Source organism: Bacillus sp. FAU20 (genome assembly GCF_056033865.1).
In genome coordinates, this window is the sequence record NZ_JBVYHY010000011.1 from 403701 (window position 1) to 519043 (window position 115343).

111 protein-coding genes, 13 pseudogenes and 4 other annotated features (2 of these 128 cut by a window edge) are annotated in these 115343 nt (G+C 34.1%); of the genes and pseudogenes, 84 read left to right on the forward strand and 40 right to left on the reverse strand.

Annotation, left to right across the window (positions count from 1 at the left end; genetic code table 11):
• Positions 1 to 6, forward strand: the 3' portion of a protein-coding gene (locus AC0OM3_RS10450; RefSeq protein WP_474211696.1) for a DUF2812 domain-containing protein. 522 nt of this gene lie to the left of the window's left edge; the window shows 6 of its 528 coding nt (coding positions 523-528); the start codon falls outside the window, past its left edge; it ends in the stop codon at positions 4 to 6.
• Positions 7 to 115: 109 nt separating this feature from the next.
• Here the strand turns inward: AC0OM3_RS10450 and AC0OM3_RS10455 are convergent.
• Together AC0OM3_RS10455 and AC0OM3_RS10460 are read right to left on the reverse strand one after the other, a co-directional pair.
• Positions 116 to 395, reverse strand: a pseudogene (locus AC0OM3_RS10455) (hypothetical protein).
• 156 nt (positions 396 to 551) lie between these two features.
• On the reverse strand, positions 552 to 797 hold the full coding sequence (locus tag AC0OM3_RS10460; RefSeq protein ID WP_000433609.1) for a hypothetical protein: 246 nt from the start codon (positions 795 to 797) through the stop codon (positions 552 to 554).
• 135 nt (positions 798 to 932) lie between these two features.
• Between AC0OM3_RS10460 and AC0OM3_RS10465 the strand changes: the two genes are divergently transcribed.
• The 6 genes from AC0OM3_RS10465 (at position 933) to AC0OM3_RS10490 (ending at position 3786) form a co-directional block, all read left to right on the forward strand.
• The gene (locus AC0OM3_RS10465; protein WP_000042838.1) at positions 933 to 1088 is read left to right on the forward strand and encodes a hypothetical protein; all 156 of its coding nucleotides are present in this window, start codon (positions 933 to 935) and stop codon (positions 1086 to 1088) included.
• Positions 1079 to 1462 (forward strand): VOC family protein, encoded by a 384-nt coding sequence (locus AC0OM3_RS10470; protein WP_000364500.1) that lies wholly within the window; start codon positions 1079 to 1081, stop codon positions 1460 to 1462. Before AC0OM3_RS10465 ends, AC0OM3_RS10470 begins: the two co-directional genes overlap by 10 nt.
• 14 nt (positions 1463 to 1476) lie before the next feature.
• On the forward strand, positions 1477 to 2019 hold the full coding sequence (locus AC0OM3_RS10475; protein ID WP_474211699.1) for a GNAT family N-acetyltransferase: 543 nt from the start codon (positions 1477 to 1479) through the stop codon (positions 2017 to 2019).
• Complete coding sequence (locus AC0OM3_RS10480) at positions 2019 to 2600, forward strand: kinase (RefSeq protein WP_000106105.1); 582 nt, start codon at positions 2019 to 2021, stop codon at positions 2598 to 2600. The genes AC0OM3_RS10475 and AC0OM3_RS10480 overlap by 1 nt, the downstream gene beginning before the upstream one ends.
• Before the next feature lie 23 nt (positions 2601 to 2623).
• Positions 2624 to 3202, forward strand: a complete 579-nt coding sequence (locus AC0OM3_RS10485; protein ID WP_046945998.1) for an HAD-IA family hydrolase — start codon at positions 2624 to 2626, stop codon at positions 3200 to 3202.
• Positions 3203 to 3474: 272 nt separating this feature from the next.
• A complete protein-coding gene (locus tag AC0OM3_RS10490; protein ID WP_474211702.1) occupies positions 3475 to 3786 on the forward strand; it encodes a hypothetical protein in 312 nt (103 codons plus the stop codon).
• 40 nt (positions 3787 to 3826) lie between these two features.
• Here AC0OM3_RS10490 and AC0OM3_RS10495 read toward each other — a convergent pair whose 3' ends face one another.
• Both AC0OM3_RS10495 and AC0OM3_RS10500 read right to left on the reverse strand, forming a co-directional pair.
• Positions 3827 to 4042, reverse strand: a complete 216-nt coding sequence (locus AC0OM3_RS10495; RefSeq protein WP_000974619.1) for a helix-turn-helix domain-containing protein — start codon at positions 4040 to 4042, stop codon at positions 3827 to 3829.
• A gap of 10 nt (positions 4043 to 4052) precedes the next feature.
• Entirely contained in the window at positions 4053 to 4535 is a 483-nt protein-coding gene (locus AC0OM3_RS10500; protein ID WP_000809118.1) for a DUF2975 domain-containing protein, read from the reverse strand.
• 293 nt (positions 4536 to 4828) lie between these two features.
• On the opposite strand from AC0OM3_RS10500, the pseudogene AC0OM3_RS10505 reads away from it, so the two are divergent.
• From AC0OM3_RS10505 to desA, 4 genes and pseudogenes are all read left to right on the forward strand, one after another.
• Positions 4829 to 6503, forward strand: a pseudogene (locus AC0OM3_RS10505) (alkaline phosphatase).
• A 606-nt stretch (positions 6504 to 7109) separates the two neighbouring features.
• On the forward strand, positions 7110 to 7940 hold the full coding sequence (locus tag AC0OM3_RS10510) for a VanW family protein (RefSeq protein WP_001028242.1): 831 nt from the start codon (positions 7110 to 7112) through the stop codon (positions 7938 to 7940).
• Between the two features lie 289 nt (positions 7941 to 8229).
• On the forward strand, positions 8230 to 10611 hold the full coding sequence (locus AC0OM3_RS10515; protein ID WP_000727915.1) for an immune inhibitor A domain-containing protein: 2382 nt from the start codon (positions 8230 to 8232) through the stop codon (positions 10609 to 10611).
• Between the two features lie 305 nt (positions 10612 to 10916).
• Complete coding sequence (desA, locus tag AC0OM3_RS10520) at positions 10917 to 11948, forward strand: Delta(5) desaturase DesA (RefSeq protein WP_000171504.1); 1032 nt, start codon at positions 10917 to 10919, stop codon at positions 11946 to 11948.
• A 302-nt stretch (positions 11949 to 12250) separates the two neighbouring features.
• Here desA and AC0OM3_RS10525 read toward each other — a convergent pair whose 3' ends face one another.
• Together AC0OM3_RS10525 and AC0OM3_RS10530 are read right to left on the reverse strand one after the other, a co-directional pair.
• Entirely contained in the window at positions 12251 to 12709 is a 459-nt protein-coding gene (locus AC0OM3_RS10525; protein WP_033703562.1) for a VOC family protein, read from the reverse strand.
• A 297-nt stretch (positions 12710 to 13006) separates the two neighbouring features.
• Positions 13007 to 14431, reverse strand: coding sequence for an amino acid permease (locus AC0OM3_RS10530; protein ID WP_000079964.1), 1425 nt, complete (start codon positions 14429 to 14431; stop codon positions 13007 to 13009).
• Positions 14432 to 14698: 267 nt separating this feature from the next.
• Between AC0OM3_RS10530 and AC0OM3_RS10535 the strand changes: the two genes are divergently transcribed.
• On the forward strand, positions 14699 to 15448 hold the full coding sequence (locus AC0OM3_RS10535; protein ID WP_000250746.1) for an IclR family transcriptional regulator: 750 nt from the start codon (positions 14699 to 14701) through the stop codon (positions 15446 to 15448).
• Positions 15449 to 15499: 51 nt separating this feature from the next.
• Positions 15500 to 17167: a M20/M25/M40 family metallo-hydrolase gene (locus AC0OM3_RS10540; RefSeq protein ID WP_157405314.1), complete on the forward strand. Its 1668-nt coding sequence runs from the start codon at positions 15500 to 15502 to the stop codon at positions 17165 to 17167.
• Positions 17168 to 17308: 141 nt separating this feature from the next.
• Here the strand turns inward: AC0OM3_RS10540 and proC are convergent, their stop codons facing one another.
• Entirely contained in the window at positions 17309 to 18127 is an 819-nt protein-coding gene (gene proC / locus AC0OM3_RS10545) for a pyrroline-5-carboxylate reductase (protein ID WP_000360712.1), read from the reverse strand.
• 338 nt (positions 18128 to 18465) lie between these two features.
• Positions 18466 to 18676, forward strand: a binding site (T-box leader).
• A 145-nt stretch (positions 18677 to 18821) separates the two neighbouring features.
• Here proC and proB point away from each other — a divergent pair.
• Both proB and AC0OM3_RS10555 read left to right on the forward strand, forming a co-directional pair.
• On the forward strand, positions 18822 to 19925 hold the full coding sequence (gene proB / locus AC0OM3_RS10550) for a glutamate 5-kinase (protein WP_000744796.1): 1104 nt from the start codon (positions 18822 to 18824) through the stop codon (positions 19923 to 19925).
• Between the two features lie 31 nt (positions 19926 to 19956).
• Positions 19957 to 21204, forward strand: coding sequence for a glutamate-5-semialdehyde dehydrogenase (locus AC0OM3_RS10555; RefSeq protein WP_002181437.1), 1248 nt, complete (start codon positions 19957 to 19959; stop codon positions 21202 to 21204).
• A gap of 49 nt (positions 21205 to 21253) precedes the next feature.
• Here the strand turns inward: AC0OM3_RS10555 and AC0OM3_RS10560 are convergent, their stop codons facing one another.
• Together AC0OM3_RS10560 and AC0OM3_RS10565 are read right to left on the reverse strand one after the other, a co-directional pair.
• Positions 21254 to 22447: a NupC/NupG family nucleoside CNT transporter gene (locus tag AC0OM3_RS10560; RefSeq protein ID WP_000273601.1), complete on the reverse strand. Its 1194-nt coding sequence runs from the start codon at positions 22445 to 22447 to the stop codon at positions 21254 to 21256.
• 331 nt (positions 22448 to 22778) lie between these two features.
• Positions 22779 to 23270: a DinB family protein gene (locus tag AC0OM3_RS10565; RefSeq protein ID WP_474211708.1), complete on the reverse strand. Its 492-nt coding sequence runs from the start codon at positions 23268 to 23270 to the stop codon at positions 22779 to 22781.
• 290 nt (positions 23271 to 23560) lie between these two features.
• Between AC0OM3_RS10565 and AC0OM3_RS10570 the strand changes: the two genes are divergently transcribed.
• The 4 genes and pseudogenes from AC0OM3_RS10570 to AC0OM3_RS10585 form a co-directional block, all read left to right on the forward strand.
• Positions 23561 to 24604: an ArsR/SmtB family transcription factor gene (locus tag AC0OM3_RS10570; protein WP_474211710.1), complete on the forward strand. Its 1044-nt coding sequence runs from the start codon at positions 23561 to 23563 to the stop codon at positions 24602 to 24604.
• Positions 24605 to 24655: 51 nt separating this feature from the next.
• Positions 24656 to 25876, forward strand: a complete 1221-nt coding sequence (locus AC0OM3_RS10575) for an MFS transporter (protein WP_474211712.1) — start codon at positions 24656 to 24658, stop codon at positions 25874 to 25876.
• A 96-nt stretch (positions 25877 to 25972) separates the two neighbouring features.
• Positions 25973 to 26299, forward strand: a complete 327-nt coding sequence (hmoA, locus tag AC0OM3_RS10580; RefSeq protein ID WP_000469496.1) for a heme-degrading monooxygenase HmoA — start codon at positions 25973 to 25975, stop codon at positions 26297 to 26299.
• Between the two features lie 419 nt (positions 26300 to 26718).
• Positions 26719 to 27095: pseudogene (locus AC0OM3_RS10585) on the forward strand (VOC family protein); the annotation flags it as partial.
• Positions 27096 to 27204: 109 nt separating this feature from the next.
• Here the strand turns inward: AC0OM3_RS10585 and lsrF are convergent.
• Genes lsrF through AC0OM3_RS10605 form a run of 4 tightly spaced genes read right to left on the reverse strand, consistent with a single transcriptional unit; the run spans position 27205 to position 30877 of the window.
• Positions 27205 to 27987, reverse strand: a complete 783-nt coding sequence (lsrF, locus tag AC0OM3_RS10590; protein ID WP_000219774.1) for a 3-hydroxy-5-phosphonooxypentane-2,4-dione thiolase — start codon at positions 27985 to 27987, stop codon at positions 27205 to 27207.
• 6 nt (positions 27988 to 27993) lie between these two features.
• The gene (locus tag AC0OM3_RS10595; protein ID WP_000909983.1) at positions 27994 to 28356 is read right to left on the reverse strand and encodes a cupin domain-containing protein; all 363 of its coding nucleotides are present in this window, start codon (positions 28354 to 28356) and stop codon (positions 27994 to 27996) included.
• A 26-nt stretch (positions 28357 to 28382) separates the two neighbouring features.
• A complete protein-coding gene (lsrK, locus tag AC0OM3_RS10600; protein ID WP_000018829.1) occupies positions 28383 to 29945 on the reverse strand; it encodes an autoinducer-2 kinase in 1563 nt (520 codons plus the stop codon).
• Positions 29945 to 30877: a sugar-binding transcriptional regulator gene (locus tag AC0OM3_RS10605; protein ID WP_000080661.1), complete on the reverse strand. Its 933-nt coding sequence runs from the start codon at positions 30875 to 30877 to the stop codon at positions 29945 to 29947. The genes lsrK and AC0OM3_RS10605 overlap by 1 nt, the downstream gene beginning before the upstream one ends.
• A 197-nt stretch (positions 30878 to 31074) precedes the next feature.
• Here AC0OM3_RS10605 and AC0OM3_RS10610 point away from each other — a divergent pair, with 197 nt between their 5' ends.
• From AC0OM3_RS10610 to lsrB, 4 genes are read left to right on the forward strand one after another with little or no spacing between them, the layout of a single operon-like run.
• A complete protein-coding gene (locus AC0OM3_RS10610; protein ID WP_474211716.1) occupies positions 31075 to 32556 on the forward strand; it encodes a sugar ABC transporter ATP-binding protein in 1482 nt (493 codons plus the stop codon).
• On the forward strand, positions 32553 to 33506 hold the full coding sequence (locus tag AC0OM3_RS10615) for an ABC transporter permease subunit (RefSeq protein ID WP_046945991.1): 954 nt from the start codon (positions 32553 to 32555) through the stop codon (positions 33504 to 33506). The genes AC0OM3_RS10610 and AC0OM3_RS10615 overlap by 4 nt, the downstream gene beginning before the upstream one ends.
• A complete protein-coding gene (locus tag AC0OM3_RS10620; RefSeq protein ID WP_000873523.1) occupies positions 33503 to 34492 on the forward strand; it encodes an ABC transporter permease in 990 nt (329 codons plus the stop codon). The genes AC0OM3_RS10615 and AC0OM3_RS10620 overlap by 4 nt, the downstream gene beginning before the upstream one ends.
• Positions 34489 to 35532 carry an autoinducer 2 ABC transporter substrate-binding protein LsrB gene (gene lsrB, locus AC0OM3_RS10625; RefSeq protein ID WP_000823668.1) on the forward strand — a complete coding sequence of 348 codons (1044 nt, stop codon included), beginning with the start codon at positions 34489 to 34491 and terminating at the stop codon, positions 35530 to 35532. Before AC0OM3_RS10620 ends, lsrB begins: the two co-directional genes overlap by 4 nt.
• Before the next feature lie 47 nt (positions 35533 to 35579).
• On the opposite strand, the gene AC0OM3_RS10630 is transcribed toward lsrB, so the two are convergent.
• On the reverse strand, positions 35580 to 37082 hold the full coding sequence (locus AC0OM3_RS10630; protein ID WP_000069138.1) for a malate:quinone oxidoreductase: 1503 nt from the start codon (positions 37080 to 37082) through the stop codon (positions 35580 to 35582).
• Between the two features lie 380 nt (positions 37083 to 37462).
• Here AC0OM3_RS10630 and AC0OM3_RS10635 point away from each other — a divergent pair, with 380 nt between their 5' ends.
• A complete protein-coding gene (locus AC0OM3_RS10635; protein WP_001259288.1) occupies positions 37463 to 38509 on the forward strand; it encodes a DUF2332 domain-containing protein in 1047 nt (348 codons plus the stop codon).
• Positions 38510 to 38642: 133 nt separating this feature from the next.
• Here AC0OM3_RS10635 and AC0OM3_RS10640 read toward each other — a convergent pair whose 3' ends face one another.
• Both AC0OM3_RS10640 and AC0OM3_RS10645 read right to left on the reverse strand, forming a co-directional pair.
• Positions 38643 to 38990 (reverse strand): hypothetical protein, encoded by a 348-nt coding sequence (locus AC0OM3_RS10640; protein ID WP_000752494.1) that lies wholly within the window; start codon positions 38988 to 38990, stop codon positions 38643 to 38645.
• Positions 38991 to 39114: 124 nt separating this feature from the next.
• On the reverse strand, positions 39115 to 39597 hold the full coding sequence (locus AC0OM3_RS10645; protein WP_001090922.1) for a hypothetical protein: 483 nt from the start codon (positions 39595 to 39597) through the stop codon (positions 39115 to 39117).
• 131 nt (positions 39598 to 39728) lie between these two features.
• Between AC0OM3_RS10645 and AC0OM3_RS10650 the strand changes: the two genes are divergently transcribed.
• Positions 39729 to 40307: a sigma-70 family RNA polymerase sigma factor gene (locus tag AC0OM3_RS10650; RefSeq protein ID WP_000344753.1), complete on the forward strand. Its 579-nt coding sequence runs from the start codon at positions 39729 to 39731 to the stop codon at positions 40305 to 40307.
• A complete protein-coding gene (locus AC0OM3_RS10655; protein ID WP_474211723.1) occupies positions 40297 to 41295 on the forward strand; it encodes a hypothetical protein in 999 nt (332 codons plus the stop codon). Before AC0OM3_RS10650 ends, AC0OM3_RS10655 begins: the two co-directional genes overlap by 11 nt.
• Positions 41296 to 41388: 93 nt before the next feature.
• Here the strand turns inward: AC0OM3_RS10655 and AC0OM3_RS10660 are convergent, their stop codons facing one another.
• Positions 41389 to 41697, reverse strand: coding sequence for a BBE domain-containing protein (locus tag AC0OM3_RS10660; protein ID WP_151522161.1), 309 nt, complete (start codon positions 41695 to 41697; stop codon positions 41389 to 41391).
• A gap of 58 nt (positions 41698 to 41755) precedes the next feature.
• Positions 41756 to 42136 carry a VOC family protein gene (locus AC0OM3_RS10665; protein ID WP_474211725.1) on the reverse strand — a complete coding sequence of 127 codons (381 nt, stop codon included), beginning with the start codon at positions 42134 to 42136 and terminating at the stop codon, positions 41756 to 41758.
• A 180-nt stretch (positions 42137 to 42316) separates the two neighbouring features.
• On the opposite strand from AC0OM3_RS10665, the gene AC0OM3_RS10670 reads away from it, so the two are divergent.
• Positions 42317 to 42808 carry a nitroreductase gene (locus tag AC0OM3_RS10670; RefSeq protein ID WP_474211727.1) on the forward strand — a complete coding sequence of 164 codons (492 nt, stop codon included), beginning with the start codon at positions 42317 to 42319 and terminating at the stop codon, positions 42806 to 42808.
• Between the two features lie 213 nt (positions 42809 to 43021).
• On the forward strand, positions 43022 to 44452 hold the full coding sequence (entB, locus tag AC0OM3_RS10675; protein ID WP_474211729.1) for a cell wall-binding protein EntB: 1431 nt from the start codon (positions 43022 to 43024) through the stop codon (positions 44450 to 44452).
• Between the two features lie 305 nt (positions 44453 to 44757).
• Here the strand turns inward: entB and AC0OM3_RS10680 are convergent, their stop codons facing one another.
• A complete protein-coding gene (locus AC0OM3_RS10680) occupies positions 44758 to 45276 on the reverse strand; it encodes a kinase (protein WP_000042588.1) in 519 nt (172 codons plus the stop codon).
• Positions 45277 to 45613: 337 nt separating this feature from the next.
• Here AC0OM3_RS10680 and AC0OM3_RS10685 point away from each other — a divergent pair.
• The 3 genes and pseudogenes from AC0OM3_RS10685 to AC0OM3_RS10695 all read left to right on the forward strand — a co-directional run.
• Positions 45614 to 45832: pseudogene (locus AC0OM3_RS10685) on the forward strand (YfzA family protein); the annotation flags it as partial.
• 12 nt (positions 45833 to 45844) lie between these two features.
• Positions 45845 to 46384, forward strand: a complete 540-nt coding sequence (locus AC0OM3_RS10690; protein WP_000898778.1) for a GNAT family N-acetyltransferase — start codon at positions 45845 to 45847, stop codon at positions 46382 to 46384.
• A gap of 42 nt (positions 46385 to 46426) precedes the next feature.
• The gene (locus AC0OM3_RS10695) at positions 46427 to 46957 is read left to right on the forward strand and encodes a cysteine hydrolase family protein (protein WP_000709546.1); all 531 of its coding nucleotides are present in this window, start codon (positions 46427 to 46429) and stop codon (positions 46955 to 46957) included.
• A 149-nt stretch (positions 46958 to 47106) separates the two neighbouring features.
• Here the strand turns inward: AC0OM3_RS10695 and AC0OM3_RS10700 are convergent, their stop codons facing one another.
• Entirely contained in the window at positions 47107 to 47544 is a 438-nt protein-coding gene (locus AC0OM3_RS10700; RefSeq protein WP_000997702.1) for a YndM family protein, read from the reverse strand.
• Positions 47545 to 47725: 181 nt separating this feature from the next.
• Between AC0OM3_RS10700 and AC0OM3_RS10705 the strand changes: the two genes are divergently transcribed.
• The 11 genes from AC0OM3_RS10705 to ltaS all read left to right on the forward strand — a co-directional run bounded on the left by AC0OM3_RS10705 (position 47726) and on the right by ltaS (position 68048).
• Complete coding sequence (locus AC0OM3_RS10705; protein WP_474211731.1) at positions 47726 to 51208, forward strand: DUF4020 domain-containing protein; 3483 nt, start codon at positions 47726 to 47728, stop codon at positions 51206 to 51208.
• 108 nt (positions 51209 to 51316) lie between these two features.
• Positions 51317 to 51552: a binding site (T-box leader), on the forward strand.
• A gap of 54 nt (positions 51553 to 51606) precedes the next feature.
• Positions 51607 to 51842: a binding site (T-box leader), on the forward strand.
• 194 nt (positions 51843 to 52036) lie between these two features.
• Positions 52037 to 53113, forward strand: coding sequence for a bifunctional 3-deoxy-7-phosphoheptulonate synthase/chorismate mutase (locus AC0OM3_RS10710; RefSeq protein WP_001273575.1), 1077 nt, complete (start codon positions 52037 to 52039; stop codon positions 53111 to 53113).
• 9 nt (positions 53114 to 53122) lie between these two features.
• Positions 53123 to 53342, forward strand: a binding site (T-box leader).
• A 53-nt stretch (positions 53343 to 53395) separates the two neighbouring features.
• Complete coding sequence (aroC, locus tag AC0OM3_RS10715; protein WP_001269424.1) at positions 53396 to 54568, forward strand: chorismate synthase; 1173 nt, start codon at positions 53396 to 53398, stop codon at positions 54566 to 54568.
• Positions 54569 to 54586: 18 nt separating this feature from the next.
• On the forward strand, positions 54587 to 55687 hold the full coding sequence (gene hisC, locus AC0OM3_RS10720) for a histidinol-phosphate transaminase (RefSeq protein ID WP_001197237.1): 1101 nt from the start codon (positions 54587 to 54589) through the stop codon (positions 55685 to 55687).
• Positions 55680 to 56780: a prephenate dehydrogenase gene (tyrA, locus tag AC0OM3_RS10725; RefSeq protein ID WP_001228129.1), complete on the forward strand. Its 1101-nt coding sequence runs from the start codon at positions 55680 to 55682 to the stop codon at positions 56778 to 56780. The genes hisC and tyrA overlap by 8 nt, the downstream gene beginning before the upstream one ends.
• Before the next feature lie 16 nt (positions 56781 to 56796).
• Positions 56797 to 58086, forward strand: a complete 1290-nt coding sequence (gene aroA / locus AC0OM3_RS10730; RefSeq protein ID WP_000664613.1) for a 3-phosphoshikimate 1-carboxyvinyltransferase — start codon at positions 56797 to 56799, stop codon at positions 58084 to 58086.
• Between the two features lie 125 nt (positions 58087 to 58211).
• Positions 58212 to 59369 carry a GNAT family N-acetyltransferase gene (locus tag AC0OM3_RS10735; RefSeq protein WP_001100922.1) on the forward strand — a complete coding sequence of 386 codons (1158 nt, stop codon included), beginning with the start codon at positions 58212 to 58214 and terminating at the stop codon, positions 59367 to 59369.
• 312 nt (positions 59370 to 59681) lie between these two features.
• On the forward strand, positions 59682 to 60248 hold the full coding sequence (locus AC0OM3_RS10740; RefSeq protein WP_001107290.1) for a TetR/AcrR family transcriptional regulator: 567 nt from the start codon (positions 59682 to 59684) through the stop codon (positions 60246 to 60248).
• A gap of 245 nt (positions 60249 to 60493) precedes the next feature.
• A complete protein-coding gene (locus AC0OM3_RS10745) occupies positions 60494 to 63610 on the forward strand; it encodes an MMPL family transporter (protein WP_061884296.1) in 3117 nt (1038 codons plus the stop codon).
• A 312-nt stretch (positions 63611 to 63922) separates the two neighbouring features.
• Positions 63923 to 65548: an ABC-F family ATP-binding cassette domain-containing protein gene (locus AC0OM3_RS10750; RefSeq protein WP_000633864.1), complete on the forward strand. Its 1626-nt coding sequence runs from the start codon at positions 63923 to 63925 to the stop codon at positions 65546 to 65548.
• A gap of 526 nt (positions 65549 to 66074) precedes the next feature.
• Positions 66075 to 68048 (forward strand): lipoteichoic acid synthase, encoded by a 1974-nt coding sequence (ltaS, locus tag AC0OM3_RS10755; RefSeq protein ID WP_474211740.1) that lies wholly within the window; start codon positions 66075 to 66077, stop codon positions 68046 to 68048.
• A 59-nt stretch (positions 68049 to 68107) separates the two neighbouring features.
• On the opposite strand, the gene AC0OM3_RS10760 is transcribed toward ltaS, so the two are convergent.
• Positions 68108 to 68779: a TerC family protein gene (locus tag AC0OM3_RS10760; protein WP_000346948.1), complete on the reverse strand. Its 672-nt coding sequence runs from the start codon at positions 68777 to 68779 to the stop codon at positions 68108 to 68110.
• Positions 68780 to 69173: 394 nt separating this feature from the next.
• A complete protein-coding gene (locus AC0OM3_RS10765) occupies positions 69174 to 70001 on the reverse strand; it encodes a peptidoglycan-N-acetylglucosamine deacetylase (protein WP_000551445.1) in 828 nt (275 codons plus the stop codon).
• Positions 70002 to 70218: 217 nt separating this feature from the next.
• On the opposite strand from AC0OM3_RS10765, the gene AC0OM3_RS10770 reads away from it, so the two are divergent.
• The 22 genes and pseudogenes from AC0OM3_RS10770 (at position 70219) to AC0OM3_RS10875 (ending at position 87359) form a co-directional block, all read left to right on the forward strand.
• On the forward strand, positions 70219 to 70479 hold the full coding sequence (locus AC0OM3_RS10770) for a hypothetical protein (RefSeq protein WP_001106981.1): 261 nt from the start codon (positions 70219 to 70221) through the stop codon (positions 70477 to 70479).
• Positions 70480 to 71097: 618 nt separating this feature from the next.
• Positions 71098 to 71211: pseudogene (locus AC0OM3_RS10775) on the forward strand (hypothetical protein); the annotation flags it as partial.
• A gap of 188 nt (positions 71212 to 71399) precedes the next feature.
• On the forward strand, positions 71400 to 71789 hold the full coding sequence (locus tag AC0OM3_RS10780; RefSeq protein WP_000800670.1) for a VOC family protein: 390 nt from the start codon (positions 71400 to 71402) through the stop codon (positions 71787 to 71789).
• A 449-nt stretch (positions 71790 to 72238) separates the two neighbouring features.
• Positions 72239 to 72923: pseudogene (locus AC0OM3_RS10785) on the forward strand (DNA alkylation repair protein).
• A gap of 16 nt (positions 72924 to 72939) precedes the next feature.
• Positions 72940 to 73641: a nucleotidyltransferase domain-containing protein gene (locus AC0OM3_RS10790; protein WP_000802426.1), complete on the forward strand. Its 702-nt coding sequence runs from the start codon at positions 72940 to 72942 to the stop codon at positions 73639 to 73641.
• A gap of 15 nt (positions 73642 to 73656) precedes the next feature.
• Positions 73657 to 74214: a GNAT family N-acetyltransferase gene (locus tag AC0OM3_RS10795; protein ID WP_001102506.1), complete on the forward strand. Its 558-nt coding sequence runs from the start codon at positions 73657 to 73659 to the stop codon at positions 74212 to 74214.
• A 20-nt stretch (positions 74215 to 74234) separates the two neighbouring features.
• The gene (locus AC0OM3_RS10800; RefSeq protein ID WP_000620319.1) at positions 74235 to 74735 is read left to right on the forward strand and encodes a GNAT family N-acetyltransferase; all 501 of its coding nucleotides are present in this window, start codon (positions 74235 to 74237) and stop codon (positions 74733 to 74735) included.
• Positions 74732 to 74878, forward strand: a pseudogene (locus AC0OM3_RS10805) (DinB family protein); the annotation flags it as partial. The gene AC0OM3_RS10800 and the pseudogene AC0OM3_RS10805, both read left to right, overlap by 4 nt.
• 390 nt (positions 74879 to 75268) lie before the next feature.
• On the forward strand, positions 75269 to 76207 hold the full coding sequence (locus tag AC0OM3_RS10810; RefSeq protein ID WP_474211745.1) for a DMT family transporter: 939 nt from the start codon (positions 75269 to 75271) through the stop codon (positions 76205 to 76207).
• 56 nt (positions 76208 to 76263) lie between these two features.
• Positions 76264 to 76665 carry a GNAT family N-acetyltransferase gene (locus AC0OM3_RS10815; RefSeq protein ID WP_001025789.1) on the forward strand — a complete coding sequence of 134 codons (402 nt, stop codon included), beginning with the start codon at positions 76264 to 76266 and terminating at the stop codon, positions 76663 to 76665.
• Between the two features lie 112 nt (positions 76666 to 76777).
• On the forward strand, positions 76778 to 77386 hold the full coding sequence (locus tag AC0OM3_RS10820) for a hypothetical protein (protein ID WP_474211747.1): 609 nt from the start codon (positions 76778 to 76780) through the stop codon (positions 77384 to 77386).
• Positions 77387 to 77406: 20 nt separating this feature from the next.
• A complete protein-coding gene (locus AC0OM3_RS10825) occupies positions 77407 to 78654 on the forward strand; it encodes a glutathionylspermidine synthase family protein (RefSeq protein WP_000288525.1) in 1248 nt (415 codons plus the stop codon).
• Between the two features lie 247 nt (positions 78655 to 78901).
• Entirely contained in the window at positions 78902 to 79705 is an 804-nt protein-coding gene (locus AC0OM3_RS10830; protein ID WP_000783346.1) for an AAC(3) family N-acetyltransferase, read from the forward strand.
• Positions 79706 to 79720: 15 nt separating this feature from the next.
• Positions 79721 to 80410: a phosphopantothenoylcysteine decarboxylase domain-containing protein gene (locus AC0OM3_RS10835; RefSeq protein ID WP_000676728.1), complete on the forward strand. Its 690-nt coding sequence runs from the start codon at positions 79721 to 79723 to the stop codon at positions 80408 to 80410.
• A 141-nt stretch (positions 80411 to 80551) separates the two neighbouring features.
• The gene (locus AC0OM3_RS10840; protein WP_000400636.1) at positions 80552 to 81025 is read left to right on the forward strand and encodes a tetratricopeptide repeat protein; all 474 of its coding nucleotides are present in this window, start codon (positions 80552 to 80554) and stop codon (positions 81023 to 81025) included.
• Between the two features lie 12 nt (positions 81026 to 81037).
• Complete coding sequence (locus AC0OM3_RS10845) at positions 81038 to 82093, forward strand: hypothetical protein (RefSeq protein WP_000648429.1); 1056 nt, start codon at positions 81038 to 81040, stop codon at positions 82091 to 82093.
• 205 nt (positions 82094 to 82298) lie between these two features.
• Positions 82299 to 82808 carry a ribonuclease FAU-1 family protein gene (locus tag AC0OM3_RS10850; RefSeq protein WP_001037880.1) on the forward strand — a complete coding sequence of 170 codons (510 nt, stop codon included), beginning with the start codon at positions 82299 to 82301 and terminating at the stop codon, positions 82806 to 82808.
• 449 nt (positions 82809 to 83257) lie between these two features.
• Complete coding sequence (locus AC0OM3_RS10855) at positions 83258 to 84013, forward strand: ABC transporter ATP-binding protein (protein WP_474211755.1); 756 nt, start codon at positions 83258 to 83260, stop codon at positions 84011 to 84013.
• Between the two features lie 17 nt (positions 84014 to 84030).
• Positions 84031 to 85017 (forward strand): aliphatic sulfonate ABC transporter substrate-binding protein, encoded by a 987-nt coding sequence (locus tag AC0OM3_RS10860; RefSeq protein WP_089148735.1) that lies wholly within the window; start codon positions 84031 to 84033, stop codon positions 85015 to 85017.
• Positions 85018 to 85033: 16 nt separating this feature from the next.
• Positions 85034 to 85882, forward strand: coding sequence for an ABC transporter permease (locus AC0OM3_RS10865; RefSeq protein ID WP_474211757.1), 849 nt, complete (start codon positions 85034 to 85036; stop codon positions 85880 to 85882).
• Positions 85883 to 85958: 76 nt separating this feature from the next.
• Entirely contained in the window at positions 85959 to 87071 is a 1113-nt protein-coding gene (ssuD, locus tag AC0OM3_RS10870; protein ID WP_474211759.1) for an FMNH2-dependent alkanesulfonate monooxygenase, read from the forward strand.
• A gap of 195 nt (positions 87072 to 87266) precedes the next feature.
• The gene (locus AC0OM3_RS10875; protein WP_001289320.1) at positions 87267 to 87359 is read left to right on the forward strand and encodes a putative holin-like toxin; all 93 of its coding nucleotides are present in this window, start codon (positions 87267 to 87269) and stop codon (positions 87357 to 87359) included.
• Positions 87360 to 87587: 228 nt separating this feature from the next.
• Here AC0OM3_RS10875 and AC0OM3_RS10880 read toward each other — a convergent pair whose 3' ends face one another.
• Positions 87588 to 88409, reverse strand: coding sequence for an HNH endonuclease (locus tag AC0OM3_RS10880; protein WP_474211760.1), 822 nt, complete (start codon positions 88407 to 88409; stop codon positions 87588 to 87590).
• A 149-nt stretch (positions 88410 to 88558) separates the two neighbouring features.
• Between AC0OM3_RS10880 and AC0OM3_RS10885 the strand changes: the two genes are divergently transcribed.
• A complete protein-coding gene (locus AC0OM3_RS10885) occupies positions 88559 to 89644 on the forward strand; it encodes an AI-2E family transporter (RefSeq protein ID WP_474211763.1) in 1086 nt (361 codons plus the stop codon).
• A gap of 240 nt (positions 89645 to 89884) precedes the next feature.
• Here AC0OM3_RS10885 and AC0OM3_RS10890 read toward each other — a convergent pair whose 3' ends face one another.
• The 6 genes from AC0OM3_RS10890 to AC0OM3_RS10915 are packed head-to-tail and all read right to left on the reverse strand — an operon-like array spanning position 89885 to position 90896.
• Complete coding sequence (locus AC0OM3_RS10890; protein WP_000668498.1) at positions 89885 to 90025, reverse strand: YrzI family small protein; 141 nt, start codon at positions 90023 to 90025, stop codon at positions 89885 to 89887.
• A 27-nt stretch (positions 90026 to 90052) separates the two neighbouring features.
• Entirely contained in the window at positions 90053 to 90193 is a 141-nt protein-coding gene (locus tag AC0OM3_RS10895; RefSeq protein ID WP_000669805.1) for a YrzI family small protein, read from the reverse strand.
• A gap of 52 nt (positions 90194 to 90245) precedes the next feature.
• Positions 90246 to 90386 (reverse strand): YrzI family small protein, encoded by a 141-nt coding sequence (locus AC0OM3_RS10900; protein ID WP_000669805.1) that lies wholly within the window; start codon positions 90384 to 90386, stop codon positions 90246 to 90248.
• A gap of 26 nt (positions 90387 to 90412) precedes the next feature.
• On the reverse strand, positions 90413 to 90556 hold the full coding sequence (locus AC0OM3_RS10905; RefSeq protein ID WP_474211765.1) for a YrzI family small protein: 144 nt from the start codon (positions 90554 to 90556) through the stop codon (positions 90413 to 90415).
• 28 nt (positions 90557 to 90584) lie between these two features.
• Positions 90585 to 90728: a YrzI family small protein gene (locus tag AC0OM3_RS10910; protein ID WP_000142730.1), complete on the reverse strand. Its 144-nt coding sequence runs from the start codon at positions 90726 to 90728 to the stop codon at positions 90585 to 90587.
• Positions 90729 to 90755: 27 nt separating this feature from the next.
• Positions 90756 to 90896, reverse strand: coding sequence for a YrzI family small protein (locus AC0OM3_RS10915; protein ID WP_000156196.1), 141 nt, complete (start codon positions 90894 to 90896; stop codon positions 90756 to 90758).
• Between the two features lie 441 nt (positions 90897 to 91337).
• Between AC0OM3_RS10915 and AC0OM3_RS10920 the strand changes: the two are divergent.
• Positions 91338 to 91547 (forward strand): annotated as a pseudogene (locus AC0OM3_RS10920) (DUF4825 domain-containing protein); the annotation flags it as partial.
• Positions 91548 to 91702: 155 nt separating this feature from the next.
• Entirely contained in the window at positions 91703 to 92212 is a 510-nt protein-coding gene (locus tag AC0OM3_RS10925; RefSeq protein WP_001259202.1) for a 2'-5' RNA ligase family protein, read from the forward strand.
• Between the two features lie 14 nt (positions 92213 to 92226).
• On the opposite strand, the gene coaW is transcribed toward AC0OM3_RS10925, so the two are convergent.
• From coaW to AC0OM3_RS10965, 8 genes and pseudogenes are all read right to left on the reverse strand, one after another.
• Positions 92227 to 93048, reverse strand: a complete 822-nt coding sequence (gene coaW, locus AC0OM3_RS10930) for a type II pantothenate kinase (RefSeq protein WP_474211769.1) — start codon at positions 93046 to 93048, stop codon at positions 92227 to 92229.
• Between the two features lie 84 nt (positions 93049 to 93132).
• Positions 93133 to 93531, reverse strand: coding sequence for a 3-hydroxyacyl-ACP dehydratase FabZ family protein (locus AC0OM3_RS10935; RefSeq protein ID WP_000547642.1), 399 nt, complete (start codon positions 93529 to 93531; stop codon positions 93133 to 93135).
• A gap of 56 nt (positions 93532 to 93587) precedes the next feature.
• The gene (locus AC0OM3_RS10940) at positions 93588 to 94787 is read right to left on the reverse strand and encodes an LL-diaminopimelate aminotransferase (RefSeq protein ID WP_000222707.1); all 1200 of its coding nucleotides are present in this window, start codon (positions 94785 to 94787) and stop codon (positions 93588 to 93590) included.
• 341 nt (positions 94788 to 95128) lie between these two features.
• Positions 95129 to 95491 (reverse strand): hypothetical protein, encoded by a 363-nt coding sequence (locus AC0OM3_RS10945; RefSeq protein ID WP_000757018.1) that lies wholly within the window; start codon positions 95489 to 95491, stop codon positions 95129 to 95131.
• Positions 95492 to 95660: 169 nt separating this feature from the next.
• Positions 95661 to 95961: pseudogene (locus tag AC0OM3_RS10950) on the reverse strand (hypothetical protein).
• Between the two features lie 153 nt (positions 95962 to 96114).
• The gene (locus AC0OM3_RS10955) at positions 96115 to 97317 is read right to left on the reverse strand and encodes an MFS transporter (RefSeq protein ID WP_000269261.1); all 1203 of its coding nucleotides are present in this window, start codon (positions 97315 to 97317) and stop codon (positions 96115 to 96117) included.
• Positions 97318 to 97611: 294 nt separating this feature from the next.
• Positions 97612 to 97779: pseudogene (gene exsC / locus AC0OM3_RS10960) on the reverse strand (exosporium protein ExsC); the annotation flags it as partial.
• Positions 97780 to 97960: 181 nt separating this feature from the next.
• The gene (locus AC0OM3_RS10965) at positions 97961 to 98113 is read right to left on the reverse strand and encodes a YqbF domain-containing protein (RefSeq protein ID WP_000291905.1); all 153 of its coding nucleotides are present in this window, start codon (positions 98111 to 98113) and stop codon (positions 97961 to 97963) included.
• 477 nt (positions 98114 to 98590) lie between these two features.
• On the opposite strand from AC0OM3_RS10965, the gene AC0OM3_RS10970 reads away from it, so the two are divergent.
• From AC0OM3_RS10970 to AC0OM3_RS11005, 8 genes are all read left to right on the forward strand, one after another.
• Positions 98591 to 98959 carry a hypothetical protein gene (locus tag AC0OM3_RS10970; RefSeq protein WP_000071478.1) on the forward strand — a complete coding sequence of 123 codons (369 nt, stop codon included), beginning with the start codon at positions 98591 to 98593 and terminating at the stop codon, positions 98957 to 98959.
• A gap of 196 nt (positions 98960 to 99155) precedes the next feature.
• Positions 99156 to 99941 carry a class I SAM-dependent methyltransferase gene (locus AC0OM3_RS10975; protein WP_000031308.1) on the forward strand — a complete coding sequence of 262 codons (786 nt, stop codon included), beginning with the start codon at positions 99156 to 99158 and terminating at the stop codon, positions 99939 to 99941.
• A gap of 69 nt (positions 99942 to 100010) precedes the next feature.
• Entirely contained in the window at positions 100011 to 100199 is a 189-nt protein-coding gene (locus AC0OM3_RS10980; RefSeq protein ID WP_000621885.1) for a DUF3970 family protein, read from the forward strand.
• Positions 100200 to 100276: 77 nt separating this feature from the next.
• Complete coding sequence (locus AC0OM3_RS10985; protein ID WP_001223681.1) at positions 100277 to 101242, forward strand: nucleoside hydrolase; 966 nt, start codon at positions 100277 to 100279, stop codon at positions 101240 to 101242.
• A gap of 180 nt (positions 101243 to 101422) precedes the next feature.
• Positions 101423 to 101665 carry a GlsB/YeaQ/YmgE family stress response membrane protein gene (locus tag AC0OM3_RS10990; protein WP_000638306.1) on the forward strand — a complete coding sequence of 81 codons (243 nt, stop codon included), beginning with the start codon at positions 101423 to 101425 and terminating at the stop codon, positions 101663 to 101665.
• Between the two features lie 77 nt (positions 101666 to 101742).
• Positions 101743 to 102138, forward strand: coding sequence for a hypothetical protein (locus AC0OM3_RS10995; RefSeq protein WP_000847589.1), 396 nt, complete (start codon positions 101743 to 101745; stop codon positions 102136 to 102138).
• A 319-nt stretch (positions 102139 to 102457) separates the two neighbouring features.
• Positions 102458 to 102604: a hypothetical protein gene (locus tag AC0OM3_RS11000; RefSeq protein ID WP_000959549.1), complete on the forward strand. Its 147-nt coding sequence runs from the start codon at positions 102458 to 102460 to the stop codon at positions 102602 to 102604.
• A gap of 280 nt (positions 102605 to 102884) precedes the next feature.
• Positions 102885 to 103553 (forward strand): YjgB family protein, encoded by a 669-nt coding sequence (locus AC0OM3_RS11005; RefSeq protein WP_000870490.1) that lies wholly within the window; start codon positions 102885 to 102887, stop codon positions 103551 to 103553.
• Between the two features lie 141 nt (positions 103554 to 103694).
• Here the strand turns inward: AC0OM3_RS11005 and AC0OM3_RS11010 are convergent, their stop codons facing one another.
• A complete protein-coding gene (locus AC0OM3_RS11010; protein ID WP_474211775.1) occupies positions 103695 to 104909 on the reverse strand; it encodes an MDR family MFS transporter in 1215 nt (404 codons plus the stop codon).
• Positions 104910 to 105010: 101 nt separating this feature from the next.
• Here AC0OM3_RS11010 and AC0OM3_RS11015 point away from each other — a divergent pair, with 101 nt between their 5' ends.
• The 5 genes from AC0OM3_RS11015 (at position 105011) to AC0OM3_RS11035 (ending at position 110537) form a co-directional block, all read left to right on the forward strand.
• Positions 105011 to 106747 (forward strand): ABC transporter substrate-binding protein, encoded by a 1737-nt coding sequence (locus AC0OM3_RS11015; RefSeq protein ID WP_474211776.1) that lies wholly within the window; start codon positions 105011 to 105013, stop codon positions 106745 to 106747.
• Positions 106748 to 106906: 159 nt separating this feature from the next.
• Positions 106907 to 107530 (forward strand): YhbD family protein, encoded by a 624-nt coding sequence (locus AC0OM3_RS11020; protein ID WP_474211778.1) that lies wholly within the window; start codon positions 106907 to 106909, stop codon positions 107528 to 107530.
• Between the two features lie 13 nt (positions 107531 to 107543).
• Positions 107544 to 108254, forward strand: coding sequence for a bactofilin family protein (locus AC0OM3_RS11025; protein WP_001258385.1), 711 nt, complete (start codon positions 107544 to 107546; stop codon positions 108252 to 108254).
• A gap of 18 nt (positions 108255 to 108272) precedes the next feature.
• Positions 108273 to 108980: a polymer-forming cytoskeletal protein gene (locus tag AC0OM3_RS11030; protein ID WP_000400908.1), complete on the forward strand. Its 708-nt coding sequence runs from the start codon at positions 108273 to 108275 to the stop codon at positions 108978 to 108980.
• Between the two features lie 24 nt (positions 108981 to 109004).
• A complete protein-coding gene (locus AC0OM3_RS11035) occupies positions 109005 to 110537 on the forward strand; it encodes an MDR family MFS transporter (protein WP_000229654.1) in 1533 nt (510 codons plus the stop codon).
• 54 nt (positions 110538 to 110591) lie between these two features.
• On the opposite strand, the gene AC0OM3_RS11040 is transcribed toward AC0OM3_RS11035, so the two are convergent.
• Complete coding sequence (locus AC0OM3_RS11040) at positions 110592 to 110912, reverse strand: hypothetical protein (RefSeq protein WP_001062727.1); 321 nt, start codon at positions 110910 to 110912, stop codon at positions 110592 to 110594.
• A 252-nt stretch (positions 110913 to 111164) separates the two neighbouring features.
• Between AC0OM3_RS11040 and AC0OM3_RS11045 the strand changes: the two are divergent.
• A pseudogene (locus AC0OM3_RS11045) lies at positions 111165 to 111944 on the forward strand (BC_2878 family exosporium-associated protein).
• Positions 111945 to 112198: 254 nt separating this feature from the next.
• Complete coding sequence (locus AC0OM3_RS11050) at positions 112199 to 112969, forward strand: GNAT family N-acetyltransferase (protein WP_000638738.1); 771 nt, start codon at positions 112199 to 112201, stop codon at positions 112967 to 112969.
• Between the two features lie 343 nt (positions 112970 to 113312).
• Here AC0OM3_RS11050 and AC0OM3_RS11055 read toward each other — a convergent pair whose 3' ends face one another.
• On the reverse strand, positions 113313 to 113744 hold the full coding sequence (locus AC0OM3_RS11055; RefSeq protein WP_474211782.1) for a GNAT family N-acetyltransferase: 432 nt from the start codon (positions 113742 to 113744) through the stop codon (positions 113313 to 113315).
• A 658-nt stretch (positions 113745 to 114402) separates the two neighbouring features.
• Between AC0OM3_RS11055 and AC0OM3_RS11060 the strand changes: the two are divergent.
• Both AC0OM3_RS11060 and AC0OM3_RS11065 read left to right on the forward strand, forming a co-directional pair.
• Positions 114403 to 114953, forward strand: a pseudogene (locus AC0OM3_RS11060) (spore coat protein).
• Positions 114954 to 115320: 367 nt separating this feature from the next.
• Positions 115321 to 115343: pseudogene (locus AC0OM3_RS11065) on the forward strand (spore coat protein); it runs 179 nt beyond the window's last position.

The window sequence follows — 115343 nt, forward strand, 5'->3', positions numbered from 1 at the left end:
TTTTAACAAAGAGTGATATTCTTAGAGAAGATATATATTGATGGGAATCAACTTCTCTAATTTCTATATATATTTATTTTGTTCATTCTTTTTTATATAATAAAAGACCAACTTTTTAATTCATAGAACTAACAGTTACAAAGATAATATCAGTAACAACACCTAAAAAAAATCATAAATGAAGAAGAAATAATCAACAATAACGAACTAGCAATTAATATTAATTTATTAGATTTTTGATTTTAAAAATGGTAGTAAAGTAAAAGACTACAAATAGTAGAAACAATCCATATTGTTAGATCGTAAGGAGTCGTTATTTTCTCCCAATCGAAGATCCAAAAGTAAAAGATGACTATATGACAAGTTAATAGTAGAAATATTGATGGAAGCGTTATCTTTTTATTGTTTGTTTTACCTCGCTTATGTAAACATTTCCAAAAGAGTGCGAAGTTTAATATATAATAAGGAAGAAATACATTTTTAATTAAGTTATTAAACGGAAAAATCCCTTATAGAAAAATCTATTTCTACAAGGGATAATCATGCTTTTATTAGAAAGACTGATTTTGCGCAGGTTTAATAAATTGTTCTGGGTTTTCAACAAGCCCACATACAGCGCATTGGACGCGATAAGTAGGTCCTTGATAGGCCATATGAAAAGCATTCATCGTTTCATTTGTGTATTCTTCTTCTACTTGACCAGTTTGTGGATTTAATTTGACTGGTTTTACTTGTTGCTCAAGAATATTAAAGCGGGTACGGTTCGTTTTACAACTTGGACATAGCATTGGTTCCATATGTATACACCTCCATTTGTATCATTTCTTAAAATCTTTAATTTTATGCAAGCAAAAAACTTTCTCAATATAAATAGTTGTTTAATGTATTTAAAATTCAGAAAAAATAAAATATAATAAAAGTACGAACTGGTTATGTCCAAACCAAATCTCCTGTTTTATGCCAATAAGCTGGGGGGCCGAGAAATCGGCCTCATTTTTTTTGCTCATTACTACAAAGAACAAGGTTTTTATGAGACTTTTGTCGAAATTTTAGGGGTAGATATAAAGGGGGATGTAAAATGGATTTGAAAATGAAGTACATCATTTTATATGTAGAAAAGTTTGAGGAATGTTTAAAATTCTATAAAGATATTTTACAGTTACCTATAAAAGCAGAGCACGGTACATATATTGAATTTAATACTGGAACTACCATTTTAGCGATGAATACGCGGCAAGATGTGAAAGAATTAACAGGACTACCGCTTACAGAAGGTGAATTACAGTCTTCTCATTTCGAATTAGGATTCGTTGTTGAGAATGTACAAGAAACGATTGAGCAATTTAGAGAACAAGGTATTAAGATTTTAGTTGAACCTATTGTAAAACCGTGGGGACAAACAATTTCTTACATTGCTGATCCAGATGGAAATTATATTGAAATTTGTAGTTCATTAGAATAGAGGGAGAAAGAGAGATGGGATTTCCGAAACTAGAAACAGAACGTTTATTCTTAAGAGAACTTACACTATTAGATGCGGAAACGATGTTCCGTTATTTTTCGAAAGAATCTGTTATACGTTATTTCGGAATGGATTCTTTCCAAAATATTGAGCAAGCGAAAACAACGATTCAAACGTTTAAAAATCGTTATGAAGAAGGAAGTGTATTTCGCTGGGGAATCGAGAAAAAAGGGACGGGCCAATTAATTGGGACGTGTGGATTTCATTTAATTAACAATCATCATAGACGAGCTGAAATTGGTTATGAATTAGATGATACATATTGGGGACAGGGGTATGCATCGGAAGCATTACAAGCAATTTTAGCTTACGGATTTGAAATACTGCAACTAATAAGAATCGCAGCGGTTGTATATGTAGAAAATAAAGCTTCACAACAATTATTAATAAAAGCAAGATTTCAAGAAGAAGGATTACTTCGAAAACATATGATTCAAAATGGTGTCGCTCATGATACCATTTTATATTCTTTATTAAAAGAAGAGTGGAAGAAGTAATGAGTACAAATGAGCTTATAAATGTTATGAAGAAGCATAAAGAAAACCGCTTTATTTTAGGGATAGATGGTTTAAGTCGATCTGGAAAAACAACATTCGTAGCAAATTTAAAAGAAAATATGAAACAAGAGGGCATCCCGTTTCATATTTTTCATATTGATGATCACATAGTGGAGCGTAATAAACGCTATCATACAGGATATGAAGAATGGTATGAGTATTATTGTTTACAGTGGGATATTCCATACTTGAGGCAGAAGTTTTTTCAGAAGTTACAACATGAGACAAAACTGACTTTGCCTTTTTATCAAGAGGAAACAGACTCATGTGAAATGAAAAAAGTACAGATTCCTATTGTAGGTGTAATTGTTATTGAAGGAGTTTTTTTGCAGCGAAAAGAATGGAGAGATTTCTTTCATTATATGGTCTATTTGGACTGTCCAAGAGAGACAAGGTTTCTACGTGAGAGTGAAAAAACGCAGAAAAACCTTTCAAAGTTTGAAAATAGGTATTGGAAAGCAGAGGATTATTACTTAGAAATGGAATTGCCGAAGGATAGGGCGGATTTAGTCATCCAATGATTTGAAAATAGAAGGTGAATAGAATGAATATTTTATGGGATTTTGATGGGACGTTATTTGATACGTACCCTGCATATACAATGATGCTTTCTGAAATATTAGGTGACTCAGTAGAAAAACAAGAAATATACAAAAACTTAAAAATATCATACTCTCATGCAATTCAGTATTATAATATTTCATGCGAGCAGGAAGAAAAGATTAAAGTTTTGAAGGGAAAATTCACGCCAAAAGATATGAAACCTTTTGCAGGTGTCGAAGAGGTTTTGAAATTTGCAGATAAAAATGTGATTATGACCCATAAACATAGGAAAGGGGTTATGGCCATTTTAAAATATTACGGCTGGGAAAAATACTTCGTAGATATGGTTACAATTGACGATGGCTTTCCTCGAAAGCCGAACTCTTTAGCTTATAATCATCTGCATAAAAAATACAATATTGATTTAGCTATTGGAGATAGAGAATTAGATTTATTACCTGCAAAAGAATTAGGTATTTCAACATGTATGTTTCAAGGTAATTGTGATGTAGCGGATTATTCTTTATCACATTACTCGGAGTTTTTTAAGGTAGTGAGTGATAGAGAGTTTTCTTTATAAAAAAAGTTATTAATAAAGACTGTATCTTTCATTTTAAAGGTACAGTCTTTATTTTTTAGAACTATTTCATTTTATTTTCTGTATATAAAAATTGCTAGGAGTTAAAGAATGTCCGTCCATCTTTGTTAAAGAAGTAGCCAGGTTAATTGTTAGATAGAAATAAACTGAAGGATAAAGTGATAGCGTTCACTTTATCTTTTTTATGTTTTAACCAAATTATGGTTATTCATGTTAATATGAACTCATAGCTATATAGAAGGGGTGGGGTTAGTATGAAAACTGAAATAGTTCCTACAAAGAAGTACAGTATAATAAGCTATATATCTTTACTCATCGGCATTTTGTGTTTTCTATTCGTTTTTATAACGCCAACAAGGATAGCCAATGCAGGTAATATAGTTGGAGATTATATTACAATTGTCCTGACAGGTGTAGGTATCATGCTTTCAATAATCACAATGACGAAAAGAACAGAGAAGAAGGGAATTGCTATTCTTTCATTAATACTGTCCTCATCATTTTTTATATTTTGGATCATAGCAATTATCCTATTGTTTACTGGTCAAATTAGTTTTGCGCCGTAATGTGTAATAAAAAGAGTCCTTCTCGTATGAAGGACTCTTTTTATTCGGTATCTTCAGGTTGATATTCTAAAATATCCCCGGGTTGGCATTCTAATGCTTTACATATTGCTTCTAAAGTTGAAAAACGGACTGCTTTTGCTTTTCCATTTTTCAAGATAGAAAGGTTAGCCATTGTAATTCCAACCTTCTCCGAAAGTTCTGTTACACTCATTTTTCTTTTTGCTAACATTACATCAATATTAATAATAATTGCCATATTATTCACCTCAGACCGTTAAATCATTTTCTGATTTTATATCTATAGCATCTTTTAATAGTCTTTGGAGAACGGCAGCAAAGACCGCGATTACCATTGAAGCAAAAATCATAATCATTCCGATAATAATAATGCCAGGGGCGTCATCTCTCTCTGCCACGAGATAGAAAAGTGGCATACCTAATACATATAATACACTAATTGCCAATGCGCTGTACTTAATATTTTTTAAAGCTTGAACAGATAGCTCTGAGAATGCGTTATTTTTATCAATATAGTTTAAAAGCTTAAATGTTTGGTACAGTGCGAAGTAATAAGGTATTGCTGTTGCGTATAAATTGATAAATACAAGATATTTAATATATGCAATATCTGGATATAATTCTGCGGCAAAATTTCCTATTTTAGGGACTAAAAAAATGCACATAGCAAGAACGGGGATTCCGATCAGAATTACAACGGTCTTTAAAAAGAGTGTGGATCCTTGTTTCATAAAAAGCACCTCATTTATTTAATATCTTATTAATTTAACATGAAATTTATTGTTTAACAATAAATTTTTATTTCTTTTAATTGAGGATTTATTGTTAAATAAGTAATTAATGAAAAGGATGTTAAATCTTTTTTATAAGATAAATGATACATATCAATATTTAATTAAAGAAAGAGAAAGTAACTATTGTTAGCTTTATGAGAATTGGGAACTAATAAAACATATGTAGGTTTTGGTATGGAAAAGGAAATAAGGTGTATTGAAATGAATGCAAAGTTTATGGAGGAACAATCATGTTGAATTATGGTGTGAAGATGAAAAAGTTACTATTGGTAGGAGCTATAATAGTAAGCGTATTAAGTACGGAAAGTATGATGAATTATCATGCGGCCAAAGCTAAGGTGAAAAAAGTAGAACACCAGCCTAAAAATATAATTATGATGGTTATGGACGGAACGAGTTCAACGGCGACAACATTGGCTCGCTGGTATAAAGGGGCACCGCTTACGTTAGATCAAATTGTAACAGGAGGTGTTCGTACGTTTTCGGCGGAATCAGCTATTACAGACTCAGCGCCAGCAGCAACAGCTTTAGCAACTGGAAATAAATCGAATTCAGGATATGTAGGTGTATTACCTTCTATTGTAAGTTCGCCTAGCTTACAGCCAATAAAAAGAAGAAGAAAAGTTACGGCCGGTCGCAAACGTATTAGAAGGCGCAAAATGTACTGGTCGTGCAACTGGCATTGTTGCTACATCTGAAATTCAGCATGCTACTCCGGCCGGATTCTCCGCTCACCATGTCAATCGCAAACATTTTGACGTAATTGCGAAGCAGCAAGTATATCAAAATATAGATGTCGTATTAGGCGGGGGAAAAGCGGCGCTTCTACCTATAAAAAGTAATGGAATCCGAAAAGATGGTGAAAATTTAGTAAAGGTGATTCAAGACAAAGGGTACGATTTTGTTGAAACGAAAGATGCGTTATTGAACTCCAAATCTAATAAAATTTGGGGCTCTTTCTCACATCATGCTCTTGCGTTTGATATGGATCGTATAGCAACAAATCCAGAACAACCAACACTTTCTCAAATGACAGAAAAAGCAATTCAAACATTATCAAAAGATAAAGATGGCTTCTTTTTATTCGTAGAAGGTAGTAAGCCAGATTGGGCAGCTCATGCTAATGATCCAATTGGGATTATTAGCGATGTATTGGCATTTGATGAAGCGGTAGCAAAGGCGTTACAATTTGCGAAGAAAGATGGGGATACGATGCTCATCGCTTTAACTGATCATGGTAACAGCGGCATCTCTATAGGGAATAGGAATACGACAAAAGGATACAATACTACACCGGTTTCTGCATACATTGATCCATTGAAAAAGGCGAAAATGACACTTGAAGGAACTATAAATAAACTGAAATCTGATTTATCAAATGTAGAAGATGTAGCTAAACTATACGGTTTGGATAATCTAACTCATGATGAAAAAGAAAAATTAAAAGTGGCAAAAAAGAAAATGGATGTAGGACGAATTCTTACTACATTATTGGCTAATCGTGCAAATATCGGCTTTACGACAGGAGGACATACAGGTGAGGATGTATTCTTACATTCTTATGGACCTCAAAAACCAGAAGGCTTAATCCAGAATACAGACATTGCGAAGACGATGGCGAGAGCGATGGGCTTTAACTTAGAAGAAGTAACGAATAAAATATTTTTAGAGAGTGAGCAAGCCTTTAAGAAAATCGGTGCAACTGTAACAGCCGACAAAACCGAAGGAGCAAACCCGTTACTCGTAGTAAAACATAATAAAGTAGAAGCACAATTATTTGGTAACAAAAATATAATTCGTATCAATGGTAAAGGGTATGAATTAAGAAGTATTATTGTAGAGAGTAATGGAAAGTGCTATGTACCAGAAGAAGCAATTCAACTATTTGTAAAGCATTCTCGTTAAAAAATTGCCAACCAGTTAAGCTAACTGGTGGCAATTTTTTGTGTTTATTCTAAATATAAGTGTTCGAATTGTTTTGTAAAGTTTTCCATATGAGACTTGTATAAATGTTAAAGGGAAATTATATCTTTTCTTACATTAAAAAATTTCGTTTTGTAGAATAGAGAATTTATACATATAGTAAAATCTAATGTATTATCAATTAATATTTACGAAAAATATATTAATACTTTAGAATTTCTTTAATTTTCATTATTTTTTATTTAAGGTTATCCGTTATATTTATAATGTGCTTATTTCAATTTATTGTATTGAAGCTCAGTTTTATATAATTATAAAGCAATAATCAAAATAAAATCTCCACTAGAGTAAATTTATTATTTTTTGCGTCTATTTTATCCCGCTATTTGCCAGGCAGTAAGACCCCACCTCAAAATTCAGCGTAAGCAAAGAAGTTAGGTGGGGGTCGGGGCTCTCCGTAAAAGCCAGATTGGTGAGGGCTGATTAAAGTTTCACTTTATTTACGAAAATTATTATGCAGCTAAGAAAACTGTAGTTTATTGAATTAGAGATATATTAGAATTTAGTTGAAGAAAGAGAGGGAATAAAATGAATATAGTGCACTTACGTCCTAAACAGCGGTCTAAGTATCGCATTATGCTAGGGAAGTGGTATTACTCTACAAAGAGGTACATTCAGTGGTTGGCAGATGGAAAAACATATGCAAAAAGGTTCCAACAAGAAAAGCTACCTTGTACAGCAATTCAGCACCGAACGATATTACTTCGTAAGCTCAAAGATGTAGATATGTGGTATCAACAGAATAAGGTTGTTAATTTGAAAATTGCTGTTAAAAAACTAAATGGTATCGTCATTAGACCGGGAGAAACATTTTCTTACTGGCGTTTAATAGGTAAGCCAACGAGGAAAAAAGGGTATGTAGAAGGTATGGTATTACATTACGGATCTTTTCAAACAGGTATTGGAGGAGGTCTTTGTCAGCTTTCGAATTTAATATATTGGATGACTTTACATACACCACTGACAGTAACAGAACGATATCGTCATAGCTTTGATGTCTTTCCTGACTCCAGGCGAACTCAACCGTTTGGGAGTGGGGCGACTTGTTCCTATAACTATTTGGATTTACAAATTAAAAATGAAACGGACCAACCGTATCAACTTCACCTTTATATGACAGATGAACATTTAGTTGGTGAATGGAGAACAGTCTATCCGCAACTTTATCAATATGAAGTGTATGAGAAAGAACACTCAATTCAACCTGCATACTGGGGCGGTTATATACGACATAATGTGATTCAACGTAAAGTATATAATCAACAGAAACAGTTAATAGAAGATCAATATGTAACAGAGAATCACGCTATAATGATGTACGAACCACTATTAGCTTGTAATAATGAGAATAGTGAGTAATATGGTAATCCATAGATTAAATAGTATAGAAAATATTTAATTATTATTTTTATTAAAAAAGTATGAATCCCAGATTTACTGGATTTTGATTGTAACTAAGAACATATAAAAGTTCACTGTTATTTATAGGAGAGTCTGTTTGTTTTTATATCTTATGTATTTCACCCTGCATAAAAAAATATTTCTCAACATTTTATTTGTTGAAAAAGATTGAATATTCGTATTATAAAGAATATTATGTTGTTATTGGCAAAAAACGATAATTTGCAGACATTGGGGAGGAAATACATTGAAAAAGAAATTAAAACCATTAGCGGTATTAACAACAGCAGCAGTACTAAGTAGTACGTTTGCTTTTGGAGGTCACGCAGCTTATGCTGAGACACCAACATCATCTCTACCAATAGATGAGCACTTAATACCGGAGGAGCGTTTGGCAGAAGCGCTAAAACAACGGGGGGTAATTGATCAATCTGCATCACAAGCTGAGACGTCAAAGGCTGTCGAAAAATATGTTGAGAAAAAGAAAGGGGAAAACCCTGGGAAAGAAATCTTAACAGGAGATAGTCTTACACAAGAAGCTTCTGATTTTATGAAAAAAGTAAAAGATGCAAAAATGAAGGAAAATGAACAGGCACAGCAGCCTGAAGTAGGCCCAGTAGCTGGACAAGGTGCAGCATTGAATCCAGGGAAATTAAATGGAAAAGTACCTACTACATCAGCGAAGCAAGAAGAATACAATGGAGCTGTTCGAAAAGATAAAGTACTTGTTTTACTTGTAGAATTTAGCGATTTTAAGCATAACAATATTGATCAAGAGCCAGGATACATGTATTCTAAGGACTTTAATCGTGAACATTATCAAAAAATGTTATTTGGTGATGAACCATTCACTTTATTTGATGGATCGAAGATTAACACATTTAAGCAATATTATGAAGAACAATCTGGTGGTAGCTATACAGTTGATGGGACTGTAACAGAGTGGCTTACTGTTCCAGGAAAAGCATCAGATTATGGTGCTGATGCGGGTACTGGGCATGATAACAAGGGGCCTTTAGGACCAAAAGATTTTGTGAAAGAAGCATTAAAAGCAGCGGTAGCAAAAGGAATCAATTTAGCAGACTATGACCAATTTGATCAATACGATCAAGATGGTGATGGAAATAAAAATGAGCCAGATGGCATTATCGATCATTTAATGGTTGTACATGCTGGCGTTGGTCAAGAAGCTGGCGGCGGTAAATTGAAAGATGATGCGATTTGGTCACATCGTTCAAAACTAGGTTCAAAACCATATGCAATTGATGGCACGAAATCTTCTGTTTCGAACTGGGGCGGAAAGATGGCTGCATACGATTATACAATCGAGCCTGAAGACGGGGCAGTTGGTGTGTTTGCGCATGAGTATGGTCATGATTTAGGTTTACCAGATGAATATGATACAAAGTACTCAGGACAAGGTGAACCTGTTGAGTCATGGTCTATTATGAGTGGTGGTAGCTGGGCTGGAAAAATTGCAGGAACAGAGCCAACGAGTTTCTCACCACAAAATAAAGAGTTTTTCCAAAAGAATATGAAGGGGAACTGGGCGAATATCCTTGAAGTAGATTATGACAAACTTAGCAAAGGAATCGGTGTTGCGACATATGTAGATCAAAGCACTACAAAATCTAAACGACCTGGAATCGTTCGTGTTAACTTGCCGGACAAAGATATAAAAAATATCGAATCAGCGTTTGGTAAGAAGTTCTATTACAGTACAAAAGGAAATGACATTCATACAACACTTGAGACACCAGTATTTGACTTAACAAATGCAAAGGATGCTAAGTTCGATTATAAGGCATTTTACGAACTTGAAGCGAAGTATGATTTCCTTGACGTATATGCGATTGCAGAAGATGGAACGAAGACACGCATTGATAGAATGGGCGAAAAAGATGTAAAAGGCGGCGCGGATACAACTGATGGTAAGTGGGTTGATAAATCATACGATTTAAGCCAATTCAAAGGAAAAAAAGTAAAACTGCAATTTGAGTACTTAACAGATATTGCAGTAGCTTATAAAGGGTTTGCGTTAGATAATGCAGCATTAACTGTAGATGGAAAAGTTGTTTTCTCTGATGATGCAGAAGGTCAGCCAGCAATGACGTTAAAAGGCTTTACTGTGTCTAACGGATTTGAACAGAAAAAACATAATTACTATGTAGAGTGGAGAAATTACGCTGGTTCTGACACTGCGTTACAACATGCACGTGGACCAGTATTTAATACAGGAATGGTTGTATGGTATGCGGATCAAAGCTTTACAGATAACTGGGTAGGCGTTCATCCAGGTGAAGGGTTCTTAGGAGTAGTAGATTCTCATCCAGAGGCAATTGTAGGGACATTAAATGGACAACCTACTGTGAAGAGCAGTACGCGTTATCAAATTGCTGATGCGGCATTCTCATTTGATCAAACGCCAGCATGGAAAGTAAATTCACCAACACGCGGTATCTTTGATTATAAAGGATTACCAGGAGTGGCAAAATTTGATGATTCTAAGCAATACATCAACAGCGTTATTCCTGATGCAGGACGTAAGTTGCCGAAGCTAGGACTGAAGTTTGAAGTCGTAGGCCAAGCTGAAGACAAGTCTGCAGGTGCAGTTTGGCTTCATCGATAAAATAAGGTAAAAAGAAGAGAAGCTGCGATAAGTCGGTGAAACTGACTGATTGCAGCTTTTTTCTTCTTTTGAAAAACTCGCTGTTTTTTATGTACTTATTGGAAAAATTCGAAGTTTCTTTGATACATAAAATGCTCCGTCTGTCCAATTATAGAAGCTATTTTGAACGTAAGAAATTTGTAAGTAATGAGTAAGAAAAAAGAGATTTTCATAGTATAAAATATTTATTATAGCTACTTTTAACACCTGATACTAATAGTGTGCTATAATATGAATTAGCAACAAAAAGGAAAGGAATTAGAACAATGACCTTAGAAAATACTAAAAATTTAAAAAAACAAGTTGCTCCTTTTGAAAAATCAACGATTAAAAAAAGTGTTTGGCAACTGATCAACACAATCGTGCCATTTATTATTTTATGGTACCTTGCTTATAAAAGTTTGTCAGTTTCTTATTGGTTAACTTTAGTTCCAGCACTGTTAGCCGCTGGATTTATGACAAGAATTTTCATTATTTTTCATGATTGTACCCATTATTCGTTCTTTAAAAGTCGACGTGCAAATAGAATAGTTGGAACGTGTATGGGTGTTTTAACATTATTCCCATTTGATCAGTGGGGGCATGAGCATTCTATTCACCACGCTACGAGTGGTAATTTGGATAAGAGGGGTACAGGGGATATTTGGACGCTTACAGTTGATGAATATGTAGCAGCACCATTTAGACTTCGTTTAGCATATCGTTTATATCGCAATCCATTCGTTATGTTTGGATTAGGTCCGATTTATGTTTTCTTGCTTAAAAATAGATTTAACCGAAAAGGTGCAAGACAGAAAGAACGTATGAATACTTATTTGACGAATATTATAATTGTTGCTGTAGTAGCTATACTTTGCTGGGCAATTGGGTGGCAATCGTTTCTGTTAGTACATGGTACTATATTCTTAATAGCAGGTTCAGTAGGGATTTGGCTGTTTTACGTACAGCACACATTTGAGGATTCTTATTTTGAAGAGGATAAAGATTGGGAATATGTGAAAGCGGCAGTGGAAGGAAGTTCTTTTTATAAGCTTCCTAAAATTTTGCAATTCTTAACTGGTAATATTGGATTCCATCATGTTCACCATTTAAGTCCAAGAGTACCTAACTATAAACTAGAAGAGGCACACAACAATACCCTTCCTTTAAAAAATGTACCAACAATTACGCTTGCTACAAGCTTACAATCACTACGTTTCCGTCTTTGGGATGAGAAAAGTAACAATTTTGTTAGCTTTAAAGATGTCAAAAATATAATTAAAAATAATGTTTCTGTTCGAGTGAAATCTGAACTATAATTGCATCGTATATAAAACTCCCCTTAATCATTTTCGATTTAAGGGGAGTTTGTGTTTAAAGAGTAGATGCCAGATAAGAGGAAAATTTACATAATTCAAATTGTAATTGAAGCAGATTAGGAATTGCTCGTACGTAAGTACAAATATAAAGTGACAGTAAATGCATTATGTTAACAAGTGGAGTTATCATGAATTTTCCATTACGATAACTGTTCATAAATCCGACGAAAATTAATAGCAAAAGGGGGGATCGTACAACATTATATCTAAAAAATTAGAAAAGATTTGAACGGAAATTTCATTCATTTTTCTTGGTGTTCCGCATTCCATACACTTAAATAGGATGCATATTCTAATTCATCTGGATTGTCATGTAACATAGAAATGAATTCTAATTTATTTCTATCACAATCTAGAAAGTATACACTTGCAGCGGGCATCCACCTTTGGACAATTGGCTCTTGATTTCCTTTTCCTTGACTTCCTATCACTACTATTCCACGTTCCTCTAACCACGCTTTAGAAGTCATTAAAAACTCTAAATTTACACCAAAAGCAAAATGTCTCGGCTCAAAGTCTTCGATATTATTTACTTCCCATAGTCCAAGCATTTGTTTTTTATTTTCTCCGACCCAAAAGAAAGCCACTCTTCTTTTGGAGAGTTTTCTTGCTAACGTTAATCCTAGCTTGTTTTGATAGAAATTTATTGCCTTTTCTAAATTTCTTACATGTAAATGAGTTTCGTATATGTTCTGTATTATTATGATCATTCCTTTCTTTATTGGTAACTACCAATTGAATAGTAAATGTAATTCTAAAGTTGAAATATGTATAAGCCTAGTAATGTACATCTATATCCGATATACCTATTTACTATTATATTGAAATTGGAATGTGATAAATCCCACTGAGGTAGTAAGTGTTTAAATGAACCCTCTACTACTTTTGTAGGAGAGGGGATATATTCATTAAATTCAGATGAAATCATATTAAAATAATGAAAAAAGACCACACATGAAGTGAAACGCCACGTGTGGTCTTTTTTGTATCGTACAATATTACGAAGTTTCGCTAATTTTAGTTTCACTTTGAGTGTTAGTTGCAATTCTTTTCTTAACTTTAAAGTGATAGTAGGTATAGCAAAAGATGATAAATGGTACAGTACAATAAATGCCTAGTCTTTGATCTGGGATAAAGATAAGACTTACTAATATAATGCCATACAATCCAAAACCAAGAATTGGTACAAGGGGATAGAGTGGAGTTCTGAACTTCAAGTCTTCTAATTTTCCACCTTCAGCTAAATAGTGTTTGCGGAAAAAGAATTGAGAAACACAAATTGACATCCAAACAATAATGGTAATGACTCCGGAAATTGAAATGAGCCACAAGTAAACAGTTTCAGCAGCTACTACACTTGTCAAAAGAGAAAAAGCAGAAATAGCTATTGTCATGATTAAAGCGTTGAGAGGAATCCCACGTGATGATAATTTCTTTAAAAATGCTGGAGCCATTTCGTTTTTTGATAAAGACCAAAGCATTCGAGTAGCAGCGTATAGTCCTGAGTTTGCGACAGAAAGAACAGCAGTAAGAATAACAAAGTTCATAATATCAGCTGCATATGGAATACCGAGATTATCAAAAACAGCAACGAACGGGCTTTTTGTTAATCCTGCTTCTTCCCAAGGAATTAAAGCAACAAGAACAAAGATTGCTAAGACGAAGAAAAACATTGTGCGCCATATAATATTTCTAATAGAACGAGGTAAAGTTTTTGCTGGATCTTCACTTTCACCTGCTGCGATTCCGACAAGCTCTGTACCTTGGAAGGAATAATTGACTGTAACCATTGTTAATAGAATAGCTGCAAGTCCATTTGGGAATAAACCACCATGATTTACGAAATTTGAAAATAGCGGAGCTGGTTCGTCGCCTTTTAAATCAATAAAACCGAACATAGCGGCGCCACCAAGAATTATAAAAGCTATAATGGCAGATACTTTTATACTTGAAAACCAAAATTCTGTTTCTGCATAACTACGAGCAGATAATGCGTTAATAGTGAAAATCGTAACGCCAAATATTAAACACCAAACCCAAACAGGAATATCAGGAAACCAGCGCTGCATTGTAATGCCGGCAGTTGTAAATTCAAGACCGGTCGTATTCGCCCAGCTTAACCAATACAACCATCCGATTGTAAAGCCAGTTGCAGGATTGATGAACTTAGTGGCATATTCCTGGAAAGAACCCGAAACAGGCATGGCTACAGCGAGTTCACCAAGACATAGCATAACGAAATACATTAATAATCCACCGGCCATAAAGGCAAGTACGGATCCACCAGGTCCAGCTTGACTTATTATAAAGCCAGATCCGTTAAATAACCCCGTTCCAATCACACCACCGAGTGCAATCATGAATAAGTGTCTACTTTTCATCGTACGTTTTAATTCATTGTTTGTATTGTTTACTTGCGCCATTGTTTTCCTCACTTTCGTAGTTGATAGAATAAAGTTTGATGTTTTTCCGTATTATGGAATGTATTCCGTGATGTGAAATCTTGTTATAATTTTCAGATAATTAAAAAGAAAAGTCAATATTTTTTTGTTTGCGTTTTCAATTCGTTGTTAGTGATATATTTTTATTGTTAGAAAATTGAATAAATATATTGATTTCATTTCGAATGTTTGCTAAATTGATAGTTAATTAAACGTACTAACATACTACGAGTAAAGTTGAGGCGAGTTATGGTACAGTCCATTGATCGAGCGATAAGTATTATTAAATTATTGAATTCTACAAATGAAAAAGAGTATTGGGCTATTTCTGATATAGCAGATGGAACACATCTCCCAGTTAGTACAGTACATAGATTACTTAACTCTCTAATGGAGCATGGGTTAGTTACACAAATACCAGAGACAAAACAGTACAAAATTGGACCAATGTGGATGGAAATAGGGTTACGTCAATTGGAGAAGGTAGACTATAGATCTGTTGCAAGAGAAGTGATGAAGCGGTTGGCCTTTGAAGTCGAAGAAAGTGTCTATTTAAATATTCCAAACGGAACGCATTCTATTATCATTGAAAGAATTGATAGTCCTTTAAAAATTCGAGTTATCGATAATCTAGGGGAACAAATTCCACTTTCAATTGGTGCCGCAAATAAAACGATGCTTGCCAATATGAAAACGAATGAAATGGAACATATTGTAGAACATTTACTTTCTTCATTACCAGAACAAAAGCAAATTCTTCTTAATCAAATAAAGCAAATAAAAAATGAAGGATATGCTGTCAGTTATGGTGAAAAAACAGAAGGGACAGCTTCAGTAGCTGCACCTATTATCGGATTTAATCATAAAGTAGTAGGAGCATTAAGTGTTGGGTTAATTAGTCATCGTATTAATGATGATCGACTATCTTTTCTTATTAGCAAGGTAAAACAAGCAGCTCATGAAATATCAATAAAAATCGGCAGTACATCAGAACTATAATTTTGATAGCTGTCGTCATTTTTTATTCATATACTGGAATTCGTTTTCATAATGCGGAAAAATAGGGGGATTTATATGTCAAAGTGGCAATCAAAAGAACAATTGATTCAATTATTAAGCAGTCTTGTTGAAATTCCTAGTATTACCGGTTCAGAAGCTGAAGTAATATTGCCAGACTTTGTTGTGGAACAATTATCTGAATTACAGTATTTCAAAGAAAACCCGCATCATTTACAAAAAAATCCGACAGGGGACGGACGATATTTTGTTACAGCACTAGTAAAGAAAAAAGATAGTACAAAAAATACTGTAATTCTAGTAAGTCACTTTGATGTTGTAGATGTACAAGATTACGGAGTGTGGAAAGAAGATGCATTTAATCCTAAAAAGTTAACATCTATGTTTTATTCTCATAAAGATGAACTTCCAGACCATGTGCGTGAAGATATAGAACATGGGGAATGGCTGTTTGGTAGAGGAACAATGGATATGAAATGCGGTCTAGCATTACAAATGGCAATGATTGAACAAGCATGTGAAGGAAGATTCGATGGGAATGTTCTTTTATTGGCTGTACCAGATGAAGAAGTGAATTCTGTAGGGATGAGGGCCGCTGTTCCGAGACTGTTAGATTTAGCTAGAGAGCATAACTTAGATTATAAAACGGTCTTAAACTCAGAGCCTATGTTTTCAAGACATCCTGGTGACCAAAATAAGTATATTTACACTGGCTCTATTGGTAAAGTGTTACCTGGTTTTCTTTGCTATGGAAAAGAGACACATGTAGGTGAACCTTTTGCAGGCTTAAATGGGAGTTATATGGCTTCATTAATAACAGCAGAATTAGAGTTAAACACAGACCTTTGTGATATTGTAGAAGGGGAAGCGAGTCCTCCGCCAACTAACTTACTTCAAAGGGACTTAAAGGAGGATTATTCTGTACAAATTCCGCATCGTGCAGTTACATTATTTAATTTGTTTTTATTAGAAAAATCAATGACAGATGTAGTTTCATTGTTACGTCAAAAAGTAACGAAAGTAGCAGAGAAAATAGAAGAGTCGTATGAAAAACATGCATATCGTTTTTCTAAATATAATCCATTTATACCACCTAATCTCAAAGTAAATGTATTAACGTATGAAGAGCTTATCACATATGCAATTGAGCAACATGGACAAGAAAAAATAAATCATATTCAATCTAATATTATAAAAAATAGAGAAGATAAAGATGATCGTGCGGTAACGATTGATTTAGTAGATAAATTAGCGATTTTATGTAAAGAAAAGGCACCGATGATTGTACTTTTCTTCGCTCCGCCGTACTATCCAGCTGTGAGTTCACGCAACAATCCTTTAATAAAAGAGGTAGTTGTAGAAATGGAAAAGTATGCACACTACAATCATAAGATTACATTTGAAAACCAAAATTATTTTGGGGGGATTTCAGATTTAAGCTATGTAGGCTTGCAGTATCCACTACATTCAATGAGTTCACTTGTAGACAATATGCCATTATGGGATAAAGGTTACTCGATTCCACTTCAGGAACTAGAAGAGTTTGACGTTCCAGTATTAAATATGGGGCCGGTAGGAAAAGATGCCCATCAATGGACAGAACGTTTAGATGTAAATTACGCATTTGAAACGCTATTAGACATGTTACCGAAATGCATTGAAAAATTATTAGTTTCTAATAAAATTACACAAGTAAAGTAGTGTGATGAGTAAAATTATTTTAATATAATTAAAAACTAAAACGGCCAAACTCAAGTATATTCGAATTTGGCCGTTTATCATGTAGTGCATTTCTAGTTAAATTCATATGAATTCATAGCTAACATGATCTCTTTTATCGTTTTATTTTTTTGTTTGGCTAGACAGTTCAATAGACTTTTGCGTACAGCGCTGCATAGCTGAAATGATGGCTGTGCGTAAGCCTTTTTCCTCTAATGTTGCTACAGCTTCTATCGTTGTTCCGCCAGGAGAACAAACCATATCTTTCAATTCACCTGGATGTATTCCTGTTTCTAGTACCATTTTTGCAGACCCTAATACAGCTTGAGCAGCGAATTTATATGCTTGATTTCTAGGCATACCATCTAGTACAGCAGCATCTGCCATCGCCTCTATAATCATATATACGTATGCTGGTGAAGAACCGCTTACTGATGTAACAACATCCATTAATTTTTCACTTACAATCTCTGCTTGACCAAAGCTATTGAAAATGTTTAGCACATCTTCTAAATCTTTTTCTGTCACCATTTCATTAGGGCATAACGCAGACATTCCTTCTCCAACAAGAGCAGGTGTATTAGGCATTACTCTTACAACTTTTAATTTTTTATCAAAAGCTTCTTCAGTACTTTTAATGCTTTTGCCGGCAGCGATCGTTACGACGATAACATCGTTTTTGATGACTTCTTTTATTTCGTTAATGACCGCTGCGTATAGGTCCGGTTTAATTGATAAAATTAAAATATCAGCATTTTTAGCTACCTCATTATTGTCAGTAGTTGTAGTTAGCCCATATTTTTCGTTAGCATGTTTTAAATTCGTAGTGTTTAAATCCGAACAAATAACATGATTTGCAGACACTACCTTTTTGTTTAGCATTCCGCCAATGATAGCCATTCCCATATTTCCGCATCCGATGAATCCAATTTGTTTATCCATAATAACTCAATCTTGCTCCTTTTTAATAAATTATATTATTTCGAAATTGTTATCTTAAAATAACAATAACATCTCCATGCAATATAAAGAAACATTCTAAGAGAATATATTCCTTTTTGCAACAGTAAAAGATAAAAATGAATTATATTCGACATTCTGTAAATATATACACTATAATGTAAGGTATTATGTTTATGAATATGAGTTGCAGTTATATCAATTTGTATTTTCATTCAGTAGGGCAATCATTTCATACAAGAACTTGTCGCTCTATTTATTTTTTAAAATACCTCTTGACACCAAATCAAACTATATCGCATAATATAAAAAAATTAAACCGAAAATCGTTGAAGGGAAATAGTACATATGTCTTCTTGCGAAAGAGAGTGGAATTCACCGGCTGAAAGATTCCTCGTATAGAATATATCGAACCTATCCCTGAGTCTTAAATGAAAGTTTAGGCGTTCGCCTGCGTTATAGGCGCCAAGTGGATATCTATGTATATCAATTAAGGTGGTACCGCGGAACAATGACCGTTTCGTCCTTTTTATTTTATTAAGGGCGAAGCGGTCATTTTTATTTTGCTCTTGAATAGGCTAGGTGCAGCAATAATGAGAATAAAAATGACTGAAAGCTGTATGAATAAAAGTGTAATGTATAAAAAACTTTGATTTTAGATTTGGGGGATACAAAAGTGAAAAAACAACGAGTTGTCGTTAAGATTGGGAGCAGCTCCTTGGCAGATAGTCACGGAGGCATTTCTAAAGAACAACTTTCAGATCATGTTGCCGCATTGGCTCGATTGAAAGAGGAAGGACATGAAGTTTTGTTAATTACATCTGGAGCCGTTGCTGCAGGTTTTTCTGCTCTAGGATATCCAAGTAGACCTGTGACAATTAAAGGAAAACAGGCTGCTGCGGCTGTCGGACAAAGCTTGTTAATGCAGGCGTACACGGAGGAATTCCGTAAATATGGTATTGTAACTGCGCAATTATTGCTGACGAGAAGTGACTTTTCTAGAAAAGAACAATATAGTAACGCTTACGCTACTTTAGGAGAGTTATTAAACCGTTCTGCTCTTCCAATCATTAATGAAAATGATTCCATCTCTTTAGAGGAGCTAACGTTCGGTGATAATGATATGCTGTCAGCTTTAGTAAGCGGACTTGTTTCAGCTGATATGCTTATGATTTTTACAGATGTGAACGGTTTATATGACAAAAATCCTCAGAAAAATGAGGATGCGAAAAAATATTATTTCCTTCCTGAAGTTACAGAAGAAATCGCTTCTCTTGCAGGAGATGCTGGCTCAAAACTTGGGACTGGCGGAATGAAATCAAAAATCGATGCTGCAAAGACAGCACTCTCTCTTGGTGCGAGTGTATTTATTGGAACAGGACGTGGACAAGAGAAATTTGTAGATGTTTTAAAGGGCAAAGGTGATGGAACATATATCGGAAATGCTCCTCAAAAAGAAATGAAGATGAACAAGCAATGGATCGCGTTGCATTCGCTCGTTAGCGGACAAATTGAAGTAGACGCTGGTGCAGCTACTGCTATCATTCAGCATGGTAAGAGTCTTCTTCCTGCCGGCGTTACAAATGTGTCAGGATTTTTCAAAGTTGGCGATGTCGTAGAAGTAATGACGCAACAAGGGCACGTAATTGGAAAAGGGCAATGCACCTATAGCGCAGAGGAATTAAGAGAGATAAAAGGTATGCAAAGCCAACATATTCAAGCAAGAGGCGAAAGACATAATTATGAAGTTATTCATAGAGATTATTGGGTTTCACTTTAAGAATAGTGATGTTAAAAAGGAGGAAACAAAAATGAATGAAGTGTTGGCAAAGGGGAAAAGGGCGAAAGAAGTTGCTAGAGAACTTGTACTAAAATCTACAAGTCAAAAAAACGAAGCACTTGCTGCCATTGCTGAAAGGTTAATAGTAGAAACAGCTTATATTTTAGAGGAAAACAAACGAGATATCGAAGAAGGTAAGGCAAAAGGATTTTCTGATTCACTCCTTGATCGTCTAATGCTGAATGAACAGCGTATCATTGATATGGCAGAGGGAATTAAGCAATTAATTGAATTACGTGATCCTGTTGGAGAATGTGTAAGCAAATGGGAGCGACCAAATGGACTATTTATTCAGGAGATGCGTGTACCACTTGGTGTTGTTGGTATGATTTATGAGGCAAGGCCAAATGTAACAGTAGATGCTGCTACAATTTGTTTAAAGACAGGAAACGCAGTTATATTACGTGGTAGTTCTTCTGCTATCAATTCTAACAAAGCTATTGTTGACGTTATTCACCGGGCGCTTAAACAAACAAGCTTGCCTCCAGAAAGTGTACAGCTCATAGAAGACACAACACGGGATAGCGCAAAGCAGTTGTTTACAATGAATGATTACTTAGACGTTCTTATTCCAAGAGGTGGCAAACAATTAATTGATACGGTAGTGAGAGAAGCATCTGTTCCAGTACTTGAAACGGGTGCAGGAAATTGTCATATTTTCATTGATGAAACAGCGAATAAACAAATGGCAATTGATATTATTATAAATGCAAAAACGCAGCGTCCATCTGTATGTAATGCCATTGAAACGATTGTACTTCATGAGAAGTGGGCGCGGCGATATGGTAGCGAGTTGTTTTCTACTTTGAAGGAAAGCGGCGTGGAGTTACGTGGTGATCAGAAAGCATTGGTAATTGATTCTTCAATAGTACTTGCTTCAGAAGAAGACTGGGGTACAGAATTTTTATCACTCATGCTGGCAGTGAAGGTAGTTTCTTCTATAGAAGAAGCGATTCATCACATAAATACGTATGGATCTATGCATTCCGAAGCGATTATTTCAGAAAACGAGGAAAACGTCAGCAAATTCTTCACAGCTGTAGATGCGGCTGCACTGTATCATAATGCGTCAACTCGTTTTACTGATGGATCTGAATTCGGATTCGGCGCAGAAATTGGCATCAGTACACAAAAGTTACACGTAAGAGGACCAATGGGGCTTCCTGCATTAACTTCTACAAAATATGTGATTCGTGGAAATGGTCAAATTCGAAAATAAAAATAGAAGACACTCAATTCGATTGGGTGTCTTTCGTTTTAAAGAATGTTTACCATACAAATAGTCCAACAAGCATAGCGCTTAATAAAGAAACCGCCATTCCGCTAACAAGAAGCTTCCAAACATTTTTACCGATGACTGATGATTTTTCTCCGCCAAATAATGAATTGTAAGTTCCGTAAATCATACCTACTGTACTAAAGTTAGCAAAAGAAGCTAGAAATGTTGTTGCAACCGCAATCGTATGTGGTTGTAGCGACTTTAAGTTTGATTTTAAATCCATCATTGCAACAAATTCATTCGTCGTTATTTTGATCCCCATTAATTCAGCTACATACATAGCATCACTGCCTGATAAACCGAGTAAAAATGCAAAAGGACTAAAGATAATGGAGAAGATTTTTTGAATTGTTAACCCTGTTACAAAAAATCCTAAAATCCCATTTAAACATGCTGTTAAAGCTACATAACCAATTACCATAGCTAAAATAACGATAACCATATTCATCCCAACTAACATACTGTTTGAAATAGTAGAAAAGAAATCCTTTTTTTCATGTTTTGAAGGTGTGTAAACAACGTCTTCTTCTTTCGAAACTTCCACAGGATTTAATACATTGGCTAAAATTAATGCGTTAATACAGTTTAATGGGATTGCGCTGAAAATATATGTTGCTGGAACCATTGATAAATAAGCACCAAGAATGGATCCGCTAACGCTACTCATACTCATAATTCCAAAAGTTAATAATCGATTTTCTTTTAAAACAGATAATTGATCACGAACAACTGCAAGTGCTTCGGTGTTTCCTAAAAACATCATTTGAATCGAAAAGAAACTTTCTAACTTTGGTAAACGAGAAATCTTTGAAATAACTGCACCTACTTTATCAATAATCCAAGTTAAGATTCCGAAATAAGAAAGAATATCGAAAAAAGTAATAACAAAAATGATAGGAAGTAACGCACTAAAGAAGAAATCAATGTGCTGACTTTCCATAGCTGAAGGAAATGCAAATCGAATACCTTCATTCGCACATGCTAGTAGCCAACTGAAAAATGACGCAATTTTATTAATGATAATACTGCCGAGCTTTGTGCCTAACATAAACCACGTAATAAAAAGCTCCAATAGGATGAGAATTACAATTGGTCTCCATTTTATATGTTTTTTATTAGGCGAACATAAGAAAACGATTAATATGACAACGAAAATCCCTAACATATTCAATATGAAATACATGTCAACAACTCCTTGAGGCTTATTATTTGTATATAAAAAAGCCTCTATTCTTCCAAATTTGGATTATGATCAGAAGTTATGAAGAAGGTAAATGATGTTTGGGATTCACGTATTTTAATTTGCTTTATTTTGAGCAATCGCAGTAATTACAAAACAAGTAGCTATTTTCAATTGCTTTGTTGGATATTAAACGTATGCGATTTTAAACATCGTTTATCTCGGATTAACGGGCAGTAAGACTTCCACCTCAAAATTCAGGGAAAGCAAAGAAGTGAGGTGGGGATGGGCTGCCGCAAAATCCCGATTGGTAAGAGCTGATTAAAATTTCACTTTATAAATAAGAACGGTGAGTTGGCCATGAACCTTGAAGTTTCCGAAGCTGTATAATTTGTCCTGTATGATAAGCATCATGCAAAAGGATATTCATATATTGTTGCCAAACTGGTAGAGAAGGACTTAGTTGATCTAGTTCTGCTTCTTGAAGGGCGGTTAATGAAGATTGTAAGGCATCATGTACTTGAAGCGTTCGCTTTACTGTTTGTTGCCAAGCGTTATCATCATTAGGCTCACCTTGGATAAAGGTTTCATCATTATTTTGTGGAGCAACAAATGTGTTGTCTTCATGTAAGCGGGAAAGTAGGCGTTCTTTAAAGATTAATAAATGGTTCACATTTTCCCAAATCGTATTACTGGTAGCACCTTCTGGTTGCCAACATGCTTGTTCAGCAGTAAGATTTTTTAACGCTTCTGATATTGGTGGGTACCATTCTTCTTCGTAAAAAACTTGTTGGACTCCATTTTGCAACATTTCTTTTCTCCCCATTCGTATAGCCTCCTATTCATTTTTCTTAATAAAATCAATTCTCTTTTCTCTTCAATAAACCTTCTTTATAGCTGATCAAGAGAAGGAAATGCAATGTATAAAAGAGGCATTAAAAACTTTCATTTTTAATAATCAAGGTTTTAATTGAGTCAGAATAAAAAAGAGTATAAATCTTTTCTATTTGCTCATTGATTAGAATATTTTTAAAGTTGTAATATAATTCTAAAAATATAGAAGGTATAATTCGATAAAAATAGAATTAAATATATAGCAAACAAGGAGGGATAAAAATGGAGGTCTATCACATAACGAGTAGAAAGAGAGAAACTTATAACGTTCAAGTGAAATATTCGATACTTTTCGAATGTGCACTTGGCGTTGCTGCGATTACTCATAAGCGGTTAATTGATACTCTTGAAAAGAGTCAAAATGAATGGGAAGAAATTAAGAAATCATTAACAGAAGAAATGAGAGAGCACTTACAGTTTGTAGAGGAACATAATACGTGGAAAGCGTTACTTCAGTTGTTGTATAAAGGGGAGTTTCAGGAAATATCACAGTTTCATACTAAAATCAATGCGCTTTCAGAAGTAGATTTGAAATATATATGTTTACCGTTTTTAGGCGAGAAGCATGAAAAGAATAGACATTTAGCAGCGAGTGGAGACGTAACTGCAATACATGAACTAGAGGAACTAACACAGGATCATCAGTTTTTCTCTACGTATATTCGTTTTATATGTAATGTGGATGTACAAGTGCTGAAACCTCATTTAATCGCTGTAATGACAGGTTGGTATGAGAGTGTTATTCAGAAAGAGGAAGAGAAAATACTTTCTATATTACAAAGAGACTATGAAGCGAAAAATGAGATGAATAAAAAGATGAAACCGGAAGAGTTCGTCGAGTGGGCGACTGGCGGTGTGAACTATATGCCAGAACCAAGTGTTCATAATGTACTTCTTATCCCGCAAATGACGTACAGACCGTGGAATATTGAGGCGGATATTGAAGATACGAAAGTATTTCATTACCCAGTTGCAAACGAAAGCATCCATCCTGAAGATCTATATGAACCGAATTATTTTTTAGTTCAAAAACATAAGGCGCTTGGGGATGAAGCAAGGTTACGCATTGTAAAAATGTTGTTTGAAAAAGAAAGAACATTGCAGGAAATTACAGAAAGACTGCAACTCGGTAAATCGACTGTACACCATCATTTGAAATTGTTACGTGCAGCGAAGTTAGTAGATATACATGACGGGAAATATGTATTAAGAAAGAAAGCAGTACAGTCGTTAGCGAAAGAATTAGATATGTTTTTGAATAGATAATTAACAACGAGAATGTACATAGAGGGAGGAATATAAAAGAAAAGTTGGTGTATGAAATTGAAAAATGTATTGAAAAATCGTTCGTTCTTTTTCATGTGGATAGGTAGCGCGATTTCAGAATTGGGCGGGGCTTTCGGAACGTTATGTAATTCGATTCTTGTTTATGAATTAACAGGGTCAAAAACAGCTTTAAGTAGTATGTGGCTATTATATTTCATCCCATCACTCATACTGCAATTAATAAGTGGCCCATTTATTGATAAATGGAGCCGAAAGTGGATTATGATTTTTTCACAATGGATACGAGCGTCCGTATTCTTATTACCTTTGGTGATGCTAGTTACAGGTAGTATAGAAGTTTGGCATATTTATGTTGTTCAAATTGTAGTGGGACTTATTACACCTCTTTATACACCTGCAAGTCAGGCAATTACACCGAGCATTGTAAGTAAAGAACAACTTCAAGACGCAAATGCGTATATTGATGGAATGACTCGTCTCATGATGTTTCTTGCGCCAGTATTAGGTGGAGTAGTCATTCATTTCATTGGAACAGAACTTACATTATCTTTCGTATGTATTTGTCTATTTGTTAGTGGTGCTTTCTTACTTTATATAAAAGAAAAGAGAACTACAACAGATATACGAAAAACGTGGCTAGAACAATTCCTTCAAGGTTTTACATATTTTTTTACAAAACCAATCATCGTTTGGCTCGGTATATTTCTTACTTTTGTGCAGTTTGGAGTAGGGGTAACAATGGTCACAAATCTTCCTTATATAAAAGACGAGCTGTCAGCGGGATATGCAGAGTACGGCTATTTCATGGCAGGGTTTCCACTTGGCTATGTAATTGGCTCAGTATTAGTCGGAAAAGTAACATATAAAAGCCGGCGTATACTTATGCTTGGAGGATTGTTTATAGGAGGACTCACATACATTTCATTAGGGTTCAATCATAGTATTATCATTGCAATAATAATTGAAGTAATAGCAGGGATTTGTATTGCATTTTTCAATGTTTATAACACAACAATATGCCAACAAACCGTGCCGAATAATATGATAGGACAAGTATTTTCAGTGCGTTTATTTTTCATACGATCCGCTATGCCGTTAGGTGTGTTAGTAGGGGGAATATTGAGTGAAATGTGGGGAGTAAGAGTGCTATATTTAATCATCGGTGCAATTATATGTGTCACCTCTTTAATAGGAATGTTACTTCCATATTTCATATTTTTAGATGAGGCGATAGAAAAGAAATCAGCATAATTCAAAAAATTAAAACTTTACAATTGAAAATAATTATCATAATCAATTATAATAGAAGAATAGTAGTATTCGTATTGCAAAGAGGGAGTGGGATATATGTTTATCGAAACGAAAACATTTACAGTAAAAGAAGGTACATCAAATATAGTTGTAGAACGTTTCACTGGAGAAGGTATTATTGAAAAATTTGAAGGCTTTATCGACTTGAGTGTTCTTGTGAAAAAAGTAAGACGAGGAGACGAAGAAGTTGTCGTTATGATTCGCTGGGAATCGGAAGAAGCATGGAAAAACTGGGAAACAAGTGAAGAACACTTAGCTGGACATAGAGCGGGCCGTGGTAAACCAAAACCAGATCATATTATTAATGTGGATCATGCGGTTTATTATGTGAAATCATCGAAAGCGGCTTATCAACAGTCGTAATATACAAGCAGAGGATACATGTTGTAGAAGCAAACATGTATCCTCTTTTTTAATACTGGGGGATGGGAATGATAGAAAATTTTTCATTCATTTAAAAAAAGTTCTAGGCTATAGAAAAAATATTAGACTTATAAAGCATGGTCTTAGATGGAACGCTTGAATATCTTGTCTTACATATTTAAGTGTTATGAAAATGAGTCTATATACCCTCTGTTTAAAAGGAGATGAGTACATGAAGCTGAATCATTTAAATTTATGTGTTGATGATTTATCCCGCATTAACGGGCAGTAAGACCCCCACCTCAAAATTCAGCTAAAGAAAAGAAGTTAGGTGGGGGATCAACTGCTCGTAAAAGCCCGATTGATTCAACTAATAATCAGTGGGGGATGAATAAAACCCCACTAATTAAAGTTTCACTTTATCAGAAGCGACATATTTCTTTGAAACATTTTTTGATTTTCAATTTTCGGAGCAAAAGGGAAAGGCACTAGTAGTGATGAGAGTTGATTTATACTTGTACTAAGTGATCCAAAGGCATTTAAGGGGAATAAGGAAGTTACGTATCCGGAAGCTTTTCATATTGGTTTTTTAGTGGATACATCAAGTGAAGTGGATCAAGCGTATAATCGTTTAGTAGCCGGCGGCATTGAAATAGACAAGGAACCTTATTCGATGAGAGGTAGTAGTTATGGTTTTTATTTTACAGTATTTAATGGCTTATTAATTGAAGTGTCTTGTCTTGATTATAGAGAAGATAAGAAAGTTTCAAAGCTTAATAGTGATCATCAAGAGTAATCATTTGAAGGTGTATAAAATTTAAATATGTATCATATTAGAAGACGGATTAAGAAAGTTTCACTGTAAAGTAAAAAAGACAGACTAATAAATAGTCTGTCTTTTCACATTAATTCTTCACGTCATTATAAAGTTCAAGCGCCTCTTTCACATTCAATCCATTTTTCACAATACCATGTATCGCTTGAATCATCGCAGCAGGATGTTCAGATTGCCATATGTTCCGGCCCATGTCTACGCCGATTGCACCTTCTTGCAGTGCATTGTACGTAATGTTTAATGCATCTTCAATTGAATCTAGTTTTGGGCCGCCCGCGATGACAACTGGGGCAGGGCATGTGCTCGTTATTTTTTCGAATCCTTCGCAGTAATACGTTTTAATAATATCAGCACCCATTTCAACACATACGCGGGAAGCAAGTGCTAGAAAGCGAGCTTCACGTTTTTGTAATTCTTTTGCGACTGCGGTAATGCCGAGTACAGGTAGGCCGTAATCGTGAGCTTCAGAGACTACATTTGCGAGATTCGAAACAGTTTGTGTTTCATAGTCTGATCCGACAAAAACAGAAACGCCAACGCCAATTGCGTTTTGCTTCACTGCTTCTTTCACAGGTGTAACAATTGTTTCATTCGCTAAATCTTTACCGACGACAGTAGCGCCGCCAGATACACGCATAACCATCGGTGTGCTGCAGTTTTCAGGAATGCAGGAGCTAAGTACACCACGTGTTAAAAAGAGAGAATCCGTGTAAGGAAGTAAGTTTTTAACAGTTTCAAGTGGCTGTTCAAGCCCGTGGATTGGCCCTAAAAAGTAGCCGTGATCTATCGCTAACATTACCGCTCTGCCATCAGGTAAAATTGTATTTAATCGATTTTTAAATCCCCAAGTCATTCCAAATCACTCCTTCGTTAATGTTGGATTTTCCTTTTGTACCGTATCTTTATTTGGTAAATGTGGTGACTTTATAAAAACAGCTTTAAAAGGTTTGTCAGAATGGTTAATCAGATAGTGAGATTCATGAGGGCGAACTTGCAGGACATCACCTTGTTTAATCGGAACTCTTTCGTTATTTACATAGAAGTCTATTTCACCTTCTAACGCATAAAAAACTTCTTCACACGTTGTATGGTAATGATTTTGAAACTCTTGCCCAGGCTGAATGACAACAAGACCAAGATCAATATTCGGGCCTTGTATTAAATATTTCGGCCCGTTATCACCGAAGCGATAGGAGAAATCATTTTCATTCGCTTTTAACATACAGTTCACTCCTTTATGTAAATGTGTTACAGTGCACCAGGCGCAATCCACATATGTGTTGTAAGTCCTTTATCAGCTAAAGCGAGCTGACTGCTATACACGGTTTTCCATGTTTCATAGAATTCCTTGTATAGCTCGTGATTTTCAGTGATTGGTTCAAATGTATTTTCCCACTGTACAAATTGTTCGGCAGTCTCTTCCATAGATGAATATATGCCAGCGCCAACTCCAGCAGCAATTGCAGTTCCTAAAGCAGCTGCTTCTTTCACAACTGGTACTTTTACAGGAATGCCGAGAACGTCTGATAGAATTTGTGGCCATAGTTGCCCTTTAGCGGCACCGCCAGCAAAAATGACTTCAGAAGGGAATGTACCAGTAAGATTTTCAATTAGTTTTAAGTTTCCAAGTGTAACGAAGGCGGCATTTTCTTCAATAGCACGGAACATTTCTTTTTTTCCGCATTTGTCAGCGTCTAAACTTAAATTTAAGAATGAAGGTGCGGCATGACGCCAAGAAATGTAGTTCATAACGTTTGAAAAAGTAGGGATAATACCATATGAACCGACAGGAACGTCTTTCGCTTGTTCTTCTAATAATTCATAAGCGTCTACACCGAGTTTTTCAGCGAGCTTTTTTTCTTCTTGGCAAAAAGCGTCTCGAAACCAACGCATAACGAGGCCAGGGAAAAAGGCAATCGTTTCATATTGCCAAAGGTTCGGAACGACGTGACAATTTACTCGAATTGCAGCATTTGGATCCGTTGTTGACTCTGCAATATTCACTTCCTGTTGCCAAAAGCTGCCGCCGCATATTAAAGTTTGATTTGGTTTTACGACTCCAGTCCCGAGTGCTGCCATTTGAGCATCACCGCCGCCAGCGACGACAGGAATCCCTTCAAGTAAACCAGTTAGTGCTGCACACTCTTTTGTAACATTACCAATCACAGTGCCAGCTTCATTTACTTTTGGTGAAAATGGCAAAGATATACCACACTCTTTAGCGACATCGTTATCCCAATTTCTATTTTGTAAATCAAAGATTCCAGACGTACAACCGTTGGAAGGGTCGATTTGCAGTACGCCGCTTAATTTATACAAAATCCAATCATTTAACATCGTAAAGGAGTGAATATTGTTGTAGACGTCTGGTTCATGTTTTTTAATCCAAAGTAGGCGAGGTAAAGCACCTAATGAAAAAGTTTGACCAGATCTAGTATATAAATCTTCTTCAAGATGTGACCGTATTTCTTTTAGCTCACTAACTTCAGCGGATGCACGCCCATCAACATTTGCACAAGCCCAAATTTCTTGCCCATTTTTATCATATAAAACAAAACCTTCCCGCATACTAGTAGCACTAATAGCTTGAATAGAAGAAGGCGTGACATTACTTCTTTGTAAAACTTCTTTCGTGCATTGTTGTACTAGCTTCCAGTTTTCTATTACATCAAAATTCATAGAACCTGGGTAACGAGGATCCGTATTATGAACCCATTCTTTTTGACTGACCGCAATTTGATTACCTAGTAAATCAAAAAGAACAGCTCGAATGCTTCCTGTACCAGCATCAAAAGCTAATAAATGAGACATTAACAATCACCATCCTTTCGTAATAAGGAGAGGGCCGTTTCCTCATCGGTAATTAATGTATGAATGAACTTTCCCTTTAAGGCACCATAAATTGCATCTATCTTTTCTGTACCTCCAGCAACACCAACGACATGATTCATATTGCGCAAAATAGAGAGAGGCGTGCCAATTAGACGATTGTGATGCGAGAGCTCTAATAAATCACCATTCGTATTATAAAACTGTCCTAAAATATCGCCCGCCCCGTTTTGACTTCGAATATATGTCATTTCACGTAGCGTTAATTTTTCTTCTTTTACAATCGTAGCGTCTTGAGATAACCCGCCAATACCGACAACTGCTGTATGTGCAAGTGAAGCGACATGAAGCATATCTTTCACACTTGGTTCTGATAAAATACTTTGTGCCATTTCAGTAGAAGATGCTAGAAAAGGAGTAGGAATAATATGAAGATCACCTTGCATGTAGTGTAAATAGTTTTGTTTTCTTGGGAGATAGTGGTTTACTCCGCCTGTTAGCGTTACGAATGAAAGATTAATAGAACTTTCAAAATGAATGTTTTCTAGCATTTTACTTATCGTTTCACCCCAGCCGATGCCGAGTAAATCACCTTGTTGGAGATGAGTCTCTAAATATTGTGCAGCGGCTTTTCCGAGAGAAGTAGCATAATTGTTTATTGGAGTAGGGATAATGAAAGCATCTTTTAAGTGGAACTTTTTCATTAAGTCACGTTCAATGCTCAAGCAATGCAAACCGGTTCCTTTTACGTGAAATGTAACGATACCTTCACTGCGTGCCTTATCTAATAACCGGACAACCTTATTTCTTGAAATATGAAGAAGTGAAGCAATCTCTTGTTGTGTTAATTGATCTTTATAATAGTACCAGGCTACTTTAGTTAATAAATTTTCTTCAAAGTTCAGCTGTGACATACTCTTCATCCCTTTCAACAATTGACCAATGCTTAAACATATGTGTCACATATTTTGTTTATTCCAGTTGAAACGATTAATAGTACATTGAAAAAAGTGTTCTAGATATGAAAAAAGGAATATACAATGCTACAAAACAAGTAGAACAAATAATCATTTTCTCAAAAAATGTTCTGGGTAAAGGCAGGTGACATCATGTGGAGAATGTGCCCTTATTACAAGTGAAGAAAATGAGTAAGGCGTTTTCGAATCAACTTGTGCTAAAGGAAGTGAACTTACAAGTAGAGCATGGTGATATATACGCTTTAGTTGGTGGAAATGGCGCCGGGAAATCGACATTAATGAAAATATTAATGGGGTTATATTCGTATGATAGTGGAGAAATGTATGTGAAAGGAAAGAGACAGCAGTTTGCAAATCCAAAAGAAGCACACCAAGAAGGGATTTATTTAATACCACAAGAACCGCTCATTTTTCCGCATATGACCATTGAAGAAAATATATGTATTGGGTTAAAAGAAAAGAAAAAGAAACTAAAAGTACAGATTCAGCAATTGATTAGCAGCTTAGGATGGGATATTGACCTTAATAAACTAGGAGGAACATTATCGATTGCGCAACAACAGTTAGTAGAAATCGTTAGAGGATTAATAAGAGAAGCTGAGATTCTTATTCTAGATGAGCCAACATCGACATTAACAACACATGAAATTAAGAGTTTTTTTGTGTTGATGAAAAGTTTACAAGAAAAAGGAATTGGGATGATTTATATTACGCATCGATTTCCAGAAATCTTTGAAATTGCCAGCAAAGTAGCAATACTACGTGATGGAATGGTTGTAAGCCAAGGTGATGTATGTGACTATACATATGACATGCTGATGGAGGGACTATTGCCAAAAGGATATAAACAGAAAAAGAAAATAGAAGTAGTTCAAGAGACAGCAAAGACGAAAAAAATATTAGAAGTGGTTGATATAAATGGTCACGCATTCGAAAATATATCATTCACTGTACATGCGGGTGAGGTTGTAGGTGTTGCTGGCATTATAGGATCTGGCAGAACGGAATTAGCAGAAGCGATATTTGGATTGAAAACTATAAAATCAGGGTCTATCTTATTGGGTGGAAAATCAATTGATACGTGTTCTTTGCATAAAAGGCTAGACGAAGGACTAGTTTATGTGCCAGAGGATAGGGCGAGGAATGGAATTTTCTCAATTGCTTCTGTTAAAGAAAATATTGCAGCAGCAAGTTTATATCAAAATAATCGCTTTTTTATAAATCAAGAAAAAGAAAGCGCTTTAGTTAATTCGTTTATAGAACAGTTCCGAATTGTTGTACAGAATATGAATAAAGAATTGGCATCTTTATCAGGAGGTAATCAGCAGAAGGTCGTGCTTGCGAAGTATCTTGCATGTAATCCTAAAATTATTATTCTTGATGAGCCGACTCGCGGAATTGATGCGAAAGCAAGGCTTGAAGTGTATGAGACGATAAAAAAAATGAAAAGGGAAGGACTCGCAATTTTATTAATCTCTTCAGATGTTGAAGAAATTGTCCAATTAGTAAACCGTGTATATGTAATGAGAAATGGGCGATTTGTTTCTCATATGGAAAAAGAACAACTGAGTGTGAATGAAGTTACACGCTTTGCATACGGAGGTGTAACGGAATGAAACGCATGTTAAAAATGCATGAAACGTCTATCATACTGTTACTACTAATTTATATAGCCATTGTCGGTATAATAAATCCTAGTTTTGTTCAGTTTAACTCGTTATCTTTAATAATGAAATCAAGCGTTATTTTAGTCGTTCTAGCAATTGGCCAATCGTTCGTTTTATTTACGAAAAATATAGACGTATCAGTTGGCTCAATTATGGGATTAAGCGCGGCAGTTTGCGGGATGTTGTTAACGAACGGGTATAATGCATTCTTGTCAATTTTTGCTGCTGTAATGCTTGGTGCTAGTATTGGTTTCATAAACGGGATTGGCGTTGCAAAGTTTCGGGTACCAGCCATTATTATGACATTAGGGATGCTAGGAATTGTTAGGGGTGCAATGTTAATCTTCACAGGCGGGAAGTGGATTGAAGATATTCCAAATAATTTTAAGAAACTTTCATCTATCGTCATACTTGGTCTGCCGATAACTGTATGGGGTATTCTAATTGTTTTATTACTACTATATTTCTTTTTAAGGAAGGTACCTTACGGAAGATACTTCTATGCGGTAGGTGACAATGAAGATGGTGCGAGACTCATTGGTATACCTGTTAATCAAGTGAAGATAAATGCGTTTATTGTATCGGGCATAAGTGCGGCAATCGCTGGTTGCATATTTGTTATGAATATCGGGTTCGTTCCAAATCAAACTGGTACAGGAATAGAACTACAGGTGATTGCAGCTGCTGTGCTAGGAGGAATTCATCTAAAAGGAGGAACAGGTTCTATATTTGGAGCTGCACTAGGAGCATTGTTTTTAGAAGTGATAAGCAGTTCACTTATCTTTTTAAAAATACCAGCATTTTGGAATAATGCTATTTCAGGTTTTTTACTATTACTTATTATCATATTAGATAGCGTCATGAAGAAGTGGAAAGCAGAAAGGAGAATGAATCTATGAAGTATTTTTACAAATGGGAAGGTGTGTTAATCATATTACTTCTTATAGAATTCATTTTCTTTAGTTTTATAAACAGCAATTTCTTAAATATTAGTAATCTCCTTTTTAGTACAAATGATTTTCTATTCATAGCAATCGCGGCAATTCCAATGACTTTCGTTATTGTAACAGGAGGAATTGACGTATCTGTAGGATCAATTATGGGGCTAACCTCGATTTTAATTGGTGTGTTTTGGATGAATGGAATTCATATTTTACTAGCAGTAATAATGGCACTTATAGTCAGTTGCTTAGCAGGAGCTTTAAACGGAATCATTATAAAATTGACAGATGTAGAACCACTAGTCGTTACACTCGGAACGATGTTTTTATACGGAGGAATTGCACTCGTCATTTCAGGAGGGGCAGGTGCTTCTGGATATGAAGGGATAAGCGGTTTACCTGATACTTATGTACAACTAGCAAATGGTAGTTTTATAGGAATACCCAATTTATTATGGCTACTTATTTTATTAACAATTGTATGCACGATTTTGTTTCACCGAACGATATATGGGCGCCACGTAAAATTAACAGGCGCGAATGAAAATACAGCAAAATACACCGGGATTAAAACGAAAAAAGTAGTAATCATTGCTTACATACTTTCTGGGTTAGGAGGTGGATTAGGAGGAGCTTTCTTAACTGCATATTTCAGTTCTGCACGTGCTGATATAGGAAGCGAAACAATATTACCAATCATTACAGCAGTCGTCTTAGGCGGTACACTTATTACAGGCGGAAAAGGAAGCATTATCGGTACTGTACTGGCGAGTATTTTCATTGGGCTCATGCAGTATGGCTTGCAAATGACGGGTTTAACAAATGAACAATCTAACGTAGTTATTGGTATTATCCTTATTCTTTCAGTTATTATGAGACATTTCAAATTACATCAATTTTTAGCGGGAAAAAGACAGAGTTTGCATAAGGGGGAAATGTCATGAAGAGAAAACTAGGGATTGTATTGATCGTATGTATTTGCCTAATTGGTTTAATAGCTTGTTCCAGTCAAACGGTAGATAAGAAAAAAGCGGATGATGTGAAATTTGCATTTATTCCGAAATTAACAGGAGTTGGCTTCTTTACATCGGGCGGTGAAGGAGCAAAGGAGATGGGAGAGAAGCTAGGCGTACAAGTGAAATATGATGGGCCGTCTGAAGCGAGTGTATCAGGGCAAGTAAAGTATATAAATAATTTTATTAACCAAAACTATGATGCACTTATGGTTTCCTCTACATCAGTTGATGGTTTATCGCAATCACTACAACGTGCTAAGAAAAAAGGAATGACCGTCTTAACATGGGATTCTGATGTGAATCCGAAAGATCGTTCTTTTTATATAAGCCAAGGAACACCAGACCAACTTGCTAACTTATTAATAGAAATGACTTCTAAGCAAATTGGAGATAAAGGAAAAGTAGCATTCTTTTATTCTAGCCCGACAGTAACGGATCAAAACCAATGGGTAACGAAAGCGAAAGAAATTATTAAAAAGAAATATCCGAACTGGGAAATTGTAACGACGCAGTACGGTGAAAATAATGCACAAAAATCTTTATCCGTAGGGGAGAACATATTAAAAACGTATCCAGATATTAACGCAGTTATTTGTCCAGATGCAACAGCACTCCCAGCAATGGCGCAGGCAGCTGAAAACTTAAAAATGGATAAAAAAGTAGTGTTAACTGGATTTTCTACACCGAACGTTATGCGTGATTATGTAAAACGAGGAACAGTACAACAATTTGGTTTATGGGATGTAAAACAACAAGGTGCTCTCGCAACGTATGTAGCAAATGAAATTGTTGTAAAAGGGAAGAAGTTAAAAGTAGGGGATAGCTTCGAAGTAAAAGGAATTGGAAAAGTGAAAGTAGAGCCAAACTCCATTCAAGGATATGATTATGAGGCAGAAGGGAACGGAATTATCGTATTACCAGAACGAGTTGTATTTACGAAAGATAATATTGATAAGTATAATTTTTAGTAGACAAAAAAACGTCCGAATATATCGGACGTTTTTTTATTTCTGCATTAATTATGAACAGTTTCTTTTTCGTTTAATCCAAGTGTACGACCAGTAGAAGTGTGAAGATCTTGGAACAATCTTGGATTTTCAGTTAGTGAAATGCCATATGAAGGAATCATTTCTTTTATTTTTTCTTCCCATTCTACCATGCGGCTTGGGAAACATTTTTCTAATACTTCGAGCATGACGTGAACAGCAGTAGAAGCACCTGGTGATGCGCCTAGTAATGCGGCGATTGAGCCGTCAGCTGCACTTACTACTTCTGTACCAAATTGAAGTGTTCCTTTACCGCCAGCATCAGTATCTTTAATTACTTGTACACGTTGTCCAGCAACTACAATATCCCAATCTTCACTTTTCGCGTTCGGAATGAATTCGCGTAATTCTTCCATACGTTTTTCATGTGATAACATAACTTGCTGAATTAAGTATTTTGTAAGTCCCATTTCTTTTACACCAGCGGCTAACATCGTTAAGACGTTATTCGGTTTTACAGAACCGATTAAGTCAAGATTTGAGCCAGTTTTTAAGAATTTAGGTGAGAAGCCTGCGAATGGTCCAAACAGTAAAGCTTTTTTATTGTCTATATATCTCGTATCTAGATGAGGTACAGACATTGGCGGAGCGCCAACTTTAGCTTTACCGTACACTTTCGCATGATGCTGCTCTACAACTTTTTGGTTTTTACATACCATAAATAGTCCACTTACTGGGAAGCCACCGATATGCTTTGATTCAGGGATACCAGTCTTTTGAAGTAGAGGTAGGCTACCGCCACCGCCGCCAATAAATACGAATTTAGCAGTATGATGCTCAATTTTACCACTATTCATATCGTGTACTTTTACTTCCCACAAACCATTTTTCGTGCGCTTAATATTTTCGACACTATGCTTGTAGTTTAGCTCGACATTTTTTGTTTTTAAGTAATCAAACAACATACGTGTTAATGCACCGAAGTTAACATCTGTTCCAGAGTCAATCTTCGTTGCCGCCATCGGTTCATTAGATGTGCGGCCTTCCATAATAAGTGGAAGCCATTTTTTTAATGTTTCAGGAGCATCAGAAAATTCCATTCCTTGAAAGAGTGGATTTTTTGAAAGCGCTTCAAAACGGTTTTTTAGAAACTCAACATTTTTTTCCCCTTGTACTAAACTCATATGAGGTAGTGGCATAATAAAATCTTGTGGATTACGAATTAATTTGCTCTTTACAAGATATGCCCAAAATTGTCTTGAAAGCTGGAATTGCTCATTCACTTTTACAGCCTTACTAATATCTATAGATCCGTCAGCTTTTTCGGAAGTATAGTTCAGTTCGCATAGCGCAGAATGCCCTGTACCTGCATTATTCCATTCGTTAGAGCTTTCTTCCCCGGCACTTGCGAGTTTTTCAAAAACTTTAATTTCCCATTCTGGTGCTAATTCTTTTAGTAATGAGCCTAACGTTGCACTCATAATTCCTGCACCAATTAAGATAACGTCTGTTTTTTGCTGCATGTTGCTCATGATAATCTCTCCATCCCCTATATTGGCAAAAAAGTGTAGGTGTTTTCTATGTCTAAGCCGTAAAAGAGAAACACTGCCTAGGCCCCACCTAGGTGTATACCTTTTTTGTCTCAATTATATAACCATCTCATACTCTATTATAATAATTAATAGACTAAAATATCTAGTGTTATCTGATAATTTTAAACTATTTAACGTTTTATTCGCTAAAAATCTTATTTAACAAGCTCTTTTAAGGTGGTAAATAGAAAAAAATTACAGTTTGAAATTATCTCGAAAAAGCTTACGTATCCTTAAGTGACTAGATCGAGTACCTTTTTATGGGATTATTCTTTCTGTAATGGTAAGATTATTCTGAAAAATAAAAAGGAGGGATTTTAATGCGTACAAAAGAGCAAATTTCAAACTTATTTCGAAACTTTTCAATAAAGGAATGTAAAGGGTCAAGTGATTTATATGAATATTTATCGATAAAAATTGCTGAAGATGAGGAAGTACTTACACTATCTTCCTATGCTCAGGTAGGTCAACCAGTCCCAAACTTACTATTAGGTGCAGTACATTATTTATTGCTAGCAGGGAAAGAACATTATTTAAAAACGTATTATAGTAGCTTAGTCGAATATGTTGATACAAATTTAGATAAAGCTTTTAATCATTTTAAAGATTTCTGTAAAGAGTACCGAGAAGAAATCATTACTTTGTTACAAACGAAACTCGTTCAAACAAATGAAGTAAGACGGTGCGCATACTTATACCCAAGTTTCTGCTACATATTTAACAAAGTGAAGAAGCCGTTAGCGTTAATTGAAATTGGGACAAGTTCTGGGTTGCAACTGTTCTGGGACCAATATCGTTATTCGTACGGGACGGATGAAATGTACGGAAATATAAATTCAAATGTGCATGTAACTTCTGAAATAAGAGGGGAGAATGTACCGCATTTTCTAAAAGAAAGCCCATCTGTCGTAGAAAGAATCGGACTGGACTTACATGTGAATGATTTACATAATGAGGAAGATTATTTATGGTTACGTGCTTTAATTTGGCCAGAACATAAAGAAAGGCTTGAGATGTTTGATCAAGCTGCATCTTTAGTGAAAAATGAATCTGTCCAATTAATAGAAGGAGACGGTGTAGAGCTATTATCATCTATTATTGAACAAATAAGTGAAGAAGCTGTTATTTGTATTTTCCATACACACGTCGCAAATCAAATACCAGAACAAGTTAAACAGAAATTAGAAAAACAAATACAAGAAATCGGCGCAAAACGTGATGTATTCCACCTGTATAACAATATGTGGGATCGTGACCTTCATATTGATTATTATATTAACGGAAACGAATATCGTGAAACGGTTGGAGAAACAGAAGGACACGGGAGATGGTTTAGCTGGAAAATTGGAAATGAGACGCTTATTTAGATTAATATGGGCGCCCTCACTTGTAAAAGAAGGGACCATAGGCTCAAGCATTGACTAAATGGTTAAGGAATAAATGTATTAGTAACATACAAAAAATGCTTCGGAGAAATCCTAAGCATTTTTTGAATTACATTTAAACCCCATAATGGATCATGTACTTCTGTTCTGCTGCAGCTTGTACAATTTTTGAAGCTAACTCATTCAGCTCATCAGATTTTTTGAAGAACTTTGAAGATGTAACTGTTTCATAGAAAATTGCTAATGATTCAGGCGGGATAATTGTAATACCGTAATAAGCTAAACCGTATTCCTGATTTTTGACTGTATGAAAGTAGGTTTTCATAATTGATAAATTTCGACTTAAGCTACTGATAATATCATCAGCAACAGAAATACAATAATATTTCTCTGGTGTATAATCATTGTAACTTTTTTGAGAATTAAATTCGTCAATTATTCCAAAATCATGGACACATGCCATCATTATCATCCTTTCAAATTTAATAAAATGATTTCTATTAAAGTAAAATGTCTATTCGTTTAAGTGTAATAGAAATAGTTATGTAGTTCATAAAATATTTTCGGTTTTTCTTCGTGAAAACAGTTTATTTATCGATGAACTCATCAGGAGTCCAAGTGGCGATTTCATTCCCAGGTGCAGCGGCTACAAGCCATTGCTCACATAGGACACCAGCTTGCCAACATTCATAATAATCATGAAAACCATTTACAAAAATAATTTGTCCGCTCTCTAAATTAATAATTAAATGAGGGCTTTCTAAGCCGAGTTGTATATCGGTAACTTTTTGTCTTCTTATCTCAAATATTCTCTCATATTCTTCTTCCTCAGAATAATCTTCAAATTCATCTTCATTTAATGGGTATCTTTTTTGAGGTTTATGAAATAAACACCATTTTGATTCGATATTGATATATAATTGCCCGTCATAATCAACGGAGTCGTGAAAGTTTGTAAACTGAATCTTTATAGTGCCTGAAGAAATACCAAATTGTAATCCATCAACTTGTGATCCGATAAAGAGATTTTTTAACACTTTTTCAGCGTAAATTTTATCCTCTGTATTCATTCTTGAATTCCTCCTTTTCATAAAAATATACCTTATATTTTTATTGTAATAAATAAATTTTCATGTAAAATGAACCTTTTGTGAAAAACGAGCGAATATAGTGTGAAAGATTATGAGAGGGGAACGGAGCTTTGGATGAAGTACAATTAAAAGAATGGCTATATAAAATGGGGTCTGGGGACCAAGAAGCCTTTCAAATTATTTATGAATATACATGTAAAGATATTTATAGAACAGTAGTATTTTTAGTAGGAAGTCAAAACCAAGATGTAGACGATATAGTTAATGAAGTGTACATCAATATGTGGAAGTCCATAACAAACTATGATATAAATCGTTCATTTCGTTTTTGGTTACATGGACTAGTTGTCAAGGAAGTACAGGATTGGCGTCGTAAATCGTGGCGACGATTTCGAATCTTTGAAAAGAAGAAAATGTATGAACAAGATCGGCCTTACTTAATGGATGAAGCTATTTTACATAAAGAAACACGAAGTGAATTAGTAGAAGTTGTACAAAATTTATCTTATAAACATCGTGAAGTAGTCATTATGCGTTACTTCCATGAATATAGCTTGGATGAAATTGCTACACTTCTTCAAATCCCTATTGGTACAGTGAAATCTCGACTACACACAGCACTAAAACGATTAAGAATGGAAATGGAACAAATGCCAAACGAAAGGGAGGAAGAAGTAAATGGATTTTGAGAGATATGTAACGAATGAACTAAAAAGAAAAGCAGAGAGTCTAGACCCGTCTCCAAATCTAGATAATCAAGTGAAAAACTCTTTTTATAAATACCAACTGTCGAAAATGAAAAGGAAGATTTCTATGAAGAAAAAATTATTGCTTGGATTTGTAGCTGCGGCAATTTTAATACCGACCGGTACTTTTGCAGGTACAACATTAATGGATAAAATTGTAGGGACACCAGAAAAAGCAAGACAAGATATGGGAATGACTGAGGATGGTTATAATGGCGTAATGGAACGTATAGAAATTGCTAAAAGTATATTTACAGAAAAGGATTTTGATAAGTATGTAACTTTATTACAGGAATCGTACTATTTTTATAAAAAAGTAAGTGTCGTAGAGAATGGTGAGAGACAATATACAGCTACAAATCGTCTAAATGCTGATGAAGAAATGAGAGAAAGAGCGGTAATGGAACAATTACATACATATGAAGAAAGAATAGATCAACATTTTACCTATACATTTGAACAAGCTGAACAAATAACTGGTTTTCCAATCAAGCATCCAACATATATTCCAGTTGGACATCAATTAGTATTTGAAGAGGTAAAAGCTGAAGCAACACTAGGAAAACCTATGCCACTTATTACGATGAGATATGAAAAACAAAATGTAAAAAAACAGCCACATACTTCAGAGGCAGAATTAGGTTTTACAATTCATCAATTAGAAATTGTTGAAGGAGAATATAAAGATTACTTTATTGATAGACCATTTAATAAACCATCTGAAAGAGGACCTAATTTTACTGGAAATATAAAGAAATATAAATTAAATGGCTATGACGTTACATTCGGTGAGTATAAAGAATCGAATGTAAGGGCTATGAAAATAATTGTGCCAGCAAGGGAAGGGAGAAATGCATATCAAGTGTATATAAATGATAGTATGCTGTCTAAAAAAGAGATTGAGAACGTTTTACTTTCGATGATTGAATAGTTATTCGGTATAAGTGATTGATAATTATATTATGTAAACTTCTTTTTTACAAAACATCCATTTTTAAAAATGGATGTTTTGCATTTAGATAGATTAGGTGGAGTGTATATTTAAAAAAAGCGGAATACTTTTCGGAAAGATAAAAACATTTTTCGGATCATATTTCGCTTTTACTTTCATTAATCGGTCAAAGTTACAACTGAAGTATGCATCTGGCCAATTTTTAATGGATAGGTCAGGCGTATTAACGTAGACACCTTTTGTAAATGGAAGCATCGCTAAGCGGAAGTCTTCAACCCATCGAATACTTCCAGCGGCACCTTCTGGTTGCTCCCAAGTAGCGAATATTGACATGTTTGATAGTGCTTTTCGGTAAAAGTAAGCAGTTGCCTCATTTGGCACTTCAGCAACAGCACCGCCTAATCCGCGGGAAAATATGGAGGTGGTAAAAAAGGGTAAGTTAAATCGTAATTTCTATTTGATTGTCTTCTGGATCACCTATTACACTTTCATAATAGCCATCTCCAGTAAAACGTGGTCCATTTAATAAAGGATAACCAGCATCTTTTATCACCTTTGTCATTTCATTCACTCGTTCTTCACTACCGACAGAAAAAGCCATATGAGCATAGCCAGTTATGTTTAAATTAGGCTTATTTTCAACCCCTTTTTTACGCATAAGTTCAAGCCTTGCTCCAGATTCGAACGTGATAAAATAAGATTCAAATTGTTTCATTTCATTATGGTATAACGAGTTTGCTTTACCGTTAAAGTATTTTATATAAAAATCACGCATACATTCTAAGTCATTTACCCAAATTGCAATATGTTCAATTTTCATAGGTTTCACCAATCCTATCTGTATCAATTAGGCTTCCACTGTATTAAATTTACATTTGCATTGCAACAATTTTGCTTTGGTGTTAAAGCTAGTTGTTAATTTTTGATTATATACGTACATACAATATGTAATTAAGTGAATGACCATCATAGTAATTACAGAAAAGGGTGAATAAAGCATATGAATCAATTTGAGCAAATGATGTACGTTGGTGTCATCATGTCTATTGTACTATCCGTAATGATTTTAGGGTCCTTATATTATAATCCTCGACTTTCGTTAACTGATTATCCGAAAGATATTCAAAAAGTAGTTTTTCCAAAATCGATTCATGAAAGAAAGCAAACCATTTATTTTAATATTGTATATAATACTATTCTTTTCGGTAGTCCCTTCGTTTCTATATATATACTACATAAGCATGAAAAATTAATGTATATGGATGCCTATTTACACACTTTTGGTATTTTAATGATTTTCAATTTAGTAGATTTACTTATAATTGATTGGCTAATTTTTTGCTGGATTACTCCAAGGTTTGTTGTGATTCCTAGTACGGAAGGTATGAAAGGATATAAAGATTATAAGTTTCATTTAAGAGGGGCTATAGTCGCTACTCAAATTTTAGCAATCGTAAGTTTATTTTTGGCGGGAATTGCCACAACTATTTAGTGTGAAGAAGGGCATGGAGCTTTTATAAAAGATAAGGAGATCTATAATATATAGAATTAGAAATGAGAATTTGATAGTATTGGAGTAAGGAGTTTTAATAACAGTATATTAAACAATATTAATATATTGTTGCAAATGTTTTGATATTATGTAAAATTATACAATTTTACGGAGGCATTTGATAAAATTCAAAAAAATATAATGGAGGCTAATATGAAAAAAGTAATTGGCGCAGCAACCGCAACTGTTTTTGGATTGGGGGCGTTTACCACAACTGCTACCGCAGAAACAATCGTAACAGCAGATGTACTTAACGTACGTGAAAAACCGACTACAGAATCAAAAGTGGTCGAAAAAGTAAAGAATGGGCAAGAGTTAAAAGTCATAAATACCGAAGATGGCTGGTCAAAAATTGAGTTAAACGGTAAAGAAGTGTTTGTTAGTTCGGAGTTTACAAAAGATGTGTATCATGTAACGGCGGATTTGTTAAATGTACGTACTGAAGCAAACACAGATTCAGAAATTCTTGGCAGACTAAAAAAAGATGATGTAATTGAATCAACGCATCAAGTAAAAGACGGATGGCTGCAATTTGAGTATAAAGGAAAAACTGCTTATGCAAACGTTTCTTTCCTATCAAGTACAGCACCAACTGAAAAGAAAACTGAAGAGAAAACAAAGCAAGTAGCGAAAGTACAAAAATCAGTTAAAGAAAAGAAAGAAGTAAAGACGCAGAAAGTAGCAAAAGTGAAAGAAACAACGAAAGCACCAGAAATAGTAAAGCCTAAAGAAGAGGCAATAGTATCAGAGAAAGTAAAAGTTAAGGAAGAACCGAAAGCACCAGAAATAGTAAAGCCTAAAGAAGAGGCAATAGTATCAGAGAAAGTAAAAGTTAAGGAAGAACCGAAAGCGCAAGAAATAGTAAAACCTAAAGAAGAAGTAAAAGTTAAAGAAGAACCGAAAGTGCAAGAAATAGTAAAGCCTAAAGAAATAGTAAAGCCTAAAGAAGAAGTAAAAGTTAAAGAAGAAGTAAAAGTTAAAGAAGAAGTAAAAGTTAAAGAAGAAGAAAAAGCGAAAGAAATAGCAAAGCCTAAAGAAGAGGCAAAAGTTAAAGAAGAAGAAAAAGCACAAGAAATAGCAAAAGCTAAAGAAGAAGAAAAAGCAAGAGAAATAGCAAAAGCTAAAGAAGAAGAGAAAGCAAGAGAAATAGCAAAAGCTAAAGAAGAAGAGAGAGCAAGAGAAATAGCAAAAGCTAAAGAAGAAGAAAAAGCAAGAGAAATAGCAAAGGCTAAAGAAGAAGAGAGAGCGAAAGAAACATCTAAAAACAACATACAGTCTGCTAAACGTGAATTAACGGTAGTAGCGACAGCGTATACTGCTGATCCAAGTGAAAATGGTACATATGGTGGACGCGTTTTAACTGCGATGGGGCATGATTTAACGGCAAATCCGAATATGAGAATTATCGCAGTTGACCCGAAAGTAATCCCGTTAGGATCTAAAGTATGGGTAGAAGGTTATGGAGAAGCTATCGCTGGTGATACTGGAAGTGCAATTAAAGGTAATCGTATTGATGTATTAATGGGTTCAAAAAGTAAAGCTATGAATTGGGGAAGACAAACTGTTAAAGTGAAAATTTTATAGTAACTATAATGATCCAAATAGAAGTCAGTTCTCTTTATTGAGGCTGGCTTTTATTTTTTTAGTAGAAGTATAATAGGATTTTTAAATGGCTTACTAATAAACCTGTAATAAAACATAAAAATTGTCTCATGTTTAGAAAAACTATTAAGAATGAGGTAAGGAAGTAGAACAGAAGTTTATTGAGAAGTAGAGAAGAATAGTTTGGGAAAATGAATATCTATTTTTATTTATGTCAAGATTGTCCTGTAATGAAGACCGAGATACAAGGTACATAATGTAAATAAGACTGATTGATTATGTCAGTCTTATTTGTATATCTTAATATCATTAAAAATCACATCAAATATATCTTTTTGCGTAAAGTTATCTGTAAAAATAGTTTCTCTCGTAACCTCAATTGTATCGTGCGGATTATACCATTTTTGTAGGGAATCTTCACCAAATTCATGTCGTTTGTCCCTTGTGTTATGTCTTCTAATAGTTTCCTCTAATGATAAATCAAAGTAATATGCAAATGCATTTTCATCAAAATAACGAATTAATTCTTTTAACATCTCACCATACCTATGACTGTTCAAAATACCTTCTAAAATAACAAATTTACATTTTCCTTTTCCGTACTTCGTAATTTCAAATAGTAAATCATGTGATAAATTACCCATTGTGTCGTGTACTCTAAGCATATCTCTACGTACAACATCCTGTGATACTAAAAGTGTCCCTTGTCCAAAATGTTCTTGTAGTTGTTTTGCAATCGTTGTTTTACCACTTGCGGAGTTTCCTCTAAGAATGATTAAAGTGGATGTAAGTATAGGTTTAGACATAATGTATTCCTCCAACAGTATTAATTATATAGAAAATTTTAACAAAAAAAGTGAGGGAAGTGTATAATCAATATGATGGATATTTAAGAAGGGGGTTAGACGGGAGATACATTAAAAAATGCAAAACCTATATGGAAACGGATGTGGTTTCGTTATCTAAGTGCATTTTTTATTGTTCAGTTACTGTTTATCCCGCATTAACGGGCAGTAAGACCCCACCTCAAAATTCAGCGAAAGCGAAGAAGTTAGGTGGGGGATCAACTGCCCATAAAAGCCCGATTGGTTCAACTAATAATCAGTGGGGGATGAACAAAACCCCCACTGATTAAAGTTTCACTTTATTTTGTGTGAAATCACTGGGTGGGCACCAAACTTTAGGCCAGGTGGAGAGTTTTTTAATAGAATATTAAATTCTCAATTTTTCACTGAATGGTTTACACTCTATACAATCCCGCAATTTAACGTATTTACAGCATTTTTTGCGATTACATTACTACCATATGCATTAGTAGGTGCAATGAAAGATGTAACAGCAAGAAAAAATATAAAGGAATAATAGAGGTATAATATGCTTTTTCAAAAAGAAGGTTTATTGATTAGATACGTAATGGAAGATGATGCATCTATCGTTTCTAAATGGTTAACGGACCCAGCAGTCCTGCGGTATTACGAAGGACGAGATAATCCGCAGTCTGTAGAAAAGGTGCTTGATCATTTTATACATAATCCAAACGGTAATGAAAAAAGATGTTTAATAGAATTTGATACCGTTCCCATTGGTTACATGCAAATGTACCCAGTTGATTCAGAGTGGAAAGCGTTATATGGCTATAAAGAATCACAAAATGTATGGGGAATGGACCAATTTATCGGTGAACCAGCCTATTGGGGAAAAGGAATTGGACAAAAACTCGTTCAGGCAGCAATTACATACATTATGGGTGAAATGGGAGCAGAAGCAATCGCAATGGATCCGAAAGTAAATAATGAACGAGCGATAAAGTGTTATGAAAAATGCGGATTTAAAAAAGTAAAGATTTTAAAGGAACATGAGCTGCATGAGGGGAAATTAGAAGATTGTTGGATGATGGAATACAAACAATTATAATGAATATGCAATGGCTTATATAAACGAAGGGAGCTGTGCGAAATGAAAAAAGCGTTAATCGTAATTGATGTGCAAGTGGGTATGTATACAGCTGGAATGCCAGTACATAATGGGGAAAAGTTTTTACAAACATTGCAAGAGCTTATTGGGGAATGTCGTTCAAATGATATCCCAATTATTTATGTCCAACATAACGGTCCTAAAGACCATCCGTTAGAAAAAGGTACGGATGGGTGGCGAATCCATGCGGCAATCGCTCCGCAAGAAGGAGATAATATTGTTGAAAAGACGACGCCAGATTCATTCCATAAGACAAACTTAAGAGAAGTGTTACAAGAGAAAGGAATTGAACACGTTATTCTTTCGGGAATGCAATCAGAGTATTGTGTAGATACGACAACGCGCAGAGCATGTAGTGAAGGATATAAAGTAACGTTAGTGAGTGATGCACATAGTACATTTAATACAGAAGTGTTACGTGCTGAAGATATTGTGCAACATCATAACGCAGTATTGGGAGCGTTTGCGGATGTTGTTGCATTAAAAGACTTGAAAGTGGCTGCCTCTAAATAAGAGGTAGTTTTTTTATTAGAAAAAAGCGTCAAATATTGTCGGTAAGTCGATATTTTGAAATAATCGTTTATATAATTTCACGTACCATAATGAAAATATACAAAAAAGGAGCACCACATAATTAAAAAGGGTGCTCCTGCATTAAAATGTTACTTCTTCTTGTCTTTATCCAATATATTTTGTTCTTCAGCAAACTCCGTACCATATGCAAAGCGGCGATTAATACGAATGTTATCATTGTTGTGCCTTGTATGAGAGTTAGAGAAGCGATGAACGATTACTTCAGATAAAGTGAAGACGATGGCAGAAAGGATACTGCCCCATGCAATTTGCATATAGTTGTCTAATAAAATATTACCGAAAATCCATACGCTTAAATATGTTAATAAGAAATCCGACATAATGGCACCAGTATTGCCAATTCGATTTAAAATAATTTTATCAACGAACATGTAGGATACGATTGTAACAAAGAGACTGAATGAAATAATTTGAACAAACGTTGCAGGGAAAAATAAAGCAAGCCCAATGCTAAATGCGATAATGCACGATATAAACTTGATAAGCACTACTGTGAAATCATTCAAAATTTACACCTCCGATTTATACATAGTTTTTCAATAAATTCTGGAGTTCATACATTGTAACGGATTTATTTATATAAAACTTTTTCATGTTCGGAATTTAGTCTAAATATTATAAAAACATTGAAAAAATGTTATAGTAAAATGAGAGTGTATGACATTTTTAGGTAAGGGGGAATCCAGGATGTGGATTACTTCAGAAGTAGAAATTCCAGATGAGTTAATTGATCACCTTGAGCAAGGAAAGTTAGTGTTATTTGTTGGAGCGGGAGTTTCTATGAAAGGGAAATCAAACTTACCGAATTTTGATGATTTAGTTGATGAAATTGCAAAAACGTTATATGTCGAAAAACGCGAAATAACAGAACCACATGATTATTATCTTGGTAAAATTGCGAAAACAAAAGATGTACATCAAGTCGCAAGAGATCTTGTTCATATAGAGAAATCAAAACCGAATCCATTGCATTATGCAATTCCAAGGCTATTTCCTTTAGATACAGATATCCGCATTGTAACAACAAATTTTGATCAACATTTTACAACAGCAATTAAGGAAATAAATAGAGATATCAATGTTTATTACGCTCCAGCTTTACCGACTGGGAGAGCTTTTAAAGGTCTTGCTTATATACATGGTAATGTAGAACAGGAGAAAGAGGCTTTAATTTTAACAGACGGTGATTTTGGAAGGGCTTACTTAACAGAAGGATGGGCAAGAAGATTTTTAGTTGATCTATTCTCAAATTACACCGTTTTATTCGTTGGATATAGTCATAATGACCCAGTAATGAAATATTTAGCAACTGGTTTACCACCAAGTACAAGACGATTTGCTTTTGTCGCACAAGGAGAAAATACGTACCATTGGGAACATTTAGGGATAAGACCAATTGTGTATCCGAATAAGGTGAATAATCATCAATCCCTCGTAAAAGCGGTAAAACGCTGGGCTGAATTAATGGGTGATAATTATATTACGAAAAGAATGCGTATTCGGGATATTGTAACGGTTCCCCCGTCAGTAGAACAGGAACAATTATCATACATAAAGCAATCGATTAAAAAAATTGAAACAGTACGTTACTTTGTGGAATTTGCTCATGATTATGAATGGGTCGAATGGTTAGAAGCAGAAGGTAAATTACAAAATTTGTTTATGCTTACGCCAAACTATAATGAAGTAGATGAATTACTTGCAGAATGGTTAGTGGAACAATTTCTTTTTAGTCATCAGAAAGAATTATTTCAATTAATTTATAAAAACTATTCTAAAATGTCACCGTTATTATGGAGAACAATTTGTAACTACTTAAACGAAACGAAGAGTAAGATGGACCCGCTGTTGTTTGCAAGGTGGACACTCCTTTTATTAGAAACAGCTGAAAAAGATAGTAGCTCTATAGAAAAGATTTCTAAGTTACTGCAAAAATGTTCTTTTCCTGAGCATAAAGAAATTGCCTTATTGTTACTAACTTTTATTTTAGACGGAAAACTGAAGTTGAAACGTGTAAGAAAATGGGGGAATGATACGCAAGAATCAATAGAACTCGAGGAATCGAGTCGCTTACCAGTATCTACATTTTCTCATGTGGAGCAAATTTGGAACGAAAAGATGAGGCCATATATCTCTTATTATGCTGTTCCAATTATGATGATTGGATTAGAAAAATTGAGAATGTTGTCGTTAAGACAAACAGCACTGAAAAAAAGAAATAAGGAAAATGTAGAGAAAGAGTTTCATCAAAATGATCTTGCATTTTTAATACGAATTGTAAAAGAGTGTCTAACTTATTTATGCGAAAACAATGAGAAAAAAGCGGATTATTATATTACAGAAATGATAGAAGCAAATAGTGTACTTCAAAAGCGAATTGCAATTGATGCGATGAATAAAAATATTTTTGTTCGTGTAGATGACAAAATGAAATGGTTGTTACATGAAGGACTTCTTTTAGATTTCACTTATAAACACGAAGTTTTTCAACTTTTAAAAAGGCATTATGCACATTGTTTAGAAAAAACAAAAGAAGAAGTCACTCGAACTGTAATAAAGCATCTTACAGAAGAGAGGGTATTTGATGCATGTCTCGTATTAGACTTATTATTCAAGTGTGATTCGAGTAGCCCATCTACGGCAAATGGGTATGAGTTAATGAAGCAAAAGCATCCTCATTTTCATTCTGAACGATACAGTGTACAAAAGAAAGAAGATACAGCAGAAAGCATTACTTGCAATGTAACTGCTGACGGATTATTGCAGCTGAAAGATGTTGAAATTATGAAGCAAGTTCAGCAATTTTCGCAAGATGGTGTTTTTGAACAACGCCATTTTTTAGAGATGTTATCAAAAGCATGTAAATTAAACACAGAGTGGAGTATTTCATTTGCATACCGATTAGTAGGAGTGCAAGAAATAAGTAATGAAGTATGGTTTGTTTGTATTAGAGAATGGCGAAATAATCGAGGATTGACGAATGAGCAAATCCAAAAAATTATTCCGCTATTGCAGAAATTTGTTAGAAATACCGCTTTTCATTGGTTAATTAGTAGTTTTCTATATGAAGTTAGTAATCGACTAGAAGAGTTAGAAGAGAATAGTATACGTGTTGTAAAACGATTTGCTTTTTCAGTGTTTCCTCAAGTTATGAAGAGTGATACAGATTTTAAGCTTGGGAAACAAGATTTTTATAATGAATCAATTCAGCATCCAGTTGGAAAAATGACGGCTGTATTATTAAAGTTGTTATCATATGATCATTTATACGATCGTAATGTATATGAATATTTATTTTTATTTGAAGAACAAGTAAGAGTTAATTCGGAACGAACAAACTTTATGTTTGCCCGTTTAATAGCAGATATTACATTTTTATATCATATTGAAAAACAATGGTGCCGAAAATATTTGTTACCATACTTAGATTTAAAAAAACAAAATGAGATTACGGAATATGCATGGGCCGGCTTATGTTACACGCAAATAAATTTACCTTTATTTACAGAAATGAAGCGATTTATTAAGTATGCGATAGAACATTTGGAAGTATTACATCCGCATACGAGAGAAGCTTTCTTGAAGTGGCTTAGCTTTGTATTTATTAAATGTGTACTATATTGGGAGCAAAAAACAGATTGGTTATACCCGTTACTCATACTAGAAAATGAAGAAAATAAAATTAAGTTTATGCAGTTTTTATGCTATTACGTCAAAACATTAAGTGTAAAAGAACAACAAAAATTTTGGACAGCTTGGCTCAGTGTATTTTTGCGAGAACGACCAAAAATGGGTGAGATAACTGCAAGAGAATATGTAATGCTTTTACGTATTATTTTATACATGGATGAAATATTAGAAAAAGGATTATGTATTATGTCTCGTGCATTTTCAAGTGTACATGGTAAATGTACAGGTGAGGAAATGAAGCAGTTATTGATTGAAATGCTTCATAAAAAAGAAAGTATGAAAGCGCATAAAGAAATATTTGCAAATGTGTTTTTTATTTTACTACAAACATGTCACGAAGCCGTTTTATTTGAAAAAGAAATCATACAAATAAAAGAATTATTAGTTCAGTATGAAGTAGAGGAATATGTTTTACATTTACTAGAAAATGAAATAATTCGCATAGGAATTGTAATGGGTGATTTACAAGAAGAATTATAGGACGAAAGTGGAATTTTAAAAAATATATAAAAAGTTGTTGACAGTGTTTTGAAAAGCGTTCTATAATACGAATCATACTTATTCAATTTCAAAAAACATTTGAATAAACAAAGTGCAATGAAGAGATCACAGTAGTGGTTAGTCTTACTGTAACAGAGAGCTGGTGGTTGGTGTGAACCAGTACAGGGATAATCATGAATTACAGTCTTGGAGCATCTTTTTCGTAATAAAGATAGTTTGTCTTTATGAGGAAAAAGCGGTCAATTGATCGTTAACAGTGAAGAGAGGTAGACGGAAAGTTAGTCTGCAACTAGGGTGGTACCGCGATAAATATCGTCCCTACTGATTTATTCAGTAGGGACTTTTTGTATTTTAGTGGTCCAACTTGAAAATAAAATAGTCATGCATTGAAAGGAAAAGCAGTAGTTGTTGTTTCCCTGTAACAGAGAGCTGGTGGTTGGTGCGAACCAGTACATAAACAAGAGCGAATTACAGTCCTAGAGCATCTTTTTCGTAGTAAAGATAGTATTGTCTTTATGAAGGGAAAGACGGTCAGATGATCGTTAACAATGAAGAGAGGTAGACGAAAGAAGTCTACAACTAGGGTGGTACCGCGATAAATATCGTCCCTACTGATTGGATCAGTAGGGCTTTTTTGTACAAAAAAGTGGGTTTTTAACTAGTAGTTCATGTCTTTGTACGAATTATTAGTTTAAGATAAGAAGAGGTATCGATTCCACTATAAATTTGTATAATTAGTCAGTTCAGAAAATAGAGAATTTTTTATTCTCTTACTATACTTTTAAAACATTAGAGGAGGATTTCCAAATGGCAAATCATGAATTAGATCAATTACGTAAACAGGTAGATGAAATTAACTTACAACTATTACACCTTTTAAACAAACGTGGTGAAATCGTTCAAAAAATTGGAGAGCAAAAGCAAGTACAAGGTACGAAACGCTTTGATCCAGTACGTGAGCGTGAAGTACTTGATATGATCGCAGAGCATAACGAAGGACCATTCGAAACATCAACAGTTCAACATATTTTCAAAACAATCTTCAAAGCTAGCTTAGAGTTACAAGAAGATGATAACCGTAAAGCGTTATTAGTATCACGTAAAAAGAAACAAGAAAACACAATCGTTGATGTAAAAGGTGAATTGATTGGTAACGGAACACAAACATTCATCATGGGACCTTGTGCGGTAGAAAGCTTAGAACAAGTTCGCCAAGTAGGGCAAGCGATGAAAGACCAAGGTTTAAAATTAATGCGCGGTGGTGCATTCAAACCGAGAACTTCTCCATACGATTTCCAAGGTTTAGGAGTAGAAGGACTTCAAATTTTACGTCAAGTAGCAGATGAGTTTGACTTAGCAATTATTAGTGAAATTTTAAATCCGAACGATGTTGAAATGGCATTAGACTACGTTGATGTAATTCAAGTTGGCGCACGTAACATGCAAAACTTCGATTTATTACGAGCTGTAGGTAAAGTTAACAAACCAGTATTATTAAAACGTGGATTAGCAGCAACAATTGATGAGTTCATTAACGCAGCGGAATACATCATTGCGCAAGGTAACGATCAAATTATTCTTTGTGAGCGCGGTATCCGCACATACGAAAGAGCAACACGTAACACATTAGACATTTCTGCAGTACCAATTTTAAAGAAAGAAACACATTTACCAGTTATCGTTGATGTAACACATTCAACTGGACGCAGAGATTTATTATTACCAACAGCGAAAGCGGCACTTGCAATTGGCGCAGATGCAGTAATGGCTGAAGTTCATCCAGATCCAGCAGTTGCATTATCAGATTCTGCACAACAAATGGACATTCCAGAATTCCATAGATTCATGGATGAGTTAAAAGGTTTCAAAAATAAATTATCTTAATTCCATATCATATATGCGTTGAAGAGGAAACAGTAGTGCTTATCTCACTGTTAAAGAGAGCTGATGGTCGGTGTGAATCAGTACAAAGGTAAGCATGAATTACAGCCTTGGAGCATCTTTCCCGACAACTTTTGGAGGGGAAGACGGTCAAACGATCGTTAAAGAAGAAGAGAGGTAGACGAAAGAAGTCTACAACTAGGGTGGTACCGCGATAAACATCGTCCCTACTGAGCGCTCAGTAGGGACTTTTTTGTACAAAAAAATAGTAAAGGGGCAAGAGAAATGAGATACATTACAGCTGGAGAATCACATGGACCGCAGTTAACAGTTATTTTAGAAGGTGTACCAGCCGGTTTGACACTTACGGCGGAACATATTAATAAAGAATTATTAAGAAGACAAAAAGGTCATGGACGCGGAAGACGTATGCAAATTGAAACAGATACAGTTGAAATTGTAAGTGGTGTTCGTCACGGGATGACACTTGGATCACCGATTACGTTAATTGTAAAAAATGATGATTTCAAACATTGGACGAAAGTAATGGGTGCAGAGCCAATTTCGGAAAAAGAAAGTAAAGACATGAAACGTACAATTACAAAACCACGTCCCGGACATGCAGATTTAAATGGAGCAATTAAATATGGTCATCGTGATATAAGAAACGTATTAGAGCGGTCATCTGCAAGAGAAACGACAGTTCGTGTAGCTGCTGGTGCAGTTGCAAAACAAATTTTAAGCGAATTAGGCGTGGAAATTGCAGGACATGTTCTTGAAATTGGTGGAGTAAAAGCAAAACATATTTCAAACTTATCGATTGAAGAAATTCAAACAATTACTGAAAACTCACCAGTTCGATGTTTAGATAAAGAAGTAGAGCAAGAAATGATGAATGCGATTGACAACGCAAAAAGTAGTGGAGATTCAATCGGTGGTATTGTGGAAGTCATTGCAGAAGGTATGCCGATTGGCGTCGGTAGTTACGTCCATTACGATCGTAAATTAGATGCAAAACTTGCTGGTGCAATTATGAGTATAAATGCATTTAAAGGTGCTGAAATTGGCGTAGGTTTTGAAGCGGCACGACAACCAGGAAGCAAAGTGCATGATGAAATTCTGTGGGATGAAGAAAAAGGATACACGAGAAAAACGAATAATGCCGGCGGTCTAGAAGGCGGTATGACAACAGGTATGCCAATTATCGTAAGAGGCGTGATGAAGCCGATTCCTACTTTATACAAACCGTTAGCAAGCGTTGATATTGATACGAAAGAAGCATTCCAAGCGAGTATTGAAAGATCTGATAGTTGCGCAGTACCAGCGGCGGGTGTAGTAGCTGAATCTGTTGTGGCATGGGAACTTGCAGATGCTCTAGTCGAACAATTCGGAAAAGATCGTATGGAATTATTAAAACAAAATATTATGCAACACAATAACTACGCAAAAGAATTTTAATAAAAAGGTGGGTTTAACGTGCAAGTAAAAGATCAACTATCATCATTACAACCATATAAACCAGGTAAATCACCAGAACAAATGAAAGAAGTGTACGGAGATCATTTGTTTGTGAAATTAGCATCGAATGAAAATCCATTTGGTTGTTCACCGAGAGTTTTAGAAGAGTTGCAAAACTCTTGGTTGGAACATGCTTTATATCCTGACGGAGGTGCTACAACGCTCCGTCAAACAATCGCAGATAAGTTGCATGTGCAAATGGAACAAGTACTTTGTGGTAGTGGTTTAGATGAAATCATTCAAATAATAAGCCGCGCCGTATTACGAGCGGGAGATAACATTGTAACAGCAGGTGCAACATTCCCGCAGTACCGTCATCATGCAATTATAGAAGGTTGCGAAGTGAAGGAAGTTGCGTTAAATAACGGTGTATACGACTTAGAAGAAATTTCTTCAGTAGTAGATAACAATACAAAAATTGTATGGATTTGTAACCCGAACAATCCAACAGGCACATATGTGAATGACCGAAAATTGACTCAATTCATTGAAGGTATTAGTGAAAATACGTTAATTGTCATTGATGAAGCGTACTATGAATACGTAACAGCAAAAGATTTCCCAGAGACATTACCGCTTTTAGAAAAACATAAAAATATTCTTGTACTTAGAACATTTTCTAAAGCGTACGGATTAGCTTCTTTCCGCGTTGGATATGCGGTTGGACAGGAAGAGTTAATCGAAAAATTAAATGTCGTTCGTTTGCCATTTAACGTATCTTCATTAGCGCAAAAAGCAGCGACGATTGCTTTTGGTGACGATGAGTTTATTGAGGAAATAGTTCGTGTAAATACAGAGGGATTACAACAATATGAAAGCTTTTGTAAGGAAAATGAAATTCCATTTTATCCATCGCAAACAAATTTCATCTTCTTGCCAGTTGAGAATGCTGGAGAGATTTATGAAGCTTGTGCACACGCAGGATTTATTATTCGTCCGTTCCCGAATGGTATCCGTATTACAGTCGGAACAAGGGAGCAAAATGAAGGGGTGATTTCAGTGTTACAACAACACTTTGAAAATAAAAAAAGAAAGTCTCGAGATGAGGAAAATGCGTAAAAAGGTAGTATTAATTGGAACAGGTTTAATAGGAGGCTCTCTCGCATTAGCAATTAAGAAAGAGCACGATGTAACGATAACAGGGTACGATATATTTAAAGAGCAAGTAGAGCGTGCAAAAGAATTACATGTAGTAGATGAAATAGCAATTAATTTACAGCATGCATGTGAAGAGGCACATTTAATTGTTTTTGCTTCTCCAGTTGAAGAAACGAAGAAGTTATTACACAAATTAGCGTCATTTCGTTTACGAGAAGATGTGATTGTAACCGATGTTGGTAGTACAAAAGGGACGATTATGAATGAAGCGGAAGCTTTGTTTTCAAAAGAAGTTTCTTTCATTGGCGGACATCCGATGGCAGGTTCTCATAAAACAGGCGTTGAAAGTGCAAAAGCGCATTTATTTGAAAATGCATTTTACATTTTAACGCCGATGAATCATGTGCCAAATGAACATGTAGAAGAACTTAAGCGTTGGTTAAATGGAACGGGATCTCATTTTCTCGTTTTAAATACGGAAGAACATGATTATGTAACAGGGATCGTTAGTCATTTTCCGCATCTTATCGCAGCTGGGTTAGTAAAGCAAGTGGAGAAACATGCAGGAGATAATCCGCTCATTCATCAACTAGCTGCCGGAGGATTTAAAGACATTACACGTATCGCATCTAGTAGCCCAAAAATGTGGAGTGATATTGTTAAACAAAATCGTGAGCATTTAATGGTATTATTAAAAGAGTGGATCTCTGAAATGGAAGATTTATATGATACAGTTTCGACCGGAGATGCAGGCGAGATTCAAAACTATTTTGCAGACGCGAAAGAATACCGTGACTCTTTACCAGTACGAAAGAGAGGGGCAATTCCTGCCTATCACGACTTATACGTTGATGTTTTAGATAAAGTAGGGGCATTGGCTCATATTACGAGTATTTTGGCGCGCGAAGAAATTAGTATTACGAACTTGCAAATATTAGAAGCGCGTGAAGGATTGCTTGGGGTATTACGTATTAGCTTCCAAAGAGAAGAAGATCGTATGAAAGCAAAGCTAGCGCTTGGAGAAGAAAAATACCAAACTTATGAAACAATTTAAATGAGAAGGTGAAAACGTGAAGGAAAGAACGATACAACCTGTTAATAACGGATTAAATGGTAACATTACAATTCCAGGAGATAAATCCATTTCACACCGCGCTGTCATGTTCGGTGCGATTGCAGAAGGAAAAACAACAATTAAAGGTTTCTTGCCCGGTGCAGATTGTTTAAGTACGATTTCTTGTTTTAAAGAAATGGGAGTAGACATCGTGCAAAACGGTGATGAAGTCACTGTAGTTGGCAAAGGATTAGAAGGTTTACAAGAACCGAAAGCTGTATTAGATGTTGGTAATTCTGGTACAACTATACGTTTAATGTCAGGGATTTTGGCAAATACACCATTTTTCTCTTGCGTACAAGGTGATGCATCTATCGCAAAAAGACCGATGAAACGTGTTACAAATCCATTAAAACAAATGGGTGCAAACATTGATGGGCGGGAAGAAGGAACGTTTACACCGCTAACAATACGGGGCGGAGATTTAAAAGCAATTGAATACACTTCGCCTGTAGCAAGCGCACAAGTAAAGTCAGCTATTTTACTTGCAGGACTTCGCGCAGAAGGTGTAACAGCTGTTACAGAACCACATATTTCCCGTGATCATACGGAAAGAATGCTTGAAGCATTTGGCGTTACAGTAACGCGCGAAGGAAAAACAGTGAAACTTGCAGGTGGACAAAAGCTAACAGCAACAGATGTTCAAGTGCCAGGTGACGTATCATCAGCTGCATTTTTCCTAGTAGCCGGTGCAATCATTCCAAATAGTAAACTAGTATTACAAAATGTAGGGATGAATCCAACTCGTACAGGTATTATTGATGTTTTAGAGAAAATGGGTGCTACGTTCACTGTAGAGCCAATTAACGAAGGATCATCAGAACCAGCTGCAAACATTACGATTGAAACATCTTCATTAAAAGGAATTGAAATTGGCGGGGATATTATCCCAAGATTAATTGATGAGATTCCTGTTATTGCATTAGCGGCAACGCAAGCAGAAGGAATTACAGTAATTAAAGATGCACACGAATTAAAAGTAAAAGAAACAAACCGTATTGATACAGTCGTTGCTGAGTTAACGAAACTAGGAGCTCGAATAGAAGCAACTGATGACGGTATGATCATTTACGGAAAATCAGCTCTAAAAGGCAATATAGTAAATAGTTATGGTGATCACCGTATCGGAATGATGCTTGCAATTGCTGGCTGCCTGGCAGAAGGAAAAACAATTATTGAAGATGCAGAAGCAGTAGGTGTATCATATCCTACATTCTTTGACGAACTTCAAAAGTTAGCTAAATAAAAAGGGTGGAAAGCAGATACGTGATGTATCTGCTTTTTTTGTTAAAACGTCCGTGTAATTTCACTTACCGAACTATAATAGTAAGAATTATGATACAATTTAAACAGGGAATGGAGGAGAATTATATGAATGTCATACAATTAAAAGAAGATAAGTTCAGAGAAGCATTACGTTTATCAGAATACGCTTTTCAATATAAAGTAGATGAGGAACGATTACAGCAGCAACTTACAAAAATGAAGGAAAGTCATGAAATATACGGCATTATGGAAGGGGAAGACTTAGCTGCAAAACTACACCTCATTCCGTTTCATATTTACATAGGTAAAGAAAAATTTAAAATGGGTGGCGTTGCAGGAGTAGCGACGTATCCAGAGTACAGAAGAAGTGGGTATGTAAAAGAGCTACTTCAACATTCACTTCAAACAATGAAAAAAGATGGCTATACAGTCTCTATGTTACATCCATTTGCTGTTTCATTTTATCGTAAATACGGCTGGGAACTTTGTGCGAATCTACTCAAATGTCATATGAGTAAGAGCGATTTAGTAATGAAAAAACAAGTAAATGGTACTGTGAAACGTTTTAATAAAGAAAATCATCCAGAAGAAGTAGAGAAGCTCTATGAAGCATTTGCAGAACGTTTTTCATGTATGTTAGTTCGAGAGAAGAACTGGTGGTTACAAGCGGTTTATGATGATTTAACATTAGCCATTTACTATGATGAAAATAAAAAGGCAGCAGGTTACATGTTATACAAAATAGAAAACTATAAAATGACAGTAGAAGAATTTGTACCACTGCATAATGAAGCACGAAATGGTCTGTGGAACTTTATTTGTCAGCATGATTCTATGATTAAAGAAATTGAAATGACAGTAAGTGAGAGCGAACCATTATTATATACATTGCAAGAGCCACGCGTGAAGACAGAAATAAAACCATATTTTATGGGAAGAATTGTAGATGTGGAGCAGTTTTTAAAACAATATGAGTTGAATTGGAACAATGTACAGCAAGAAGTGATCCTAAACATTACAGACGCATTTGCTCCATGGAATAACATAACAGTGAGACTTGCAAATCATGAAATAACAATTGTAGAAGAAACAACGGAAAAAGGAATTAAACTGGATATAACTGCGCTATCGGCAATAATGCTTGGATATAAACGTCCGTTAGAACTAAATGAACTGGAATTCATTAGTGGAAGTGACGAAGTAATACGGTCATTTGAGAATTTAGTACCAGTGCGTAAGCCGTTTATTTATGATTTCTTTTAATTTGCATGTATGAAGGCGGGCTATCCCAAGTGAAATTTTGGGATAGCCTCCTCTTATATTGTGAATTTCTTTCGGTAAGTCGATATATCATGAGAATCGCTGATATAATTAGAGTTGCGCCGATATATCATGAGAATCGCTGATATAATTTTAAGTTGCGCCAATATATCCAGAAAGTTGCTCATATAATTTCATTCACAAATAGGGGATAAGAAATGACAGCTATACTTTGTCACACACTTGACTTTTAGCGTATCTAATTTATAATTAAAAACGGAATGAATTTTCATTCCTGGAAATTGAGGTGGAAAAATGGCTAAAAACAAACAAGAGGATATTTTTGATGCTGCAATACAACTTTTTGCAGAACGAGGTTATGATGGTACAACAATTCCCATGATTGCTGAAAAAGCAAAAGTAGGTGCAGGTACGATTTACCGTTATTTTGAAAATAAAGAAGCGCTTGTTAATTCTTTATTTACGAAAAGTGTTTTACAACTATCGGAATTAATAAAAAATGATTTCCCGGTCGATGCAAATATTCGTGAACAGTTTAGCCATACATACAACCGTTTATTTGAATTTGCGAGACAAAATGCAGATGCTTTTCTTTTTACAAATTCTCACTGTGATAGTTATTTTCTAGATGAACATAGCAATGAAATATTCGAGGACTTCATGGGTTTCTTCATGAACTTGATTGAAGATGGAATCGAAAAAGGTTTGCTTCGTCCATTACCACCAATTGCTTTAATTATTATTGTATATCAACCAATTGAAAAATTAATTAAAGTAATGGAAACAGGGCAGTTAGAATATACAGATGAATTGGTAAAGGAATTGGAAGAAAGCTGTTGGAATGCTATTAGAATCATTTGATTCTATAGCGTTATAAGGATAGGAATGAACATTCATTCCTAAAAAGGTATGGAAAAGAATAACAGGAGATGATAAATCTTTATAACTAAAGGAATGAATATTCATTCCGATTTACCTAGTTTAATATAGTTAATTAATAATTTAATAGAATGATAGGAATGAACGTTCATTCCTGTAAATTTTTTCAAAAGATTAGGAATGAATATTCATTCCACGTGTAAATTTCAAAACGGGAGATGATTCAAATGAGCAAGTTAAAAAGTTGGAGAAGTTTAACTTTTCTATTATGGATAGTTATTACTATTACAATGGTCGTAACGATGCCTAATATGGATAAATTAGTGAAAGAAAAAGGGAAAATTACAATCCCTAATACAAAGCAAAGCAGTATTGCTGACAAGATGATGAAAGAGATGGATAAAGAAGGGGTTGAAAAGTATGAAATTATAGCCGTTTTTAATAGTGGCAATAAGGCAGTTTTAACAGATGAACAAAAAAAGGAAATAACAAAAACAATCAACGCCCTGCGAAATGAAAAAGAGCAATTAGGAATTAAGGAAGTTGTTTCACATTTAGACAATAAAGACTTGGAGAAACAATTAGTTTCTAAAGATAATACGACTATTTTAACGCAAATATCGATAGATAAAAAACATGGTGAAATATCAAAAGTTTCAAATAATCTTCATGAAAAAGTGCAAACGAAAGGGGTAAAAACGTATTTAACAGGAAGTGACTTAATAGCGGGTGATTTTCTTAAATCCTCTCAAGAGGGAGTGAAAAAGACAGAAGTTATTTCAATCATTTTCATTCTTGTAGTATTAATCCTTGTATTCCGTTCACCAGTTGTTCCAATTGTTTCTCTTCTTACAGTTGGTATATCGTATTTAGTTTCAATGGGGGTTATTGCCCAGCTTGTAGATCAATTTAATTTTCCATTCTCAAACTTTACACAAGTGTTCGTAGTCGTCGTCCTGTTTGGGGTAGGAACAGATTATAACATTTTATTATATACGAGGTTTAAAGAAGAATTAAGTAAACAAGAAAATGCATTTTTAGCTACGAAAGAAACATTCAAATCAGCAGGTAAAACTGTATTATATAGCGGAATAGCGGTGCTAATTGGTTTTGCATCACTTGCGTTAGCAAGTTTTAAATTATATCAATCTACTTCAGCGGTAGCAATTGGTGTTTTAGTATTATTACTCGTATTAACGACTTTAAATCCATTTTTCATGGTGCTTTTAGGAAAAGGAATGTTTTATCCAGTTAAAACATTTAAAGGTCATGAGGATAGTCGCTTATGGGGATTCTTTGCGAAAAACTCAGTAGCAAGACCATTTGTCGCTTTAATTATCGTAGTCGTAATATCGATTCCTTTCGTATTAAAATACTCTAATACACTTAATTACAATGATTTATTTGAAGTGGATAATAAGTATGAATCCAAGATGGGTATTAACGTAATAGAGGATCATTTTCCGCCTGGTTTCTCTTCACCGAGTACATTAGTCATTCAATCTGATAAAAAGCTGGATGAAGGAACTTCTCTACAAATTTTAGACGAATTAACTGATAAAATTTCGAAAGTTAAAGGTGTGTCAGAAGTATATGCACCAACACGTCCAACTGGTGAGAAGATAAAAGAATTATATTTAAATAAGCAAGCGGGAGAATTGAATACAGGATTAGGGGATGCCGATGGTGGCATAAAGGAAATTAATGATGGATTAACAGATGCGAAAAATAAAATGGGAAGTAATGATTCAAATAGTCTTGCGAATGTTCAAAAATTAATTGATGGAACGAACGAGGCGAAAAACGGGGTATCAGCATTGGGAACAGCTTTACATCAATTATCAAATGGCATAAACGACGGTGCACAAGGAGCACAGCAAATTGAGAGTGGTTTAGCTTCAGTAAACGAAAATATAAATGTTCTATCTAATGCAACGTCGCAGCTGCATGCTGGTTATGCACAGTTAGAAAAAGGTTTAAACTCTTACGATCAATACTTTGGAAGTATTTCTCAAGCGATTGATGGTGCGAAAAAGGGATATGAACAAATTGAAATGTTAATGACCAATTTCGTTCAAACGAAACCAGAATTAGCGAATGATCCAAACATACAACAAACGATAGGAATTGCTAAAGAGGCTCAAAAGAAATTAAGCGTACTTTCAAATGAATTAAATCAATTAGCAACACAGCACAAAACGGCGATGAGTTCATTTAAAGAAGCGAATCAATCGTTACTGAAAGTGGATAACGGCTTAAAAGAAATGAGCAATGGAGTTAATAAGTTACAAAAGGGAGCAGCCGATCTTAAAAATGGATTAAATGAAGGTTCTTCAGGTTCAAAACAAATTGCAAATAAATCAGTTGAGTTACAGTCTGGATTAACAAAAATAAACGATGGGCAAGGACAACTTTTAACGGGCCTTAAAGACCTGCAAGAAAAGATGGGCCAATTACAATCCGGTTTATCTAAAAGTACAGAAGGGCTTGGAAAAGTAAGTAATGGCCTGCATGACGCACAGAAATATTTAGGGGAGCTCAATGAATCGAAAAGCTCTGAGAAGTTTTATATTCCAAAAGAAGTGCTAGAGGGAGAAGATTTCCAAAAAGCATTGAACACGTACATGTCACAGGATAGAAAAATTGCTAAAATGACTATCATTTTAGATGTAAATCCGTATTCAAAAGAAGCGATGCCAATTATTCAAGAAATTAATAAAACAATCGATGGCACTGTAAAAGGAACGGAATTACATGATGCGAAAACAGCAATTGGCGGAACAACAGCTAGAAACGTGGATTTAAAAGAAGTAACAGGGCAAGATTTCTTACGTACAGCTACGATTATGTTGATTGGCATTGCGATTGTATTAATCGTAATTACACGCTCATTACTAAACACAATATTTATTATTGGCTCATTACTATTGGCGTACTTTGCATCACTTGGTATAAGCGAACAAATTAGTGCACATGTATTACATGTAGAGTCATTAAGCTGGAATGTTCCATTCTTTAGCTTCATTATGATTGTCGCTTTAGGAGTGGATTATAGTATTTTCGTAATGATGCGCTATAACGAGATAGAAGGGGATTCGGTAACGAAAATTGTAACTGCATCTCGTCATATAGGAGGAGTTGTATTATCAGCTGCGCTAATTTTAGGCGGGACATTTGCAGCATTAATTCCATCAGGTGTATTAACACTTATACAAGTTGCATCAGTAGTTGGCGTTGCACTTCTTCTATTAGCTTTAATTGTGATGCCGATATTATTACCAGCGTTAATAGGGTTAACGAGTAAAATGAAGAGTTACAAAGAGAAAATAATAAATACGAAATAAGAAGAGACTGTAGGGAATGATTTCTCTACAGTTTTTTCGGTATATAATATTTCAGAAGAAAATGAATCCGATATATTACAGAATGAGCAGTGAAAGGTTATATGAGAAAGAGGTCGATGATATACATACAATAGCTAAGGGAATGGACAAAAACTATCCGATTTCATTGTAGAAAGGTAATCAACCGTTGCTATTCATCCAGCTTCTACTATATAATAGCTATAGTCTACAATAATTGAGTCGTAATATGCGATTTTTTAAGACAATCGGTGAGAAAACGCTGAAATAAGCGGTATTAGTAGGAGGACACAAATGATTACAGTAAGTAACGTTAGTTTGCGTTTCGCGGATCGCAAATTATTTGAAGATGTTAACATAAAATTCACGCCAGGTAACTGCTATGGTTTAATCGGAGCAAACGGTGCTGGTAAATCAACATTTCTAAAGATTTTATCTGGAGAAATTGAACCGTCAACAGGTGACATACATATTACGCCAGGTGAGCGTCTAGCAGTATTAAAACAGAACCACTTCGAATATGAAGAGTTCCCAGTATTAGAAACAGTAATTATGGGTCACACGCAACTTTACAAAGTAATGCAAGAGAAAAATGCTATTTACATGAAAGAAGACTTTAGTGATGAAGATGGTATGCGTGCTGCTGAACTTGAAGGTGAGTTCGCTGAGCTTAACGGTTGGGAAGCTGAGTCAGAAGCTGCAATCCTTCTTAAAGGTTTAGGTATTGGTGAAGATCTTCATGATAAGAAATTGTCAGAATTAACTGGGGCAGAGAAAGTAAAAGTATTACTTGCTCAAGCTTTATTCGGTCAACCTGACATTCTATTATTAGATGAGCCTACCAACCACTTGGACTTAAAAGCGATTCAATGGTTAGAAAACTTCTTAATGAACTTTGAAAACACAGTTATCGTAGTATCCCATGACCGTCACTTCTTAAATAAAGTATGTACGCACATGGCTGACCTTGATTTCGGTAAAATTCAGCTTTATGTTGGTAACTATGACTTCTGGTATGAGTCAAGCCAATTAGCTTTAAAATTAACACAAGATGCTAATAAGAAAAAAGAAGAGAAAGTAAAAGAGTTACAAAACTTCATTGCACGCTTTAGTTCAAACGCTTCTAAAGCGAAACAAGCAACTTCTCGTAAAAAATTATTAGACAAAATTACATTAGATGATATTAGACCGTCATCACGCCGTTACCCATTCGTTGGCTTCACACCTGAGCGTGAAGTAGGAAATGACTTATTAACTGTTGAAGGTCTTTCTAAAACAATTGATGGTGAAAAAGTGTTAGATAATGTGTACTTCACTTTAAATAAAGGTGATAAAGTTGCATTTATCGGCCGTAACGATATTGCAATGACAACATTATTTAAAATCCTTATGGGTGAAATGGAGCCGGATAGTGGTTCATTCAAATGGGGTGTAACAACCTCTCAATCTTACTTCCCAAGAGATAACTCTAAGTACTTTGAGAACAGTGATTACAACTTAGTTGAATGGTTACGTCAATTCTCTCCACAAGATGAGTCTGAAAGCTTCTTACGTGGTTTCTTAGGCCGTATGTTATTCTCAGGTGAAGAAGTTAAGAAGAACGTTTCTGTATTATCTGGAGGCGAAAAAGTTCGTTGTATGTTATCTAAAATGATGTTAAGTGGTGCGAACGTAATCACACTTGACGATCCAACGAACCATTTAGACCTTGAGTCAATCACAGCGTTAAACAACGGTTTAATCGCATTCAAAGGTACAATCTTATTCACATCTCATGACCATCAGTTCGTACAAACAATTGCAAACCGCATTATCGAAGTAACACCAAACGGTGTAATCGATAAAGAGGCTACTTATGATGAGTTCTTAGAAAATGAGGAACTTCAAAAACAAGTAGATGCAATGTACAAAGGTCAATAATATATAATGAAAAAACTCGCTCTAAAAAGAGCGAGTTTTTTTGTCGAGAAAACGTAACATCGCTGGGAGATCAAATGAATAATTATTCAAATATAATATCAATGAACATGAGAATTTTTTATGTATGGAAGGGATGTAATGAGTTTAAGATTTAAAGAGTTAGTTGAAGAAAGGAAATGTAAGTGGAGTAATATAATCAAATCGCATTATTTTGTCATGTGAAATATGTACCAAATTTGGAGATAGAATAGTTTGCGAATGAGTTTATAAAGGTATATAGTATGGGGTGTCATAATTAGTGGATGAATCTTGGGAGAAAACAGGAAATGTTACAAATTTATTTTGTTAAATAGAAACCAAGGTCAAAATGTCTAGAAAGAAATAGTTGAATAAATACTAGCTTCAAATTATAATTACTAATATTCTTCATATAGTTAAATAAAGATAATCTATTTGAAGAAGAAAATTTGAATAGAGAGACAGACTTATAAAAAATAAGCCTTGGATGATTAAAAGAGGTGGAGAAATGAAACAGTTCTTATTAAAGAGCAAAAATGTGTTAAGCAATCATTTTGGATTCTTTCTGTTTGCCGTTATTTTATTTTGGCTCAAAACATATGCAGCTTATGTAACGGAATTTAATTTAGGAATTTCAAACACAATTCAAAAATTCTTGCTGTTTTTTAACCCGCTTAGTTCAGCAGTTCTATTTTTAGGACTTGCATTATTTGCAAAAGGGAAACGATCTTATATTTGGTTAATTGTTATCAACTTGTTATTGTCGATTCTTTTATACGCAAACATAGTATATTATCGCTTTTTCAGTGACTTTATTACGTTCCCGACATTAACACAAACGAATAACTTTGGAGATTTAGGTGGTAGTATTGTTGCGTTGCTACATCTTTATGATCCGCTATACTTCTTAGATACAATTATTTTAATTGGATTAGTAGCAACGAAATTTGCAAATCCGAAACCAATTCGTGTTGCGAAGCATAAATTATCATTAGTATTTGTAGCAGGTATTTTATTATTCAGTGTTAACTTAGGTCTTGCAGAGTCTGACCGTCCTGAATTATTAACTAGAACGTTTGACCGTAATTATATTGTGAAATATTTAGGTGCATACAACTACACAATTTATGATGGAATTCAAAGTGCGAAAGCATCGACAGAACGAGCATTAGCTGATGGCGATAATATGACAGAAGTACGAAATTATTTAACATCAACTTATGCAAGTCCAAATCCTGAGTATTTCGGTAAAGGAAAGGGAATGAACGTAATTTACATTCATTTAGAGTCATTCCAAAACTTCTTAATTGATTACAAATTAAATGGTCAAGAAGTTACACCGTTCTTAAACTCATTTACAAAAGATGCGAATACACTATACTTTGATAACTTCTTCCATCAAACAGGACAAGGGAAAACATCTGATGCGGAGTTTATGTTAGAGAATTCAATGTTTGGTTTACCGCAAGGTTCTGTCTTTACAACGAAATCTCATAATACGTATCAATCAGCACCAGCTATTTTAGGACAACAAGGATACACATCAGCAGTATTCCACGGTAACTACAAAACATTCTGGAACCGTGACGATATTTATAAATCATTTGGTTTTAATAAATTCTTTGATGCGTCATACTATGATATGAATGAAAAAGACGTAGTAAACTACGGATTAAAAGATAAACCATTCTTTAATGAATCTATTCCGTTATTACAAACGTTGAAACAACCGTTCTATACAAAATTTATTACGTTATCAAACCATTTCCCTTATCCAATCGATAAGGCAGAAGCAACGATTGAACCAGCAACAACAGGTGATTCATCAGTAGATACGTACTTCCAAACAGCACGCTATTTAGACGAATCTGTAAAAGGCTTCATCGATTACTTGAAACAATCTGGTTTATATGATAACTCAATTATCGTTATGTACGGAGACCATTACGGTATTTCAGATAACCATAACGCAGCAATGTCAAAAGTAATGGGTAAAGAAATGAACTCATTTGAAAATGCACAGTTACAACGTGTACCTTTAATCGTTCGTGTACCAGGAGTGAAAGGTGGCGTACAACATCAATACGGTGGTGAAATTGACGTTCTTCCAACACTATTACACTTACTAGGTACAGATACAAAGAATTATGTTCAATTTGGTTCTGATTTATTATCACCAGATCATAAACAAGTCGTTGCGTTCCGTAACGGTAATTACGTAAGCCCAACAGTTACGGCACTAAACGGCAAATATTATGATACAACTACTGGAAAACCAGTAGAATTTACAGATGAAATAAAGAAAAATGAACAAATGGTTCAAAACTCACTAAAATACTCTGACCAAGTCGTAAATGGTGACTTATTACGATTCTACACACCGGAAGGATTTACTCCAGTAGACCGTTCGAAGTATAACTATAACAACCGTGATAAAAACAAAACGAAAGTAAAAACGACTCCGGAAGGGGAAGCTAAATAAATAATAAAAGGCGCTATTCATATGAATAGTGCCTTTTATTTGTAAATATACCATCATTATTAGACAGAACCAGCTTTTGCTTTTTGTTTTGCCTTTCCGAAGAAAACTACACCGACGATGATAATAATGATAAATGCCCATTTAACGAAAGGGTTACTTTCGAAAAATCCAGCGAACCATTTCTCATCTACAATCATTTTCGCGGCAGTATAAGCTAAAACGGCTGCTCCAATCGTAATGATGACAGGAAAACGATCTACCCATTTTAAAATCAATGTACTGCCCCATACAACTACAGGAATAGAAACTAATAGCCCAATGATTACTAAAGAAAAGTTACCATGGGCAGCTCCTGCAACAGCGAGTACATTATCAATGCCCATTAACGCATCAGCAATAATAATAGTTTTAATGGCAGACCAAAATCCTTCTTCTGCTTTAATATCATGATCTTTGCCTTCAGCGATTAATTTGTAAGCAATCCATATAAGGAGTACACCACCAATTAAAAGTAAACCAGGTATTTTTAATAACCAAACGACAACTAAGGTAGCGAGGGCTCTAATAGCGATTGCCCCGACTGTACCCCATATAATAACTTTCTTTTGTTGATCTTTCGGTAATCTTCTTGCTGCTAATCCAATTACGATGGCGTTATCTCCGGCTAACACTAAATCGATTACAATGATGGCCAGTAGGGCAGACAAATATTCAGGTGAAAGAAAATCCATATACATATCACTCCTTAAGAGTAATATGTGCTAAAGTGTTGATAATATAAAAAAAGGATTGAAATTGTATATTCAATCCTTTTTTTGTCTGTATTCTGATATGTATGTTTTTATTTTGAATAAGTCGCTTTTGTAGTTTTTTACTTATCGCGTTTCTTTCTTAAATTGATTCCAAGCTTCTTCAGTTTGTACTATAAATACGATCATATAATATCGACTTATTTAAACTAGGTTAAAGATAGCATGTGATATTTCAAAGTTAAATTTATTTGATAAAAGGGAAGGGACGTATAATATTGATATGGTGCAAGCGTGTATAGGTTTTCTCTATAAGGAAATTCTAAAAACGATAAAAAAGACTTGATAACCTACTAGAGGAAATCAAGTCTTTTCATTACATACGATTATCATGCCAGAAGTTTAATGGGAAGTGTTCGTTCTCATTATATGCTTCTAATTCATATCCTTTTTCTTTCAGTCCTTTAATAATTCCAGGAACTGCTTTTACTGATTGTGGATGAATATCATGCATAAGGATAACTTCTGTTGGATTTGTAGCACCGTGTAACACGTTTTCTACAATTTTAGCAGATGCAGCATCAACTTGCATTTTGTTATATTTCCAGTCTAAAGAATCAATTGTCCAATCCCAAACTTTTAAGCCATTTTCTACAACTTTGTTGCGAAGAGCTTCGTTTAATCCTGGCATAGAGCCGTAAGATGGACGAGTTAATACTGGTGATTTACCTAAAACACCAGCGATTAAGCCTTGGTCTTCCTTCATTTCATCTACGTAATGACCTTCAGTGTAGAGTTTCTTGTAGTTATGAGTCATACTGTGCATCCCAACGTAGTGGCCTTCAGCATCTTCGCGTTTTACAAGATCAGGGAAAGCTTTTACGTTTGAACCAATTAGGAAGAATGTTGCTTTTGCATTTTCTTTCTTTAACATATCTAAAAGCTCAGCTGTGTATTTTCCAGGACCGTCATCAAATGTTAAATAAGCGACTTTTCTAACTTGCCCGTTATAATGTTTTGGCGCTTCTTTCGGAGCAAGAGATGTTTGAATCTCACTTACAAGTTGAACAGATTTTGCTTCATCCTCTGTACTAGCTAGAGCGGTATGTACTGATCCAAAAGCCGCTTCGTATGTGAATAATACCCCCGCACACACTAACATAGCCCTTTTTACTAAAGTTGTCATTCGAATTCCATTGTGCATAATTTTCCTTCTCTCTATAAAAGTTCTACTCTACTATATTAGCAATTATAGGTAGGGAAATGCAAAGAAACTTTTTTACAAGTGTAAAAAAGTTTAGCCAAATGTATGCAAGATTTTAAAGGAATGTCATTTTTAAAGAAATGTCACAAATAATTGGATAAATTGAATTATTAATTGGAAACAATATAAGGGATATTAATTTTAGGAGGTGTTTTAATTGAATTATAAAAAAATGTTTTCAATATTTATGACAAGCATATTTACAGTAGGATTATTAATTGGTTGTAATCCAGCTCCAAAAGACGAAAAGGAGCCAGATCCAACGGAGGAACCTTCTGAACAAAGACAGGAGGAAAAAAATGACAAACAAGATCCTGCTAAAGAAAAAAATAATGAATTAAACAAAAAGGATGAACAAGAACCAGATCCAACAGAAGAACCTTCTGAGGAACAAAAGAAGAAAAAAGAAAACGAGTAGTTGTAGTTTAATGAAATATGTAGCGTGATTTTGTAAAAAAGAATACTTTCTAACACATACAACCACTTTTCTTGTTTTATAAAAAGTGGTTGTATAAAATTGTATATGAATTTAAATATTTCGTGGATATAAATTTTGCTTTAATGCTACTTATTAATTCATATAGTTTGTAATGTTTATTTCCCCTAAAATGAAGCTTGAAATCAATATTAATCTTTCTTTACAAACTCTTCAATTATCATATTAAATTCACCTGTTAGTTTTATCAACAAACTTTATATTGTTACTGCCTTCCGTATCAAATACTTCATACAGCATAATTATCTCTCTCCTTAATTTAAACCTAATACCCTCCTGATGTGTAATAGTAGGTATGGTTGTGTTAAAGTTGTGACAAAAAATTAATTGATTCGTTTATTTTATGAAGATTTGTGCTTTCTTTTAACGATTAAAGTGTTAAATATATTAGAAAGTTTTAATAAAATTAAAAACTATTACCTTGGAAGTAGGAAATAAAAAATTTATAGGAATGAGACTAAAGTCTTAAAACCGAAAGAAGGCTAATCATACTTTCGTATCACTTCATTTTCGTTCTAATTATTGATTCGAATATTTGTATTTAGCCGACTATATAATGCATTTCATGGTGTGGTGGAAGATGCGAATGAAGCTGTACAAAGATTTGCTGATCGGTATATAAAGGCTCTGCAAGGAGAATTATTTCATACGTAATAGCTTATATTTCATCTCTACATTTATATAACTAGTTTTATATGAATTTTATACGAAAGACCTATTGTTTATTAACTAATAGGTCTTTCAACTTAGGAAGCTCACACTAATGAGGGATGTTAAAGGAAATATATGTAACCTATACTAATTACTATAAAGCTTTGGAAAATGAAAAGGAGGAGATTTGCATGAAGAATTGGGTTCAATTTAGAATTGCAAGACCAACAGATAAATTTGAAGAAGTGATAAGTTTTTATGAAACAGGATTAGGACTAAAACGTATAGGAGAATTTCACAATCACGAAGGATATGACGGGGTTATGTTTGGATTACCAGATGAAGAGTATCATTTGGAGTTTACTACACATGTTAATGGAAGTCCATGTCCAGCACCGACAAAAGATAATTTACTAGTTTTTTATATGCCTAATAAAGATGAAATTGAAAAGATAGTAAATCGATTAAGTAATATGGGCTATCATGAGGTGGAACCAGAAAACCCGTATTGGATAGAGAAAGGAACCACAATAGAGGATCCAGATGGTTGGAGAATTGTGCTTATGAATGCATCTGAATAAAGAAACTATTATCATATGAAAAAGAGTGTAACAAAATGATTTATACAAAAATCCCTACAGCGTTTGTAGGGATTTCTATATAAGAAAATCTTATTGAGAGAGTTATTAAAATGTAGAAAGATTTTGGCTAAGAACAAATGTAATACACATAATTTATGAAGGAGGTATAAAAGTATGATAGTAAACCATTTTAAAGAGTTTTCTAAACATGTTGGAAATACACCTCTCATTAAAAATTCTTTCGTAGTTTATATCTTATTCTACGGAAAATTGTTACCATCAAAAAACTGTACATGTTAAATATACAGTTTTTTGATAGTGTAGTTGTGCAATGTTTAGAAATTTCACATACCGTATTTTAAAAATAAATATAGGTAAACCAAAAAGTAATGTAGAATATATCGTACATACATATATAGAGTCAACATAAAAGATAAAGAGGTGGGTATATGTTACTTGAGGAAGTAATGCAGCAACTAGAAGGATATGGAACAGAACAAAATCGAAAAACGTATAAAAACCACGGAGCGAAAGAGCCGTTATTTGGAGTTAGTTTTGCAAATTTAAAATTGTTAAAAAAGATGATAAAAAAAAGATCACGATTTAGCAGTTGAATTGTGGGAAACGAAAAATATGGACGCGATGACATTAGCAACTTATATTTTAGACCCGAAGAAAATAACGATAGAGCAGCTTAATAGTTGGGTTCAGGATGTTGATTATTACTGTTTAATGGATGTTCTTATGACATCTATATGTACTTCGCCAATTGCAATAGAAAGAATGGAAGAGTGGACAAAGTCTAATGATGAATGGATTGGAAGAGCTGGCTGGTCTTTATTAGCAAATATAGCGATTAAAAATAAAACGTTACATGATGATTTCTTTTCTCCGTACTTAGAAGAGATTAAAGAAAATATACATAATGAAAAAAATAGAAAAAAAGAAGCGATGAATAGTGCTTTAATCGCAATAGGAATTCGTAATGAAGACTTAGAGCGACAAGCGATTGGAATTGCAAGTGAAATTGGAAAAGTAGAGGTTGATCACGGTGCAACATCATGTAAAACACCAGATGCAGAAAGCTATATAAAAAAAGCGAGAGAAAGAGCTAAAAAAAAGAAAGTGGAATAAGAAAAGAGGAGCGGTTATGAAACCAATCGAAGCAGCACAAAACATAATTACATCACAATTTCCGAATTGTGATGTAGCTTTACTCGGCGGAAGCGTTGCACGAGGAGAAGCGACGAAAACATCTGACCTTGATATTGTAATAGTTGACCACAGTTTAACTTCTTGTTATAGAGAATCTTTCTATAGTAATGGATGGCCTGTTGAGGTGTTTGTTCATAATTTTGAAACATATAAAACTTTTTTCAAAATGGATTGTGATCGAGGGAGACCGTCGTTACCACAATTAGTTTCAGAAGGGATTGCATTAAAAGGGGAACAGGAAATTGTTGAGAAATTAAAAAAAGAAGCGAATGATTTACTACATAAAGGACCAGCTAAATGGACCGAAGAAACGATTAAGCAGAAGCGATATTTTATTACGGATACTTTAGATGACTTTATTGGTGCAACGAAAAGAGAAGAAGAATTGTTTATAGCTAATTTATTAGCGGATTTAGTACATGAATATGTATTAAGAGTAAATGGTATGTGGCTTGGGAGTTCAAAATGGTTTATTAGAGTGCTAAGAAGATATGATGAGCAATATGCAAACAAATTTGTAGCGGCTTTTGATTATTTTTATAAAACGGGAGAGAAAAATGAATTAATTCATTTTATAGAAAAGACGTTAGAGCAGTATGGTGGAAGAGTGTTCGAAGGATTTTCTATTGGTAAATAAAAAGGGGAGAGAACAATGAATGTACCATATGTTCAATTAAGAGAATTGACACTAGATGATGTAGAAGATCGCTATCAATGGTCATTAGATAGAAATGTAACAAAGCATTTAGTTGTACCAGATCAATATCCTCCGTTCACTCGTGGAGATACGAGAAACTGGATTGAAGCTTGTATAAGCCGAAAAAATGGTTATGAACAAAGGGCAATCGTTACTGAGACAGGTATACATATTGGATGGGTAGACCTTAAAAATTTTGATAAAACAAATAAAAATGCAGAACTAGGAATTGCGATTGGAAATAAAGACTATTGGGGTAAAGGATTTGGAATGGCAGCTCTAAACAGCATGTTACAAATAGGTTTTTCCCAGTTTGAATTGGAGAAAATTTGGTTACGTGTAGATGAAGATAATACACAAGCTAAAAAGAGTTATGAAAATGCCGGATTTGTATGCGAAGGGTTAATGAGAAATGATCGATTGAGACAGGGGAAGTTCATTCATCGCAATCGTTACAGTATATTAAAAGAAGAGTATGAATCAAAAAAAGTAGCCTATAAAAATATTATGTAAATTAAAAAGGGGAAGATAAAATGATTCGATTACTTACAAAAGCGGATGCAAAACAATATTGGGAGTTACGTTTACAAGCATTACAAGTAAATCCAGAAGCATTTGTAACGACTTATGAAGAAGCAGTACGTCAAGAAAAACCTCTTGAACGTGTTGCTAGTAATCTTTCATCCAACAGTAGTTTTACATTTGGTGCTTTTAATAATGAAAATCGTTTAGTTGGGGTTGTTACTTTATTAACAGAAGAAAAGGACGCATATAAGCATAAAGGACATATCGTTGCGATGTATGTAGATACTGAAAATCGAAGAAGTGGTCTTGCACGTGATTTAATACGTAAAGCAATTGAAAGGGCAAAAGAGATGAAGCTAGAGCAATTCAATTTAGGGGTTGTGTCAACGAACGAACCAGCAAAACGATTATATGAATCAATGGGATTTAAAACGTACGGAATTGAAAAAAGGGCTATAAAAATGAATGGTGTGTATAGTGATGATGAACATATGGTGTTGTTCTTTTAAGAGAGAAAGTTTTGTATGAAAAAGGGGAAACTGCGACAATAAGATGGGGAATATGGCATATAGCAGATCATAATCGGTATCATCAAGCTCATATAAGTCGATTGAGGAAATTATACAGAGAATATAAACTACATATTCTTTAATTTTTGAATGAACGAACGCCTCTAAATAATAATTAAAGGAGGCGTTTGTTTTTATTCGTTCGCTTTTCTTCCCAAGCTATCATTCAATTTACTGGTTTCTCAATAGAAAACCAGTAAATTGAATGTGCAATAGTTGGTAGCCATCTTTTATAGCGGATGCGTATATTTTCATGGTGAGTATAGTGGGTCGAGATTAAAGTAGATTTTGCCCCTTGAAAATTTTGGTATGTAATGACCTCGATTTCATACCAATGCACTTTATTCCCATGTAAATCTACCACAATTCCTTCATTATCCCAAAATGAAATGTAAGTTTGTATGTAGATTTTTCATCGCGTATACTAAAATATATGTCATAGAGATTAAAAATTAAATACAAGGGGTTTTACAATGAAAGCAATTGTTATAGGGATACTGGCATCATTTTTCTTTGCCTTTACTTTTGTTTTAAACAGGGCAATGGACTTAGAAGGTGGAAGCTGGATTTGGAGTGCATCATTACGGTATTATTTTATGGTTCCAATGCTATTACTTATTGTTATGTATAGAGGGAACTTAAAGCAACTCTTTCAATATATGAAAAACAATCCGAAAGAATGGTTAGTTTGGAGTATCGTTGGATTTGGTCTCTTTTATGCACCGCTTAGTTTTGCTGGAGCGTTCGGACCAGGTTGGCTCGTTGCATCAACATGGCAAATTACAATCGTTGCAGGGATTTTGTTAACACCATTTTTTGCGGTGGATCCACTACATAAAAAACTTCCGATGAAGGAATTAGTTATGTCGGGCATTATTTTATTCGGTGTTGTTCTCATGCAAGTAGAACATGCTTCTTCATTAGGTATTCGTGAAACCATTTTCTGTGTAGTTCCTGTAGTTATTGCAGCATTTGCGTATCCTCTTGGAAATAGAAAAATGATGCAAGTTTGTAAAGGGGAATTAGATGTATTTCAGCGAGTACTCGGTATGACATTAGCAAGTTTACCATTTTGGTTTTTATTATCTGGTTACGAAGTATCAACTGGCGGATTACCGTCAAGTAGCCAAGTTTTTCAATGTTTTATTGTAGCAGTTAGCTCTGGGTTAATCGCGACAGTATTATTTTTCTTTGCGACAGATCTTGTAAAAGATGATCCGCAAAAATTAGCAACAGTGGAAGCGACGCAGTCTGGTGAAGTTTTATTTGCGCTAGTAGGAGAGCTGATCTGGTTATCTGCACCAATTCCGTCATCATTATCTTGGATTGGTATGAGTCTCGTTATTATTGGAATGATACTTCATAGTTATGTGGCTGTCGTTGTAAAAAAAGAAGAAAAAATAACGGCGTAATGAGATTAGCTCTTTTTATTAAGAGCTAGTCTTTTTTCATAGAAAGGGATGAAAGTATGAATATACAGCGCGTTGAACAAATTGAAAAAGATTCAATATTAAATGTGCTACAATATGCTGTCGGTCCAAATGAAATAAGCTTAAAGAAGGCAGTAATATTTTATCAAAGTAATAAAGGGACTTTGTACAAATATGAAGAAAAAGCTTGTCTAGGTATTGAAATAATCGGAGAAACTAAAGCAAGAATATGTCATATAGCAGTGGCTCCAGATTATCGTCAAAAAGGAATTGCACTGCAAATGATTAAAGAGATTGTAAGAGTATACCAATTGACTTATATAGAAGCGGAGACAGACGATGGGGCGGTAGAATTTTATAAAAGAATTGGTTTTCAAGTTAAAAGTTTAGGAGAAAAATATCCAGGGATAGAAAGATTTCATTGTTACATGGAAAAATAGCATGAAAATATATAATTGTACATATTGAATATAGTTTGAAAAAAATAATAATTTCATTATATAATATAGGTATCTGGAAAAATATAGATAAAAGAAGATAGGTGTATAACACGTGAGAATGGAGAAAAGTAAGTTTATAAAAATAGCTACTTCAATAGGGATGTCATCTTTTTTATTAACAGGTTGTGGTGATTATGAAGAAGAAACTGCTCAGCAAGAAAGTACAGCTGTTAAAACAGATGGTGCAAAACAAAGAAATGAACAAGAAACATTAAATTGTGATGATAAAGCCCCAACCAATGAAAATATAGTGACAGATGAGTTATGCAAGGAAAATAATCCGTCATTTTCATCTTATCATGAAAACTCTCATTTACCGATACTTCCATTTGTAGCAGGATATTTATTAGCGAGTAGAACTTCAAATATGAATTATACAGCAAAACCAAATTTAATGAAGAAACCATATGCAAATAATGTTATTCCATATCGTGAAAAAGATGAGCGTAGAACAGGTGGCGGTAGTAGCGGTGGTTATTCTGGTGGTTCTAACGGTAACAATAATTCTTCCAATAAAGTGGATTTAAATAAACAGCAGCCAAATCCATCCAATAAAGTAACACCAGATACAAATACGCCAAAATCATCTACTACGCAAACACCGAAAGTAAACTCTGGTTCAAGTGGAATTGGAAACGCAAAAGCGCCAGCAGGATCCTAAAACGAAAGGGTAATGGAGTAATGTATACACAACGAGAGCAAGAAGAGTATATGAAAGTATGGTTTTCACTTGCAGAAGAGGCTAGTAGGAATGGTTTCACTTGGCCTAGTCTGTTAGAGAATGAAGAATGGAATCAATATATGGCAACAGGGATGTATCGCATGCCAGCAAAAACTTATACTGCTATCTCAAAAGCGACAGAAGAAATCATGTATGTGTTATATAGAACGTATCAATATATTGTAAATACGACAGAAGATTTTCAAAAACTTGGATTTCCAGCTGAAGCGTGGGAAATGGCGAGAATGAAACATAATGGTTTATTTTCATATTTTACAAGGTTTGATTTTATCGTAAATGGTGACGATATAAAATTAATAGAAGTAAATTGTGATACGCCAACAGGCTATTTAGAACCGTCTGTCGCAAATGAAGTGTTATGCCGTTATCATGATGTAAATCACCCAAACCATATAGAAGAGCATATTGTGCAAGCATGGGAACAAATTAAACATGACTATCATATAGGCCCTGAAGAGACGATATATTTTACTAGTTATGATTGGCACGATGAAGATAGACAAACGGTCCAGTTTTTAAGAACGTATTGCTTAAATCAGTCAACGGACTATGTAGGAATACAAGACATTGTCGTTGCGGAAGATGGTATATATACGCCAAGTGGAGAAAAAATAAAATATTTATATAGACTGTATCCAATAGAGTATTTAGTAACGGACGTTGATAAGAATGGGAAAAGGATTGGTTTGCAATTTTTAGATCATATTGCGCAAGAAAGAGTGAAAATTATTAATCCGCCAGCCGCGTTTGTTATGCAAAACAAAAGTGTACTCGCACTAATTTGGAAGTTTTATGAAGAAAGTGTTTTCTTTACAGAAGAAGAGCAAGACATTATTTATAAATACTTTCTACCAACATATTTTTCAAATAAGCGATTTCTAGAAAGACATGAATCATACGTTTCAAAACCTGTATTTGGTCGTGAAGGTGGCGGAGTATCTATATACGAAAATGATGAATTATTAGCTGAAGATAAAACAGAGTATTACTTTGAACAAAGGAAGATATACCAGCAATACATAGAAATGCCTGACTATACCATTGACACATGGGATGGTCCATATACTGGTAAACTATTAATTGGCTCTCACTGTATAAGCGGAAGAGCAGCAGGCTTATTTTTACGTGTAGGTGAGAAAATAACGGGAAACTTATCAATGTTTACTGGGGTTACAATTGAAGGATAAAGTAAACAAAGAGCTCATCATTTGTGATGAGCTCTTTCGTCTATGTATAAAACAGCTTTTTATGGTTGGATGTAAAATCTTCACTTTCTTTTTTAATTTAAATCTTAATATTATAATTTAAATATTTTTATGTAATAATATTACCATTTTTTATAGATATGAAAAATGATTAAGTTAAAAATTAAGAAAAATATGATAATATATTTATATAAAAGTTTAAATTTACGTAGCTAGTGGGGGAACCAATATGAAAATGAATGAAATAGTTGCAAGTACACAATTTCCAAATACAATCGAAACAATAACAAAAGATTTAAAAGCATTAGGAGTCGAAAAAGGAATGACAATTATCGTTCATTCATCACTAAGTTCTATCGGGTGGATATCTGGTGGTGCGGTTGCTGTAGTAGAAGCATTAATGAAAGTTGTTACGGAAGAAGGAACGATAATAATGCCAACGCAATCTTCGGATTTGTCCGATCCGAAACATTGGTCAAGACCACCTGTACCGGAAGACTGGTGGCAAATTATCCGAGATAACGTCCCAGCATTTGATTCACGTATAACCCCAACAAGGGGAATGGGTGAAATAGTTGAATGTTTTCGTACATATCCGAATGTAGTACGTAGTAATCATCCGTTAGGAAGTTTTGCTGCATGGGGAAAACATGCAGTAGAAATAACAATGAACCATTCGTTATCAATGAGCTTTGGAGAAGAATCTCCATTAAGAAAAATATATGATTTAGACGGGTACGTATTATTAATTGGTGTTGGATATGATTCCAATACGTCTGTTCATTTATCCGAGGTGCGTTCTGGTGCATGTGAGTTAATACAAGTAGGAGCACCTATTATAGAAAACGGTGAAAGAGTGTGGAAAGAGTTTGTTGAAATGGATTACGAATCTGAGAAGTTTGTAGAAATTGGTGTGGAGTTTGAGCGAAAAGGAACTGTAAAAAATGGGAAGATAGGGAATGCAACGTGTCGTCTAATGAAACAGCGTGATATAGTTGACTTTGGAACAGAATGGTTTCGTAAGAAAAATTAGTAAGGGATGGTTACAATGAAGGGGAAAAAGGTATTAATTACGAGCGGTGGTTGTCTAGAAAAATGGGATCAAGTACGCGGGCATACGAATATGGCCAAAGGTACAATTGGAAGGATAATCGCAGAAGAACTTCTAGCTAAAGGGGCACATGTTATATATTTACACGGTTATTTTGCGGAGAAACCGAGTGATGTACATAGAGGGTTAGAATTACATCCGTTTGAAGGAATCGTTGATTTACAAGATAAAATGAAAAGTATCATCACACATGAAAAGGTTGATGCAGTCATTATGGCAGCGGCTGGATCAGATTGGATTGTGGAGAAGATTTGTGATCAAGATGGTAATGTTCTTAATATGAACGGAAAAATTTCAAGTGATATAGCACCGATTATTCATTTTCAAAAGGCTCCAAAAGTATTAAAACAAATAAAAGAATGGGACCCAGAAACAGTGCTTGTTGGTTTTAAACTTGAAAGTGATTTAAGTGAAGAAGAACTGTTTGAAAGAGCAAAAAATAGAATGAAAGAAGCAAGGGCGAATGTAATGATTGCGAATTCACCACATTCTTTATATTCGCGCGGAGCTGTGCATTATGTAATTGGACAGAATGGTAAAGGGAAGTTGTGCAATGGGAAAGATGAAACAGCGAAAGAAATTGTCAAAAGCTTAGAGATATTATGTAATCGTGTCACTGCTTTTTAAAATTAAGTTTTTAGATAAGAATGAATCCGCATAGTAATAAGTAAGCGAAACTTTAATTGGTGGGAATTTTACTTTTACACGAATGTGAAGCGTATATCAATCAAGAGCTATACACAGAATAATTGGTGAGGAGTGGATTCTATGGAACATTTATTAAAGCAAGCTATTAAACTTAGAAACGAAAAGAAGTATGCGCAGTCTAAAGAGATGCTTATAGGATTAACAAACTTTACAAAGGATGCAGAAGTACTGTATCAGTGTGCGTGGATACATGATGTAATGGGGCTAGAAACAGAAGCAGTTCCGTATTATGAGCAGGCAATCGCAAATGGACTTGATGGCGAATCGCTTTGCGGTGCTTATATTGGTTTAGGAAGTACATATCGTTGTATAGGGGAATATGAAAAGGCAATTACAGTATTAGAAGCTGGGGTGAAAAAATTCCCAGAGAACGCTCCGATGAAAGTATTTTTATCATTAGCAAAATATAACGTAAACGATCACGAATCAGCGATGAAATTATTACTTGAAACTGTCGTGAAAGTAGAGGAAGTAAAAGAATTTGAACGTGCCATTTCATTTTATAAAGACCATTTAAATGAGGTTTTTAAATAAAGGAGTGAACGTATGAAGGCTACACTATCACAAAGGCGAAAAGGTATTTGGATTGGACTCGTCTCTTTAATTATGCTATCAAACTATTTATTGTATGCCCTTCCAATTGTACCAGTTGCGCCGAAAGAAGTTGTGCTTGGGTCATTATTAGATTGCATGTTTGTCATTCCAATCATCACGTATTTCTTCATTATTCGAAAAAGATACTCATTAACGTATATAGTTCCTGTTGTAATAGCTGGTTATATTTTTGCAAGATTTATTATTCCAAGTGACTATTTACAAGCTTTTTCATTCATCTCTTATATTATTGTTGCGGCTGAAATTGCATTTGTAGGTATAGAATTATTCCTTCTCTATAAAATTGTTAGAGTGCTTCCTAAAATAATAAAAAAATATAAAGAATATAGAAGAGAAAATTATTCCTTTTCTTATGCAATTGATGCAGCGTTTGACGCTACTATGAAAAGAAGTAAGTTAGTAGATGTCATTCTAACAGAGTGTAAGTTAATCTATTATGCGTTTTTATCGTGGCGTGAAAAAGTACCAACAGGTAAATCTGTATACTCATATCATAAAAAGACTGGTGCTATAGGTGTGTATATCATGATTATTCACGCAACAGTAATTGAAAGCATTGGTTTTCATTATTTACTACATCAGTGGAATTCAGTAATAGCATGGATTTTACTTATTTTAAATGTATACGCGATGATTTATTTTATAGCTGAAATACAAGCGATGCGCAAAAATCCCCTTGTCGTAACAGAAGAACAAGTAATCATTCAAATCGGATTAGGAAAGAAAATCGTTATGCCATTTACACAAATAGATAGTATTGCGTTCTACAAGGGAGAATTGCTAACGGCAAAAGAAGGGAAACAGGTATTGGATGCAACTGTTATGGAGTTCATAAAAGAACCTGCTACTTTTGAAATAACATTAAAAGAGCCAGTGAAAGCGCAGTTGTTATACGGCTTTTCTAAAACAGTAAGTCGTGTTTACTTAAATGTTGATGAAGAACGAAAATTTTATGATGCGGTTAAGGAAAAGTTAAAACATGAGTAATAGTGCTGTTAGTTGCATAAAAACAAATGAGCTTCCGTTAGAAGTGAAAAAATATGAAACATGGATAGTGAAAAACTCTTTCTAAATAAGAAGGAGTTTTTATTATGTACTTGTATAAATCATTATATAAAAAACTATATACTTCTTTATCACTACATAAATGGATATAATTGAGGATAGAACTAGCATAAGGGGAAACAAAATAATGAATAAGTTACTTACATCGAAAATTGAAATTATAGAAAGAAAAATCCGGTATAACTCAACAATAGTAGATCACAATTGCTTATTACTTGAAAAACAATCACAAAGTATCGTTTTGTTTCACGAGGTGCAGTATTCATTTACAATGACTGCAAATGATACTAAGTTAACAATCCCAAAAGGGAGTTATACAATCGCATATTACTGGAAAGATCGTCCGTACAATTTATACGTATGGAGAGATATAAAAGGAAAGTATTTAGGTTCATATTTTAATATCGTAAAAAACACACAAATAAAAGATGAAGTGGTTTCCTTTGAAGATTTAATCATCGATATTATGGTACTTCCAAATGGAGAATACTTCATATTGGATGAGGATGAAGTACCAGAACCATTAGGAAATTTCGAAGGTGGTTATGTGAAGAAAGCTCTTTATGGATTAAAAGAAATCATTCAAAAAGAGCTTCCATCAATAGTTTTGGAGACAGCCAGGGTGCAGAGGAAATAAAATTAAATTACATAAATATTTTGAATAGGAATGAGTAGTCTTAAGTTATACGATCTAACTTTTTTGATAAATCTAAGGTTAGTAGCATATTTCTTGAAATTACTCTTTTTTTGTAGAAATTTCGTCGCTTAGTTATTAAATCCCATCAAATGCATTTAGCGTGTGAGTTTTCTTATTGGTTACAGTGGATTAAAGATCATAAAAAATAGTAAGTAAACGATACCGTTTAAATAAAAAAAAGTAAAATGTTCAAACAAATCATATGTATGTTTTAATAAAACCTAGTTGACTTATCGGAAATATTTGTATAATATGTACTTAATTCCATAACATATTGCTGATTGGAGAAACCAAAGGCATTTTATCAACAGATAAAATGCCTTTGGTTTTTTTATTGCACAAATACTGAATCTGTTCATTTATATGAATCATTTTAAGGAGGGGAAGAAATGACTGTTTCAATTGATGGGGTATCAAAATGTTTTTTGAAACAAACTGGTACGGTTCAAGTGCTAGAGAATATTAATTTTCAATTAGAGAAAGGGGATTTTGTTACAGTAATTGGTCCGAGTGGGTGTGGAAAAAGTACATTACTAAAAATTGTTGCAGGTCTAGATAATGATTTTGAAGGTGAAGTTGTTATTGACGGGGAGCCTATTTTAAAAACCAGCAAGAAACAAGGTTTTATTTTTCAAGAACATAGGCTATTTCCATGGTTAACAGTTGAAGAAAATATAGCGGCAGATTTGTCGTTAAAAGATAAGTATGTGAAAGATAAGGTGAGAGAATGGGTTGAAATCGTTCGGTTAGATGGCTTTGAAAAATTGTATCCGAAAGAAATTTCAGGCGGGATGTCACAACGTGTTGCGATAGCAAGAGCGTTATTAAGAGATCCCAATATATTATTACTTGATGAACCTTTTGGAGCGCTGGATGCTTTTACTCGAAGTCATTTACAAGAAGTATTGCTAAATATTTGGGAGCAGAAGAAAACAACAATGATATTCGTTACACATGATATAGACGAAGCGATATATCTTTCAAACCGAATCATCATTATGAGTACAAAGCCTGGAAAAATACATAAAGTAATTGAAAATAATTTGCCTTATCCGCGAAATAAAACTTCTCAATTATTCCAACAACTTCGAACGAAAGTATTACAGCAGTTTGAATATGGAGGATTGATTCAAACAAGTATATAGGAAAAGGGTGATTTTATATGTATAAAAAATTTAAAGTTCTTTCTTTTGCTTTAGCTATATCAGTATGTTTATTAGGATGTGAAAAAAGTACAGTAAGTAGTAAGAAAGAAGATGTAACAATACAAATTGGTATACAGCAAGGATTAAGCCCGCTATTACTAGCAAAGAAAAAGGGGTGGTTTGAAGAGGAGTTTAAAAAAGAAGGAGTTAAAGTGAAATGGACAGAGTTCCAAAGTGGACCTCCTTATTTTGAAGCAATTGCATCAAACCGATTAGACTTTGGTGAAGTAGGGAATTCTCCAGTCATTTCAGCGCAAGCAGCAGGTATTGGATTTACCGAAATCGCCAATACAAGTTATGCGAGAAAAGGAACTGGAATTCTCGTTCAAAAAGATAGCAAGATTACGAGTGTAAAAGAGTTGAAAGGTAAAAAAATTGCAGTAGCAAAAGGAAGTAGTGCCTTTAATTTATTATATCGAGCACTCGATAAAGAAGGTATCGATGCAAAAGATGTAAATGTCATTCAATTACAACCAGATGAAGCGCAGCCTGCATTTGAATCAGGATCAGTAGATGCATGGGCGATTTGGGACCCTTTCATATCATTACATACATTAAATAAAGGTGCGAAAGTGATTGCAGACGGTGAAACATTAAATGTCTCTTCACCAGAATTTTTAATTACGAGAACAAAATTTGCGAAAGAACATCCAGAATTAGTTGAGAAATTCCTCAAAGTTTATGAGAAAGCACGTGTATGGCAAGATGCTAACTTAGATGAAGCAATAAAAGTATATACTTCTGTAAAAAAGATAGATGCGGAGATCGTAAAAGAAGTGTTTAATCACGACAAACCAATTTTAGTTCCGGTAACGAAGGAAATAATAGCAGAACAACAAAAGACAGCGGATTTTCAATATAAGCTCGGTTCTATAAAGAAAGAACTTAAGACGGAAAAAGTTGTAGATAATTCTTTCGTAGAAAAAGCATTGAAAGCGAAGTGAAAAGAGGTTTTGTAAAGTGGAAAATACGAAAGCTGTTATTAAACGAGCGAGTATAACGATTGAGAAAAACAGCGTCAAGAAGGTGCGAAAGTTAAATGTAAAAATTTTAGTAAGGGCGATTACTATACCGGTTATTATATTAATAATTTGGCAGTTGGCTGGCGTATTCGGTCTTGTTTCTAAAACAGTCTTACCAACACCATTAGATATTTTTCTAGCTTTCCAAGATCTTATTAAAACAGGAGAGTTATTCGGCCATTTAAGTATTAGTGTATTTAGGGCTGCGGCTGGTTTCTTTATTGGCGGAGGCTTAGGAATCATTTTAGGAACGATTGTTGGATTTTCAACGAGAAGTGAGCAATATTTAGATCCATCTGTGCAAATGTTAAGAACTGTACCTCATTTAGCTGTTGCACCGCTTTTCGTATTATGGTTCGGTTTTGGTGAAACATCGAAAGTGTTATTAATTGCAGATGGTGCATTTTTTCCTTTATACGTAAACGCATTTTTAGGTATTAGAGGTGTGGATTCAAAGTTATTTGATGTTGCGAGAGTGTTAGAGTTTAGTAAAAGAAAATTAATCACGAAACTAATTTTACCAGCTGCATTGCCTAACCTTTTACTAGGAGCAAGGTTATCGTTAGGTGTTGCATGGGTGAGTTTAGTAGTAGCAGAACTTATGGGGTCTACAGAAGGTATTGGCTATATGATTATGGATGCAAGGCAATTTTCAAATACAGATATCGTATTTGTCAGCATAATTATATTTGCATTTGTTGGGAAGTTTTCTGACTCTCTAGTACGTTTACTAGAAGTGAAGTTTTTAAGATGGCGAGATAACTTTAAAGGTGAGACAGGGGATTAACATATAAATTATTAGGGGTAATTTATATAGAATGTGTTAGTATACGATTCAAAATAAATAAGGGGTGTGTAAAGGTATGGAATTATTATGGTTTATTCCGGCTTATGGAGATGGTCGATATTTAGGAACGACAAAACGAGGAAGAGCAGCTGAATATGGTTATTATAAGCAAGTTGCTGCGGCAGCTGATTATTTAGGATATACGGGTGTTTTACTTCCAACTGGTCAAGGATGTGAAGACCCTTGGGTGTTAGCTTCAGCTCTTGCTGCTGAAACAGAAAAACTAAAATTTTTAGTAGCAGTGAGACCAGGACTAATGTCACCTACAGTTGCAGCGAGGATGGCATCTACATTTGATAGAATTTCAGATGGGAGACTACTTATCAATGTAGTAGCTGGAGGAGATCCAGTTGAACTACAAGGAGATGGATTATATCTTGAGCATGATGAAAGATATGAAGCAGCGGATGAATTTTTAAAAGTTTGGAAATCGACATTGCAGGGTGAAACGATCTCTTTAGAAGGAAAACATATTAAAGTTACAGATAGTAAAGTTGTCTTCCCACCAGTTCAAACGCCCTATCCTCCAATATATTTCGGGGGATCATCAACTGCTGGAAAAGAAGTAGCAGCTCAACATAGTGATGTATACTTAACGTGGGGAGAGCCGCCAGAGCAAGTGAAAGAGAAAATAGAAGAAGTAAGAAAACTTGCAGAAGAGAAGGGGCGTACAGTACGATTTGGCATTAGATTACACGTAATTGTAAGAGAGACAGAAGAAGAAGCATGGGAAGAGGCCGAACGTTTAATTCAATATGTGGATAATGAAACAATTGAGCTTGCTCAAAAGACATTTGCAAGATATGATTCGGTTGGTCAAAAACGGATGACACATTTAAATAAAGGTACGAGAGAGTCGTTAGAGATAAGCCCTAATTTATGGGCTGGAATCGGACTTGTAAGAGGTGGGGCAGGTACTGCACTTGTAGGCGATCCGCATACAGTAGCAGAAAGAATAAAAGAATATGAATCGTTAGGAATTGATACGTTTGTTTTATCAGGATATCCACATTTAGAAGAAGCATATGATGTGGCAGAATTGTTATTCCCATTATTGAAAGACGAGAAGAAAGAAGCAAATAAAATTGTTGGTGAAATGATTGCTGATGCATATGCATTAAAAAAATAGTCAGAAATAAAGTTTCATCTATTTATTGCTTCATTTTGTTTATTGCCTGTTAATACGGGATAAAAAATCCGCAAGTTATTCGCTTGCGGGTTTTCATCGTAAATTATTAGAAAATATGGTAAAATTAAAGGGTAACTTAAGGTGCGGTTGGTTGTTCAATTATCACTTCTCCGAGTAGGAGGGGGGTGATAATACGTGAGTGAAATAGCGTTGCTACTGCAGGGTGGACTGTTTCTCGTTGCATTGTTAACGTTCGTCGTCGTTTTAATAGACAAGCTCAAAAAATAACAACCCACCTATGCCTATAGAATGTGGGTTGTTTTGTTTGTAAGAAACAAATAGGATAAATGAACAATCCAATCTGCTAAGTTACGTGGACTAGTGTGTAGCCGCACACTAGTCTTTTTTATTTATATACAATTTATAATTGGTTTATGTGATTGTATTGTTCTTTTCATACTCATTATAACACAGTGTCTTTTCATCAAGAAAGGAGACCGTATGTTCTGGTTCTTGTTATATAGTAGGTGCTTTTTCTTTAAACAGCCCATCCATATACTGTTTTAAACTTTGGACATGAAATTTCTGTGTATTCACATTATTTACACCGACAATGGGTGATGGAAGGTCAAATCTTTTTTCTGATAAATGAACGACAACATCAAAGATGTCAAACAAACGAATGAAGCAAAACAGACCGTCTTTATCGCTAAGTAAAATAAAGTAATGATTTTCACTACTTGTATTTAGCGTATTCCATAAAGAACTTTTGCTTAAATCACGTACAATGCTTTTTTCTTTTAGTTCCACGAAATCTGCATTTGAGAGAATGGTAGAGATATCAATTGCATCTTGATTTTCAAAGTAGCCATCAACTGTTTGTACAGCGAATGTATAAGCCATTTTTAATATACTCATTTTATATTTACGGTTATCTAATAGCAATTCACGTTGAATAGAACTCGCTACTTTCGTTACACGTTCCTCTTTCCAAATTTCATTATGTAAGGAAATATCGTGCTTTTTACATAGTTTCATAATTAATGCATTAGAATAAAGAATTTCGTCGCTTACTTCGACAACATCAGTCTCAGCAGCCGCAAGTTCTTCGCCGTGCTCATTCGTATAGAGTGGGGAATCAATTTGTCTTTTCATTTGTTCAATCTTAAATTGACTCAATTTATGCCTAATTAAAGGACGATCAATATTTGTTGTCATTTGTTCATGGCAAGTATCACAAATTGAGTTTGTGAAATAATATCCACATAATATTTCTGGAATGACATATTGTTCACTAAGTTCTTTCGTATCTTTTCTGCAAATGATGCATTGTATCATTTTTATCACCTTTACCTGCAAATTTGTATGTAATCTCATTGTAGTGTATTTATCGGTATTTTGGAATATTGTAAAGGAAAATATTATGTGAAATTCATACTTATTTTGGTACAATGAAGAGAAGTGCTAGTTTAAAGGAGGCCATTTTTTTGAAATCAAAAGTGCACTTTTGGACATTAGAAGTGCTAATGGTTGTAGGAATCATATTTATTTGCACAAAAATATCATTTTTATTTCAACCGATTGGTATCTTCATATCAACATTATTTTTCCCAATCTTAATCGCGCTTTTTTTATACTTCATATTTAATCCTGTATTAATCTTTTTGGAGAATAAAAAAGTACCTAGAAATTTAGCGATATTGCTGTTATATCTTTTTATCATAACATTAACTGCGGTTGGCGTTGGAGTAGTTGTTCCTACGATTTCACAACAGCTAATGGACTTAGTAAAAAATATGCCAGGCTACATAAAAGAGGGAAAAGTATACATACAAGAATTATCACATCATAGGTTGTTTGAATGGTTATCTACACAAAACTACGTTTCCATTGAAACAATTGAAAAAAATGCGATTGAATACTTAAAAGATATACCAAATACAATTACGTCGAGTGCAACGGCTTTATTTGGTATTATCACGAACGTTGCGTTAGTTGTATTTACTGTACCGTTCATTTTATTTTACATGTTTAAAGATGGACATGCCTTTCCAGGAAAAGCGGTAAGTTTATTACCAGAGTCTTACCGTGAAGAGGGGCTTCGTATCATTAAGGAAACGAACGAAACATTATCTGCATATATTCAAGGGCAAGCGCTCGTTTGTATATTTGTAGGTGCTTTTACTTTTATCGGTTATTTAATTATCGATTTACCGTACGCTTTTGTTTTAGGAATTATAGCAGCATTTACAAACATCATTCCTAACTTAGGTCCATTTATCGGAGCAGCACCAGCTGTTATTGTAGGACTGTTCGTATCTCCGATGCAAGCCTTATACGTAATTATTATCGTAACAATTGTACAACAGTTTGAAAGTAATATTATTTCACCACGTATTATGAGCTCAAAATTAAACATCCACCCATTAACAATTATTATCCTAATTTTAGGGGTAGGTAACTTTGCTGGAATCATCGGAATGATTTTAGCAGTACCAGTTTATGCAGTAACAAAAACAGTTGTTTCGAACTTAGTGAGATTGTTTAAGACGAAGAGAAATAATCGGAAATAGTAAAACCTAAGAAAGATACACCTCTTTTTAAGTGGTGTATCTTTTGTTTATAAAAAAAAAATTAAAAGCGGGTTGATTTGATTTTATTATATATTTTTTATATATCAAATTTAGTGATGAACTTGTGTGATATAAGCTCTATAAAACTATGTGGAATCCCTCTGAACTATCCAAATCATTTCTTTACAGCGTGCTATTAACATCATAATCTACTCCTTTCAATTCTATATAGTTAAACGATTAAAGATGAGTGTAGTATTTGCTTCTACGATCTCGAATTTCATTAATAACTTGTTTATATTGTCTTTCTTGTTTTAATTCATTTTGAGATATTGTTTCTTTTTGAATCGTAATCGTTAAAAAGAAAAGGTGAAACTTCATATGTGAATTCCTCCTTTCGAATTGGAATTACAGATGACTACAGTAATGACTTTGTCTTTCTTTTACAGAATCCATAGCCTGATTAATTTGTCGTTCATGAAGCATTTCAGACTCAGAAAATTTATTTTTTTGAATGGTAATGGTTAAAAAGAATACTTTAAATTTCATAAAATAATTGCCCCTTTATAAGTGATTTAGAAAAAACGAGTGTAATAAGAAATTAAAGGTGACTACAGTAATGACTTTGTCTTTCTTTTACAGAATCCATAGCCTGATTAATTTGTCGCTCATGGAGCATTTCAGACTCGGAAAATTTATTTTTTTGAATGGTAATGGTTAAAAAGAATACTTTAAATTTCATTAGATAATTACCCCTTTATAAGTGATTTAGAAAAGACGAGTGTAATAAGAAGATTGGCGCTCTTTTATTTCGTCCATAATGTTTTGGATGTGTTGCTCGCGTAAAATCTCTTTCTGTGAGAGCTTACGTTTTTGAATGGTGATTGTTAAAAAGAATGCTTTAAATTTCATGAATATATTACCCCTTTAAAATATATTTTTAATACATTTGAGTGTAGTGCGAACTTTTAATGTCAGTTATTTTATCAGTCAGTCGTTTTAACTGTTGTTTACGATTGATTTCAGTTTCAGATAAAGTATTTTTTTGAAGCACAGTCGTAAAAAAGAAAATATGAAAAGTCATAAATGAATTCCTCCTTTCGAAAAGGAATTACAGGTGATCACAGTAAAGTGCTTGGCGCTCCTTAACATCATTCATAGCTTTTTCAATTTGTTGATTATGAAGAATTTCATCTTTGGAAATTGTATTTCTTTGAATCGTAATACTTAAAAACAATACGCTAATAGTCATTGAATGTTGCTCCTTTCTTAGAAAAATAATGTAAGAGACTAAAAAAATCGCGCAAAAAAACCACAGGAAGATACAGTTCTCCTATGGCTGGGCGTGAAAAAGCCACAGGAAAGTATACGACCTCCTGTGGCGAATTTATGAATTAAATGAAATAAAGTACGATTTTCAATTCTCCATTAGGGTGGTCGAATTCATATTTAATTGTCCAGAAAACACAGGTGCAGTTAACGCTAAAGTTAATGCATGTAATTGTAATTTCATCATTTCCTTCGACCTCCTTTTAGAATTTTTTTCTTACGTTAGTAAGTATATACAATTAATGGATAATTGTAAACATAAAAAATGAAAATTTTTAATTTTGATTAAAATGCGTATATTTAAAAAGGGATTTGAAAGTAAATATTGTAATTAACGAATATCGATAAAAATGGGGGATGCTAAATGAAATATATGCATCATAACATGATCGTTATGCTAACAATTTTTTTATTCATTGCGGCTTGTTCTGACGGAGAAAGAATAAAAGATATATATGATGTTAGGTCAGATGATTTTAAGAAATATACTGGGACATACGTTGGTAATAATTCAGATGTGGTTGCAATTGTTAATCATTTACCCGGTGGTGGAACAGTTCAAAGTATAAGTTTAGGAAAGTTTGGCGGGAAAATAATAATCATGCTATATGAAAACTTCTCATTTGAGAAGTTTTTTTATTTTTATAGGTAAGCAAAACAAGTTGTTGAAGGGCAGGCTGTCATAGAATATGATACATATTATAATGAGGAAAAGTTGAGGGGATAAAAATGCGTACAATTTTACTTTTTCTAAACAACATGTCCATCGATAAAATAGAGAACATTAGACATAAACATGATCCTTTATTTGGATTAATTCTACCGCATATAACAATCGTATTCCCATTTAAGAGTAATATTTCAAATGATGAATTAAAATCTCATATTTTTAATGTATCAATAGGGGGAGGCAAAATTGAAATTGAGTTTGCAAATCGTATCACTAGTGTAGGAAACTATTTGTTTTTAGAAGTTGATGGAGGAAGAAAACAAATAGAAGAACTACATGATAGGCTGTATACAGGACCTTTATTACAATTTTTGAAAGAAGACATTCCGTACATCCCGCATGTAACAGTCGGAAGAAAAGAAAGTGCCGAATTAGCTGCTGAAGTAGTGAAGGAGATTCCTAGTTTTCATGGGGAGTTAAATTGTGTGATTGATAGAATAAGCGTGGAGCGAATTGGAGAGAACGGGGAATCAATTATTGAATTTGAAGTGCCATTTCTAAAAAGCTGACAAAAGTCAGCTTTTTATTTCGTAGCATGAAGTAATGCACCAATTGCACCGCTATTACCACCATCTTGTAAAAAGATTGGTGTTTTATTTTGATATTCGGTGTAGCTACTAATAATATGTTGAAGTTGTACGTTATTACATAAAGTCGAACCAATATAAATAATATGTTCAATGTTTTTTGTTTCAGCGAATTGAAGGCTTAATGCAGTAACGACTTCACCGACAAGTCCTTGCACAGTAGCTAGTATATCGGAGCTACTATTATTTGATTCTGTAATGGCTGCTTTTCCGAAGTTGCTAGCAGTTAAGTTATTATCGATAGGGGAAAGAATACCACCATAAATATCTCCAACCGTAATATCTAGTTCTTTTCTAGATCCTACTTTTGTTAGAGGTATTATATCTTCAAAATGATCTATATTTGTTAACAATTTTGAAAGTCCCATAATAGTCCCACCGCCAACTCCGGTTCCACCAGCGCGAATATATTGTTCATTATAAACATAATGGATAGAAGTACCTGTACCGATATTGGTTAAAATAAAATTGTTTATAGTGTGTTTTTCTTCTTTTAATATGTATTGGACACCTGCAAGAGTAGATTCAAATTCGTTTAGCTCTATTATTTTATATGAACCTGTAAGCAGTTGCTGTAATAATTTCGATTTACCACCCGTAATACATATTTGTTTTATGCCATTGTTGTTTTTAATCCAATCTATTATTTTATGTTGTTCATGAGAATAAAATTTTTTAAAAGTTAATAGCTTTTTTTCGTTAAAATAAGCTATTTTCGTTAATGTGCCTCCAGCATCGATACCGATAGTACGTTTCATTTTCCTGCTCCTAACTACGTAATATGTTTTCCTATTTACTTAATTGGTTGAGAATAGATATTTCCAACTGATATAAGGAACACTTTAATCTGCTTGATATATTAATAGTTTTTCTATAGTTACAATAGGCTGGTCGTTGACAGTTGCAATACCTTTACCAAGAACAAAACCTCGGCGATTGCGTGTTAGCTCATAATGTAAATCAAGTTTATCACCGGGATATGCTTTTCCGTGGAATTCAACTCCATCTAAAGAGGAGAGGAATCCTAGTCCTTCAGAATCACTTGTATGTACAAATGCACTAAGCTGAGCAAGTGCTTCTACAATTAACATATGAGGCATATGTTTTTGACTATCATTTATAAACCATTCGTTATTTGTAATGAGTTTATATCCTGTAACGAATTCATCTTGTTTTGCATTTGTTACTTTATCAATCATTAAAAATGGATAACGATGGGGAAGTGTGTCTTTAATATGCATATGAAAGTACCTCCAATTAATAATACCCCTGCTAAAGTTAAGCAGGGGAGTGGGAACTAATTTTTAACTAATTCATTTACTTTTTCAAGGACGAAAATGCCGCTATTTCTAATGTTTTCAACAACTTGTTGCAACACTTCTTTATTTTGAACGAGTGCAATACGTACGAAGCCTTCTCCGTGAGGTCCAAATGCATGACCAGGTGTAACAACGACATTTGCACGATCCATTAATGCATAAGCGAAGTCTAGAGAAGTCCATCCTTGTGGAATTTCAGCCCAGACAAACATACTACCAGCTGGCTTATCGACATTCCAGCCAAATGTTCGGAATCCATCGATTAGTGTATCTCTACGTTCTTGATAAATTTCACGGTTTTTCTCACAAAACGTAGCACCGTTTCTTAGTGCAGCACATGCCGCTTTTTGAATTGGTAAAAATACACCGTAATCGGTATTAGATTTAAATTGAGTAAGTGCACGAACAATTTCTTCGTTTCCAATCATATATCCAATACGGCTACCTGCTAAACTATAACTTTTTGACAAAGAATTGATTTCTACACCAACTTCTTTAGCACCAGGTACAGAGAGGAAGCTAATTGGCTTATTACCATCGAAATAAAATTCAGCATAAGCAAAATCATGGACAACGATAATATTATGCTTTTTCGCGAATGCGATTACTTCTTTAAAGAAATCTTCATGAGCTATTGCTGGAACGGGATTCCCTGGGAAGTTTAAAATCATCATCTTCGCTTGATCGGCAATTTCTTCAGGGATAACTTCTAAGTCTGGTAAGAAATCATTCTCTTTCGTTAAAGGCATGTAGTAAGATGTTGCACCAGCCATTTGAATACCTGTTTCATAAGCTGTATATCCTGGATCAGGAACTAATATAATATCACCTGGATTTGCATAAACCATAGGTAAATGAACGAGCCCGTCTTGTGAACCCATTAATAATAAAACTTCTTTATCCGCATTTAATAAAACGTTATGAGTGTTGTTGTAATATTCAGTTACAGCTTCGTGAAATTCTTGAATACCGGATAATGTATACCCGTAGCTCTCTTTTTCACTCGCTGTATGTACCATTGTTTCTCTTACAAAATCAGCGGGCGGCATATCAGGATTTCCGATGCTCAAATCAATCATGTTATGACCTGCTGCAATTTTTTCTTTTTTATAGGCTCCTAATTCACTAAATATAGAAGATTGGAATGCTTTCATTCTAGTTGCTAACGTGTAAGTCATCAAAACCCCTCCTAAAACAGTGCTTTCATTCTGCATTTTTAATTATTCTGAAAACACATGTTTATATTTTATCATTTTTTTATGAAAATTAAAACGATTGACAAATTTAGAGGAAGGATCAGCCTATTTTGAAAAGTATCGATGTAAATAGCGTAGATGTGTTAATTGAAATGTGTATTATATGATTCATTTTATATAACTTAAGGTATTTTCTAGTTTTTATTAAGCATATTTCTCATGTTTTGAATGAAAAAGAATACGAAAACAAGGGCTATTTTTGTGGACGATTTCTAAAGTGAAATAACGCAGAAAATATTTTCTGCGTCTCCTCTGAAATGTAATCATTTCTTTTTATATGTGCATAATTTTTCGGCTGTCAAAAAGTATACATTTAATGTACCGTCGGCAACTTTTAAAGTTTGGTCCGATGTAAATGAATTACCATAATCAATGTGATATACATTAGAATTTTTTACAAATGAGCCTTTATATAAATCGTCTTTATTCTTTGTTGTTTGCATTTCTACTAAATTTTGCACAATTTTCTCTTTATTTTCTTTTTTGACAACTGTTTCAAATTTATAATATACAGGACATTCACCTTTTTTATTGTCAACGACTTCCCAAGAACCGTATATATCGTTATTGCTGCATCCACTAAGTAGGATAATTAGTATAGGAATTGTAAGTAGAACCTTTTTCATTTTGTGCTCCTTTCTTTTAAATTTGAATAAACGTGCGAATGCGATAGGGATATTATAATAAATAAAGTTTAAATTTTTTTAAAGAATTATTTAATTTCATATAAAAATTTAGGAGAAATTAAATAAGCATGAATCTAGTGTAAAGTCAGATTCATGCTAGTGCTATAGCCTATGTTATGTCTTTTTTGAGGATAAATAAAGAGGAAAGCAGAATTACTATTCCATTTAATATATATACGCTTGCGATCATAAAGGCTAACGTACCTGCGCCAAATCCTGCTTTATCGAATATAGAAGCAAATGTTGCGATAGTCAAAAAGATAATGGGAGTCAGTAGTAAAAATATGAAACCTGCCACGATTCTTTTTTTTTAAACTATGTCCAGATAAGGAAATGGCTAAAAAGTTTAGGATGCTAAACAGAACAATTGCAAAGAGCAGGATAATAAATACTTCGATGCCATCAGACATTTTACCACTCCTTTTATAAAGAGTACTTTTTATAATCTATTCGAAATAAAAGGGGGATACTCCTTTAGGTAATTTCAATAAACGTAATAAATAGGCGTATTATAAAACAAAGAAGTATGGATTCAATATTAGATCCATACTTCTTTGTTTATTTTATAAATTCGCAGATTGCGAATGCTGTTTTTCATAATGTTTCTGCTTAGAAAGGGAAATAGAAATAATCAATAATGAAACGACTCCGAAGATGAGAACCATATATTGTAACCCAATTGTATCTAAGAAGAAGCCTGTGCCAAGTAAGACGATTTGGAACATAACCCTCTCAAACATATTACGGAATGAGAAGAGGCGACCGTGATAACTTTTTTCCACTTTCGTTTGGAAAATCGTCGACATAATAGGGAAGAAGCAGCCAACACTAAACCCAAATAAACCAAATGATGTAAGAGCCATCCATTTTATATCGCTAAAGAACAATGACAGATGTGCAAAAGCAGTACAAACTGCGAAGAAATATAGTAATTTTTCAGGTTTGAAATGATCAGATAGACGTTTAATTACGAAGGCACCTAACATAAATGCCACACCTTCAATTGTATATATGAACCCTTTAATCGTAGGATCATGTTGCATTTCGCTAATGTTAATAACCATTAAATTAAACCCAGCTATAAATAATAGAGGGATGATACTTAATATAAGTGCTGTAAAAGCAATAGGAATTCCTTTTAAAATACGAAATACTTCCATAAAGCTATTATCTTTTGCAGCTTGTTTACTTGGTGTTGTTGATTTCTTGTCTTCGAATTGTAGGAAGAAAGTCGAGAGGAATAATAAGGCGTATGCTGCCATTGAGAAGGCATACATGTACTGTAAACTCATCACAACTAAAAGAATTCCACCTAGTGAAGTACCTGCAATACGAGCAATTGTACCAACATTCATATGTACACCGTTCATTTGTAATAACTCATGCTCACGTACGATGAGTGGAATTACAGATTGTAATGCAGGGAAATAAAATGCTGCTGAAATTTGAAGAGCAACCATAAATGCAATCATAAATGCGATACTTTCAAATTGAATAGCAAAAAACATGAAAATAACACTTAAAACTCGACCAAATCCAGCGTAAAGAAGAACTTTTTTCTTTTCATACTGATCGATGACACGGCCAGCCATAGGTCCAACTAGAACACCGGCTAATAGTCCGATAAATAATATAACTGATTTCATGAAATCAGAAGGGACATATTTTTGCATAAATTCAAGGTTACCAAGAATACCAAGCCATAATCCTAGACCTGCAATAAACTCCCCAATTAGAACAATCCAAACGTTTTTATTACGCCACATAACATAAAACCTCTCCGTCTTTTAAAATGAAAAACTCGTATATAAAACCTCCTTATTTATGTATTATTTTCATACGAACTTTTTTAGAGTCAGAGTCTATATTACGTGTTTCATAATTGGATTTCAATCTTTTTGATTTGTCAAAAGTTTGATGTGTTAATTGATGAAATAAGTGAATCAAAACGTAAAAAATTTATGATTAAAGCTAATAGAAAGTAAAGGTACATATAAAAAAGCAAGAACGTATAACTACGCCTCGCTTTTCTCAAGTACAAAATTAAATATTAGATTCACTTAGCAACATTTACGCTCTTGTCCAATAGCTAAAACGCTAAAAGATAGTGGGCCAACAACTTCTGCGCTTGCACCACTAGTAAGGTTTTCTACAGTTAATGAATATTCGTGTGTTCCACTGCCAACGTTTTGATCTATAGCTTGAAATGTTTGTACGTACAATTGCTTTATTTGGAGAAAATGGGACTGCAAAAGTTGTTTCATCAGTTTTACTTACAGGATGAGTAGTTTGGACAAATACTAGAATATTTTAATAAAGTCGAAAACAAGTGTTGGAAAGAAGCAATTCACATAAAAGCATCAAGAATATATCCCAACTAAATGATATTTTTCTTAATGCTTTTTGTAATTAAGCAGAATATTCTTCTTTACGTACTTCAAAAAATTCATTACGTCGTAAGTAATTATAAATTTTCTCTGAAACCTCTTCTTCTTCAGACACTAAGAAACGATGATCAAAAGCGTAGAAAGATTGACCTTTAATTAATTTTACGTAATACATATTAAACGCCTCCTGACACTAGATTATTACTTGCTTCATATTATGATGGCCTATATGTCTGCTAAAAATACTTGGAGTTTCAAAGGGGATAAGTAAAGGGATAAAAGAGCTTACAATTCTGTAAGGTTTATGTCACCTTTTTCGATAGTTTGTATTTACCAATTTCTTCTATAATGCAAATAGGTTACATAAAATAAGGGGGTAAAAAGATGGATGAAATAATTGGAGAAGTTGTAGCTGGTATTTGTGAATTTGTAGTGGAAGTAACAGCAGATGCTATAGGAAGTTTAGTTTCCGGAAATGATGAGGAAAAAGAAACATTATAATAATTTGTAAAATAATAAAGTTAATCAAATTATAAAGGCTGATTTCTAAAGGGAATTCAGCTTTTTTATTTTTTACATTATATTAACTTAATTTGAATATTCATTTGTTATCATATTTAAGAAGCCTATATAAGGAGGTGAATAAACAAATATGTCGAATTCAGGGCCTGATTTATCTGTTTCTCGTTTGATTGTGGTAAATATAGAGGAAAAAGAATATCATTTTATTGTTCGTGAACATCCGATTGTAGGGAAATTTATTTCGCTATTTGAAAATGGAAAAGAATACGGTTTAATAGATAAACAAATCGCTAATAAAGATAAATTTATTACATCGGAGCTTACTAAGTTAGATTATTTTAATATAGATGTTTTATATCTTACACCTGGGTGGATATGGATTGGTATGGATCAATTCGGTTTACATGCTCGTGAGGCTACTTATAACGAAGTAGATGTTATTATGAAGTTGAAAGAGGATTTATATTATATAGATATATACGAAGAAATAAAAATGTAGTAAATATTTAGTCAGGTTAGGGGGCAAGTTCCCGTAGCCTTTTTTTGTTTAATGGAAGAACGTGTAATCATATTATTTTGATTATAAGGGAACATGATGAGAAGTGAGATGAAAAGAGGATTTGAAAATACATGAAGAGAATTGTAATAATTATATGAGTCGTATATGTAAATAACAATAGAAAGAAGATGATAATATGAGTAAAGAAGAGCTTGTGAAAAAACAGTTTGGCAGTAATGCAGATAAATATGTAAATAGTAAAATACATGCTAAAGGACTGGATTTACAATATGTAGTTCAACAAGTTGAGTCTCGTCATAATAATCGTCTTCTTGATGTTGCTACTGGTGGCGGGCATGTGGCAAATATGTTAGCACCTATGTTTGAAGAAGTAGTTGCACTTGATTTAACAGAACAGATGTTAGAAAAAGCAAAAGTTTTTATAAAGCAGAATGGTCATGAAAATGTATCATTTGTAGCAGGAAATGCAGAGAATTTACCATTTTCAGACCATTTTTTTGATACAATTACATGCCGGATTGCAGCCCATCATTTTACGAGTCCGGCTCAATTTATTTATGAAGTAAATCGTACGTTGGAGGATAATGGATTATTCATCTTAATAGATAATGTTTCGCCAGAAAATAATGAATATGATACATTTTATAATTTTATAGAAAAAAAGCGTGACCCAAGTCATGAACGAGCTCTAAAAAAGACAGAATGGCTTACTTTATTAGAAAAAAACGGTTTGCAAATGCAGTCATGTCTGACTTTTGATAAGAAGTTTGATTTTGACTGGTGGTGTAATATGATGGATGTCCCTGTACAAAAGCGTGAAAAGTTAACAGAATGTATGATGAAAGCACCAAACGAAATGAAGGGATATTTTAATATTCAATTTAAAAATAATAAAGTAGAATCGTTCTATACTGAAATGGCTATGTTTATATGTAAAAAAAGTACAACGTTAAAAAGATAAATGTGTTGCAGTCTTTCTGAAGTACGATATACTTAGTACAGAGAAACTGAGAATTGAGGAATAGTTATAATGATTCGTGTACGCATTGAAGGTACTGAGGAAGAAATGCTTGAATTTATGGGGAAAATGCCAGACATTCCTGGATTTGAAAAGACACATATGAGAGAGCCGAGAAAAGGAAATAACCCGAAATACGATTCAAGTAAAAATGTACTTGCATATTTGTCTTATAAAAAGATTGAAGTCGCCAATAAATAGGCGGCTTTTTTAGTTTGCGCTGTTTCACCGCCTTGTCTTTTTCACATAATAATAATAGTAGAGTATGCTCAAGAGGGGTGAGAATAGTTAATAAGAAAATTATCTTTTTTGGAGACTTTGGTATTGATGACGCCGTAGCGTTAATTTATGCAAATAAAACATGTAAATTAGATATTCTAGGTATTGTTGCTGAGTACGGGAATGTATCACGAGATATCGTTACGGAAAATGTTTATTTTTTGGAAAGGTACTATGCTACACAAGTGAAAATTATTGAAGGTGCGAGTAGACCGATGACAGCTGAAGAGCCTTTGTTTTTCCCTGAAATCCACGGGGACCACGGTTTAGGTCCTATTATTCCACCTGAGATGAGAATTTGTAAACGAGAAAATTTTTGTGAATTAATCAAATTAATCGAACCTTGTCCAGAAGATATTATAATTGTGGCGACAGGGAGACTAACGACGCTTGCTACGTTATTTTTATTGTATCCAAATATAATGGATCGTATTTGTTCGTATTATATAATGGGCGGCGCTTTCCTATTTCCAGGTAATGTTACACCAGTATCTGAAGCGAATTTTTATGGTGATCCAATTGCAGCAAATATTGTTATGAAATATGCGAAAAACGCTAGCATATACCCGTTAAATGTAACACAGGGCGCGCTTATTACACCTGAAATGGCCAATATAATAGATAAACAAGGAACTGGACAGGCGAAACTCATTAAACCAATGATTGATTTTTATTATGAGAATTTCTATAAAAAAGAATATCCGGGTATTGGTGGAAGTCCTATACACGATTTACTACCGTTTATCTCGTTTATAAATGACAGTATTTTCGAATATAAAAAATCGGCAGTGTGGATTAGTACGACAAATGATGTGACTAGGGGCCAAAGTGTAGCAGACTTTAGAAAAATAGCTGAGCCAACAAGGTTTGATGATCGGCCGATTCAAAGAATTGCTGTTGGTTTTAACTATGCAGCTTTTAAAGAAGAGTTTATGCGAACAATATTGAAGCCAGATTGTCCTTAATGTGTGTAATAACAAGTCGGATAAATCGTTAGTTCAAAAAAAGGTTTAATCTGTGTGTATTATTCTCAAAAATCTTAAAGTTGAACAACATGAATAACTTATGAAAAATGTCACATAACTAATGGTAAGCAATTGTTTCTAATTATATTTTGATTGGTGAAATGTAAAGGAGGTTATTATATGATTTGGTCTTTAATCGTCGGTGGTATATTAGGATGGCTTGCGAGCTTAATTACTGGAAAGGACGTACCTGGTGGTGTAATAGGTAATATTATTGCTGGTATTATCGGTTCTTGGGTTGGTTCGAAATTACTTGGTAGTTTTGGTCCAGTCATTGGCGGATATGCAATTATTCCAGCTTTAATCGGTGCGATTATTTTAATTTTTATCGTAAGCTTCTTATTACGAGCAATGCGAAAATGAATGTAAGGACTGTTTACATTTGTAAGCAGTCCTTTTTATATGTTATGCTAGTATTATACAATCAGGAGGTGTCAGCATTGAAAACATTTACAGTAAATTTCCATCAAGAAGATAATGCTAAAGCGACAACAGTACATAAATTAAGTGAAGAGGACTTTAACAAAGCAACAGAAAAAGGCACTCGTCATCTATTTGATTTAGATACAAACGTTGGATTCTTCGTATTCTTTGACGCAGAAGATGCAGAAGGAAACGATCAATACTTAATGTTACAGTACGAAGGTGATCATGAAGAGCCAACTGCGTGCTACGGATTTGATTTAAAACTATACTATCAATTTTTAGCACTGTACTTAAACGATCTTGAGTTCCAAGGTGAAACAGATGAGGAAGAGGAAGAATACGGTCCAATTCATCATTTAGCGCATTTACTTTATCATATTGTTGAAGATGGTAAAACGGTGGAAGTGTAATATACATATTTGAAGCTGCCCTTTTTGGGCAGCTTTTTTATATGACATTGGAATGGTGTACTGTGAGCTAAATAAGTGAAACTTTAATCAGTGGGGGTTTTGTTCATCCCCACTGATTATCAGCCCTCACCAATCGGGCTTTTACGGACAACAGGGCCCCCACCTAACTTCTTTGTTTCCGCTGAATTTTGAGGTGGGGATCTTACTGCCCGGCAAATAGCGGGATAAATTAATAATAGAAATGTATTTATTACTTTCATGTTAGCATCGTAAAACACCTGTTATAATGATTGTAATTAAATTCATGGAGGCTAATTCTATGCTTGTAGATGTAAAAGCTTTTATTAAAGCTGCAGGTTTAACATGTATTTCATCATTAAGTGGAGACAATACGTTTGCTTATAATTTTGAAACTGTAAAAAACACTATCGTTATATTTTTTAAGAAGCTAAGATTTACCGTTTAATTTCATTTCAACCAGTAGGAAAAGAATAATTATTTCCTACTGGTTTTTTTCTGTTTCAAGGAGCTGTTGTAACAGCATGTTTTAAGTATATAGATAGAGGATATTATCATTGAGAAGAGAAGCTTTAAATAAGGAGATGAATACGATGATTAACAATATAAATCCAAGTTTTTTAAATTATGGGAAAGTGACGATTTAGAATTAGAAGTCCTTAATCGATATTATACTTCGCATCCGGTTGGTTATCGAAATGAATAAAATACAATAGGGGGTAAAAGTGATGAAGGTATATTGGAAAATAGGTATGATATTCCTCACTTTTACATGCACATTTGCATTAGCAGCATGTAAAGGGACAGACGAAAGAAAGGAAACAAATCTAACCTCGGAAAATAATAAAAATGAACAAAGCAATTCTTCAGAAGAACAGAAAAATCCTGAAGCAAAACCAAGTAATGAAAAAACAACAAACCCATCACCTGAGTCAGATTCGAAAAATAGAACACTTAATCAAAAATCAATTAACCACGTTAAAGATTTGTTTGAACTCGCAAAAGAAGGAAAAGTACCTAATGTACCATTTGGAGCCCATACAGGGGATATTGAAGAAATTGAAAAAGCGTGGGGGAAAGCAAATAAAACCGAACAAGCAGGGAACGGAATGTACGCAACTTTTACAAATAAAAATGTTGTTTTCGGATTTAATAAAGGATCACAAGTTTTTGATGTACGCTCATATCATGCAGAACTAAAATCGATTACATTACAAGAAATTGTAAAAGCATTAGGAAAACCATCTTCAGTTAAAGAGAATGGTGAAGACAAAATATATGTATACAAAGTAAATAACCAGTATGAATTGAAATTTGTCATTCCAAAATCGACTGGTAAGGTAGATCATATTTCCGTATTTTCACCAGAGGATAGTATTAATAAAATGGCAGGATAAGAAATTAAGTGATTTCAAAAACACCTCACTTTCTTTAAGTGAGGTGTTTTTAGTTGTAAATAAGGAACGTCTCCTGTCATATGCGAAATACTTTTAGCATTCATCCAATAAGAAATGTTGATCTACTGAAAAAGTAGTAACCTATAAATTATGTGTAGGATGGTTCACGATTTTTTTACGTTCCAAATTTTGAACAAATAGCGCTTGAACAATACCTCCAATTAATAAGAAACTAGCACAAATATAAAACAGCATACTTCCATTTAACTTACTTAATAAAACTGCACCAATAACTGGTCCACACGTTCGAGATATATCCCAGTGTATACCGTAAATTGAAAAATATAAACCACGTTTATCATGAGGTGCAATTTCTGAAACGAATCGTAATAAATGGTTTAGAGCAATACTTTCTCCAATGACTAAAAAGAGTAAGGTGAAGAACAACGACAATATCGTCGTTGAATAACTAAAGCCAACTGCAGCTATTGTATAGCAGGCGTAAGAAATAAGGATGATTTTCGCCATAGAAAATCGTTCAGACCATTTTACGAGGAAGATTTGTAGAATGATTTCCAAAATGGCTTTGCATATTGAAATAAATGCGAGTATGAATACGAGATTAGTAAATACATGTTCTGCAAAAATACGATAATTCGTCTCAGTTTGGGCATAAAAAAAGCTAATAGGAAGTGTAGAAACCATAAGACCGAATATGGCATAATGTTTAAAAACAAATTGTTTTGGTGAACTTGCCTCAACTGTTTGTTTCGACTTACTTACAGGTGGAACGGTTTCTGGGAGCTGGGTCCAAACAACAACGGCATATATCGTAAGGGTTACACTTTGCACGATAAATAAATATTCTGGGTGAGTATTATAAAAAATTGCACCGATTAAAGGACCGACTACGGATCCAATTGCTCCCATCGTTTGTAGGAGAGCAAAAATCTCTGCTTGCTGCTCTTGTTTTGTTAAATCAGCAATTTGTGCACGCTGAGCTGGAATGTATAAGGAACGGCCAATACCATTAATGACATATAACAGTGCAAATATAAAAACGGATTGAGCGAAAACAAAACTACCGATTGCAACACCTTGTAGTAATAATCCGAGTAACATAATCTTTTTTCGACCATATTTATCAGTAATTCCTCCAGCAATAAGTGTAAATAAAATGTCTGAAAGTGGCTGTAAGCCGAAAATCAGCATAGTTATTATTACATTGCCGTTTAACATTTTATTGACGTAAATAATCATAATGAGAGCTAACATAGATTCAGTCGTTCGGGTTAATAATTCACCGCACAGTCTAATAAAAATAGGTTTATTGTAACGAAGTAAGAGATAATTCAATATTAATTCCTCCTTTCTATATTGAAATGATAAGATGAAAGGAGAGTTGGAAAAAGGGTAGAAAGAATAGGGAGTATTTTTCACCTTTTAGGGGGATTTTGATGTTTATTTTAGATCAATACATTGAACTATGGATTGCTTATGGAAAAGGAAAAAAAGAGGGAGAACGTTTGGAAGTAACAGTGCAAAATATATCTGAAACTTTATTTTGTACAGAGCGTAATAGTAAATTAATTATAAAAAAATTAGATGATTTAAATTGGATTAAGTGGTTTCCAGGTCGCGGTAGAGGAAATCGTTCTAAGTTAATATTTCAAAAGCACCCGATTTCTTTAATTTTAGATAGAGGAAAAGAAATAACGAAAAAAGGGGATGTGAAAAGCGGAAGCATATTTGTGGAACGCTATAGCTCGCATTTTCCATCGGTAAAGGGAGAATATCACTGCTGGGTGGATTCAATATTTGGTCATAAGGTTGAAATGACATCTGAAGGGAGAAGAGATGTACTCCGGTTGCAAGTACAAATGAATTTAGATATCACATTAGATCCTGTATACGCTACAATGCGCTCAGAATGCCATATGGTAAAACATATATTCGACACACTCGTGTATGTAGACGGTAATACAAACATTATAGAGCCAAGACTTGCATTTCGCTGGGAATATAATGACGCTAAAAAAATATGGACGTTTTACTTACGAAAAGGAGTTCACTTTCATAATGGAAAACAACTTACTGCACATGATGTTATATACTCGTTGAATCGATTTATGAAGCTGGAAAATAATGCACACGCATGGATGTTACAACACGTTGAAAGTATCCGTTCAGTGGATGACTACGTTTTCGAAATTCAATTACATACAGAAAATCGAATGTTTTTACATATGCTAAGTGCAGAACAGTGTTCTATCGTGAATGAAGATGAAGCAGGAGGGCTAATTGGAACAGGGCCTTTTCAATTATATAAAAGTAATGAAAATCTGTTCATTTTAGAAGGACATCCTTTATATTTTCGTGAAAGACCTTTTTTAGATCGTGTTGAGTTGTGGAATGTAGAACAAGGTGTAAGTACATACGATGTTTTAGTAAAGGCGCAGTATAAAGATAAAGAAAAACATAATAAAGAATTGTCTCGGCTTGAGTCGAACGTGACATATATAACATGTAATCTTACGAAAGAAGGACCAATGCAAGATGCGTTATTTCGGAAAGCGTTATACAACATCATTCATGGTTATACAATCGTTCAAGAACTCGGCGGAGAACGTGGAGAAGTGGCAAAAAAACTAATATTAGCAGGTGAAAGCATTGTAGAGATTGAGGAAGATGTAGAAAGTTTAATTAAAAGGAGTGCTTATCATAATGAAGTGCTACAACTCTACACATTTACAGAACGAGAACATGTTGAAGATGCACAGTGGATACAAAAAGAGTGTGCGAAATACGGGGTTCGTGTAGAAAATAATTTTCTTGATATAGAAGAGCTATTGGAAGTAAGTACGATACAAAAGGCCGATATGATGCATGATAGTGCCACAATTAGTGAACGAATAGAAGATAGTCTATTATATATGTTTCTTACAAAAAATAGTTTTATTCATGGACAAAGCAGCATGGACTTTCATGAAAAGTTGTCTCCTTATTTTAGACAAGAAGAATTAGAGAAAAGAGTTACACTGTTACGCGATATCGAGGATACTTTGTTACGTCAAATTCATATTATTCCTTTATATCGTAATAAACAAGAGGTAAGTACACATGAAAAAGTTCAAAATATAATGATTAATTCACAAGGTTGGATTGATTTTTATAATATTTGGTTTAAGTCTTGATATATAAGGGCTTTTGCACATTTTCATAAGGTGTGTAAGAGCCTTTTTTGTATGTAGGAATAGGTTTGTTTTACACATTGTTACGCTACTTGTGATAAAAGTTTATTTACAACGTAACAGTGTTATGTTACATTGTTATCAGGAAGGAGTGTTGTACAGTTGAGTACAGATTTAATTTCAAAAAAAGATTTATTAGAACTAACTGGTATTTCATACGGACAGTTATATAGGTGGAAAAGAAAAAATTTAATTCCGGAAGATTGGTTTGTACGAAAATCAACGTTTACAGGTCAAGAGACATTTTTTCCGAAAGAAAAGATATTAGAGCGTATCGATAAAATCCAAACGATGAAAGAGGATTTATCACTTGATGAACTAGCGAACATGTTTTCGCCGAGTGTGAGAGAAATTCTTTTAACAAAGGAAGACATTTTATGCAAGGGGATTGCATCAGAACCAGTTTTACAATTTTTCATAGAACAAACGAATAAAACAGCAGAGTTTCAATTTGTAGACATTCTTTATGTGTACATGTTAGAAGAATTACTACAATCAGGAGAGATTAGTTTAGAAGAAGGAAAAATGGTCTTGCAAGTTTTACGTGAAAATTATGAAGCAATTAAACATAAAACTTGTGATTTAATCATTGTCCGAAAGTTAGGGATTTCTATATGTTTATTAGTTTCAAACGTGGACGATTTAATTTTTGAAAAAGGCACCAAAATCGTTTTACGCGAAGCGATTATGAAATATACCGAAGCATTAAAAACTAAATTGTTGTAGTGGAGGAGAAAGTATGCGTACAGATAATTTGATTATAAATGGTTACGGTTCATCGAATGGTGGCGAGTTTCATAAAGTGCAATTAAACGGAAAAGGAACTGTGAATGGAAATGTTGAATGTGAGCAATTTGAATGTAACGGTTACGGTGCAGTTACTGGCGATTTGAAAAGTAGCAGTGCACGAATTAGCGGATCTGGTAAAGTTGATGGCACAGTTCAAGCTGAAACGATGCGAATTGATGGAAAAGCAACAATTACGCAAAATGTAAAAGCAAACAGTTTGAAAATTGCAGGAAAAGGTACAATAGGTGGAAATGTCACTGGTGAAGAATTTAAAGTCAATGGTCAAGCTACAATTGACGGTAATTGTGAAGTGGATACTTTTTCTTCAGAAGGACAATTTACAATCGGTGGTTTATTAAGCGCAGATGAAATTAATATAAATATTCACGGTACATGTCGAGCGAAAGAAATTGGTGGTCAAACGATTAAAGTAAGACATAGATCAGGTACATTTAGTAGACTATTTAAAACAGTGTTTGGCTTGCAGTTAGAAGCTGAACTATTAGAAGGTGACAATATCGATATTGATTATGCTCACATAAGAACGGTAAGAGGAAACAATGTTACAGTAGGAGCAAACTGTGAGATTGAACTGATTGAATATACTGGTGTTCTTACTGTTGATAAAAATGCAAATGTAAAAGAAATTAAGCAGGTTTAACGGAAGGGAGAAATCAGTATGGAACATCCACATAGTCTCACAGTAAATGGTTCTGGTAATTCAGCAGGCGGAGATTATAATAAAGTGAAGATTCGCGGTGAAGGAACAATTACGAATGATATGAGTTGCAATGAGTTTAAAACGTACGGAACGAGTGATGTACGCGGTAATGTAAAAGTGAAAAACTATGTCGTGTATGGAGATAACGAAGTACAAGGAAATGTAGATGCGGAATATGTAAAAGTATATGGTAATACACAAATTCATGGTGATGCTCATATTGAAAAAACAAAAGTTAGAGGTATGATAGATATTGAAGGAAAGTTTTCAGGTGATTTCGTAGATGTAAAAGGTGCTTTAAATGTAAAGGGAGATATTGAAGTAGAAGATTTATCATTAACTGGTGGTCTTGAAAGTGATGGATTACTTAATGCTGAAAATATTCAAATCTCACTTCGTTATGAAGGCAGTAAGGTAAGAGAAATTGGTGGTAAAAAAATTACCGTTCGTAAAAAAGCGAGATTTATTCCTTTTACTAGTCATGCTGGAAACCTCCAAACTTCGATTGTTGAAGGAGATGATATCTATTTAGAACATACGATTGCTGAAGTTGTAAGAGGCAACAACGTCACAATTGGTCCTGGATGTGAAATTAGTGTTGTAGAATATCATACTAGTTTTAATCAAAAAGGTAATGCAGTCGTAAAAGAACATAAACAAATATAAGTAGTATGAGGGAGAGCAAGAGATATGGTTGAGAAGAATAGTAAGCTCGGCTTTGTTGTGGCGGGCTTATTGCTAGGTATTTTAATGGCATCGATGGATAATACCATTGTCGTAACGGCGATGGGAACAATCGTTGGTGACTTAGGAGGCCTCGAAAACTTTGTATGGGTCGTTTCTGCCTATATGGTCGCAGAAATGGCAGGCATGCCGATTTTCGGTAAGCTATCAGATATGTATGGTAGAAAGAGATTCTTTATTTTCGGTTTAATCGTCTTTATGATTGGTTCGGCACTTTGTGGTACTGCTGAAAATATTACACAGTTAGGTATTTATCGTGCTATTCAAGGTATTGGCGGCGGGGCATTAGTGCCGATCGCGTTTACTATCGTTTTTGATATTTTCCCACCTGAAAAACGCGGGAAAATGGGTGGTTTATTTGGAGCTGTATTTGGATTATCTAGTATTTTCGGGCCATTACTTGGCGCATATATTACCGATTACATTAGCTGGCACTGGGTATTTTATATTAACTTACCACTTGGCATTTTAGCACTTATTTTTATTACATTCTTTTATAAAGAATCACGCGTTCATAGAAAGCAAAAAATTGATTGGTTTGGCGCAATTACTTTAGTTGGTGCAGTAGTTTCTTTAATGTTTGCGCTTGAACTAGGCGGACAAAAATATGATTGGGATTCTAGCTTTATTTTAAGTTTATTTGGTGGATTCGCTATTTTAATCATCGCATTCATTTTTATTGAACGAAAAGTAGAAGAACCAATTATTTCATTTGAGATGTTTAAACAGCGCTTATTCGGAATGAGTACAATTATTGCATTATGTTACGGGGCTGCATTTATGTCAGCAACTGTATACATTCCGTTATTCATTCAAGGTGTATACGGCGGGACTGCAACAAACTCAGGATTATTACTTTTACCGATGATGTTAGGGTCAGTCGTAACAGCGCAGTTAGGCGGATTTTTAACAACTAAGCTTAGCTACCGAAACATTATGATTATTTCTGCGGTTATTATGCTAATTGGATTATTCTTATTAAGCACGTTAACACCAGAAACAAGTCGTGCATTATTAACAGTTTATATGATTATTATCGGATTTGGAGTCGGTTTCTCATTCTCTGTACTAAGTATGGCAGCTATTCACAACTTCGGTATGGAACAGCGCGGGTCTGCGACTTCAACGAGTAACTTCATTCGTTCATTAGGAATGACACTAGGCATTACAATCTTCGGAATGATCCAAAGAACAGGTTTCCAAGATCAATTAGAAGAAGCGTTTAAAGGTATGAGCGGGGGAATGAATACAAAATTAGGGGATTCAAGAGCCATTTTATCAGAATCGGCAAGATCTCAAATCCCTCCGCAAATATTAGATAAGATTATTGACGCTCTTTCTAGTTCAATTGTTCAAACATTCATGTGGGCATTGGTACCAGCTGGATTAGCATTCATATTCATTTTCTTTATGGGAAATGAGCGTATGGTAATTAAGAAAGAACAAATGAATAAAAAGAGTGAAACATCAAAAGCGTAATGAAAAAGCTCCTTTCCAATTGGAAAGGAGCTTTTTCGTATGTACGGTGTTAGATTAGCCTTCGATAATTTCGTATTCTTCGTCTGCAAGTAATAAAATTTGCGTTTTCTTGCCTTTGTTTTGAACTTCGATTACATCGTATGCGCCTAAGTCTCTTACTTTGCTTTGAGAAGCGTTAACCATAACTTCAATAGAATCAATTAAGATATCTTCTTCAATATATGATTCAGGCAATGCCATATCTTCAGTATCTAATACACACGCATATAGATTTTGTAAATTTTCAGCAGTTGGGTTTTGTTCCTCAACATCAATGATATTTTTTACTGCATCCATATTTTCTTCTTTTGCTTGGTACACTTTAATTTTAGCCATAGTTTTAATCTCCTTTATAACGTAATCGTAGAGGCTACACCTTATTATAACGTTTTTTTTATGAAAGATGAAATTGTTATATGTATTTATAGTAAAAATTATGTGTCCTTACTCAAAATTGGTGTAATTTCCATATAAATGTACGAGTAGGTAACGATAATGTTACGTTAAAGTTATATTGTCCAAGCTTTTCTTATTTGCTACTCATATATATGTAGTAGCAATTCTATATAGAGAAGGGATGGAGTGTAAGTGGGTTGTGAACCGAAACGTGATTGTGGGTGTTGCCAAAATAGTATATGTGAGTTTTTACAAAGTCTAGAAGCGTATACTAAAGTTGAAAATATCATAATAGCAAGAAAGGAAATTGTTGTATCTTATTTTCTTTCATTTAATAAGAAAACAGGTATCGTATCATTCGTACAAGAAGACAATGAGGTTATATTTGTCGATTGTTCAAAGATTGATGCGATTCGAATAGGGAAAGTATGTAGTTGCAAAACAAAAGTTAAATATATTGAAGAGGACTTTAGCTTGCTAGGAAATGTGTGCCCGCAATGTTTAACAGAGGGTAGTACAATCTTTTTCGATTTTCATAATGTAGAATTAAATGTATCTTTACAAGCTAAAACAATAGATACACCTATATGTACTGAATTTACAGATGAACTTGGGAATGTAGTAAAGTAAGTTGCAATTGTAGGTAAAGCGATTGTTTCTAAGGACTTTGTTCAAGTACCTGAACTGTTAGATTTTCGATTAGTTTTATCCGATACTGCTGCGAACCCTTTAAAGTTTGGAATACTGTTCATTAATTTTCCTGATATTACATTCATTATTCTTTTCGCATCTAGTGGATACTTAAACATTTCAAATTGTTTAAAAGTAGAGAGTGGAACTGGTAATATCGAAATAGAAGAGTTGAAAAAAATGATAAGGGATGAGGTTAACACGTACAAGTCAGTTGTTAAATTGACTAAAGTATATAAAAATGGTGAAATGGAATCTTTTATTTCTAAGAAGGAGTTGTAACGCATTTTTTGATAAATCCTCATACATTATGTTGAGGGTTTATACATACACGATGTATATTCAAAAGTTTAAAAAGTGAGATACTCTTTTTTATTAGATGTTATAATAATTTTATATTTGTGAATAATTTATAATTATATAAAATTTTAGTTTAATAGTGCTTTCTTATATAACAAGCGGTTGAGTGAAAAATTATATAAGTTGATTCTTAAAGATTTAGAATACGATTGATTTTAAAGAAGGCGGGAATGTAAATGATATATGAAGCGAATATACATACAAGAAAAAAACTAGTTTCTATGTTTGAGGATTTCAATAACGTTGTTTTACTTTCTTATTTACAAGGGCATATGGGGACTGCTTGGGTAAATGATCTTGAAAATCCAACAGTAGCACAAGTTACGGTAGGAATTTTCACATTTTACGCTGGAGACCCAAATGTGCAAGAAACAGAAGAGTTATTACGTAATATTCCTGAAAGAATTTTAGTTATCTTAAATAGTGAAGAGTGGAAACAACGCTTAGAAACATTCCATGAAAGAAAAATAGATAAGTTTTTACGCTATAAGTTCAAACGAAATTCAGAAGGTTTTAATCGTTCAAAATTACAGTCTTTTATATCAATACTTCCAAAAGGATATGAGTTAAAAAGAATAGATGAGCATATCGCAAATAGCCCTACATTACATAAAATCTCTGAAGATTTTATAAGTCAATTTCAGTCGGTAGAAGATTATATAAACCGTGGTATAGGTTATAGCATTTTATATAACGGAGAAGTTGTATGTGGTGCATCCTCGTATAGTATTTATAATGATGGAATTGAAATTGAAGTTGCGACTGATCACAATCATAGAAGAAAAGGTTTGGCAACTGTAGTTAGTGCAGCTCTTATATTGGATTGCTTAGAAAATGGAAAGTATCCAAACTGGGACGCAGCGAATACTACATCTGCTAACCTAGCAGAAAAGTTAGGATATGTTTTTGATAAAGCGTATGATACTTATTTTGTGGATAATAGATAGTTACATACTAAAAAATAAATGCGCCCTAGTACGTAAGTCTAGGGCGCATTTATTAGTTGGTAAATATCTTCATAACAATCTTATCACATTTTATCTTTTGAATGTTTGGAATTAAAGATATTTATGTGACTTTTTGAAAAAATAAAAGAGCAGCTAGCAAAAGCTAACTGCTCTTCTCCAAGGGAGAATGGAGAAATACAATCATGTTACCTATAGTATTAACGGAACATTGAGTTTTAATCAACCATTTATAAAAGGAGAGATAAAATATCTTTGATTAATCCTTAGCTCCGATTAGGAGTACGGATAGAAAAGCAATTGAGAATATATTTTTTTATTACATTTACAATTTGAAGAGTAGAACGTGTTTATCGTAATTCTCCAAACACCAATTATATTTTTTTAGAATAATTGGATGGACTACTTCTTTCGTAGTATCGACTTCAGTATAGCCATATTTCTTATAAAAGTTTTCTAATTCCTCAAAAGGAAGACAATATACATCTTGTGTTTGTGATTTTTTCGCAGTTTCTACTAAAAATGAAACAAGCTCACCAGCTAATTGTAGCCCTCTAAATTGAGGCAGAATAAAAATCCCGCCCATTTCTAAAGTATCTTCATCTATTTGGACTAATCGGCCAACACCTGCATACTCGTTGTTATATGTAATAATTGCAACTTTATCTCTCTTTAAATCACTTCGTACAAATCCTATTGATTCATATTGACTATTAATCCATTTTAAATCGTTAGATGTAGCTAGTTGAATACTCATATACATCCTCCTTCCGAATACTAGCGCTCTCTTCATTATATAGAACATAAGATACTATATCAAAGGAACCTTGAGATAGCACATTTGTTTAAGTTATTAGTTAAAAGTGTGGGGTTGCTGGCATTGAAATGTAGGCTTCACCAAATATAGGATAATAATGTTGTGAATTTAGTGTTACATAGTCAAAATAAAAAATAGTTCATGTGTTCGATAACGCACGATTTTTTTAGTGTAGAGAAAATCATAGGGATATTTTAATTAGTAGCTACTGTATTCATTGAAGCTATTAAGGAAATGTGGTAATCGCCAGCCTTAGTGATACAAATCATATTAGGATTTAGTAAAAAAACTCTTCCTGAAAAAGAGGGAGATTAAAGATAAGAGCACTTCGAAAAGTGCCCTTCAGTAACGACTACTCATTCTAAAAATATTATATGAAGTTAAGTGTATTTAAGTATGGGTCTTTTATATAAATGTGAAATAAAAGATGGTTGTCTTCTTGTTAGAAGGCTATTTTTTGTTATTACAAAAAAGAATTAGAAGTAAAATATAAATTCAAGTTACTTGTCCAAACAAATTATTAAAAAATACATAAAATGCTAGTAGTTAGCCAATATTTTAATATTCGCTAATTTTTTAGTTTAAAAGGGGTGATTTTATGTGTGATTGTGAAGTTTGTAGACGAAAGAAAAACCGGGATCCATTAAATCGGGATTCTGAACGAAAAAAAGTGGATTCTGAGCCAATAAAAAAGGATTGTGAACCAAAAAAACAGGTTTCTGAGCCAATAAATCAGGATCCCGAATCAGTAAATTCTTATTCATATAGTAAAAATGCAAATTTTTTAGAAGAAGCTATACAAACAGATGAAATCGATCAAGTTTCTGAGGAATATATTGAAATAGTAGATTCAGCAGATGTACAAGTTACTACTACAGATACAAAAGCTGCGCTATCCATCCAAGCTGCGTTACAAGCAACGTGATTGTGGTTGTAGTAAGTATTTCTATAGCAGATAGTGAAAAGGCAGATAAAATAACACAAGAATTGTTTCAAAAATCATCTATTAAACAAATTAATAGACAAAAAACATTTATTAAAAATTCCAGAAACGTAACCGTAACAACTACTGATACAGATATTGCAGTGAATATTCAAATTCTCCTTCAAATTTTATTAGCGTTACTAGTTAAACTAAACATTTTATAAAGTGTCTATCCCATTTATATTTAGCTATAATGGTTCACTCAAAGTAAATATTTTTTTGTTGTAATATGTGGTACAAGCTTGGACTTCTTATTATGACTAAATTAAAATTCAAGATTGATGGGAAGGTAAGTGGGGATAACTATACAATAGCAAAGGTGAACTTATTATTTAACAGTAATTAAAACTTATATATGTTAAGTAACGGGAGGCTGTCTTCGCATTAGAAGACAGCCTTTTGATTTCATTAGTAAAAAGAAGGGAAAATAGAAGATTAAGTTACTTGTCCAAGCAATTGTTATTTAAATACATATAATGCTGGTAGTTATTTGAAATTTTTATAGAAAACTGATAGGAGTGAACATTGTAAATGGATGATTTAAATAAATTTTC

What these genes read in the sequence shown, in the direction of transcription:
- AC0OM3_RS10460 (WP_000433609.1), bottom strand. Translation starts at nt 797, where the DNA reads ATGGAACCAATGCTATGTCCAAGTTGTAAAACGAACCGTACCCGCTTT.
- AC0OM3_RS10465 (WP_000042838.1), top strand. Translation starts at nt 933, where the DNA reads ATGTCCAAACCAAATCTCCTGTTTTATGCCAATAAGCTGGGGGGCCGA.
- AC0OM3_RS10470 (WP_000364500.1), top strand. Translation starts at nt 1,079, where the DNA reads ATGGATTTGAAAATGAAGTACATCATTTTATATGTAGAAAAGTTTGAG.
- AC0OM3_RS10475 (WP_474211699.1), top strand. Translation starts at nt 1,477, where the DNA reads ATGGGATTTCCGAAACTAGAAACAGAACGTTTATTCTTAAGAGAACTT.
- AC0OM3_RS10480 (WP_000106105.1), top strand. Translation starts at nt 2,019, where the DNA reads ATGAGTACAAATGAGCTTATAAATGTTATGAAGAAGCATAAAGAAAAC.
- AC0OM3_RS10485 (WP_046945998.1), top strand. Translation starts at nt 2,624, where the DNA reads ATGAATATTTTATGGGATTTTGATGGGACGTTATTTGATACGTACCCT.
- AC0OM3_RS10490 (WP_474211702.1), top strand. Translation starts at nt 3,475, where the DNA reads ATGAAAACTGAAATAGTTCCTACAAAGAAGTACAGTATAATAAGCTAT.
- AC0OM3_RS10495 (WP_000974619.1), bottom strand. Translation starts at nt 4,042, where the DNA reads ATGGCAATTATTATTAATATTGATGTAATGTTAGCAAAAAGAAAAATG.
- AC0OM3_RS10500 (WP_000809118.1), bottom strand. Translation starts at nt 4,535, where the DNA reads ATGAAACAAGGATCCACACTCTTTTTAAAGACCGTTGTAATTCTGATC.
- AC0OM3_RS10510 (WP_001028242.1), top strand. Translation starts at nt 7,110, where the DNA reads ATGAATATAGTGCACTTACGTCCTAAACAGCGGTCTAAGTATCGCATT.
- desA (WP_000171504.1), top strand. Translation starts at nt 10,917, where the DNA reads ATGACCTTAGAAAATACTAAAAATTTAAAAAAACAAGTTGCTCCTTTT.
- AC0OM3_RS10530 (WP_000079964.1), bottom strand. Translation starts at nt 14,431, where the DNA reads ATGGCGCAAGTAAACAATACAAACAATGAATTAAAACGTACGATGAAA.
- AC0OM3_RS10535 (WP_000250746.1), top strand. Translation starts at nt 14,699, where the DNA reads ATGGTACAGTCCATTGATCGAGCGATAAGTATTATTAAATTATTGAAT.
- AC0OM3_RS10540 (WP_157405314.1), top strand. Translation starts at nt 15,500, where the DNA reads ATGCGGAAAAATAGGGGGATTTATATGTCAAAGTGGCAATCAAAAGAA.
- proC (WP_000360712.1), bottom strand. Translation starts at nt 18,127, where the DNA reads ATGGATAAACAAATTGGATTCATCGGATGCGGAAATATGGGAATGGCT.
- AC0OM3_RS10555 (WP_002181437.1), top strand. Translation starts at nt 19,957, where the DNA reads ATGAATGAAGTGTTGGCAAAGGGGAAAAGGGCGAAAGAAGTTGCTAGA.
- AC0OM3_RS10560 (WP_000273601.1), bottom strand. Translation starts at nt 22,447, where the DNA reads ATGTATTTCATATTGAATATGTTAGGGATTTTCGTTGTCATATTAATC.
- AC0OM3_RS10565 (WP_474211708.1), bottom strand. Translation starts at nt 23,270, where the DNA reads ATGGGGAGAAAAGAAATGTTGCAAAATGGAGTCCAACAAGTTTTTTAC.
- AC0OM3_RS10570 (WP_474211710.1), top strand. Translation starts at nt 23,561, where the DNA reads ATGGAGGTCTATCACATAACGAGTAGAAAGAGAGAAACTTATAACGTT.
- AC0OM3_RS10575 (WP_474211712.1), top strand. Translation starts at nt 24,656, where the DNA reads ATGAAATTGAAAAATGTATTGAAAAATCGTTCGTTCTTTTTCATGTGG.
- hmoA (WP_000469496.1), top strand. Translation starts at nt 25,973, where the DNA reads ATGTTTATCGAAACGAAAACATTTACAGTAAAAGAAGGTACATCAAAT.
- lsrF (WP_000219774.1), bottom strand. Translation starts at nt 27,987, where the DNA reads ATGACTTGGGGATTTAAAAATCGATTAAATACAATTTTACCTGATGGC.
- AC0OM3_RS10595 (WP_000909983.1), bottom strand. Translation starts at nt 28,356, where the DNA reads ATGTTAAAAGCGAATGAAAATGATTTCTCCTATCGCTTCGGTGATAAC.
- lsrK (WP_000018829.1), bottom strand. Translation starts at nt 29,945, where the DNA reads ATGTCTCATTTATTAGCTTTTGATGCTGGTACAGGAAGCATTCGAGCT.
- AC0OM3_RS10605 (WP_000080661.1), bottom strand. Translation starts at nt 30,877, where the DNA reads ATGTCACAGCTGAACTTTGAAGAAAATTTATTAACTAAAGTAGCCTGG.
- AC0OM3_RS10615 (WP_046945991.1), top strand. Translation starts at nt 32,553, where the DNA reads ATGAAACGCATGTTAAAAATGCATGAAACGTCTATCATACTGTTACTA.
- AC0OM3_RS10620 (WP_000873523.1), top strand. Translation starts at nt 33,503, where the DNA reads ATGAAGTATTTTTACAAATGGGAAGGTGTGTTAATCATATTACTTCTT.
- lsrB (WP_000823668.1), top strand. Translation starts at nt 34,489, where the DNA reads ATGAAGAGAAAACTAGGGATTGTATTGATCGTATGTATTTGCCTAATT.
- AC0OM3_RS10630 (WP_000069138.1), bottom strand. Translation starts at nt 37,082, where the DNA reads ATGAGCAACATGCAGCAAAAAACAGACGTTATCTTAATTGGTGCAGGA.
- AC0OM3_RS10635 (WP_001259288.1), top strand. Translation starts at nt 37,463, where the DNA reads ATGCGTACAAAAGAGCAAATTTCAAACTTATTTCGAAACTTTTCAATA.
- AC0OM3_RS10640 (WP_000752494.1), bottom strand. Translation starts at nt 38,990, where the DNA reads ATGGCATGTGTCCATGATTTTGGAATAATTGACGAATTTAATTCTCAA.
- AC0OM3_RS10645 (WP_001090922.1), bottom strand. Translation starts at nt 39,597, where the DNA reads ATGAATACAGAGGATAAAATTTACGCTGAAAAAGTGTTAAAAAATCTC.
- AC0OM3_RS10655 (WP_474211723.1), top strand. Translation starts at nt 40,297, where the DNA reads ATGGATTTTGAGAGATATGTAACGAATGAACTAAAAAGAAAAGCAGAG.
- AC0OM3_RS10665 (WP_474211725.1), bottom strand. Translation starts at nt 42,136, where the DNA reads ATGAAAATTGAACATATTGCAATTTGGGTAAATGACTTAGAATGTATG.
- AC0OM3_RS10670 (WP_474211727.1), top strand. Translation starts at nt 42,317, where the DNA reads ATGAATCAATTTGAGCAAATGATGTACGTTGGTGTCATCATGTCTATT.
- entB (WP_474211729.1), top strand. Translation starts at nt 43,022, where the DNA reads ATGAAAAAAGTAATTGGCGCAGCAACCGCAACTGTTTTTGGATTGGGG.
- AC0OM3_RS10680 (WP_000042588.1), bottom strand. Translation starts at nt 45,276, where the DNA reads ATGTCTAAACCTATACTTACATCCACTTTAATCATTCTTAGAGGAAAC.
- AC0OM3_RS10690 (WP_000898778.1), top strand. Translation starts at nt 45,845, where the DNA reads ATGCTTTTTCAAAAAGAAGGTTTATTGATTAGATACGTAATGGAAGAT.
- AC0OM3_RS10695 (WP_000709546.1), top strand. Translation starts at nt 46,427, where the DNA reads ATGAAAAAAGCGTTAATCGTAATTGATGTGCAAGTGGGTATGTATACA.
- AC0OM3_RS10705 (WP_474211731.1), top strand. Translation starts at nt 47,726, where the DNA reads ATGTGGATTACTTCAGAAGTAGAAATTCCAGATGAGTTAATTGATCAC.
- AC0OM3_RS10710 (WP_001273575.1), top strand. Translation starts at nt 52,037, where the DNA reads ATGGCAAATCATGAATTAGATCAATTACGTAAACAGGTAGATGAAATT.
- aroC (WP_001269424.1), top strand. Translation starts at nt 53,396, where the DNA reads ATGAGATACATTACAGCTGGAGAATCACATGGACCGCAGTTAACAGTT.
- tyrA (WP_001228129.1), top strand. Translation starts at nt 55,680, where the DNA reads ATGCGTAAAAAGGTAGTATTAATTGGAACAGGTTTAATAGGAGGCTCT.
- AC0OM3_RS10735 (WP_001100922.1), top strand. Translation starts at nt 58,212, where the DNA reads ATGAATGTCATACAATTAAAAGAAGATAAGTTCAGAGAAGCATTACGT.
- AC0OM3_RS10740 (WP_001107290.1), top strand. Translation starts at nt 59,682, where the DNA reads ATGGCTAAAAACAAACAAGAGGATATTTTTGATGCTGCAATACAACTT.
- AC0OM3_RS10745 (WP_061884296.1), top strand. Translation starts at nt 60,494, where the DNA reads ATGAGCAAGTTAAAAAGTTGGAGAAGTTTAACTTTTCTATTATGGATA.
- AC0OM3_RS10750 (WP_000633864.1), top strand. Translation starts at nt 63,923, where the DNA reads ATGATTACAGTAAGTAACGTTAGTTTGCGTTTCGCGGATCGCAAATTA.
- ltaS (WP_474211740.1), top strand. Translation starts at nt 66,075, where the DNA reads ATGAAACAGTTCTTATTAAAGAGCAAAAATGTGTTAAGCAATCATTTT.
- AC0OM3_RS10760 (WP_000346948.1), bottom strand. Translation starts at nt 68,779, where the DNA reads ATGGATTTTCTTTCACCTGAATATTTGTCTGCCCTACTGGCCATCATT.
- AC0OM3_RS10765 (WP_000551445.1), bottom strand. Translation starts at nt 70,001, where the DNA reads ATGCACAATGGAATTCGAATGACAACTTTAGTAAAAAGGGCTATGTTA.
- AC0OM3_RS10780 (WP_000800670.1), top strand. Translation starts at nt 71,400, where the DNA reads ATGAAGAATTGGGTTCAATTTAGAATTGCAAGACCAACAGATAAATTT.
- AC0OM3_RS10790 (WP_000802426.1), top strand. Translation starts at nt 72,940, where the DNA reads ATGAAACCAATCGAAGCAGCACAAAACATAATTACATCACAATTTCCG.
- AC0OM3_RS10795 (WP_001102506.1), top strand. Translation starts at nt 73,657, where the DNA reads ATGAATGTACCATATGTTCAATTAAGAGAATTGACACTAGATGATGTA.
- AC0OM3_RS10800 (WP_000620319.1), top strand. Translation starts at nt 74,235, where the DNA reads ATGATTCGATTACTTACAAAAGCGGATGCAAAACAATATTGGGAGTTA.
- AC0OM3_RS10810 (WP_474211745.1), top strand. Translation starts at nt 75,269, where the DNA reads ATGAAAGCAATTGTTATAGGGATACTGGCATCATTTTTCTTTGCCTTT.
- AC0OM3_RS10815 (WP_001025789.1), top strand. Translation starts at nt 76,264, where the DNA reads ATGAATATACAGCGCGTTGAACAAATTGAAAAAGATTCAATATTAAAT.
- AC0OM3_RS10825 (WP_000288525.1), top strand. Translation starts at nt 77,407, where the DNA reads ATGTATACACAACGAGAGCAAGAAGAGTATATGAAAGTATGGTTTTCA.
- AC0OM3_RS10830 (WP_000783346.1), top strand. Translation starts at nt 78,902, where the DNA reads ATGAAAATGAATGAAATAGTTGCAAGTACACAATTTCCAAATACAATC.
- AC0OM3_RS10835 (WP_000676728.1), top strand. Translation starts at nt 79,721, where the DNA reads ATGAAGGGGAAAAAGGTATTAATTACGAGCGGTGGTTGTCTAGAAAAA.
- AC0OM3_RS10840 (WP_000400636.1), top strand. Translation starts at nt 80,552, where the DNA reads ATGGAACATTTATTAAAGCAAGCTATTAAACTTAGAAACGAAAAGAAG.
- AC0OM3_RS10845 (WP_000648429.1), top strand. Translation starts at nt 81,038, where the DNA reads ATGAAGGCTACACTATCACAAAGGCGAAAAGGTATTTGGATTGGACTC.
- AC0OM3_RS10850 (WP_001037880.1), top strand. Translation starts at nt 82,299, where the DNA reads ATGAATAAGTTACTTACATCGAAAATTGAAATTATAGAAAGAAAAATC.
- AC0OM3_RS10855 (WP_474211755.1), top strand. Translation starts at nt 83,258, where the DNA reads ATGACTGTTTCAATTGATGGGGTATCAAAATGTTTTTTGAAACAAACT.
- AC0OM3_RS10860 (WP_089148735.1), top strand. Translation starts at nt 84,031, where the DNA reads ATGTATAAAAAATTTAAAGTTCTTTCTTTTGCTTTAGCTATATCAGTA.
- ssuD (WP_474211759.1), top strand. Translation starts at nt 85,959, where the DNA reads ATGGAATTATTATGGTTTATTCCGGCTTATGGAGATGGTCGATATTTA.
- AC0OM3_RS10880 (WP_474211760.1), bottom strand. Translation starts at nt 88,409, where the DNA reads ATGATACAATGCATCATTTGCAGAAAAGATACGAAAGAACTTAGTGAA.
- AC0OM3_RS10890 (WP_000668498.1), bottom strand. Translation starts at nt 90,025, where the DNA reads ATGAAGTTTCACCTTTTCTTTTTAACGATTACGATTCAAAAAGAAACA.
- AC0OM3_RS10895 (WP_000669805.1), bottom strand. Translation starts at nt 90,193, where the DNA reads ATGAAATTTAAAGTATTCTTTTTAACCATTACCATTCAAAAAAATAAA.
- AC0OM3_RS10900 (WP_000669805.1), bottom strand. Translation starts at nt 90,386, where the DNA reads ATGAAATTTAAAGTATTCTTTTTAACCATTACCATTCAAAAAAATAAA.
- AC0OM3_RS10905 (WP_474211765.1), bottom strand. Translation starts at nt 90,556, where the DNA reads ATGAAATTTAAAGCATTCTTTTTAACAATCACCATTCAAAAACGTAAG.
- AC0OM3_RS10910 (WP_000142730.1), bottom strand. Translation starts at nt 90,728, where the DNA reads ATGACTTTTCATATTTTCTTTTTTACGACTGTGCTTCAAAAAAATACT.
- AC0OM3_RS10915 (WP_000156196.1), bottom strand. Translation starts at nt 90,896, where the DNA reads ATGACTATTAGCGTATTGTTTTTAAGTATTACGATTCAAAGAAATACA.
- AC0OM3_RS10925 (WP_001259202.1), top strand. Translation starts at nt 91,703, where the DNA reads ATGCGTACAATTTTACTTTTTCTAAACAACATGTCCATCGATAAAATA.
- coaW (WP_474211769.1), bottom strand. Translation starts at nt 93,048, where the DNA reads ATGAAACGTACTATCGGTATCGATGCTGGAGGCACATTAACGAAAATA.
- AC0OM3_RS10935 (WP_000547642.1), bottom strand. Translation starts at nt 93,531, where the DNA reads ATGCATATTAAAGACACACTTCCCCATCGTTATCCATTTTTAATGATT.
- AC0OM3_RS10940 (WP_000222707.1), bottom strand. Translation starts at nt 94,787, where the DNA reads ATGACTTACACGTTAGCAACTAGAATGAAAGCATTCCAATCTTCTATA.
- AC0OM3_RS10945 (WP_000757018.1), bottom strand. Translation starts at nt 95,491, where the DNA reads ATGAAAAAGGTTCTACTTACAATTCCTATACTAATTATCCTACTTAGT.
- AC0OM3_RS10955 (WP_000269261.1), bottom strand. Translation starts at nt 97,317, where the DNA reads ATGTGGCGTAATAAAAACGTTTGGATTGTTCTAATTGGGGAGTTTATT.
- AC0OM3_RS10965 (WP_000291905.1), bottom strand. Translation starts at nt 98,113, where the DNA reads ATGTATTACGTAAAATTAATTAAAGGTCAATCTTTCTACGCTTTTGAT.
- AC0OM3_RS10970 (WP_000071478.1), top strand. Translation starts at nt 98,591, where the DNA reads ATGTCGAATTCAGGGCCTGATTTATCTGTTTCTCGTTTGATTGTGGTA.
- AC0OM3_RS10975 (WP_000031308.1), top strand. Translation starts at nt 99,156, where the DNA reads ATGAGTAAAGAAGAGCTTGTGAAAAAACAGTTTGGCAGTAATGCAGAT.
- AC0OM3_RS10980 (WP_000621885.1), top strand. Translation starts at nt 100,011, where the DNA reads ATGATTCGTGTACGCATTGAAGGTACTGAGGAAGAAATGCTTGAATTT.
- AC0OM3_RS10990 (WP_000638306.1), top strand. Translation starts at nt 101,423, where the DNA reads ATGATTTGGTCTTTAATCGTCGGTGGTATATTAGGATGGCTTGCGAGC.
- AC0OM3_RS11000 (WP_000959549.1), top strand. Translation starts at nt 102,458, where the DNA reads ATGCTTGTAGATGTAAAAGCTTTTATTAAAGCTGCAGGTTTAACATGT.
- AC0OM3_RS11005 (WP_000870490.1), top strand. Translation starts at nt 102,885, where the DNA reads ATGAAGGTATATTGGAAAATAGGTATGATATTCCTCACTTTTACATGC.
- AC0OM3_RS11015 (WP_474211776.1), top strand. Translation starts at nt 105,011, where the DNA reads ATGTTTATTTTAGATCAATACATTGAACTATGGATTGCTTATGGAAAA.
- AC0OM3_RS11025 (WP_001258385.1), top strand. Translation starts at nt 107,544, where the DNA reads ATGCGTACAGATAATTTGATTATAAATGGTTACGGTTCATCGAATGGT.
- AC0OM3_RS11030 (WP_000400908.1), top strand. Translation starts at nt 108,273, where the DNA reads ATGGAACATCCACATAGTCTCACAGTAAATGGTTCTGGTAATTCAGCA.
- AC0OM3_RS11035 (WP_000229654.1), top strand. Translation starts at nt 109,005, where the DNA reads ATGGTTGAGAAGAATAGTAAGCTCGGCTTTGTTGTGGCGGGCTTATTG.
- AC0OM3_RS11040 (WP_001062727.1), bottom strand. Translation starts at nt 110,912, where the DNA reads ATGGCTAAAATTAAAGTGTACCAAGCAAAAGAAGAAAATATGGATGCA.
- AC0OM3_RS11050 (WP_000638738.1), top strand. Translation starts at nt 112,199, where the DNA reads ATGATATATGAAGCGAATATACATACAAGAAAAAAACTAGTTTCTATG.
- AC0OM3_RS11055 (WP_474211782.1), bottom strand. Translation starts at nt 113,744, where the DNA reads ATGAGTATTCAACTAGCTACATCTAACGATTTAAAATGGATTAATAGT.